General features: G+C 45.8%; 105 protein-coding genes and 1 tRNA gene (1 of these 106 running past the window's edge). 52 read left to right on the top strand and 54 right to left on the bottom strand.

Annotation, left to right across the window (positions count from 1 at the left end):
- Positions 1 to 248 carry the 3' end of a phosphoribosyltransferase family protein gene (locus QT996_RS03640; RefSeq protein WP_333044601.1) on the top strand. Its footprint begins 265 nt before the window's first position, so the window shows 248 of its 513 coding nt (coding positions 266–513); the start codon falls outside the window, past its left edge; the stop codon is at positions 246 to 248.
- A 319-nt stretch (positions 249 to 567) separates the two neighbouring features.
- Here QT996_RS03640 and dxr read toward each other — a convergent pair whose 3' ends face one another.
- Entirely contained in the window at positions 568 to 1758 is a 1191-nt protein-coding gene (dxr, locus tag QT996_RS03635) for a 1-deoxy-D-xylulose-5-phosphate reductoisomerase (RefSeq protein ID WP_333044600.1), read from the bottom strand.
- 127 nt (positions 1759 to 1885) lie between these two features.
- Here dxr and QT996_RS03630 point away from each other — a divergent pair, with 127 nt between their 5' ends.
- On the top strand, positions 1886 to 3469 hold the full coding sequence (locus tag QT996_RS03630) for a DUF2079 domain-containing protein (protein WP_333044599.1): 1584 nt from the start codon (positions 1886 to 1888) through the stop codon (positions 3467 to 3469).
- 9 nt (positions 3470 to 3478) lie between these two features.
- Positions 3479 to 4915, top strand: coding sequence for a DUF2079 domain-containing protein (locus tag QT996_RS03625; RefSeq protein WP_333044597.1), 1437 nt, complete (start codon positions 3479 to 3481; stop codon positions 4913 to 4915).
- Between the two features lie 21 nt (positions 4916 to 4936).
- Here the strand turns inward: QT996_RS03625 and cas6 are convergent, their stop codons facing one another.
- The 3 genes from cas6 to QT996_RS03610 form a co-directional block, all read right to left on the bottom strand.
- Complete coding sequence (gene cas6 / locus QT996_RS03620; RefSeq protein WP_333044595.1) at positions 4937 to 5584, bottom strand: CRISPR system precrRNA processing endoribonuclease RAMP protein Cas6; 648 nt, start codon at positions 5582 to 5584, stop codon at positions 4937 to 4939.
- Between the two features lie 81 nt (positions 5585 to 5665).
- Positions 5666 to 5797: a hypothetical protein gene (locus tag QT996_RS03615; protein ID WP_333044594.1), complete on the bottom strand. Its 132-nt coding sequence runs from the start codon at positions 5795 to 5797 to the stop codon at positions 5666 to 5668.
- Between the two features lie 27 nt (positions 5798 to 5824).
- Positions 5825 to 5995: a hypothetical protein gene (locus QT996_RS03610; protein ID WP_333044593.1), complete on the bottom strand. Its 171-nt coding sequence runs from the start codon at positions 5993 to 5995 to the stop codon at positions 5825 to 5827.
- A 404-nt stretch (positions 5996 to 6399) separates the two neighbouring features.
- On the opposite strand from QT996_RS03610, the gene QT996_RS03605 reads away from it, so the two are divergent.
- From QT996_RS03605 to QT996_RS03575, 7 genes are all read left to right on the top strand, one after another.
- Complete coding sequence (locus QT996_RS03605) at positions 6400 to 6762, top strand: ferredoxin-thioredoxin reductase catalytic domain-containing protein (RefSeq protein WP_194012549.1); 363 nt, start codon at positions 6400 to 6402, stop codon at positions 6760 to 6762.
- Between the two features lie 144 nt (positions 6763 to 6906).
- Positions 6907 to 7314: a DUF309 domain-containing protein gene (locus tag QT996_RS03600; protein ID WP_333044592.1), complete on the top strand. Its 408-nt coding sequence runs from the start codon at positions 6907 to 6909 to the stop codon at positions 7312 to 7314.
- Between the two features lie 149 nt (positions 7315 to 7463).
- A complete protein-coding gene (locus QT996_RS03595) occupies positions 7464 to 7850 on the top strand; it encodes a cytidine deaminase (RefSeq protein ID WP_333044590.1) in 387 nt (128 codons plus the stop codon).
- Between the two features lie 52 nt (positions 7851 to 7902).
- Positions 7903 to 8028 (top strand): hypothetical protein, encoded by a 126-nt coding sequence (locus QT996_RS03590; protein WP_333044588.1) that lies wholly within the window; start codon positions 7903 to 7905, stop codon positions 8026 to 8028.
- A gap of 239 nt (positions 8029 to 8267) precedes the next feature.
- The gene (locus tag QT996_RS03585; protein ID WP_333044586.1) at positions 8268 to 8738 is read left to right on the top strand and encodes an LptA/OstA family protein; all 471 of its coding nucleotides are present in this window, start codon (positions 8268 to 8270) and stop codon (positions 8736 to 8738) included.
- A 172-nt stretch (positions 8739 to 8910) separates the two neighbouring features.
- A complete protein-coding gene (gene lptB / locus QT996_RS03580; protein WP_333044585.1) occupies positions 8911 to 9639 on the top strand; it encodes an LPS export ABC transporter ATP-binding protein in 729 nt (242 codons plus the stop codon).
- An 81-nt stretch (positions 9640 to 9720) separates the two neighbouring features.
- Positions 9721 to 10887, top strand: a complete 1167-nt coding sequence (locus QT996_RS03575; RefSeq protein WP_333044583.1) for an LptF/LptG family permease — start codon at positions 9721 to 9723, stop codon at positions 10885 to 10887.
- 171 nt (positions 10888 to 11058) lie between these two features.
- Here QT996_RS03575 and QT996_RS03570 read toward each other — a convergent pair whose 3' ends face one another.
- Positions 11059 to 12426, bottom strand: coding sequence for a hypothetical protein (locus tag QT996_RS03570; protein ID WP_333044581.1), 1368 nt, complete (start codon positions 12424 to 12426; stop codon positions 11059 to 11061).
- A 463-nt stretch (positions 12427 to 12889) separates the two neighbouring features.
- Here QT996_RS03570 and pgl point away from each other — a divergent pair, with 463 nt between their 5' ends.
- The 6 genes from pgl (at position 12890) to QT996_RS03540 (ending at position 17155) form a co-directional block, all read left to right on the top strand.
- The gene (pgl, locus tag QT996_RS03565) at positions 12890 to 13609 is read left to right on the top strand and encodes a 6-phosphogluconolactonase (RefSeq protein WP_333044579.1); all 720 of its coding nucleotides are present in this window, start codon (positions 12890 to 12892) and stop codon (positions 13607 to 13609) included.
- Between the two features lie 205 nt (positions 13610 to 13814).
- The gene (locus QT996_RS03560) at positions 13815 to 14606 is read left to right on the top strand and encodes an FHA domain-containing protein (protein WP_333044578.1); all 792 of its coding nucleotides are present in this window, start codon (positions 13815 to 13817) and stop codon (positions 14604 to 14606) included.
- A gap of 82 nt (positions 14607 to 14688) precedes the next feature.
- On the top strand, positions 14689 to 15180 hold the full coding sequence (locus QT996_RS03555; RefSeq protein ID WP_333044576.1) for an FHA domain-containing protein: 492 nt from the start codon (positions 14689 to 14691) through the stop codon (positions 15178 to 15180).
- A gap of 55 nt (positions 15181 to 15235) precedes the next feature.
- Positions 15236 to 15973, top strand: coding sequence for a PRC-barrel domain-containing protein (locus QT996_RS03550; protein ID WP_333044574.1), 738 nt, complete (start codon positions 15236 to 15238; stop codon positions 15971 to 15973).
- A 169-nt stretch (positions 15974 to 16142) separates the two neighbouring features.
- Entirely contained in the window at positions 16143 to 16703 is a 561-nt protein-coding gene (locus QT996_RS03545) for a hypothetical protein (protein ID WP_333044572.1), read from the top strand.
- Positions 16700 to 17155: an FHA domain-containing protein gene (locus tag QT996_RS03540; RefSeq protein WP_333044570.1), complete on the top strand. Its 456-nt coding sequence runs from the start codon at positions 16700 to 16702 to the stop codon at positions 17153 to 17155. The genes QT996_RS03545 and QT996_RS03540 overlap by 4 nt, the downstream gene beginning before the upstream one ends.
- A gap of 142 nt (positions 17156 to 17297) precedes the next feature.
- Here the strand turns inward: QT996_RS03540 and QT996_RS03535 are convergent, their stop codons facing one another.
- Positions 17298 to 17876, bottom strand: a complete 579-nt coding sequence (locus QT996_RS03535) for a DUF1997 domain-containing protein (RefSeq protein WP_333044568.1) — start codon at positions 17874 to 17876, stop codon at positions 17298 to 17300.
- Positions 17877 to 18084: 208 nt separating this feature from the next.
- Between QT996_RS03535 and pheA the strand changes: the two genes are divergently transcribed.
- Positions 18085 to 19029, top strand: coding sequence for a prephenate dehydratase (gene pheA / locus QT996_RS03530; RefSeq protein WP_333044567.1), 945 nt, complete (start codon positions 18085 to 18087; stop codon positions 19027 to 19029).
- A gap of 50 nt (positions 19030 to 19079) precedes the next feature.
- On the top strand, positions 19080 to 19724 hold the full coding sequence (locus QT996_RS03525; RefSeq protein WP_333044566.1) for a pentapeptide repeat-containing protein: 645 nt from the start codon (positions 19080 to 19082) through the stop codon (positions 19722 to 19724).
- A gap of 36 nt (positions 19725 to 19760) precedes the next feature.
- Here the strand turns inward: QT996_RS03525 and QT996_RS03520 are convergent, their stop codons facing one another.
- The 7 genes from QT996_RS03520 to rpsL all read right to left on the bottom strand — a co-directional run bounded on the left by QT996_RS03520 (position 19761) and on the right by rpsL (position 27202).
- On the bottom strand, positions 19761 to 20699 hold the full coding sequence (locus tag QT996_RS03520) for a PspA/IM30 family protein (RefSeq protein ID WP_333044564.1): 939 nt from the start codon (positions 20697 to 20699) through the stop codon (positions 19761 to 19763).
- Positions 20700 to 20907: 208 nt separating this feature from the next.
- Positions 20908 to 21549, bottom strand: coding sequence for an LON peptidase substrate-binding domain-containing protein (locus QT996_RS03515; protein WP_333044563.1), 642 nt, complete (start codon positions 21547 to 21549; stop codon positions 20908 to 20910).
- Between the two features lie 407 nt (positions 21550 to 21956).
- Complete coding sequence (gene rpsJ, locus QT996_RS03510; RefSeq protein ID WP_006632193.1) at positions 21957 to 22274, bottom strand: 30S ribosomal protein S10; 318 nt, start codon at positions 22272 to 22274, stop codon at positions 21957 to 21959.
- A 182-nt stretch (positions 22275 to 22456) separates the two neighbouring features.
- Positions 22457 to 23686 carry an elongation factor Tu gene (tuf, locus tag QT996_RS03505; protein ID WP_333044561.1) on the bottom strand — a complete coding sequence of 410 codons (1230 nt, stop codon included), beginning with the start codon at positions 23684 to 23686 and terminating at the stop codon, positions 22457 to 22459.
- Positions 23687 to 23787: 101 nt separating this feature from the next.
- Positions 23788 to 25860, bottom strand: a complete 2073-nt coding sequence (gene fusA / locus QT996_RS03500; protein ID WP_333044560.1) for an elongation factor G — start codon at positions 25858 to 25860, stop codon at positions 23788 to 23790.
- A 345-nt stretch (positions 25861 to 26205) separates the two neighbouring features.
- The gene (gene rpsG, locus QT996_RS03495; protein ID WP_006632196.1) at positions 26206 to 26676 is read right to left on the bottom strand and encodes a 30S ribosomal protein S7; all 471 of its coding nucleotides are present in this window, start codon (positions 26674 to 26676) and stop codon (positions 26206 to 26208) included.
- 145 nt (positions 26677 to 26821) lie between these two features.
- Positions 26822 to 27202, bottom strand: a complete 381-nt coding sequence (gene rpsL, locus QT996_RS03490) for a 30S ribosomal protein S12 (RefSeq protein ID WP_006632197.1) — start codon at positions 27200 to 27202, stop codon at positions 26822 to 26824.
- Between the two features lie 455 nt (positions 27203 to 27657).
- Here rpsL and QT996_RS03485 point away from each other — a divergent pair, with 455 nt between their 5' ends.
- Both QT996_RS03485 and QT996_RS03480 read left to right on the top strand, forming a co-directional pair.
- Positions 27658 to 27861 carry a hypothetical protein gene (locus QT996_RS03485; RefSeq protein WP_333044558.1) on the top strand — a complete coding sequence of 68 codons (204 nt, stop codon included), beginning with the start codon at positions 27658 to 27660 and terminating at the stop codon, positions 27859 to 27861.
- 208 nt (positions 27862 to 28069) lie between these two features.
- Entirely contained in the window at positions 28070 to 28921 is an 852-nt protein-coding gene (locus QT996_RS03480) for an Npun_R2479 family HD domain-containing metalloprotein (protein WP_333044556.1), read from the top strand.
- Positions 28922 to 29312: 391 nt separating this feature from the next.
- Here QT996_RS03480 and QT996_RS28575 read toward each other — a convergent pair whose 3' ends face one another.
- The 12 genes from QT996_RS28575 to QT996_RS03425 form a co-directional block, all read right to left on the bottom strand.
- Positions 29313 to 29456 (bottom strand): transposase, encoded by a 144-nt coding sequence (locus QT996_RS28575; RefSeq protein WP_445304538.1) that lies wholly within the window; start codon positions 29454 to 29456, stop codon positions 29313 to 29315.
- Between the two features lie 67 nt (positions 29457 to 29523).
- Positions 29524 to 29955, bottom strand: a complete 432-nt coding sequence (locus QT996_RS03475) for a transposase (protein WP_333044555.1) — start codon at positions 29953 to 29955, stop codon at positions 29524 to 29526.
- 21 nt (positions 29956 to 29976) lie between these two features.
- On the bottom strand, positions 29977 to 31047 hold the full coding sequence (locus QT996_RS03470) for an IS630 family transposase (protein ID WP_333044554.1): 1071 nt from the start codon (positions 31045 to 31047) through the stop codon (positions 29977 to 29979).
- A gap of 1524 nt (positions 31048 to 32571) precedes the next feature.
- Positions 32572 to 34284: a DHA2 family efflux MFS transporter permease subunit gene (locus tag QT996_RS03465; protein WP_333044553.1), complete on the bottom strand. Its 1713-nt coding sequence runs from the start codon at positions 34282 to 34284 to the stop codon at positions 32572 to 32574.
- 111 nt (positions 34285 to 34395) lie between these two features.
- On the bottom strand, positions 34396 to 35031 hold the full coding sequence (locus tag QT996_RS03460; RefSeq protein WP_333044551.1) for a TetR/AcrR family transcriptional regulator: 636 nt from the start codon (positions 35029 to 35031) through the stop codon (positions 34396 to 34398).
- A 404-nt stretch (positions 35032 to 35435) separates the two neighbouring features.
- Entirely contained in the window at positions 35436 to 35741 is a 306-nt protein-coding gene (locus tag QT996_RS03455) for a hypothetical protein (protein WP_333044549.1), read from the bottom strand.
- A 423-nt stretch (positions 35742 to 36164) separates the two neighbouring features.
- A complete protein-coding gene (locus tag QT996_RS03450; protein ID WP_333044642.1) occupies positions 36165 to 36902 on the bottom strand; it encodes a response regulator transcription factor in 738 nt (245 codons plus the stop codon).
- Between the two features lie 285 nt (positions 36903 to 37187).
- Positions 37188 to 38150: an FTR1 family protein gene (locus QT996_RS03445; RefSeq protein WP_333044547.1), complete on the bottom strand. Its 963-nt coding sequence runs from the start codon at positions 38148 to 38150 to the stop codon at positions 37188 to 37190.
- 96 nt (positions 38151 to 38246) lie between these two features.
- Positions 38247 to 38681, bottom strand: a complete 435-nt coding sequence (locus tag QT996_RS03440) for a ferritin-like domain-containing protein (protein WP_333044545.1) — start codon at positions 38679 to 38681, stop codon at positions 38247 to 38249.
- Positions 38682 to 38797: 116 nt separating this feature from the next.
- On the bottom strand, positions 38798 to 39529 hold the full coding sequence (locus QT996_RS03435; protein WP_333044544.1) for a hypothetical protein: 732 nt from the start codon (positions 39527 to 39529) through the stop codon (positions 38798 to 38800).
- An 18-nt stretch (positions 39530 to 39547) separates the two neighbouring features.
- Positions 39548 to 40021: a hypothetical protein gene (locus tag QT996_RS03430; protein ID WP_333044543.1), complete on the bottom strand. Its 474-nt coding sequence runs from the start codon at positions 40019 to 40021 to the stop codon at positions 39548 to 39550.
- 129 nt (positions 40022 to 40150) lie between these two features.
- Positions 40151 to 40783, bottom strand: a complete 633-nt coding sequence (locus QT996_RS03425; protein WP_333044542.1) for a hypothetical protein — start codon at positions 40781 to 40783, stop codon at positions 40151 to 40153.
- 631 nt (positions 40784 to 41414) lie between these two features.
- Between QT996_RS03425 and QT996_RS03420 the strand changes: the two genes are divergently transcribed.
- The 6 genes from QT996_RS03420 to QT996_RS03395 all read left to right on the top strand — a co-directional run bounded on the left by QT996_RS03420 (position 41415) and on the right by QT996_RS03395 (position 46108).
- On the top strand, positions 41415 to 42344 hold the full coding sequence (locus QT996_RS03420) for an energy-coupling factor ABC transporter permease (protein ID WP_333044540.1): 930 nt from the start codon (positions 41415 to 41417) through the stop codon (positions 42342 to 42344).
- Complete coding sequence (locus QT996_RS03415; protein ID WP_333044539.1) at positions 42337 to 43011, top strand: energy-coupling factor transporter transmembrane protein EcfT; 675 nt, start codon at positions 42337 to 42339, stop codon at positions 43009 to 43011. The genes QT996_RS03420 and QT996_RS03415 overlap by 8 nt, the downstream gene beginning before the upstream one ends.
- A 163-nt stretch (positions 43012 to 43174) precedes the next feature.
- Positions 43175 to 43909, top strand: a complete 735-nt coding sequence (locus QT996_RS03410; protein WP_333044538.1) for an ABC transporter ATP-binding protein — start codon at positions 43175 to 43177, stop codon at positions 43907 to 43909.
- A gap of 397 nt (positions 43910 to 44306) precedes the next feature.
- Positions 44307 to 45314, top strand: coding sequence for a 2-hydroxyacid dehydrogenase (locus QT996_RS03405; protein WP_333044536.1), 1008 nt, complete (start codon positions 44307 to 44309; stop codon positions 45312 to 45314).
- Between the two features lie 196 nt (positions 45315 to 45510).
- Positions 45511 to 45948: a CAAD domain-containing protein gene (locus tag QT996_RS03400; protein WP_333044535.1), complete on the top strand. Its 438-nt coding sequence runs from the start codon at positions 45511 to 45513 to the stop codon at positions 45946 to 45948.
- A gap of 31 nt (positions 45949 to 45979) precedes the next feature.
- Complete coding sequence (locus tag QT996_RS03395; protein WP_333044534.1) at positions 45980 to 46108, top strand: hypothetical protein; 129 nt, start codon at positions 45980 to 45982, stop codon at positions 46106 to 46108.
- Between the two features lie 113 nt (positions 46109 to 46221).
- Here QT996_RS03395 and aroA read toward each other — a convergent pair whose 3' ends face one another.
- A complete protein-coding gene (aroA, locus tag QT996_RS03390) occupies positions 46222 to 47577 on the bottom strand; it encodes a 3-phosphoshikimate 1-carboxyvinyltransferase (protein ID WP_333044532.1) in 1356 nt (451 codons plus the stop codon).
- Positions 47578 to 48022: 445 nt separating this feature from the next.
- On the opposite strand from aroA, the gene QT996_RS03385 reads away from it, so the two are divergent.
- A complete protein-coding gene (locus tag QT996_RS03385; protein WP_333044531.1) occupies positions 48023 to 48526 on the top strand; it encodes a hypothetical protein in 504 nt (167 codons plus the stop codon).
- A gap of 118 nt (positions 48527 to 48644) precedes the next feature.
- On the opposite strand, the gene QT996_RS03380 is transcribed toward QT996_RS03385, so the two are convergent.
- On the bottom strand, positions 48645 to 49124 hold the full coding sequence (locus tag QT996_RS03380) for a hypothetical protein (protein ID WP_333044529.1): 480 nt from the start codon (positions 49122 to 49124) through the stop codon (positions 48645 to 48647).
- A 288-nt stretch (positions 49125 to 49412) separates the two neighbouring features.
- Between QT996_RS03380 and QT996_RS03375 the strand changes: the two genes are divergently transcribed.
- The 3 genes from QT996_RS03375 (at position 49413) to QT996_RS03365 (ending at position 51543) form a co-directional block, all read left to right on the top strand.
- A complete protein-coding gene (locus QT996_RS03375) occupies positions 49413 to 50090 on the top strand; it encodes a hypothetical protein (RefSeq protein WP_333044527.1) in 678 nt (225 codons plus the stop codon).
- A gap of 238 nt (positions 50091 to 50328) precedes the next feature.
- Positions 50329 to 50628: a putative quinol monooxygenase gene (locus QT996_RS03370; RefSeq protein ID WP_333044526.1), complete on the top strand. Its 300-nt coding sequence runs from the start codon at positions 50329 to 50331 to the stop codon at positions 50626 to 50628.
- A 111-nt stretch (positions 50629 to 50739) separates the two neighbouring features.
- The gene (locus tag QT996_RS03365) at positions 50740 to 51543 is read left to right on the top strand and encodes an MOSC domain-containing protein (protein ID WP_333044524.1); all 804 of its coding nucleotides are present in this window, start codon (positions 50740 to 50742) and stop codon (positions 51541 to 51543) included.
- A gap of 113 nt (positions 51544 to 51656) precedes the next feature.
- On the opposite strand, the gene QT996_RS03360 is transcribed toward QT996_RS03365, so the two are convergent.
- Positions 51657 to 52526 (bottom strand): calcium-binding protein, encoded by an 870-nt coding sequence (locus QT996_RS03360; protein WP_333044522.1) that lies wholly within the window; start codon positions 52524 to 52526, stop codon positions 51657 to 51659.
- 74 nt (positions 52527 to 52600) lie between these two features.
- Positions 52601 to 54274: a methyltransferase domain-containing protein gene (locus QT996_RS03355; protein ID WP_333044521.1), complete on the bottom strand. Its 1674-nt coding sequence runs from the start codon at positions 54272 to 54274 to the stop codon at positions 52601 to 52603.
- 458 nt (positions 54275 to 54732) lie between these two features.
- Between QT996_RS03355 and QT996_RS03350 the strand changes: the two genes are divergently transcribed.
- The 7 genes from QT996_RS03350 (at position 54733) to QT996_RS03320 (ending at position 68631) form a co-directional block, all read left to right on the top strand.
- Positions 54733 to 58581, top strand: a complete 3849-nt coding sequence (locus QT996_RS03350) for a glycosyltransferase (RefSeq protein WP_333044520.1) — start codon at positions 54733 to 54735, stop codon at positions 58579 to 58581.
- Between the two features lie 295 nt (positions 58582 to 58876).
- Complete coding sequence (locus QT996_RS03345; protein WP_333044518.1) at positions 58877 to 59626, top strand: peptidylprolyl isomerase; 750 nt, start codon at positions 58877 to 58879, stop codon at positions 59624 to 59626.
- A complete protein-coding gene (locus QT996_RS03340) occupies positions 59623 to 62631 on the top strand; it encodes a peptidase domain-containing ABC transporter (RefSeq protein ID WP_333044516.1) in 3009 nt (1002 codons plus the stop codon). Before QT996_RS03345 ends, QT996_RS03340 begins: the two co-directional genes overlap by 4 nt.
- A 58-nt stretch (positions 62632 to 62689) precedes the next feature.
- Positions 62690 to 64690 carry a chromosome partitioning protein ParA gene (locus QT996_RS03335; protein WP_333044515.1) on the top strand — a complete coding sequence of 667 codons (2001 nt, stop codon included), beginning with the start codon at positions 62690 to 62692 and terminating at the stop codon, positions 64688 to 64690.
- A 226-nt stretch (positions 64691 to 64916) separates the two neighbouring features.
- On the top strand, positions 64917 to 66809 hold the full coding sequence (locus QT996_RS03330) for a hypothetical protein (protein ID WP_333044513.1): 1893 nt from the start codon (positions 64917 to 64919) through the stop codon (positions 66807 to 66809).
- A gap of 3 nt (positions 66810 to 66812) precedes the next feature.
- On the top strand, positions 66813 to 67574 hold the full coding sequence (locus QT996_RS03325; protein ID WP_242724549.1) for a glycosyltransferase family 2 protein: 762 nt from the start codon (positions 66813 to 66815) through the stop codon (positions 67572 to 67574).
- The gene (locus QT996_RS03320; protein ID WP_333044511.1) at positions 67567 to 68631 is read left to right on the top strand and encodes an NAD-dependent epimerase/dehydratase family protein; all 1065 of its coding nucleotides are present in this window, start codon (positions 67567 to 67569) and stop codon (positions 68629 to 68631) included. Before QT996_RS03325 ends, QT996_RS03320 begins: the two co-directional genes overlap by 8 nt.
- A gap of 84 nt (positions 68632 to 68715) precedes the next feature.
- Here the strand turns inward: QT996_RS03320 and QT996_RS03315 are convergent, their stop codons facing one another.
- Positions 68716 to 69405, bottom strand: coding sequence for a methyltransferase domain-containing protein (locus QT996_RS03315; protein ID WP_333044509.1), 690 nt, complete (start codon positions 69403 to 69405; stop codon positions 68716 to 68718).
- Positions 69406 to 69455: 50 nt separating this feature from the next.
- Here QT996_RS03315 and rfbC point away from each other — a divergent pair, with 50 nt between their 5' ends.
- The 4 genes from rfbC to QT996_RS03295 all read left to right on the top strand — a co-directional run bounded on the left by rfbC (position 69456) and on the right by QT996_RS03295 (position 73870).
- Entirely contained in the window at positions 69456 to 70007 is a 552-nt protein-coding gene (gene rfbC / locus QT996_RS03310) for a dTDP-4-dehydrorhamnose 3,5-epimerase (RefSeq protein WP_333044507.1), read from the top strand.
- Positions 70004 to 70876, top strand: a complete 873-nt coding sequence (gene rfbD, locus QT996_RS03305; protein ID WP_333044505.1) for a dTDP-4-dehydrorhamnose reductase — start codon at positions 70004 to 70006, stop codon at positions 70874 to 70876. Before rfbC ends, rfbD begins: the two co-directional genes overlap by 4 nt.
- 157 nt (positions 70877 to 71033) lie before the next feature.
- Entirely contained in the window at positions 71034 to 72812 is a 1779-nt protein-coding gene (locus tag QT996_RS03300; protein ID WP_333044503.1) for a hypothetical protein, read from the top strand.
- An 83-nt stretch (positions 72813 to 72895) separates the two neighbouring features.
- Positions 72896 to 73870, top strand: a complete 975-nt coding sequence (locus tag QT996_RS03295; RefSeq protein ID WP_333044501.1) for a glycosyltransferase family 2 protein — start codon at positions 72896 to 72898, stop codon at positions 73868 to 73870.
- Between the two features lie 126 nt (positions 73871 to 73996).
- On the opposite strand, the gene QT996_RS03290 is transcribed toward QT996_RS03295, so the two are convergent.
- From QT996_RS03290 to smc, 5 genes are all read right to left on the bottom strand, one after another.
- Positions 73997 to 75829: a DUF6798 domain-containing protein gene (locus tag QT996_RS03290; protein ID WP_333044500.1), complete on the bottom strand. Its 1833-nt coding sequence runs from the start codon at positions 75827 to 75829 to the stop codon at positions 73997 to 73999.
- Positions 75830 to 75841: 12 nt separating this feature from the next.
- Complete coding sequence (locus QT996_RS03285; protein ID WP_333044498.1) at positions 75842 to 77935, bottom strand: hypothetical protein; 2094 nt, start codon at positions 77933 to 77935, stop codon at positions 75842 to 75844.
- 143 nt (positions 77936 to 78078) lie between these two features.
- A complete protein-coding gene (locus QT996_RS03280; RefSeq protein WP_333044496.1) occupies positions 78079 to 79038 on the bottom strand; it encodes an SGNH/GDSL hydrolase family protein in 960 nt (319 codons plus the stop codon).
- 386 nt (positions 79039 to 79424) lie between these two features.
- Entirely contained in the window at positions 79425 to 80444 is a 1020-nt protein-coding gene (locus tag QT996_RS03275) for a PRC-barrel domain-containing protein (protein ID WP_333044494.1), read from the bottom strand.
- 68 nt (positions 80445 to 80512) lie between these two features.
- The gene (smc, locus tag QT996_RS03270) at positions 80513 to 84397 is read right to left on the bottom strand and encodes a chromosome segregation protein SMC (RefSeq protein WP_333044492.1); all 3885 of its coding nucleotides are present in this window, start codon (positions 84395 to 84397) and stop codon (positions 80513 to 80515) included.
- Between the two features lie 365 nt (positions 84398 to 84762).
- Between smc and murA the strand changes: the two genes are divergently transcribed.
- The 4 genes from murA (at position 84763) to QT996_RS03250 (ending at position 88286) form a co-directional block, all read left to right on the top strand.
- Entirely contained in the window at positions 84763 to 86181 is a 1419-nt protein-coding gene (gene murA / locus QT996_RS03265; RefSeq protein ID WP_333044490.1) for a UDP-N-acetylglucosamine 1-carboxyvinyltransferase, read from the top strand.
- Between the two features lie 136 nt (positions 86182 to 86317).
- Positions 86318 to 87187: a M48 family metallopeptidase gene (locus tag QT996_RS03260; RefSeq protein ID WP_333044488.1), complete on the top strand. Its 870-nt coding sequence runs from the start codon at positions 86318 to 86320 to the stop codon at positions 87185 to 87187.
- Positions 87166 to 87247, top strand: a tRNA-Leu gene (locus tag QT996_RS03255). Before QT996_RS03260 ends, QT996_RS03255 begins: the two co-directional genes overlap by 22 nt.
- A gap of 163 nt (positions 87248 to 87410) precedes the next feature.
- Positions 87411 to 88286, top strand: coding sequence for a DMT family transporter (locus QT996_RS03250; protein WP_333044486.1), 876 nt, complete (start codon positions 87411 to 87413; stop codon positions 88284 to 88286).
- A gap of 774 nt (positions 88287 to 89060) precedes the next feature.
- On the opposite strand, the gene QT996_RS03245 is transcribed toward QT996_RS03250, so the two are convergent.
- The 5 genes from QT996_RS03245 to cysC all read right to left on the bottom strand — a co-directional run bounded on the left by QT996_RS03245 (position 89061) and on the right by cysC (position 97261).
- Positions 89061 to 90698, bottom strand: coding sequence for an acetolactate synthase large subunit (locus QT996_RS03245; protein ID WP_333044485.1), 1638 nt, complete (start codon positions 90696 to 90698; stop codon positions 89061 to 89063).
- Between the two features lie 144 nt (positions 90699 to 90842).
- Complete coding sequence (locus QT996_RS03240) at positions 90843 to 92210, bottom strand: NAD-dependent succinate-semialdehyde dehydrogenase (RefSeq protein WP_333044483.1); 1368 nt, start codon at positions 92208 to 92210, stop codon at positions 90843 to 90845.
- A 422-nt stretch (positions 92211 to 92632) separates the two neighbouring features.
- Complete coding sequence (locus QT996_RS03235) at positions 92633 to 94957, bottom strand: polysaccharide biosynthesis tyrosine autokinase (protein ID WP_333044482.1); 2325 nt, start codon at positions 94955 to 94957, stop codon at positions 92633 to 92635.
- Between the two features lie 143 nt (positions 94958 to 95100).
- Positions 95101 to 96699, bottom strand: coding sequence for an SLBB domain-containing protein (locus tag QT996_RS03230; RefSeq protein WP_333044481.1), 1599 nt, complete (start codon positions 96697 to 96699; stop codon positions 95101 to 95103).
- A gap of 37 nt (positions 96700 to 96736) precedes the next feature.
- Positions 96737 to 97261, bottom strand: coding sequence for an adenylyl-sulfate kinase (gene cysC / locus QT996_RS03225; protein ID WP_333044480.1), 525 nt, complete (start codon positions 97259 to 97261; stop codon positions 96737 to 96739).
- 392 nt (positions 97262 to 97653) lie between these two features.
- Here cysC and QT996_RS03220 point away from each other — a divergent pair, with 392 nt between their 5' ends.
- The 4 genes from QT996_RS03220 (at position 97654) to hetR (ending at position 102061) form a co-directional block, all read left to right on the top strand.
- Positions 97654 to 99456, top strand: coding sequence for an FAD-dependent oxidoreductase (locus tag QT996_RS03220; RefSeq protein WP_333044640.1), 1803 nt, complete (start codon positions 97654 to 97656; stop codon positions 99454 to 99456).
- Between the two features lie 96 nt (positions 99457 to 99552).
- The gene (gene patX, locus QT996_RS03215) at positions 99553 to 99783 is read left to right on the top strand and encodes a heterocyst-inhibiting protein PatX (RefSeq protein WP_333044479.1); all 231 of its coding nucleotides are present in this window, start codon (positions 99553 to 99555) and stop codon (positions 99781 to 99783) included.
- 406 nt (positions 99784 to 100189) lie between these two features.
- On the top strand, positions 100190 to 100417 hold the full coding sequence (locus QT996_RS03210) for a hypothetical protein (protein WP_333044478.1): 228 nt from the start codon (positions 100190 to 100192) through the stop codon (positions 100415 to 100417).
- 738 nt (positions 100418 to 101155) lie between these two features.
- Positions 101156 to 102061, top strand: coding sequence for a heterocyst differentiation master regulator HetR (hetR, locus tag QT996_RS03205; protein WP_333044638.1), 906 nt, complete (start codon positions 101156 to 101158; stop codon positions 102059 to 102061).
- A 168-nt stretch (positions 102062 to 102229) separates the two neighbouring features.
- Here the strand turns inward: hetR and QT996_RS03200 are convergent, their stop codons facing one another.
- On the bottom strand, positions 102230 to 103042 hold the full coding sequence (locus tag QT996_RS03200) for a TIGR00297 family protein (protein ID WP_333044476.1): 813 nt from the start codon (positions 103040 to 103042) through the stop codon (positions 102230 to 102232).
- An 11-nt stretch (positions 103043 to 103053) separates the two neighbouring features.
- On the opposite strand from QT996_RS03200, the gene QT996_RS03195 reads away from it, so the two are divergent.
- Positions 103054 to 103485, top strand: coding sequence for a VOC family protein (locus QT996_RS03195; RefSeq protein WP_333044474.1), 432 nt, complete (start codon positions 103054 to 103056; stop codon positions 103483 to 103485).
- Between the two features lie 45 nt (positions 103486 to 103530).
- On the opposite strand, the gene QT996_RS03190 is transcribed toward QT996_RS03195, so the two are convergent.
- The 4 genes from QT996_RS03190 to QT996_RS03175 all read right to left on the bottom strand — a co-directional run bounded on the left by QT996_RS03190 (position 103531) and on the right by QT996_RS03175 (position 105622).
- Entirely contained in the window at positions 103531 to 103971 is a 441-nt protein-coding gene (locus tag QT996_RS03190; protein WP_333044473.1) for an HNH endonuclease, read from the bottom strand.
- A 2-nt stretch (positions 103972 to 103973) separates the two neighbouring features.
- Positions 103974 to 104246 (bottom strand): hypothetical protein, encoded by a 273-nt coding sequence (locus QT996_RS03185; protein ID WP_333044472.1) that lies wholly within the window; start codon positions 104244 to 104246, stop codon positions 103974 to 103976.
- Positions 104247 to 104390: 144 nt separating this feature from the next.
- Positions 104391 to 105002, bottom strand: a complete 612-nt coding sequence (locus QT996_RS03180) for an alpha/beta fold hydrolase (RefSeq protein WP_333044471.1) — start codon at positions 105000 to 105002, stop codon at positions 104391 to 104393.
- Positions 105003 to 105004: 2 nt separating this feature from the next.
- On the bottom strand, positions 105005 to 105622 hold the full coding sequence (locus QT996_RS03175; RefSeq protein WP_333044469.1) for a triacylglycerol lipase: 618 nt from the start codon (positions 105620 to 105622) through the stop codon (positions 105005 to 105007).
- 317 nt (positions 105623 to 105939) lie between these two features.
- Here QT996_RS03175 and QT996_RS03170 point away from each other — a divergent pair, with 317 nt between their 5' ends.
- Positions 105940 to 106401, top strand: a complete 462-nt coding sequence (locus QT996_RS03170; RefSeq protein ID WP_333044467.1) for a hypothetical protein — start codon at positions 105940 to 105942, stop codon at positions 106399 to 106401.
- 104 nt (positions 106402 to 106505) lie between these two features.
- Here QT996_RS03170 and QT996_RS03165 read toward each other — a convergent pair whose 3' ends face one another.
- The 7 genes from QT996_RS03165 to sir form a co-directional block, all read right to left on the bottom strand.
- Complete coding sequence (locus tag QT996_RS03165; protein ID WP_333044466.1) at positions 106506 to 107663, bottom strand: tetratricopeptide repeat protein; 1158 nt, start codon at positions 107661 to 107663, stop codon at positions 106506 to 106508.
- 201 nt (positions 107664 to 107864) lie between these two features.
- Positions 107865 to 108617 carry a PPC domain-containing protein gene (locus QT996_RS03160; RefSeq protein ID WP_333044465.1) on the bottom strand — a complete coding sequence of 251 codons (753 nt, stop codon included), beginning with the start codon at positions 108615 to 108617 and terminating at the stop codon, positions 107865 to 107867.
- Positions 108618 to 108670: 53 nt separating this feature from the next.
- A complete protein-coding gene (locus QT996_RS03155) occupies positions 108671 to 109111 on the bottom strand; it encodes a lysozyme inhibitor LprI family protein (protein ID WP_333044463.1) in 441 nt (146 codons plus the stop codon).
- A gap of 106 nt (positions 109112 to 109217) precedes the next feature.
- Positions 109218 to 109565 (bottom strand): type II toxin-antitoxin system PemK/MazF family toxin, encoded by a 348-nt coding sequence (locus QT996_RS03150; protein ID WP_333044461.1) that lies wholly within the window; start codon positions 109563 to 109565, stop codon positions 109218 to 109220.
- Positions 109555 to 109785 carry a hypothetical protein gene (locus tag QT996_RS03145; protein ID WP_333044459.1) on the bottom strand — a complete coding sequence of 77 codons (231 nt, stop codon included), beginning with the start codon at positions 109783 to 109785 and terminating at the stop codon, positions 109555 to 109557. The genes QT996_RS03150 and QT996_RS03145 overlap by 11 nt, the downstream gene beginning before the upstream one ends.
- A gap of 80 nt (positions 109786 to 109865) precedes the next feature.
- On the bottom strand, positions 109866 to 110654 hold the full coding sequence (locus tag QT996_RS03140) for a 16S rRNA (uracil(1498)-N(3))-methyltransferase (RefSeq protein ID WP_333044457.1): 789 nt from the start codon (positions 110652 to 110654) through the stop codon (positions 109866 to 109868).
- Positions 110655 to 110916: 262 nt separating this feature from the next.
- Positions 110917 to 112908, bottom strand: coding sequence for a sulfite reductase, ferredoxin dependent (gene sir, locus QT996_RS03135; RefSeq protein ID WP_333044454.1), 1992 nt, complete (start codon positions 112906 to 112908; stop codon positions 110917 to 110919).
- A gap of 298 nt (positions 112909 to 113206) precedes the next feature.
- Here sir and QT996_RS03130 point away from each other — a divergent pair, with 298 nt between their 5' ends.
- Complete coding sequence (locus tag QT996_RS03130; RefSeq protein ID WP_333044453.1) at positions 113207 to 113455, top strand: chlororespiratory reduction protein 7; 249 nt, start codon at positions 113207 to 113209, stop codon at positions 113453 to 113455.
- Between the two features lie 131 nt (positions 113456 to 113586).
- On the opposite strand, the gene QT996_RS03125 is transcribed toward QT996_RS03130, so the two are convergent.
- On the bottom strand, positions 113587 to 113967 hold the full coding sequence (locus tag QT996_RS03125) for a hypothetical protein (RefSeq protein ID WP_333044452.1): 381 nt from the start codon (positions 113965 to 113967) through the stop codon (positions 113587 to 113589).
- A 106-nt stretch (positions 113968 to 114073) separates the two neighbouring features.
- Positions 114074 to 115240, bottom strand: coding sequence for a glycosyltransferase family 4 protein (locus QT996_RS03120; protein ID WP_333044450.1), 1167 nt, complete (start codon positions 115238 to 115240; stop codon positions 114074 to 114076).
- Between the last annotated feature and the right edge of the window lie 103 nt (positions 115241 to 115343).

The following is a 115343-nucleotide window of genomic DNA, read 5'->3' as shown; positions in this document are numbered from 1 at the left end:
ACATTCTTCTGATTGACGATTTGGTGGATTCGGGAATTAGTTTAGAGCAAGGTATCGCTTGGCTGAAGAGTCGCTACGGCGAGGATATTCAGGAAATTCGGACTGCTGTACTCTGGTACAAGGCTTGTTCTGTTGCGAAGCCGGATTATTATGTAGATTATTTGGCTGACAATCCTTGGATTCACCAACCTTTTGAAATGTACGAAAAGATGAGTGCGGCTGATTTGGTGGCGAAAGTTGGGAGTTAGTGAATAAAAGCTAAAATCTGGTCAACCTTTAATAGGGTTTTGCCGATATAGCAAAACCATTTGATTTGTAAACAATCGATTCAATCATCACAAGCGTTTCAGGTTGTTCTACATTCATGACTCAAATAGACTTGCTATATCTTGCACTTTTTGGCATAGTCCGTCAGGGGTGGAAACCAGTGTCTCATAGCTAAAGTCCTCTCAAAGAAAACTGAATATTTATTAAAGTTGGGCAGTCGGTTTGAACCGACTTTAGCTATGAGACGGGGAATTAATTCACTCCTAGGGCTTGTGGGTAAGTGCAAGTCTGCTGATACAATTAGCGAACCGAAAGAATACGATCGCCCAATTCCATACTATCTGCCAAAACTTCCTGCCGCGCCCACCTATCCGCAGCCAAAATATCGTCTAAAGCAGGGCTTTCACAGTTATCGACTTGATGTTTGTCGCACGCCTTCTCAATCAACTTCGGAATATCCAAAAACTGAATCTTCTCCTCCAAAAATAGCGCTACCGCCTGTTCATTTGCCGCATTCAGCACCGCAGGCATCGAACCGCCCGCACGTCCCGCCGCATAAGCCAACTGCATACAAGGATACTTTTCATGGTCGGGTTCTCGGAAAGTCAAATCCCCAGCTTTCACCAAATCCAGCGGTTTCCAATCCGTATGAATTCGCTCCGGCCAAGACAAAGCGTAAAGCAGCGGCAATCGCATATCCGGCCATCCCAATTGCGCCAAAACAGAGGTATCTTGCAGCTCAATTAACGAGTGAATTATACTTTGGGGATGGATGACAATATCAATGTCGTCATAATCCATTCCGAATAAGTAATGAGCCTCGATTACTTCTAATCCTTTATTCATCAAAGTAGCAGAATCAATCGTAATTTTCTGCCCCATCGACCAATTCGGATGTTTCAAAGCATCGGCTACTGTTACTTCTGCTAATTTGTCGATCGGCAAATCTCGAAAAGAACCCCCCGAAGCAGTGAGAATAATTCGTCGCAACCCGCCAACCATAACACCTTGGAGGCACTGAAAAATTGCCGAATGTTCCGAGTCAGCCGGTAATATTTTAACGCCGTATTTTTCGATTAAGGGGTTGACAACGGGGCCCCCTGCGATTAATGTTTCTTTATTGGCTAAGGCGATATCTTTACCTGCTTTGATTGCCGCAATTGTTGGCAGCAAACCGGCACAGCCAACTATGCCGGTGACGACGGCTTGAGCATCGCCGTATTTGGCAACTTCGACAACGCCTGACTCGCCAGCAAGTAAAATAGGTTGAGGGTCGATGTCTGCGATCGCCTCCTTCAATTCCAGTAATTTATCTTCGTCGCAAACCGCGACAATCTCCGGTCTAAACTGGCGAATTTGCTGGGCCAGCAACGTTACATTTCGTCCGGCAGTTAACCCGACAATCCGAAATTGATCGGGGTATTGAGCTACAATATCCAGAGTCTGAGTGCCGATGGAGCCTGTGGAACCGAGAAGAGTTATTGCTTTCACAATTGTTTAATGTTTTGTGGATTATTCTAATATTACGATTGCGGGGATAAAAATTAGTGGTTAACTATTGCGTGGAAAGCACATTCGATGGAATCATATTTTGAGTGACCACCTAGTGCCAGATTTCATGCAGAATAGGGAAAATTTTGCTGATGACCGTGAGGACATCAGTGTCTCGATCGCCGAAAATAGAGAGGAAGGTCGATCGCAGCTACCGTCGAGTTTGGTTTGGGCGATCGCTACTGCTGCGGCAATTTTCTTTTTGTGTAGCAGTTTACGGCACGCTTTATTCCAATCAACTGCTTTCGATTTGGGAATTTTTGACCAAGCAATTTACTTAATCAGCCAAAACCAAACGCCTTTTTCTTCTTTAATGGGGATTCATATTTTGGGCGATCACGCAGCGGTAATTTATTATCCGCTAGCTTGGCTGTACAAAATTTACCCGGATGTGCATTGGCTGCTGTTGGTACAAGCAGTTGCTTTATCCCTGGGGGCTTGGCCTACCTGGAGTTTAGCGCGTTTGGCAGGTTTAAATCAAGAACAATCCCGTGCGATCGCATTGATTTATTTGCTCTATCCGGTGGTATTTAACATCAATTTATTTGATTTTCACCCGGAAGTAATCGCTTTACCGGCACTTTTGGGAGCAATTTTGGCGGCGCGTTTAAATAAAATTGTATGGTTTTGTACCGCTATTCTGTTAGTTTTGAGTTGCAAGGCAGTTTTGTCCCTAACCGTTGTTGCTATGGGTTTCTGGCTGTTTTTTTGCGAAAAAAAGCAACGGTACGGGGCGATCGCACTTTTGCTCGGTGCAGCTTGGTTTTTGATAGCTTCCCAGAAAATCATCCCCTTCTTTAGCGGCAGCGAAGTCGCTGGAGTCGGGCGCTACAGCTATTTAGGCAAATCCGTACTAGAAATTATCATCAATCTCATATTAAAACCACAGTTAGTATTAGGAAAAATTTTTTCCTTCGATACATTCAAATATTTATTTCTCCTCACCTTACCTGTGATTTGGCTGCTATTGCCATTTTCCGGCAAACTACGCCTACAATATCTAACAGCGCTAATTCCTGCCATCCCTACCCTGCTGATCAATATCCTCTCTGACTTGTCATTTCAACGCAGCTTAGCCTATCAGTATTCAGTGCCTGTAATTCCCTTTTTATTTTTAGCAGTAATCGCGAAGGAAGAAACCAGGAACAGGGAAGAAATAAAAGACAACAAGGAAGAGGATAAAGCAAATAAACAACATTTTTTAACATGGGTCAATCTGCGACAATTTAAAAACTTCCGAATTTCTCAACTTTGGCAGGGAATTCAATTGCCGAGAATCATGATAATTTGGTCATTACTAATTTTCCTCTGTGTGGGCGAATATAAAGATTTTTATCTGTACATAAATAGACTAGATACCTGGCAAGCTACACGCGAAGCAGTCGCACAAGTTCAACCGCAAAGCAGTATTTTAACAGATAATAGACTGGCCCCTCACTTGGCCCACCGCCCAATAGTAAAATTGCTGTCACAAATTTCGCCCCAAACAAAATTACCTGAATTTCAATACATATTATTAAACCTGCGCTATCCCTGGCCTGATACTGAAAAAATTGGTGATACCTTAGCAAATCAACTTAAAAAATCTCCCGATTTTAAATTAACTTATCAAAAAAACGAAGTCCTGCTATTTAAACGAATCGCTGATTAAACTTATAAAATGGTAACTTTAAAATCTCTAAAATCTCATCCAGTATTTTTAATGATTGTCGTGACAACGATAGTCTTATTTACCGCCAGCAGCGCGCGGCACGCTTTGTTTCAGTCAACTGCATTCGACTTAGCAATTTTTGACCAAGCAATTTATTTAATCTCCCAAAATCAAACGCCATTTTCCTCTTTAATGGCAATAAATATTTTGGGCGATCACGCTGCTTTTATATTCTATCCACTAGCTTTACTTTACAAAATATATCCAGATGTTCACTGGCTTTTTTTAGTGCAAGCTGTTTCCCTAGCTTTAGGGGCTTGGCCGAGTTGGAGTTTAGCACGTCAAGCCGGATTAAACGAACGAAAAGCAATTGCAATTTCAGTCGTATATCTGCTTTATCCCGCAGTATTTAATGTCAATCTCTTCGACTTCCACCCAGAAGTAACTGCTTTACCAGCAATGCTAGCAGCAATCTTAGCAGCGAGGCTGAATAAAACCTTGTGGTTTTGTGCTGCAATTGTATTAGTTTTGAGCTGCAAAGCCGTACTATCTTTAATTGTGGCTGCGATGGGTTTGTGGCTGTTGTGTTTTGACAAAAAACGCAAGTGTGGACTCATAGCTCTCTTTCTAGGCGCGGGTTGGTTCCTGGTAGCTACTCAGGCAGTTATACCGTATTTTAATCAGGGAAGAGAACACGCGGGAATCGGGCGATATCAATATTTGGGAAACTCGGTATTTGAAATTGCTATTAATTTAATAGTGAAACCAAATCTAGTTTTAGGGCGTTTGTTTTCTTTAGCGACTTTTGAATATTTAGCATTATTGCTATTACCTGTAATTTGGTGGTTGTCCCCACGTCATCTGTCATCTTTAATTAGTGCTGGACCAATGTTGGCGATGAATATTCTTTCCGATATCCCCGCTCAGCGGGATTTAATTCATCAATATTCTGTGCCGATATTGCCTTTTTTGTTGGTTGCCGTAATTTCCAGTTTAGCAGCTAGCAATCAGCAAAAGGGAAAAACAATATTTGATAGATTGCCAATTCCTAATTATCCATTGCCTAGACTCATTGTAATTTGGTCGTTGATTGCTTTCTTAGCTTTAGCCAAATACGGCTATTTTTGGACTATTTATTTAAATGGGTTCGACACTTTGCCAGCTACCAAAGAGGCAATTTCTCTTGTTGAAACCAAAGGCAGTATTTTAACAAATGCTCAGATTGCTCCGCACTTAGCGCAGCGCCCTGTAGTAAAATTAACTCTGGCTAACGCACCGCCGGCAAATCTCGCAGAATTTGATTATGTATTGCTGAATTTGCGCTATCCTGGCTGGATGAGCGATCGAGCTTTTGTGGAAAACCTCATAACTAAACTAAAAAACAACCCTCAATTTCAACTAAAATATCAGCGAGACGACATATACCTATTTACTAAGAGTCATTAGTTAGCAGTCAACAGTCAACAGTCAACAGTCAACTAATTCGCGCGAATCCTCCACTTTCAAAGCCTTTCTTGCCAACTTCACGTAAGTTTTCACAGTTTCATAAGGCATTTCCAAATCAGCAGCAATATCAAACAAAGATTCCCCCAATTCCCTGGGCGCCAAAATCGTCGCCCAAGTTTCCGCAACCTCAGCAGCCCGACTTCCACCTCTACGCTTTCTAGGCGCCATAAACTTCTCTGTCAATTCATCTATTCGCGCGGCCAATATGCTTTGTATCGACACTTCAGGGAGGGCTTCTATCAACCCTTGTGCTCGCGTTTGTCCCAATCCAAAAGTTGTTTTGTGGCCAGTGCCGCCGTAAGGCGCTAACCGCCCCAAAGCATAAAATAATTGTACAAAATCAGGGCGAGTGTGAGCCGATCGCCCTAGCCCAAATTCCACAGCCCCAGTGAAACCCGTTACCATGCCTTTTTTGCCCGCCGCTACCTTTTGCGACTCCAATTTGTGGCGGCTAATAATGGCATTTTCATCAATCCAATTCAAAAACTCTGCTTGGTAAAAAATGACGCCATAAAAGTTATTCCAGCGGCGCAAATAGCTGTGAAAAACATTTTCGGGAACTGGCAAAGAGAAGTGATGGCTTTTGCTACGAAAGCTTCTAGGAGTCACAAAACTAAGTTTGATGGTGGGCGAAAAGGAGAGTTCGGCTGTTAATAATTACTGGTAAGTTGTGGGAGCAAAAGCAATATCTCAAGAGCGGATTAGCAGCGGAGCATTTCGCAAATATATCTCTTCGGGCAAATTTTGCAGCCACTGACTCAGCCACTGCACTACTCGCTTTGAAAGTCCTGTTACGTACCAGCGATAAATTCGATCGCCCAAAAGCTGAAATTCTTTGCCACCGGGGAGCTAATCACCTTCCAATCCCGAAATAGTAAAGGCTTTTTCTGACTGTTCATCGTGCAAAAGTTTCGATAAATCCGGGTCAGTTTGGTGTACTTGACCTAAAAACCAAGCGTGCAAACCTATAGCATACTGCGCGTACAGATAGCTAGCAGCGCGGGGAATCAATTCAAACACTAATCCGACTAAATCGGTGTCAGCCGGCCAAATCAGCCCAGAAGGAGGAGATTTTCGATCGCGGGTGTCGGTGCGGTTCGGGGAAGTTGCCCTCAGATGCCGTGCCTATAGCCGTCACAGAAAGAGCGCCGTGCTATCTTATCCGATTTTTATCCCCTTTGGGGGATGATTGTTGAGGGCGATCGAGGGCCCAAATCTTTTGGCAACTCCAAAAACCCGGTCTGCCACAAGTTTTCCGCACCCTCCGGGATAGACAAAAACCAGTAAAAAACCAACAACTTAAAACTCAATCTTTGTCAAGGTTTTCCTCCTTGTAAGTAAACAGAAATATACAAGTGTTTAAAATCACATTGTGCGCTACAATTGTCAAAAGCTCGTAGCATCCTCAACTCCGATCCTAAACTATGAACACAACAGAAAAATCAAAACTCTCCAACGAAAAAACTTTGGAGGCGATGAAGAATTTCTCCGAAACCTACGCCAAGCGCACGGGAACTTACTTTTGTTCTGAACCTTCCGTCACTGCTGTCGTGATAGAAGGACTAGCAAAACACAAAGATGAACTAGGCGCTCCCTTATGCCCTTGTCGGCATTACGAAGATAAAGAAGCCGAAGTCAAAGCCGCCTACTGGAATTGTCCCTGCATTCCCATGCGCGAGCGCAAAGAGTGTCACTGTATGTTATTTCTGACGCCAGATAACGATTTCGCGGGAACTAATCAGGAAATTGGTATGGATCAGATTCAAGCGGTCAGAGAGACTATGTAATCGGTTAAGTAGGCGGTCGTGAAATGGCAGCAGTTTTGAAAACAGGTCGTTATTTTTCCTATTTTTAAGACTTAGCTATAAAAAAATCGATCGCCGCCTACTCAAACACACATCCGCAATCGAAAGTCCCCAATCTCCAATCGAATGACAGAGGAAATCCCGATCGAGTTTTGGCAAGGTATCGAACAGTTTAATAGTCAAGACTTTTATGCTTGTCACGACACACTAGAGGCTTTGTGGATGGAAGCCGGCGAGCCGGAAAAAAGGTTTTATCAGGGAATATTGCAAATTGCCGTCGCGCTTTATCACTTAGGAAATCAAAACTGGCGCGGTGCAGTAATCTTGCTGGGAGAAGGAATAAATCGGCTCAGTTATTATCAGCCGAGTTATGGCGGAATTGCTGTTGAAGACTTGCTTGGACAAAGTGCTAAACTTTTGAGCGCTTTGCAACAAGCTGGCCCGGAAGAAGTAGCTAAATTTGTGCCGCTTGTAACAGGTACAGAAGTCGCAGGCTTGCAATTGCCGCGAATTATCAAACTCAAACGCTGCTGACTTGAGCCGTTGTACGGCTTGAGTTATCTGTGAAGCTCGCAGTTTAAAAGCAATCTGTTGGCGATCGGGGTTAAGTTATCTTGAGGTTATGAGTGGGTTTACTTCAACACGCTCATTATCGAAAGCTGTACTGCAATGAGTTAAATCCTATGTCTCCTATCGAATTGAAGGATAAAGAACTAATTGAAAATGCTCGCTCCATAATCAACAAGCGTTTCAAAGAAGACTTTCACCATGTTGGAGCAGCATTGCGAACAAAGTCGGGCAAAGTCTTTTCCTCTGTCCATTTGGAAGCGTATGTTGGGCGAGTTGCGGTTTGTGCTGAAGCGATTGCGATCGGAATGGCAGCGGCAGCAGGAGATACAGAACTTGAAACAATAGTTGCTGTAGATCGTAAAGGTCGAGTTGTGCCACCGTGCGGTATGTGTCGTGAGTTGATTTCCGATTATGCTCCCGGTTGCAAAGTAATTATTGCGGAGGCGGAGATCATGACTATCAGCCAATTATTGCCTAGAAAATACCAGAGGAGGGATTGATGATGTTCTGGCAAAAACAGCGTCCGATCTCGATCCATTAGGAGAGCGAGTCGTGATTGTGGTTGCAGGCTGCCCGAAACTTCCCGATCGAGGAAACCGTCAAAAAACCTGCTTTCTCCAGCAAATCATCCAAACAGGCGAAGAAAGTGCTGCCAAGATTGCTAGGATAATTGGTTGACGCTCTCCCGCCAGCCGACCGACAAGTGCGGGAGTCTTTCGGGCCGTTAAAATAAAATATTTAACTGATAAGCTGTTGTGCATCTAATCTCCATCAAGAAAAATGTCCCGGTTGCCGTGTCCGGCGTCCTTCACTCAGTCTCAACAGACAAGTTAAATGCTCCCGGTAGCTGATCTGTCAGTGTCAAAACTGGAGGTAATGCCCTTCAGCAATTTTACAAATTTTGAGGCTTGTAAGCTATGATGCCCTCCGCTAAACTACTCAATTCCAGAATATTCAAAGGATTATCGCTGCTGTTGCCCCTGACTCTGGCAGGCGCGATCGCCTCTCCCACCTACCCCCAAGCCGGGCCGCCCCGCACTCTCAGCGTGCGATCGGACATCCAAGAAGCCGACTCAAAAACCGGCATCGTGACAGCCCGCGGCAACGTCCAAATCAATTATCCAGCCCGCCAAATACAAGCAACCGCAGCTCAAGCTCAATACTTCAGCCGCGAGCGCCGGATCATTCTCAGCGGAGATGTTTACGTATTGCAGCAGGGTAACAGCCTGCGCGGCGAAACCATAACATACCTCATCGACGAAGGGCGGTTTATTGCCCTCCCAGACAACCCAGGACAGGTAGAATCTGTTTATCTGGTTGCCCCGGAACAAGATGCGGCAGCCCAAAATGCAGTTGGCTCCCAACGTCCAACTACAGCCCCCCGGTAAAAGTGGCTCGCAGCAGCGAAATTTCGCCTCAGCCAAAACATACTACTTGGGATAGATGCGAAATTTCGTCTTTATAAAACTCACAAACTTGAAAAGGTAAAATTTAAATTAGATACTCATCGCACAAAGCTGCAGTCGGAAATTTAGCTTGTAGAGGTTGCCGGGAGCGAAAATGAAAATTGTACTCGAAAATATTCACAAATCCTACGGAAAACGCAATGTAGTTAGTCGCGTCAACCTTTCGGTAGCCCAAGGAGAAATCGTAGGACTGCTCGGCCCCAACGGTGCCGGTAAAACCACAACATTTTACATAGCAACCGGATTAGAAAAACCAAATCAAGGCACCGTTTGGCTCAACGATTTAAACATCACTAAATTGGCGATGCACCAGCGAGCGCATTTGGGAATTGGCTATCTCGCTCAAGAAGCAAGCATTTTCCGAAACATGAGCGTGCGGGACAACATTTTGTTAGTGCTAGAACAAACTCAAGTGCCGCGCTGGGAATGGCGGGATCGAGTCGATTTCCTATTGCAAGAATTTCGCTTAGAAAAAATAGCATCCAGTTTGGGAATTCAAATATCAGGGGGAGAAAGGCGGCGGACTGAACTGGCCAGAGCATTAGCCGCTGGGCGAGACGGCCCCATGTTCCTATTTTTAGACGAACCGTTTGCAGGCGTCGATCCAATCGCCGTAGACGAAATTCAAACCATTATTGCTAAATTGCGCGATCGTAAAATCGGCATCCTCATCACAGATCACAACGTCCGAGAAACCCTGGAAATTACCGATCGAGCCTACATCATGCGAGACGGCCAAATTTTAGCCTCCGGGGCTGAAGAAGAACTCTATAGCAACCCTTTAGTGCGACAGTATTACTTAGGTGACAACTTCGTGCGATAGTCTTTTGAAGGCATTCGGCAAACGGTCGAATTTGAGATTTTAGATGTTAGATTGAGGAGCAATCTGCGACAACGCGCCACTATGAAAATAGCAATATCCAATTCTTTGAATCCCATCAACTGGCTGCCGAGAATTTCAGTAATGGACTGGTACATTACCAAAGAACTAATCGGGCCATTTCTCTTCGGCGTCGGACTCTTTACATCCGTCGCCGTCACAGTTGGAGCCTTATTTGAATTAGTCCGCAGAGTAACAGAATCCGGCCTTCCCTACAGCGCCGCCATAGAAATTTTTCTCCTGCAAATTCCCTACTTCGTAGTATTGGCTTTCCCCATGTCAATGCTGCTAGCAACCTTAATGGCCTACAGCCGAATGTCCAGCGACAGCGAACTCATCGCCCTCCGCAGTTGCGGAGTTAGCGTTTACCGATTGATACTGCCCGCAGTGATTATGAGTTTAATTGTTGCCGGCTTCACCTTTGCTTTGCAAGAGTTAGTCGTACCCGCCGCCAGCTACAGAGCTACTCTGACTTTAGACAGAGCTCTGAAGCGAGAAAAACCCACATTTCAAGATAAAAATATTATCTACACTGAATTTCGCAAACCAGAAAAAGGCGGCGACGAAATCCTGGCTCGCTTTTTTTATGCAGAACAATTTGACGGCCAGCGAATGAAAGGTTTAACAATTATCGATCGCTCCACCCCAGGCCTCAATCAAATCGTTTCTTCTGAATCCGCTACTTGGAATCCCTCAGAAAATACCTGGGATTTTTTCAACGGAACCGCTTATATAGTAGCTCCTGATGGCTCTTACCGCAATATAGTTAGGTTTCAACACCAGCAATTGCAACTCCCCCGCACGCCCTTAGATTTAGCGGCTAGAGTGCGGGATTTCAAGGAAATGAACATTGCCCAAGCTTTAGAGCGTTTGGATATCATTAAAAACAGTGGCGACGAACCGCAAATTCGCAAATTAAAGGTGCGAATTCAAGAAAAATATGCTTTTCCTTTCGTGTGCATGGTATTTGGTTTAGTGGGAGCAGCTTTGGGAACTCAACCGCGCCGCTCCGGTCGAGGAACGAGTTTTGGTATTAGCGTAGTTGTGATTTTTACTTACTACGTATTTTCTTTCATCACCAGTTCTATGGGCGTGAAAGCTGTTTTGACTCCGATTCTTTCGGCTTGGCTGCCGATCGTGTTTGGCTTGGGAATCGGGGGATTGTTGTTGGTGCGGGCTGCGGCTAGGTAAGTTTTACCAATAACATTGGGCATGGGTAATTTGGAACTTGTAAGGCCCTTCCACTGCCTTCGGCTCCTTCCCTTCGACTACGCCGAGGAGCACCGAAGTCGAAGGGCATGAACCGCCTAGCCTAAGTCGTGCGAATTGATAATATCGTTTTCGTGGCCGAACTTCCTTCATTTAAGGATTAGAAAAAGTATTGATTTCGCCGCCGCCAATGTAGCGTCCCGGAGCCAGGGAGCCGGGTGTAGCAAAAGTTTGAGGTTGAATGGGCTGCACGCCCTGATTTGTGTTTGGGGGAACAACTCCAAAGTTAGGCTGCTCCGGCAAATTAAGCTGACTCGGTGGAGGTGTTTGAAATTGAGAATTCGCTGCATTGGGAGAGAATTGAGGGCTAATTATCTTGCTTCCCCCAATCCCATTTGGAAAGGGAGATGGAGCGACATTTGGAAGTAGAGGTGTTGGCGAAGGTATGGCTACTGGAAGTGCCACAGATGGAACTTCAGGTGCGAAGCCTGAACCAGAAAAATTAGTTTGGTAGGGATTTTTCGGCAAAGCCACCGTTGCAGCCCCTGCATTAATTTCGGGAAGGTTCGGTACTCTGGAATTTAACCCAGCCAAGGGTTCAGGGACTGTAGCTGTCGGTTTTAAGAATTCTTGAGATTCCTTGCTCACAGTATTTGTCGGAGCCACAAGTGGGGGAAGTGCTGTGGGAACATTCACAGGATTTGCTCCACTTTGAGCTTTAGCGGTCGTTGGGAGCAAATTTGTCGCATTTGCTGATGCCGGATCGGAAGCCGGTCGATCGAGCAATTTAGCCGAGTCAGCAGTTTTCTGAGCCGCAGCCGCCGTTGCCGAAGCGGTAGCAACGACGTATTTTTTCATAGCTGCTTGCAGCGGACTCAAAGGCAGAGAATTGTCGTTTTGTTTGCCTGAATTAGCATCACTCGACGCCTGCGATAAAGTTGCTGTCGCTGTACCCCCAGACTCAGGCTTGATCGTTTGTATGCCGGAAGTCAGTCTCCCACTGCCAGATAAACTCAACGCTGATGTTGCGTTTGAACTTGGCAAGCTGGAATTTTGAGGGTTATTATTTTCCGCCTCGACAGCAGGATTTGGTAAATTTGGCAAGGGGAAAAATCCGCTGCTTCCTACCCGCTTGGGGGCTGAAGATGGCTGAGGAGTTTCTAAGTCCCGAGCTCGAAGTTCCTCGAATAAACCTTTGCTTTTTACGACTGATGAATTTAACAAGTTCACTTCAGAAGAAGTAGAGCCATTAAACTGATTGACTAGCACTGGTGAGCTGTCGATTTCAGCCGCAATGGCGGTATCTTCAGCAGATAGTCCCGATAGCGAAGCTGGATTGTTTGTGGCTACTTCTTCTGCGCCATCTATGCTCAACCTTTCTGGATTTACAGAGACCTCCCAGATAAATAACCCCCCCGCACACAGCACGGCTAGGGGAGCCCAAACGGCCGGTTGGGTCCAGTGGCGCAACCGCGCTATCAGATAGCGGACAGATGTAGGAAATCGCTTGAAAATTGACATAGTTTTGCTTCCATCCGAGCGTGCGGATTTAAAACTATTTTCCCTAGTCTACCACATCAATCTTGATTATTTTTGCTATGCCGGGGTAAGTGAGATCTGGAGCATCTCGGTTTGGCTTTTACTGTCGGTGTGCGATCGTCCGGCTCGCTATATTTATAGACTTTGCTGTGCGGGACGGATCGGAGTCCCCAAAAACGCTTTTTAATTTCTGCAGAGATGCTCCGAGTAAGATCAAACTTTTGATTGAAAGTTGCGAAAGCTCAATGCAACAGATGAAAATCTATAAAGCACTGGTAGAAATATGTCTTGCTTTCCTTAAATCAAGGGGCATAAGATGATAAAATGTTATGGGATGCGGTGTGCGGCCTGCCGAGCCTGTCAGCAGATCGACCTCAAAACAAAATGTCAAGGTAAAATTGGCAATTGCTGAGAACAACACTCAAGGAAATTTGAGAGGAAATTAATGAAAAAAGTAGTTGAAGTATTAGCAAATCGGGAACAACTAATAGATCGATCGCTGGAAATTGTGCTGTCGAAAATTTCAGCAGCCATAGCAGAACGCGGACTTTGTACGATCGCCTTAGCCGGCGGAAGCACACCCGAACCGCTCTACAGAGCGCTCTGTGCCCAAGACCTGCCGTGGGACAAAATTCACGTTTTCTGGGGCGACGAACGCTACGTTCCCCCAGAACACCCAGACAGCAATCAAAAAATGGCGCGCCTGGCGTGGCTCGATCGAGTGAATATCCCGGCCAGCAACATCCACCCCATGCCCACAGGTGCGGCCGACCCCGAAGCCGACGCCTCAGCCCACCAAACCGAATTGCAGCAGTTCTTCAAAGTATCCGAGGGTGAGTTTCCTGCTTTCGACATCATTCTCTTGGGCATAGGAGACGACGCCCACACAGCCTCTCTATTTCCCGGCACAGCAGCCCTGCAAGTCCGCGACGCCCTAGTAACTGTCGGCAACAAAGACGGTCAACCCCGCATTACCTTTACAGTCCCCTTAATCAACCGCGCCCGCTGCGTTCTCTTCATGGTCGCAGGAGCCAGCAAACAACCTGCCCTCGCTCAAATTTTTGCCCCCGCCGCCGATGAAATGACCTATCCAGCCAGACTCGTTCAACCAGAGGGCGAACTTTGGTGGCTGCTCGATGCGGCTGCTGGCGCAGCAGTAAAATAGTTGACAGAGCCACTCAGTGCCAACACAGTCAGCATTATCACTAACGCAATCTTGCCCATCACAGCTAACGTCACGGCGTCAGCTCAGTTGCTAGTATTAGCGAAGCAATATAAGAATTGTGGCGGTTAAAGTTAAAATTTGACCATATACACGAGTATTTTTATGAGGCTGATTTGAAAATCTGGCCGATAGCAAGGAGAAATCGATGATTGTCTGTCCCAATTGCAATCACCAGAACCCCGACGGGGCCAGCCAGTGTGAGGCTTGCTACACGCCTTTACCTGTTACCGCAAGTTGCTCGAACTGCGGTGCAGCAGTTCAGACAGATGCAGCATTTTGCGGTCAGTGTGGCTTTAACTTGCGTCCGGGTTCCATAGTTCCAGAAGTTGAGGGGACAGTACCGTCCCCCCCGCCTGTAGGCCCCACAGTCGTATCGTCACCGGCGCCGGATTTAGTCCCACCCGATCCCCTGATGGCAATGGAACCTCTAGTTACCCTGAATAAGGGGCTCAACTTAGAAAAAACTCCCGCCAGCATTCCGACTATTCCAGATCCCCCGCCATCGCCCTCGGTTCCTGTTACAACTGAATCGGTGGCAACACCAGTAAATATCTCTCCTCCGGTTCCGGACCCACAGCCAGTAGGTGTAGCTAAAACTCAACTGCAACAGCAGTCTGCCCGCCTGCTACACGTTCAGACAAATACGCCGATGGAATTGCCTCACAGTCTGTCTGTGGTTCACATAGGCAAGCCAAATGACTTAGTGCCGCCGGATATTGATGTTTCGGGATTTGCTAATTCTGAGATAGTTTCTCGGGTACACGCAAATCTCCGGGTGGAGGGAGATGCTTGCTACCTAGAAGATGTAGGCAGTTCCAACGGCACTTACGTCAACAATACTCCGCTGCCCAAGGGAAATCGGCACCGATTGCGACCTGGAGACCGGATCTCTCTGGGCAAAGGAGACCTGGTTACGTTTTTATTTCAAATCTCTTAGAGCGAGTTTGGATTGGGCGATCGAAAGTCTAAAATCTAAAATCGCATCTTGAGGCGCTCTACCAAAACTCAATGCTGCCAATGTGATTAAGCTGACCTTGCTACATCCACTCCAGTCTATACCCGTCCGCAGTTGGATCTTTGAAGACGAGCAGGTCGTCCGGATCGGGCGCTCGACCGAAAACCACGTCGTTCTTTTTAGCGCTGTGGTTTCTCGTCGCCACATCGAATTGCGGCGCAGCGGCATAACTTGGGAACTGATCAATTTAGGTACCAACGGCACTTACCTCGATGGTAAGCCGATCGCTAAGGTTCCCATTGTGGACGGTCTGATCGTTCACTTGGCTCGCTCAGGTCCGAAAATTCAAATTAACGTAGGCCCGAATCAGTCCTCAGTCCAGTTAGGACAAATTAGCGTCAAGCCAAGGGAGGCTAAGGAAATTCACGCTCCCTCGGGCGGCGTGCACATTAGCACCATTCCTGTTCCCGACCAAAAAGAAGTTGGCACTTCCAGGGAAGAGGAGGAGTTAACCGAGGCAGATAATAATCGCCATTATTCGGAAGAAGAATATTAAATCGGCTTCTTTGGACGATCGACATTTTTCAAAGGCGGCACTCAGGAGTTTATTTATGAGTACATCACCACAAATTGTTAGGCGCAGCGAACTGCTCAACCGGCGCACGATCGACCGTCGAACGGCGGAAGAGGTCGGTAGGGTAGATCGGGTTTGGCTCGATGCTCACTCCCAGCGGGCGATCGGCTTTACTTGCAAGTCGGGACTTTTGGGAAGCAAAAAAACTTGGTTCGCTTGGGCGCAAGTTGATACGGTGGGGGAAAATGTTTTTGTCACTATTAACCCGGAACTGCCGGAATTGCATCAGCCGGAACAAGCTGTTTGTCCGATCGGGCTGGAGGTGCTCACGGACGCTGGGAATAAGGCAGGTGCAGTGGTTGACTACTTATTTGATGCCCGGACGGGTTCAGTCACCCACTACCTATTTAAATCCAGCGGCTGGCGTGGCGTTTTAGACGACATTTACCTGTTACCTGTGGCAGCTATTTCGACCATCGGCAGCAAGCGGGCGATCGTCTCTGAAGCTGCTGTATCGGAGCCAGTGCAGTACGCGGAGGGACTGCACAAAAAAGTCGGTCTGGTAGCAGAGTTTTTACACGAAGATTTCGACAGAACTCTCAAAAATGTGGCAGGCGTGAAGCGGGGCGCTCAAAGTCTGGCGGAAAAATTCCAAGATAAAGCTCTCGAAGTCAGGGATGTAGCTCAAGAAAAAGTTGCAGAGTTGAAGCGGCAAAGGCAAGAATCTGTCCCGCCAGAGCCAAACCCGGAGCCGCCTGAGTCAGATTTGAGCTGAAGTTTGGCCTTCCCGCTCGCCCTGCGACTAATTGCCGATCGCATTTTGGGGCGGCGCGCGCGAGGAAGGTCGATCGGTATTTTCGCTATGAGAGATTGATGCGTTGTCGCTCAAAATTCCAGTGCTGCTCAAAGCATTGTATTTTAAAGGTATCGCATCAATAAGGAAAATGTTAGCAACTCAAAAAGACCTATGCTGTTCGAGACCACCAACAGGTATTTTATCGAGAGACCCCAGGATTAGTAATTGGTTAACTTCTTTCTTTACAAACAGCGATTCGTCGATCGTTGACTGTCGCCGGATCGAGAACTTGAATCAGCGGTGCAACCAGCACGGGTCTGAGTTAAATTCTCTGGTTCATCAGCGGGAAAAGGATTATTTAGCCGATCAAATTGAGTGGCTCACCCATCGGCACAATCGCGCCCTCACAGAGCAAATTAATCAAGCGGTTAAGACCGCTGTCCCTCAGTGGGAAGTTCACCCGATTAATAACATCGTGTTTGGTTGTTACCCAGGACAGCAAAAATGGGCGCCTGCGCCAAAACCTAATCCTCAAAAGTTGGTTCAAATGCCTCAAGCAGCCAACAGTTCGACTTTTACGGCAGAGCGAGGGAATCATGGCGCCCTGATTACGCCTTTAAAAATCAAAATTTTTGCAGTTTTCTCCCCAAAAATCTCTCTGGAAGTATCCCCGTTTCTGTCTGGCGGTGGAGTGTCAAAACATCAGTGATTACCTTAACTCTGTTACATCCTATCCAGTCTGTCCCGGTTCAAAGTTGGTGTTTTGAATCCGAATCGGTGGTTCGGATCGGTCGATCGAACGACAATGATGTAATTATTTACAGCGCTGTAGTTTCCCGCCACCACGTAGAGCTGTGGAATCACGTCAATGGCTGGGAAATTATTAATTTTGGTGCTAACGGCACTTATGTAGATGATAGACCGATCGCTCAGGTGTCAGTGGCAGACGGGATGACCATTCGCTTGGGCAATTCCGGGCCAAAAATCAGGATTCGGGTGGGCGCAACGAATCAACCGGGCAAAATAATCAAGCCACCCCAGCGCGAACTCCCCAGCCACAAAGACGAAGTTTCAAAAGATAAGTCAACTGCTTGGTCTCGGGGTGTGGGAATCATCGAAGACGATGAATATGGAGCGCTGACTCAAATCGATCTTGACTGACCACCCGCTATCTATGCCTGCAAGCGAACTCAAAAAAAGCTCAGGGTGCGCCATTTGAGTACCTAACTCATATCTCGACAATTCCGCTGATTTTTGCCCAAATATGCCTATAAATTAATTAACAGCTTCTTAGACTACAAGATTACCCTTCTAGAGATAAGATTTGGGGGATATCGCTCGATATTATCTCAGGTTCGCTGCTTGCCCAGCGGCGGTAATCGGAGAGCAACTGGTGCATCAACCGCTGTTTGACGCTCATCAGTACGCTCTTGAGCAAAGCATTGCCTGTTGCTTCTAAAATGGGTTTGGGCGTCAGCCAAAACGGCGGCGGTAACTCTACTTGCACTTCCAAATCCGCTTTTCCCTTCAAGTATGCTACCCCGCTGCTTTGGTGTACACAAAGCTGTCCTTTGAGATTGAGAGCAAAGCGATCGTTGATATAACCCACGCCGCGAATTTCGCACCCCACGGACTCCAAATTGATTGTGCCGTCCGACTGCGCCCACACCCTCATGTCTACTGTGGGTTGAATGCTCAGCATCATAAATTGTAACGGTCGCATTTTTAGGCGGAAACAGTCCTCGCTTAGCTGTTCTGTGCGACTTTGATCGACAAGGGCGTTCACCAGTCGCCTCGGCTGACGCAGATAATGTTGAATAGGAACCCGTTCCTCTGGTACGGAGATCTCAACGGATTGGGAAGAATTAAAGCGGATATACATGAGAAAATATCAAAATATAGGATTCCTAAGCATATCTTAATAAACTATCACCTGTTTTAAGGTGACATAAGTCGCCCAGTAAGTCGTGTACCCAGTAATGTCATCCGAGAAATCACGGATAAAAGCTTTCGGGACATCGCTAATTTTTCATCATACTTCCTAGCTGATGAGAGTAAAGCAAACATTTGTAACCTAAAATTGCCTCTAAATGAAAATTTCGTTAGCGAAGCCCTCGAAGAGGATCGCATATCTCGGCCCTGTTGGTACAAATGCAGAAACAGCGGCTCTAGCTTATGTCAATTGGTTGAGCCTGGAAACTAACTTGGAATGCACCCTGTGTCCTTATTCCACCATTTCCCAAGCGCTAGAGGCATCTGCCGTAGGGCAGGTTGACTATTCAGTTGTACCCGTCGAAAATTCGATCGAAGGCAGCGTGACTGTCACCTTAGATACACTGTGGCGACTCGATCAACTCCGCATTCAACACGCCTTAGTTTTGCCAATTTCCCACGCCCTGGTGTCTAATGCTCAAAATTTTAACGAGATTCACAAAGTTTACTCTCACCCGCAAGCGCTAGCTCAGTGTCAGGTATGGTTGGGGCAGTTTCTTCCCTCAGCTCAGTTAATTCCGGCGAATTCAACCACGGAAGCATTGCAATATCTGGAAGATAGAAATGTAGCAGCGATATCTTCGCCAAGAGCGGCTGAACTTTACAATTTGCCAGTTTTAGCTCACCCCATTAATGATTATCCCGATAATTACACTCGATTTTGGGTACTCAGCACGAGTGTTGGAGAAATCGGAAACCTAGAAGCAGCCGATCGCACATCGATTAAATCCATTACAAAATCTGCTAAGTTGATCCCCGGTGCTTCACCGTCTAATTGCACCCATACCTCACTAGCTTTTAGCGTACCTGCCAATATGCCGGGAGCACTGGTAAAACCTTTGCAAGTATTTGCCAGTCGCGGTATTAATTTAAGTCGGATTGAATCTAGACCCACTAAACGATCGCTCGGAGAATATATTTTCTTTATGGACGTTGAGGCTAACGCCTGCCAAGCATTTGTGCGATCGGCACTCGAAGAATTAAAAAATCACACAGAAACTTTAAAAATCTTTGGTTGCTACAATGTACTGTCAGGAGTATAATTTTCTTTTAGGTAGTAGACTTTTTAAGTAAAGCTTAGGAGGCTGGTGAGATGAATGCTGATGAACTTCTCAAGCGATACGCAGCCGGAGAAAGAAATTTTCATGAAACCAACTTGAAAGAGGCTTTTTTGCGAGAAGCTTTCCTAATTGATATTAATCTAGCTTGTGCAGAACTCAAAGAAATCAATTTTTCCCTGGCAAACTTAAGGGGGGCAAACTTAATAGCTGCCAAGCTCAAGAATGCTTGCCTGGTGATGACCAAACTAAATGGAGCTAACCTGAGCCGAGCCGATCTAAGTTTCGCAAGATTAACAGGAGCGGACATGATTGAGGCCAACCTGAGAAACGCCAACTTGAGCGACACCAAAATGATCGGTGTTGATTTGAGCCGATCCTCATTGTACGCCGCCAACCTAATGGAAGCAAACCTCATAGATGCTTGCTTGGACAATACAAATCTCGAAGGAGCCAATCTAAGCGAGGCTAAACTGCGGGGAGCGAGTCTGAAAAGAGCCAACTTAAGAAACGCTTTTGTGTGTGAAAGTAACCTTGAGGGCGCAGATTTGACAGGAGCTGACTTGAGGGGTGCTAATTTGAGCGGGGCATTTTTGTGCGGCGCTAATCTCGAAGGAGCTAAGCGAGATAAGAAAACAATTTTCAGTGGGACAATACATTTTTGCGTCAGACAAGTTTGAGATCGGGCAATAATATATAACCGCAGAATCCGACAACTAAGGACTAAAAAATATACTATTGACTTGGCTGAAAGTGAAGTCAATTTGCTGCTGTACCTTAGCAAAATGAAGCTGCATCTTGAGGATTTCTTTCTTGGAATTAGCTTGAGCAATCTTACTTTCCAAAGCCAGCAAGTTGCGGTTGAGAGTTTCTACTCGCACAGTTTGGTAGTCTAAGTCAATTTTTAGTTCTGCCGCCTGCTCGAATTGAATCTGCTTGCGAACCACGGCGAGGCGGACTGAATTCTCATCCTGTGTCTGAAGAGCTAGCAAAGCTCGCTGCTGCCACTGGTTGGCTTGAGATTCAGCTTGATTGTACAGCCACTGAATCCGCAGTTGGGCGGAAATCGCAGTGCCAACAGCCTGACGCAGTTCTTTGAGAGGTTCCTGAATTTCTAAGATTAATAGTTCCCAAAGATTCATCAGTTCGCTGGTAAATTCTTCGCGTTCTACAGAGGCTAGCAGTGCTTCTAAGAGCAACACATTTGGTTGTATCTGCTGCGTAACTGTCTCAAATATTAACTGTGCTTCGGACATTTGCCGATCGTAATTTTTTTCTGAGACTGCCCCGGATGAGTGCTCTAATATTTTTTGAGTGCTGTCTACCTCCGCTTCTGTATCTGAACTGGAAGTTACAAAGGCCTGTAATTTTTCGCGGGCGATCGAACTTAGTTTTTTTCGGAGCAAATCGCAGGCCGCCCGCTGCACTGGCCCTGTTTCGCTTTGACAAATCTTGATGACTATTTTTAAGCCGGCATCGCCGTAATTCAATGTCTCTCTCAAGGCGGCGATGCGATGTTCGCTGACAGAACTAGACAGCCGATGTTTAACTCCTGCTAGTCCGCCGAGAACTACACCGCCCACAGGAGGTGGCAGTTGACCGCCTCTAACTGCATCGTATGGTTTCGGTTGGTCGTGATTTTCTAACACAAGCATTTACGGCTATAAGGAACCTATCCGAACCTGTTTGAAGTTAAGAATTAAACAGATACCAGTTCCAAAAAAGAATGGAACTGTAGGCCCGCGCTTCACACCCTTAGTTCATCAGTCAATCGAAAATCAAAAATCAAAAATCGAATGATTTGTGTGTAATTCTTGCTTCAATGCAGGTCAAACCGATCGTGCTTTTTCCTAGGGAAATTGGCTACTGGAGGGTATCTTTAAGTACAGTCCTCGCTGCCAAGTGATTGCGAGTAGAAGTCAAAATTTCTGTTTCGCGTTCCAATCTCGCAGCAGTATCTTGCAATTCTAAAAGAGTTTGCTGTTCTGTCGCTGCACCGTAAAGGTAGCTGGCTACCCAGTATGACAATTCGGTGGGCAAACTGGGAATGTCTTCCGGCAGGTCGATCGGCTGATCCATCAATTTGCTGGAGAGGCGAACTACATCTCTCAGCAGTTGTTCGACATCTTTTCCCAAAGGTCTGAGGTCTTTTTGCGGCGGTTCGTCTTCAATCCATTCTACTAGACCGACTAAATACGGTTTTTCCCGAACTGCGTCGAGTACTCGGAACCGCTGCTGCCCGAGGGTCATAATTTTCATGCGATCGTCGGGGAGGCGCTGGCAGTGAATTACTTCGGCGCAGCAGCCGACGCCAGAGACTTTGTTTTGGTTGGGGTCCCACATGAGTACACCGAAACGGCGATCGCCCTCCAAAATCGTATTCATCATGATTCGATAGCGAAACTCGAAGATTTGCAGCGGTAGCGGTCTACCTGGAAATAGAACCACTTCCGGCAAGGGAAATAAGGGGAGTTCGCGAACTGCTACAGAGGAAGAGGATGCCATTGTCGCTCAAAAGTGACGGTACTTGCGCTTCTTTTTCTTACTTTAACTGATTAAAGGCAATTCCGGGGCAGGAGCGATCGGGCTTTTTCGGTGGCAACGGGAGCGACGGCGAGCTATCTCCGGTTTGGCAGCTTGACAAAGGCGTTATTTCGTCAAAATGTTAAATATACCTTTTTGCTAAACTCAGTGCTGCCGAAGGCGAGGATAGCGACTGCTAAAGGACCGTTTTTGTAGTGATCGCGCCTTAATTAAGAATAATTATTTAAGTTTGTGTCGGAGCAGAAATTCTTGCTGATTATTAACTAATAACTAATACCTAATAAGTAATGACTAGGGAAATTTCTACAAAAAGAAGGAACAATGTATTTTTCCATTGTTCCTTCTTTCCGAGTTTTCGATGTGTCAATCTACAGCTTGACTTCGATATCTACGCCGGCTGGTAAATCCAGTTTCATCAAAGCGTCAATTGTTTTGGCCGATGGTTGGTGAATGTCGATAATCCGGCGGTGCGTGCGGGTTTCAAAGTGTTCGCGAGAATCTTTGTCTACGTGGGGCGATCGCAGCAAGCAGTAAATCCGCCGTTTTGTCGGTAGGGGAATCGGGCCGATCGCTGTGGCTGCTGTCCGATTAGCTGTATCTACAATCTTTTCGCAGGATGCGTCTAGAATTCGGCGATCGAAAGCTTTGAGGCGAATGCGAATTTTTTGCTGTTGAATTGTTGCCATTTTTGTTTCTTGAATTTTCGAGGTTCAGTTTGTTGTTTGTTGTCTGTTGTCTGTCCTCTATTTGCAGTTGTTTTTGGGCTAACTGCTAACTTCGGACTCATGAGTAAGGAGTAATCACTAAATAGCAGAAAAGCCTGATTACATTTGGTGGCTTTTCTGCTATTTAAGCTGTTATCGGAGTCCTACTTGAGGATTTTGGAAACAACGCCGGCGCCGACGGTGCGGCCGCCTTCGCGGATAGCGAAGCGCATTCCTTGTTCGATCGCGATCGGGTGAATCAACTCAACAGTCATCTTGATCCGGTCACCGGGCATCACCATTTCTGCTTCAGTACCGTCATCAGCCGTGAACTGTGCGATCGTGCCAGTCACGTCAGTGGTACGGACGTAAAATTGAGGACGATAGCCAGAGAAAAACGGCGTGTGACGACCGCCTTCTTCCTTCTTGAGGATGTACACTTCAGATTCAAACTGAGTGTGAGGCATGATGCTTTTCGGCTTAGCAATCACCATTCCGCGTTCAATATCCGCCTTTAAAATCCCCCGCAGCAGTAGGCCCACGTTATCGCCGGCCAAACCTTCCTCCAGAGACTTGGTGAACATTTCCACACCAGTCACCGTAGTGCTGCGAGTGTCCTTAAGACCCACCAATTCGACTGTTTCGCCGACTTTGATGGTTCCGCGTTCAATCCGACCTGTGGCAACAGTACCCCGACCAGTAATCGAGAATACGTCTTCTACAGCCATCAAGAAAGGCTTGTCAACTTCACGTTCTGGGGTGGGGATGTAAGCATCTACTTCTTCCATCAGCTTGTAAATTTTGTCAACCCACTCATTTTCGCCCTTTACAGTCTTGGGATTAGCAAGCATCGCTTCGAGAGCTTTCAATCCCGAACCTGTGACGATGGGGATGTCATCGCCAGGAAAATCGTAAGAGCTCAAAAGTTCGCGAACTTCCAGTTCTACCAATTCCAGCAGTTCAGCATCATCCACCATGTCTTCTTTGTTCAAGAAGACAACCAGGCTGGGAACGCCAACTTGCTTAGCTAGCAGGATGTGTTCGCGAGTTTGAGGCATGGGGCCGTCTGCCGCTGACACTACTAGGATGCCGCCGTCCATTTGAGCTGCACCGGTGATCATGTTTTTCACATAGTCAGCGTGTCCGGGGCAATCTACGTGGGCATAGTGCCGACCTGTGGTTTCGTATTCCACGTGAGCAGTATTAATCGTAATACCCCGTGCTTTTTCTTCTGGCGCAGCGTCGATGTCGGCGTAGTTCTTAGCCTTTGCTTGACCTAGTGCAGAGAGAGTCATCGTAATCGCGGCGGTCAAAGTTGTTTTGCCGTGGTCAACGTGACCGATCGTACCGATGTTTACGTGGGGTTTATTCCGTTCAAATTTTGCGCGTGCCATTCTCGATGTGTTCCTTGTTTTTTTTAGCGATTTTAGACTTGAGATTTTAGATTTTAGATTTTGGATTCAATCCAAAATCCAAAATCTAAAATCCAAAATCATTAGTTCCCTTTGTTCTTAGCGATAATGGCTTCAGCCACATTTCGCGGCACTTCTTCGTAATGGCTGAATTCCATTGTGAAGATGCCTCGACCTTGGGTTTTCGAGCGGATGTCGGTGGCGTAACCAAACATTTCTGCTAGTGGAACTTTTACAGAAACTTTGGCTATCCCCTGATCTGTCTCTTGACCTTCGATCTGACCCCGACGCGAGTTGAGGTCTCCGATGACGTTCCCGATGTAATCTTCGGGAACTTCAACCTCTACTTTCATCATAGGCTCTAGCAGCACTGGCGACGCCTTCATCACGGCTTCTTTGATCGCCATTGAACCGGCGATCTTAAATGCCATTTCTGAAGAGTCTACGTCGTGGAAAGACCCGTCTACCATAGTAGCTTTGAGGTCAATCACGGGATATCCTGCTACAATACCTGATTCGCACGCTTCTTTCATCCCTTGTTCTGCTGGGCCGATGTACTCTTTGGGTACAGTGCCACCAACAATTTTGGAGACAAATTCAAAGCCACTTCCGACTTCGGTGGGTTCTAGTTCGATCACGACGTGACCGTACTGACCTTTACCGCCGCTTTGGCGGATAAATTTACCTTCGGCGCGGACGGATTTGCGAATGGTTTCGCGGTAGGCTACTTGTGGCTGACCCACGTTCGCTTCTACTTTGAATTCCCGCAGCATTCTGTCAACCAGGATTTCCAGGTGCAGTTCGCCCATACCGGCGATGACTGTCTGGTTGGTTTCAGGGTCAACGTTGACTCGGAAGGTGGGGTCTTCTTCCGAGAGCGACTGGAGGGCTTTGGAGAGCTTCTCCATGTCTTGTTTGGTTTTGGGTTCGACAGCCACCGAGATGACTGGCTCTGGAATAAACAGAGATTCCAGAATCACTGGCGCTCCTTCTTCGCAGAGGGTGTCGCCGGTGAAGGTGTCTTTCAAACCCAAGGCTGCTCCCAAGTCTCCGGCTCGGAGTTCCTCAACTTCTATCCGATCGTCCGCTTTTAGTACAATTAGGCGAGAAACCCGCTCTTTTTTGTCTTTGGTGGAGTTCAGGACGTAGGTTCCTTTTTTGAGGATACCGGAGTAGACGCGAACAAAGGTCAGGCGGCCGTAGGGGTCAGCCATGATTTTGAATGCCAGAGCTGACAGCGGGGCGTTGTCGTCGGCAAACCGCTCTGCGGTGTCGCCGTTGGGCAGGAGTCCTTGTATTGGAGGAACTTCCAAGGGCGACGGCAGATAGTCTATGACTGCATCCAACAACAACTGAACGCCTTTGTTTTTGAATGCCGAACCGCACAACATGGGGACGATCGTACCTTCGACAGTGCCGTGACGCAGGGCCAAGCGGATTTCGTCTTCCGTTAACTCTTCGCCTTCGAGGTATTTCTCCGTGAGGGCGTCGCTGGTTTCTGCTACCGACTCGATCAGCTTGGTGCGGTATTCTACGGCTAGATCCTTTACTTCATCGGGGATTTCTACTTCCTCGATGTCGGTTCCCGTGTCGTTGTTGTAGATATAGGCTTTCATTTGCACTAAGTCTACAATTCCCCGGAAGTTTTCTTCACTGCCGATCGGGATTTGGATCGGTACGGCGTTCGCTCTCATGCGATCGCGAATTTGGCCGTAGACTTTGTAGAAGTTTGCCCCCATCCGATCCATTTTGTTGACGAACACAATCCGGGGTACGTGGTACCGATCTGCCTGTCGCCAAACTGTTTCGGATTGCGGCTGCACTCCCCCTACCGAGCAGAACACTGCGATCACTCCGTCGAGCACTCGCATCGAGCGTTCGACTTCGATCGTGAAGTCTACGTGTCCGGGAGTGTCGATGATGTTGATTTTGTAATCTTTCCAACTGGTGGTGATAGCAGCGGCAGTAATCGTAATTCCCCGCTCCCGCTCTTGCTCCATCCAGTCAGTGACTGCTGTTCCCTCGTGCACTTCACCCATTTTGTGAACCATGCCTGAATAGAACAGAATTCTTTCAGTTGTTGTTGTTTTGCCCGCGTCTATGTGGGCTGCGATGCCGATGTTGCGAGTTTTTTCTAGCGGGACGGTACGTGCCACAGCTACCTCCTTAATCTTGTGTTGCTGTTATAATACTATTATACTACACAGTAACCCTATTTTGCCCTCCCCAGCGACTTACCAAAGTCTCTGGAGCTTACTGTTACATTTTAATATTTTTTGCAAAATTTGTTTACAAAAATATTAAGGATGCGACATGGAGGATTCAGAGAGTGCGTGAATTTTGAGTGCGTGAATTTTGATTTTGGGAGTCTTGAGTTTGCTTCACGAATCGCAGTTGCGCCAAGAGAAGCAATCTCAACACTCAAAACTTACACTTTCCAATTTCTCACCCGATGCTTTTATACCGCACGATCGCGCTCTTCTCCATGCCCGATGTTGCAGTTAGTAGCGGTAGTGAGCAAAAGCCTTGTTAGCTTCGGCCATGCGGTGAGTTTCTTCGCGCTTGCGAATAGCACTCCCTGTTTCGTTAGCTGCATCCATCAGTTCGTTGGCTAGCTTGGCTGCCATCGAGCGGCCGGTGCGGGCGCGGGCAAATCTGATCAGCCAGCGGAGGGCGAGGGTGGTACCGCGATCGGAACGCACTTCCATCGGCACTTGGTAGGTGGCGCCACCTACCCGGCGGGCTTTGACTTCTACCAGGGGTGTAGCGTTTTTGACTGCTTTTTCAAACAAGTCTAACGGTTCAGCCCCTGTGCGTTCTTGGATGGTTTTGAGGGCGTCGTAGACGATGCTGGAGGCAACGGATTTTTTGCCGTGCTGCATGATCCGTCTCACCATCATGCTTACCAACCGGCTGTTGTAGGTTGGATCTGGTGGAACTGGACGTTTTTGAATAACTGTGCGGCGAGACATAGTTCTATTTGGGATTTTGGATTTTGAATGATTGAGTTTGGGGTTGTGGACTCAGATGTCGATCTATAACGATCGAGCGTGCAATTGATCGGCGCGATGGGATTTATTTTTGCTTCCCAACCCCGACGATCGGACGAGTTCCGTGTTATTTTTTCTCTTTAGGACGCTTGGCCCCGTATTTGGAACGACCCTGCTTGCGGTCTTTCACCCCAGCGGTGTCTAATGTACCCCGAATGATGTGGTATCTAACTCCGGGCAAATCTTTTACCCGACCGCCCCGGATCATTACTACCGAGTGTTCTTGCAAGTTGTGACCGATCCCAGGGATGTAGGCGGTGACTTCAAAACCAGAGGTCAGCCGTACCCGAGCCACCTTCCGCAGCGCCGAGTTGGGTTTTTTCGGGGTGGTCGTGTACACTCTGGTGCAAACTCCGCGGCGCTGGGGGCAACTCTTGAGAGCTGGCGATTTGGTTTTTTTCTGCGTTTGTTCCCGTGCTGAACGGATGAGTTGCTGAATAGTGGGCATGAGTTACGGCATTTCTAGCTTTTTGCTGAATATAGTGATTTGGCTGTATCCGCACTGAAAGTCCCTTCCCCTCTGGGGGGACGGGATGAATGAAAATAATTATGGGTAAGTGAGGATACCAGACTCTATATTGTACACGACGCGTGTTTCTTTGGCAAGAAATTTGCGCGACCCGCGCTCAAACTTCCTTCCTTGCTGCAAGTTGGGAGGGGGCGAGCGCAACGGGAGAATGGTATGTGACGTCCTATAATTTAGGCGCAACTATGATGATTTTCACAGCCGTCAGCAAAATTTATGACGATCGCAATATCACGCTTTTTCGATCAAATTACCATTGTGAGGAGAGGCGCATTAACTCCAGCCTGCGATCGCATCACAGTCTATAGCCGATCTACATCACATAAATTTATCTAAAATTGCCAGACAATAAGAAATATACATTGAGTTGACAGCAGATGACAACCAAAACTTATATTCCTGAATATAAAATTTCCGAACTTTACTTGAACATTTGGAAATCCGGTAAGATCGATCGGACTGTGTTCCAGCAAATTCAATACGCAATTAATTCTCACAGTTTAAAAAGTTCAGAGGATCGAAAAATTGTCAGCAGGCTGCTGTATGCAGTACGGCGCGGATGGGTGTCAGTGATGGACTGAGTTGCTTGGGAGTTTTGACTCAGGGGGCGAGACTGCTTAGTGACTCCCTGGGCGTAGGTGCGTCAATGAGTTTTGAGATTGCCACCCACAGAGCACAACACACAAGGGGTGCATGAGTTGTGAACTCAAATCTCATCCATAAAATTAGAGGACTCCCAATATAGATGCACCGCTCTTGAAAGGCAATATTAAGGTAAAAGGATAGGGTATGTTTAATTCTACAGAACTGCTGATCGAGGCTTTCATCGAACAACTTCAGAACGGGTACAGCCGCACTTACGGAGGCTACAAATCAGACTATGCTGACATTATTGCCTGGGTGGGGGCAATGGCGTTAGAAAACATCGCTAACAGCGACGCTCTTTATCACAATGTAGAACACGCCATTTGCATTAGCTTAGTCGGTCAAGAAATCTTGCGGGGAAAACACATTCGCAAGGGCGGAGTTTCCTGCGAAGATTGGCTGCACTTCATCATTTCTTTGCTGTGCCAAGACATCGGATATGTCAAAGGAGTTTGCCGACAAGACCAAGAATCAGAAGGATTGTATGCTACTGGAAAAGATGGCATGAGAATTGCACTTGCTCCCGGTGCAACAGCGGCTAGCTTAGCTCCTTACCGAGTTGACAGAGCTAAATTGTTCATTGACGAGCGCTTCGGCAACCACAAGCTAATTAATGCTGAGATAATTAAGCAAAACATAGAACAGACTCGTTTCTCGGTGCTTGACGGTAACACTGACGAGGATGCAGTTAATTACTCTAGTTTAGTGCGCGGTGCTGACTTGATAGGTCAGCTCAGCAACCCGCAATATTTGCAGAAAATTGGCGCGCTGTTTTACGAGTTGGAAGAAAGCGGTGCTACTAAACTTTTGGGCTATCGACATCCGGGCGACTTGCTGCAAAGCTACTCTAAGTTTTACTGGAGCGGCATTTATCCTCACATCAGTGAATCTCTCGGTTACTTGCAGTTGACGCAGGAAGGTAAACAAATTGTTGCTAGTTTGTACGCTAACATATTTCGGATGGAACACCAACGTTGCGATTCTGAGGTTGCTTGACGGAAGGGGAAGGGAAAGGGGACAATTTTTGAATGCGTGACATTGCTTTTCTAATAATTGCTTCGCTAACATTCCTAAAAATTCCTTCCCATGCTATTAAGCAGAAGGAGTTTTGAATGCGTGAGATTGCTTTCCTAAAGTTAATCCGGTTGCGTTCTAATCGCTGTTTATACTCTGCCCCACCAGCTTATTCTGGGCGAGGGCGCCCCCCTCCTCACGGGGAAAAATTTCAGCTCAACGACCCCCAGACTTGGTGGGCTGCTGAGGAGAAGGTAGAATTAGATGACCCAAAGCTAGTAAAGCTGGGCGCAAATATACAGACTATTAAACAGCCAAGACTGTACCCTTATATGTCCACTTAAAAGGTTTAGCCATTATTTGATTAAAGTAGTTAATAAAATTGAGGATGTGATTTTTCAGATCGTACTGACTGGTGAAACTTGCTATGCTTGAGTAATTTCCGCACCAAAATGCTGAACCAAATCTCTATTTGATTAAGCCACGAAGAATGTTTGGGTGTGTAATGGAAAACAATTTGATGTGTTGGGTCACTTTAAAAAATAGCTCGGGATTTCATGGATTTAAGGATGCCACTTTTCCCCTTAATACCGAGGTCGATATCTAAGCCTTCTTTTTCTGCGACCAAACGCAACCAGTGATTCAGATTGGTGAGTATTCAGACAATCCATAATCCGATGCCATTTTTGGGCATGGGGGTCAGTTTCAATGATGTGACGAATATTCAGTAAAAAATCGGATTCTGTTCTCGAATCTCCACAAGTTGGTTTAATAATCTTACCATTTGCCATGTTGAAATTTTCTATCAAGGTCTGCGTACCATGACGAATATATTCACACTCTCTTCTGACAACTTTACCGGGTCTCATTGGCAATTCTTTTTCCAGACGTTCAATAGCTTGAATACCTGTCATTTCATCAATCGATATTTTGTGCTCTCCTTGTTGAGCACGTTCAATCGCAGTCAGATATAAGTAGATAATATCTTTGACTTTTGCATCAAATTCTTCATCCACAGGGGGGTTAATACCATTTTTTTAAAGATGTGATAGAGATAAAGAATGTAAAATCCAAGACCATCCGGTGAGAAAACCAATGACACGAGCGGTGAAAGATACCAAAATTTCCTGGACTCTTATGCGGAGTTCGTCCAGATTACTAAACACTGACCAAGCTAAAAAATCTTTCAGATATTCCCACACTCTTTCTGTGGGATTTACTTCAGGACAAGCCGGAGGCTGAAATAGTAAAATGATATTGTCTGGTAATTCAGATGAGCTTAAATTATGAGCTGGTGCGTTATCTACTTGAATGATGTGTAATTCATGAGGATATTGTCTTGAAAAAAGTTGTAAATATGCTTCAAAACAAACTTTGTCTAAATGCGAAAACTCCCAAAAAAAACTTTTTCCAGTAGGGATGGATACTGCCCCATACAGCCAAAAACACTCAAATTTCCATTGATGCTTCCCCAGGGGCTTTACGCCTGAAAGCGTCAGCTTGCGGCGACAAATTGTATGCAGCCCTAGACGAGTTTCATCACTACACCAATAAGTGACTTGTTTATATTTGTTTACCTGATGTAAAGCTTTATGTAGTAAAGCTTTTATCTGTTGATGCAAGTTATTTTTAAATTCATTAATTGCCGTAGATTTCTGAGAAATACTGCGAGGTCTGGGAATTTTTAATTTACTTTTTAATTCCCCTCTCACTAAAGAATATACAGCCTGGTAACTACTGGCTATTCCTTTAATCAACCAGAGCCAAAGATGAACTTCTTTATAACTCTGAAATCCTTCGGGGTCTCTCAACTCTTGTTGCAAGGTCGCTGCTATTTCAACTGAGAACTTTTTTGGGCGGCCAAAAACCTGCCGATTTTTTAACAAATTTTCCAGACCGCCCTTTTTATATTGAGAGAGCCAGCGATGAATTTTTGCCTCACTTTTACCTAAAACCGCCGATACTTCCCGCACAGTTTCTACTTGTTTTGACTGAAATAAATAAAGCATTTGAACTTTGTTATAACCTAGGATTCTTTTTTGCTGTTTAAGGATTTCTCGTAAATTTTCTACAGATTCGGTAATCTTTATATGAGGACGACCCGACATTGTAATTCTCTCCTTTACTTTTTATGCAAGTCTATCACATCTTTAAAAAAATGGTATAACCAGTAGCGGGAGGCGTGTGGTTGCAGTTCTCCTTCTTTTAATAATCTACCAACATGGCGGACGGATATAGTTTCAATAATGCCTTGTTTCATAATTGCCGCCGCCAATTCTCTGGCAGTCCAGTGACTTATTTGTCCTGCATAATCTGAGGGTGGGAACAGGCCATTGCAAATAACTCTGTTACTTGTTCCATGCTAAATTTTGCCGGTGCGCCAACACGCTCTGGCTATTGTAATCTTTGTAAAATCGATAAGTCTTTTCCCTCGCTCTCCAACCATCGGTTTCGCCCCTTCACGAGCCATCGGCCGATTAATCTCTAAGCTTCGGGCTATTAGACGATGGTTTTGACCCTCAGATGCCATGATAAGGATTTTGGCTCACACCACGATTTGTTGCGGCGTTTTGTGGTTGTCGATCAACTTCTGAAGTTCATGACGCTCGCCATCGCTTAAATTTAATATTTAAGGCATTAATAAGGTCATATATTACTCCTCAATCCCCGACCGAAACAGGTCTCAACTAACTCTAGCTATTTGTCACGCTTGGTTTGCGGACTAATCTTGACCTAAAAAGCTCGCTGCTGCAACCTTTGCAGCATACCTCATCTTTCTGAGAAACGCTATATGTTATTCTACCACAAATATAGTCTGTCTACTTACGCCGAGCTGTACTAGGACAATTACAAATCAGAAGGTGGGATAACTTACACTTTCGTTCTAGTGCTGAACATCCGATGAAATTTATCTGGGTAGAGCCAAAGGCTCTCGGTAGTAATTGTCGTCAGGTTAAACCTTTATCCTTAGCATGGATAGGTGAGAATTCTTGTTCTCTCGAAGTAGTCTGGATGGATCGAAGTAGTCTGGATGGACTATTTGCGCCGCTTTGCCATTAAGCATTGGTATCGCCAGAGCCAAGCAAACATTACATTGGACTCTACCCCATCTAAGTACCAAGCGAACAATGTGACCGTTGGAGCGATTTGATGCCTCTGTTAAGGTGGCAGTTGTGGTTGGCTCAAGATTTAGTTCGAGACTATCACTTGCTGCAGGCAAAAACCTCTGACTAATTTGACTCCTGGACGGGTGGCTCAATCCCTTTTCCCACTTTTGGTCAAGATTGGCACTCCAGCTCAAGCACCAAAACCACGGGGAAAATCCCCTGGTTGGCCGACTGGTCAATATCGCTCGGGGCGCAATCGCTATCCACTATTAAAAAAGGGTCGAGGTCAGTTCCAAAATCATCGAAATTTGACTTCTTAATCACATATATTTGGCTGCCCAATGGATTTTTTATGCCTCAGTTTCTAACTGAGCCCGCTTTTTTTTGTCTAAACTCCAGAAGAGAGTTAATGCCTACTTGTTGACATATTAATCTCCTTACAAATGGGTTGTTTGAGACAAGCGAGCTCAAAGTCTATCCAACCGGAGGCTGTGGAGTAATCGCTACAGAATTACAATCAAGCAATTAGTGAACAGGAGGTGCTTTGGCTCCAGCGCCTCCCTTGCCGAGAAACAGCAGCAATGGCAGCGAGCAGAGAAAGACAATGCCGACAAAGCGAAAAATGTCTGCGTAGGATAGAACGGCTGCCTGCGTATTGACTAATTGGGAGAGCGCGGCGAGGGCTTGTTGTTGGGCCGTTGTGGCATCAGAACCGCGACTCTGAAACAAACCAGTGAGTGCCTTGAGCCGCTCAGTTGTTTCTGGATCGTAAGGCGTTAACTTTGCCAACAAAATGGCTCGATGAAAAGCCTCTCGTCGAGCCAGTAATGAGGTCAGAATGGCAATGCCAATACTACCGCCGAGCTGACGAGTCAAGTTATAGAAGCCCGAGCCAGCCGATACATCTTCTTTGGGGATGGAACCCAATGTTGCCAAACTCAGGGGTAGGAACATCAAAACCGTAGTTGCACCGCGCCAGATTAGGGGCCAAAACAAATCATCAGTTCCGGTTTGGGGGGTGATTTTTGCCAGCTCGAACATGACGGCTGCCGTTCCACCTGCTCCCAGCGCAATTAAAATGCGGGCATCCACCTTAGTCGAAATTTTGCCCAGTAAAACCATGATGATGGCGGACGCTAAAGCTCCTGGAGCGAGTAGAAATCCGGTTTGCGTTGCCGAAAAGCGCAGCACGCCTTGAGCAAACAGCGGTACAGCAAACAAGGCTCCGTACAACCCCATGCCCAAAATACCAGAGTAAAGGCTACCGGCTGCCAGGGATTTATGCCGCAGAACCCGCAAGTCAACTGCTGGTGCTTTTGTGCTGAGTTCTCGCCAGATGAACAGAAACAGCCCCATAACCGCCACAAACGCCAAGAGCGTAATGAAACCCGATTCAAACCAGTTTTCTTTTTCCCCTTCTTCCAAAAATGCTTGCAAACTACCTACCGCTATACACAGCAGTACAATTCCTGTCCAGTCCACTTTCTGCTGGCTCCGTCCGTGTTGCTTGGAGTCTGGTCGGAGAAACACGATCGCCATAATGACAGCCACAATACCGACGGGCAAATTGATAAAGAAAATCCAGCGCCAGCCTAATGTATCGGTCAGATAGCCGCCTAGCGTGGGACCAATAGCCGGACCTGCAATCACCCCAACTCCAAACACCGCCTGCGCTAACCCCTGTTCCGCAGGGGGAAAAGTTTCAAACAGAATCGCTTGCGCTTTTGCCAACAGTCCGCCTCCGCAAAAGCCTTGAAGAATTCGAGCTACCACCAGCACCGGCAGGTTGATGGATAGACCGCATAACATCGAGGCGGCTGTGAACCCGATCATGGAAAAGACAAAGTAGGTTTTCTTGCCAAAGAAGTCCCCCAACCAAGCAGAGAGCGGAATCATCACAACGTTGGCGATCGCGTAACCCGTTACGACCCAAGCAATTTCGGTCACGGTTGCGCCTAATGTCGCCTGCATATCAGTTAAAGCAACGTTCACAATGCTGGTATCAATGACTTCTAGAATGGCTCCTAAAGAAGCCGTCAGGGCGATCGCCCACTTGAGTGGTCCCTGCACGTACCCGGCTGCATCATAGGCAGATTGTTCCAATTTTTTTAATGGTTTTGCTCGCTTTTGTTGAGCGTTTTGCTGGTCTTGAGGCTCAGCCTCTTCCAAATCGGTAAAAGCCTGAATATCAATAGAATCTGGTTCAGTTGCATGACTCTGTATTTGAGGGCGTTTCATTTTTAGTCTCTACTTTTGCGATCGCCTCCGGCAGGTGCTTCGCACCACCGCAACGGGTTAGGGTGCTTTAATCTGGAAATGCCAAATTCATAAGAAAATTGTCAGGAACCTTCATTCTGGAGACGAAGTACGAGTTACAGAAGACGCTGCTGTGCTAACTCCCCGCACAAATAAATCCACACACCCTTCGATGTATCGTTTACGGCTATAGCCCCGGTTTACTTGAGAAACATGGCGGCGAATCATACCAGACAGCAGCATTCCCGTCAATTGATCTACTGCCAGTGGCAGGTCAACATTCGGACGAATACTGCCACGTTCAACACAGGTTTGTAGATAGGAAATTAGTTTTTCACGTAGCGGTAAAAATGATTGCTGAAGCACCTCCAGTGCTTCTATCGGATGTCGGTGAGCTTCACCAATAAACATCCGAAATAGAGCTTCGTACTCCTCCAGCATGTCGTCGTGGAGTTTTGCATAATGCAGGAGATCGCGGCGTAGGTCATAAGTCCATTCGTCTTGATGCGCCAACGCCTCCATCCGCAATGCTGTAACGTGGTGGGCAACCGCACTCAACACTTGCTCTTTGCTGTGAAAGCGACGAAACAAAGTGACTTCACTCACATCTGCAACACGAGCAATTTCACGAGTTGTCGCTCCAACGTAGCCTTCTGTAGAGAAAACTTCAATCGCGGCTTTCAACAGGCGATCGCGGGTTTCTGCAGCACTTCGATTCGTTCTACTCATCTCAATTAATGTAAGCACTAACTTACATATTCTAGCTCGCCAAAGGGCTGTAGCTTCAGCAGAAAGACGGATTTTTGAAACACCTCGAGTGGGATTTACGCTCAGATGCCGGGAAACTAGGAAAAGTCGTCGCGCCAGGAAACTAGAGATCGCAGCAGGAAACCCGCTTTCTAGGCTAAAGCCGAGAGGTAGAGTTGAGGGAGTGTTGCCACTCCACCACCTCTGTTCCGAAACCATGCTTGCGATTGTTCACCGCACAGATGGACAGGGCGACAATTCCGTCAAAAGCCTTACCTGTAGCCCAGGAGGGAAACTCGCAGCTCAAAAAAGATGGGCCAAAATTCACTTATTCGCCCTATTAAGTAATTCTGTGCGTGTGGAGCTGTGCGATCGCGTTAATAATTTTAGAGTTCTGATTGCCAGTCTGGATCTACATATCCGCAATCTATCAGAGCAGGTTTTAATTTAAGCGTTTTTAGGTGTTCTAATACTGCTTGAACATCTTGAGATGAAGCAGGTTTCACAGCAAACTGCTGCACTCCTTTATGAAAAATGGCATAGTATGCGTTATAACTGTTAACGAGTTCTAAATCAACCCATTTGACATAGAGTTCATCGCCTACAGCTTTTAATTCAATCGCAAGCATTGCTTTTTTCTTGATACGTCTTGCCAGTTGCAAGGCAGCCTCAATAGCTTCTTTTTGTGTCACAGCCAAAGGAATTTCGCCATCATAAACCAAGCACTCTCTCAGGAATATCTAACAAGTCCAAATTGTCGAATTAAATTTGTTGGTGTTCCGCTTAATGTTTCTGATTTTACCCTAAAGTTGCGGCGGTTCATAAAACATGATTGTACAGATAAATCAGCAGGCAATGAGATTGTTTTAAACCAAGCACCCTCACTATTATTGTATCTAGATTTGACTCAACTTTACATCTCTGGGGGCAGCTTGTGAGCTAACACTTTCAAGAGCGGAGTCGGGGCCGCCTCCACCGCCTTTCTACCGCCTCGATTTCAGGTGTCGGCAACAACTAACATCGCTCCAATTCTCCTTACAACGAAGCCTGAGAGCAAATGCTCTCAGGCTTTTCTAGCGGAATTTTTAACTGCTTGTTGCATCTGGCGCGCTAGCTCAAGCAGAGGATTTAGTTTCTTCAGCTACTTGCTCGTTGTTGGGTAACTCCAGGCAATAACCGGCCCCGTATACGGTTTTGATGTACCGAGGATGGCGGGGATCGGGTTCCATTTTTGTTCTCAGGTGTCTGATGTGTACGCGAATAGTTTCGATGTCGTCATCGGGGTCGTAACCCCACACTTCTTTGAGAATTTCGCTGGGAGAAACTGTCTGACCGTGCCGCTGAAGCAAGCAGTGCAGCAACTCAAACTCTAGGTGGGTCAGTTTGACTGTCTGAACGTACCAAACAGCTTCAAACCTTTCGGGTACCAGGGTCAACGGGCCGTAATTCAGGATTTCGGAGTGTTTGGCAGCTTGGGGGATGCGATCTGTGCGCCTCAGTAGGGCTCGCACTCGGGCTAGCATCTCTTCTAGTTCAAAGGGTTTGGTCAGGTAGTCGTCGGCGCCGGAGTTGAAGCCTTCTACTTTGTCTTGAGTTTGACTTAAGGCTGTCAACATCAAGACGGGAATATCTGAGGTGCGATCGTCACGCCGCAACCGCTGACATACGGTGAATCCGTCTACTCTAGGCAACATCAGATCTAGCATGATCAGGTCGGGCAGCAGTTGTATGGCCAGTGCCTGACCTTTGATGCCGTCTTCTGCCTGGGTGACTTCGTAGCCAGCCATTTCTAGGTTGACGGCTACGAGTTCGGCGATCGCCGCGTCATCATCAATAACAAGTATCCGGGGCATCATTATTTATCTCACCGCTAACCGAATGGCAGACCTTACAGCCTTCTGGGCGTTCCAGGTAACTTTAACAACCAATTTTTTAATTTTAAGCTTCATTTAAGAATTATAAGGTTGATTAAGAACTTTTTGAGCTAGGTAAAAATTGTTGTACTAATTCTACAGCAGATTGCAGGTCTACGAGGTACATTGAATATCCCCGTAGGGACACGGCATTGCCGTGTCCCTACCTGGAATTTCAGATTTTAGAGAAGATTCAGGGTGGGGGCGCAGGCCAAGGGTTAACAGCTACGGAGCAATAGTTGTCTCTTGAGTATGCTGAGTATTTTTGCCCGAAACGGTTGCCTTAGCGCCTAGTTTTTGGAAATAAAGATTGCCGATTGTTGCTAAAAATGTTATGTAACCGATCGCTTGGACGAGATAAAGTCGCTCTCTGTATCCAAACAGTGCTTTCAGAATCACTCCTGGAAATTGCCGATCGGGCAAAATTTCCACTGCATTCCACACCATCGGCCCTAAAATACAAGAGTGGATGCGTGCAGAGCGATCGTAATAAAAACAAATCGCTGCATACTGGCTATTCATCTGCGATAAAATCCCAGCGGCTTGGTCAAAATGTTTGAGTGCAGATACTGCCAAACCTGCCACAATTAACAGCAACAAAATCCCCATAAACTTGAAAAACAGGCGGATATCAATTTTGACACCCCACTTGAACAGTAGCGCGCCAATGATTGCCGCCCCAGTCAAACCGCCCAAAGCTCCCAAAGCGGGACTCAAACCTTGTTGAAATTGAGCGGTGACAAATATAACTGTTTCAAAACCTTCGCGCAGTACCGCAATAAAAATTAAGCCAAATACGCCCCAGCCAGCATTGCTATTTTCTGTCAAAGCTGCTGTAACTGCTCCTTCAACTTCTGCTTTGAGAAAGCGCGCTTGCTGAGTCATCCAAATTAGCATCCAGCTTAGCATTGCGATCGCCACAATGCCCAACACGCCCTCTAATAGCTGTTTAATGACTGGTGCGTAAGGCTGCTCGGATGTTGATAGTGCTGCGAGCAATCCATTGAATAGAACACCCACAAAACCGCTAGCAGCAATGCCGGCTGCGATACCTGCATAAACCCAAGAATTGAGGTGACTTTGCTCAGCTTTTTTGAGGCAAGCTAGTACAATTCCGACGACTAAGGCGGCTTCTACGCCTTCGCGCAGGGTAATTACAAAAGTCGGTACGGCTTCACTAAAATTCATTTTTTATAATCATGGGACATGGGCATGGGGCATCGGTCATTGGCCATTGGAAATAACAATTAACCAATAACCAATAACAACTAACTCATGATTAAATCAACTATAATCCCGCAGCATTTTTTTCAATTCTACTTGGTGCAATTCTTCTTGTCCAATTAGATTGCGGGCATATTCTTCCAAATAAACGCTCGATCCTGTAACCACTTCAAGTAAAGATTTATACTTTTTGAGCGCTTTTTTCTCGTGATTTAAACTTTCTTCCAATAAGTCTTTCACCGAGTGTTTGTAGGTTTCTTCGATGGGAGCAATTTTCTGACTAGGGTGCCCCTCTAAACCGGTGAGAATTTCTCCTGCTTGTTGGGCGTGGAGTAGGGATTCCGTTGCTTGTGCTTTAAAAAACTGCACGATGGGAATCCGGTTTGGTCCAGTCACCATTAGTGAATAGTGGGTGTAGCGTACGACACCTGCTAGTTCCCATTCCATGATGGTGCATAGCAGTTCCTGAGTTTTTTTGTCGTCAAGTTCTTTCATTGGTTGTTTTAGATGTAGAATGCCCTAGAGGGCGCTGTTTATAATAGCACATTTAAGTGAAAAATGAAAAGTAAGGTGCTGATGGTGCACCTTACCGGAGAGATGTTGTATGTGAGTTACGGGTTAACTTCTAAGGTTCCCGTAGGAGCAAACACTACAGTAAACTTAGCGACTGGTGCTGCACTGTTACTGCTGCTAGTTTCGGAAGATTTCAGCAGATTTGGCAAAGGAGTTTCTTGGGTGTAATCCTTGGCTGGTTGATTGAGCGCCTCGAAATTGCCGATCGCCCCATCTTGACTTGTAGTGACTCGATACACTAGATTTTGATTGAACGTAGGGCTAGTTTGCCAACTCTCATTTATGCGATCGTAGACTTTCAGAGCTAACTCATCTAGTTTTACGCGATCAGTAATTTCTGCTGTCTGATTTGTTCCATCCACCGCCCGAACTTCCTGCTGGCCTGCTGATACAGGTACAGCTTGGACAGTCTTATCTGTAGGGCTACTCGCAATAGCCGTTTCAGTAGACGTATTAGTGAAAGGTACAACCTGTGGAGACTTCTCAGGCAGCTTTTTTTGGCTGTCAACAACTAAACTGGAATTATTTGTAGTGGCAAGCGCACTGCTACTCGCAATAGCTGGTTGGGCCAGCCCCTTAGCAACAGCATTATCGGGTTTTTTCCCCTCGATTGTCAAAGACTTGACGTGGGAACCGAGAAACTTTTCTTTTTGGCTGACGCGCCACATTGAGATAGGAAAAGTCACAAAGAAAAGAGTCAAAACTCCCATACTAATCCAAACTATTTTGTGCATCTCCCTGGCTGGGATAGGCTTATTTTTTGTTTCCATTATCAAACCTTACATTATTTAAGTTAACGGCAAATAGGGGAAGAGAGGATGCCAGGACATAGCTGTCGCAGCAACTAACAAAGCAAACATCCAGAAAAATATGGTGCGACTTTTAATCTGCTGATTTTTCCACAGCAGATGCAGAATTGGCCAACTGACCAGCCAACCGACAAGCAACATAGTTTCTTTGCCCGTGTAGCTGCCGATGTTGCCCCACAATTCATCATTAGTCTTGCTTCCCGGAATCCAACTACCGAGGTTCCAAAGCATTTCGTTTATCTCTTTGGATGTGTCCCCTAAATGGTGACTCACCATCATTGTAAAACAACCAATTGCAACGCTAACTATTGCTGCTGCTGCCGGGCCCGAAACGCGAGGCGGAGTGGCCGAACCCTCAGCTAAACCGTTGGGAAAGTGTTTTAATTTGCTCCAAAATTTTCCGTAAAAAGGTTCATCACCCGCATGGCTTTGGCGGGATAATTGTCTGGTCATTTCACAAATCTCCTATGATAGTTGATAGTGGGTAGGGGCAGTGCCACCTTGTCCGCCCTGAGAGTCAATCGATTGAGAGTTGAGAGTTGAGAGTCGATCGATTGATAGTTGATAATTGGTAAATCCTGACTACAAAGCATGAATTTTTGCAACGCCAATTCCACTTACCATGCCGCCCATTGAAAAAAACATTAGCGCCATCAAAGCTACACAGGTTGCGGTTAAAACCTGGCGATTCTGCTTTTCTAAAATTGCATCCCCGTAAGTCCACAGAATCCAGGTGCAAGCTATTGCTAATGGCAGGGTAAACAGGACGCTAAACTCGTGATATTCCATCAAAACATACTGCCCTAAAGGCGAGTTTTCTTTCAGCCAAGCCCGAGCTCCGCCAAAGTCCATGCCTGCCCGATAACGCATATAAGCCCAATTCCCGGTAGCTATGGCTAAAAAGCTCAAAATAGATGACCAAAAGGCTAATGTACGCATTTGCGGCAAGATTTTACCGGCACCCCGCAGCAAGGGGAAAGCTAAATGTCCCGTGTAAACCATCACTACCATTGCAAACATTGCGCCTAAGCCGTGAATGGTTCCCATCAATCGTTGCCAATGGCTGGGATGCAGTAGGTTGACTAAAGGTAAAAACAGAAACATACCAGCCGATAAAAAACTCAGTCCGTAGATAGAAACTTGAGCGATATCTAACTGTTTGGGAAATTCAGATGGAACTAAATCGGTAGTTGAGTCTGGGGTTGAGTGTTGCACCGCTGGCGAGCCTCCTGTAGGTTGGTCGGAAAATTACTTGAGAATAAGCGCATTAGTATTGTGAGTTTCTTGATAATGCAGCCCGTGCGGAAAAAGCCGATCGCACATTGGCGCTAGTGACAACTGCAAACCTACTGCTAACTATATCAACTCGCAATAATTGAGGCTTTTTCGTTTCTAGAACACCCAATAGTTACGACTTGACTAGCTTTAGCCCCATTTCGCTGCTGCTGTGGTCAAAAAATTAATGCAACTTATTCTCAAGAGTTGAGAATAAAACCAATTAGTGATTTTCAGTTTTTTCTTTATATTTTTTTAATATTCTTGTTTGAGCTTGACGCTGAATACATTTTGCTTGTAAATCTGTAAACAAATATTGATAATTATTATCAAAAAGCTTCAATTTGCAGGTGGTCTGTAAAATATCCGAATAATTCTTCAGGATTATTTAATGTAAAATTTCTCCGGCTCAAAATCCTGCCCCAGAGGCGCTAATCTATATCGAATAAGCGATCGCCCGCTACCAATCCCCCGATCGCTCGATCACACTAATGCCCCCAGAGGGGGTTTTAAATTTTTGTAAAAAATAGTTGACTAAAGAGTTGCAAGTTCTCTCGTTTGGGATAGATGGATGCACATACCTGATGGTTTCCTTTCACCGCCCGTAGCCATTGCCACCGGCATAGCAAGTGCCGCAGTAATTGCAGTTGCCCTAAATCGCACCCGCGCCAGTCTTGGACTTCGACAAGCCCCCATCATGGGCTTAACCACAGCTTTCGTGTTTGCAGCCCAGATGATCAACTTTCCCGTAGCCGGCGGCACCAGTGGCCACTTATTGGGAGGGGCGCTGGCATCCGTCGTTTTGGGGAGCCCTTGGGCGGCAACTTTAGCGATGAGCACAGTTTTTATAATTCAGAGCGTGTTGTTTGCCGACGGGGGCATCACCGCCCTGGGAGCCAATATTTTTAACATGGGGCTAGTTGGCATTTGGGTGGGCTGGTGGCTGTTGCAGCCATTGCAGCAACTCTTGGGAGGTTCCAGAAATCGTTTGCCCCTAGCTGCGGGGATTGCAGCCGCCCTCAGCGTAGTTGCTGCTTCTATTTGCTGCGCGATCGAACTCGCAATTTCTGGTACAGTACCGCTGAATATCGCCTTGCCAGCAATGGTAGGCGTACATATTTTAATTGGGATTGGCGAAGGGGTAATTACAGGCGGCGTTTTAACTTATCTCGTCAAAGTGCGGCCGGATTTACTGCCGGGAGAACAGCCGCAATTGCAGAAATGGGTAGTGCCAGTAATCGGAGTGTTATTAATTTCGGGCGTGCTTTCGCTGTTGGCTTCAAGTTGGCCTGACGGGTTAGAAGCGGTAGCCGAAAAACACGGCTTTAAAGATAAAGAAGCTGTGGCGATCGAAAATCCTACTCCTTTAGCAGATTACACAGTTAAAGGATTAGAAGAGCAGCCTATTGGTACTAGCATTGCTGGAGTTTTAGGCTCTGCTTTCTGTTTCGGCGCGGCTTTTGGAATTGCTCAGTTGGTGGTAAAACCTAAAGATGTCTAAACTGTCCATACCTTTTCGATTGCGCCTGTCTTTGACAATTGTCATCGGCATTGGTTTTATGAAGACTGGCGCTTGGCTGTGGCTGGGTATTTATGGGGCGATCGCACTTTTTTGGTCGTTTTGGCTGAGAGCACCGCTGCGAACCCTAGTACAACTATTAGGAGCAGAATTAATTTTCCTCTCCTTATTAGCACTGCCACAAGGTTGGGAACGCGCTAGTTTTCTGTTGCTGCGTTCCCTAATTTGTCTGCTAATTATGAATAGTTTTCTGCTAACCTTGCCGCCCCACAGTTTCGGAATCGCCCTCAAAGGATTGCCCCTACCAGCCGGCTTGCAAGAGATTGTACTTTTAGCAGGACAATACTTAGAAATCTTGCTAGCAGAAGTCAACCGCATGAAAAGATCCGCCCAACTCCGAGGCTTGTCCGGTACGGGAGGATGGCTGCGCTACGCCAGTGCTTCCATGATCGGAGCCCTTTATTTGCGAAGTCTCGATCGGGCAGAAAGAGTACACGCAGCCATGCTAATTCGCGGCTATCAAGGAAGTGTGCCTGCCGACTCAAAATCAACACCAAAAGAGCGACTATGGCTAACAATAACAATTTTAATAGTAGCCGGATTAACAACAGCTTCTTACGGTAATTGGGAATGGGTAATTGGGAATTGATAATTAACTGGTTCTTATGATCTGCCTGGGAACCGATGTCCAGAGGCTCTGCCTCGCTTCTTGCGGAGGAACATTGGAGGCAGAGCCTACCCATCTGCGTTAGCAGGCAGAGCCTGGGAATGAGTAGACATTATTCAATCTAAAATCTAAAATCTAAAATCGGATGACTAATCTCAAATCCCCACCAACAATCGAAGTGCAAGACTTAGTATTTGGCTATCCCGAGCAAAAGCCAGTATTGCGGGGAATTTCTTTTACTTTGCAACCGGGAGAAAGAGTTGCTTTACTCGGCCTGACAGGTGCTGGTAAAAGCACTTTGCTCGAAAACTTGATCGGATTAAAAATGCCTCAATCCGGTGAGATTAGAGTGCAGGGAAAAAAGTTGGAACCGAAGACTTTATCGCAAGCGCGCAGGCAAATTGGATTTTGTTTTCAAGACGCTAACGACCAGCTATTTATGCCGACTATTTTAGAGGATGTCATGTTCGGCCCCCGCAATTACGGAGTGCCGCCCGGAGTTGCGCGCGATCGAGCTTTAGCCCTATTAGACGAATTTGGTTTAGTAGAATTTGCCAACCGTTCGGCCCACGAACTTTCGGGAGGTCAAAGAAGGTTAGCAGCCTTGGCAGCAATTTTAGCATTAGAGCCGACAATTTTAATCTTAGATGAGCCGACTAACGGACTCGATCCGTCGTGGCGGCGTCACTTGGCGTCAGTTTTGTCACAATTGCCGATCGAGGTAATTTTGATCGCTTCTCACAATTTGAATTGGATCGGGAAAACGACTCAAAGGGCGTTAGTTTTGGCGGATGGTGAGATTAAGATTGACAGAAAAACTAAAGATTTGCTGGCAGATACATCAACTCTAGAACATTACAATCTACCCCCCAATTGGTAATATTTTATTGGTTTGTAGTGAGGATTTTATTCCTCTATACAAACCGGATAAGGAGGATTTTACAGGATAGGAGACGACAGGTAATAGACTTATTACTAATAAAATTTTGAGGTGTCGGTAAACCGCAGATGCAACGCAGATAATTTCAAGATTGTTGGCGATTTTTGCAAGAGGTATATTGAGCGTGGAAACTGGGTTGTTTCGGTCAACGGCATTCTACTAAAATTTAGAGTTAATCTGATAGGACTTACGCACGGTTGTTGAGAAACCGGATTTTTTTAGGAAAAGACGGGTTGTAGACCGCAAATTCGGTAAAAAACCCGGTTTCAGCGCCCCGAGGCGTCCAGGACTGTGCGAAAAGAATTTCCAACTATTACTGGATTGGCAGGCAAAAATCATGAAGGTAGCCGTATTTAATACCAAATCCTACGATCGCACTTTTCTGACAGCAGCCAATGCCGGCGGTCAACACGAGTTGGTTTTTTTTGAACCGCATCTGACCCTGGAAACCAGCGTTTTGGCTGCTGGATTTCCGGCAGTTTGCGCGTTCGTTAACGACTGCTTGGACGCGAAAACGCTGCAAAGCATTGCCGAAAAAGGCGTTCGCTTGCTAGCCCTGAGATCCGCCGGATTCAATCACGTCGATTTAGCAGCAGCGAAGGATTTAGGTTTAACTCTACTCCGAGTTCCTGCTTATTCTCCCTACGCCGTCGCCGAACACGCAGTCGCTTTGATTTTGTCCCTCAACCGCAAAATCCACCGGGCCTACAACCGCGTCCGCGAAGGCAATTTCGCCTTAGATGGCCTGTTGGGTTTTGACCTCCACGGCAAAACGGTGGGAATCGTCGGGACTGGCAGAATTGGCGCAATTACTGCCCAAATTCTGCACGGATTCGGGTGTCGCCTGCTGGGATATGATGTTTTCCCAAACGCAGATTGCCTCGCCCTAGGCATGGAATACGTGGCACTCCCGGAACTGTTCGCGGCCTCTGATATTGTCAGCCTCCATTGTCCGCTGATGCCGGAAACTTACCATTTGATCGGTGCAGAGGCGATCGAGCAAATGAAACCGGGGATGATGCTGATCAATACCAGCCGCGGTCAGTTGATTGACACTAAAGCTGTTACCAAAGCACTGAAGTCTGGTATAATTGGCTACCTTGGTTTAGATGTTTACGAACAAGAGACTGATCTGTTTTTTGAGGATTTGTCAAATCACGTCATTCAAGACGACGTTTTTCAACGTTTACTGACTTTTCCCAACGTCCTGATTACCGGACATCAAGCTTTCTTCACCGAGGAAGCTTTGAAAAATATCGCCGAAACCACGATCGCCAATATCACCGACTTTGAACAAGGACGCCCTTGCCCGAATCAAATCGACCTCGATCAAGTGAAAAAATGAGTCAAAAGAGCGATTTGGCAGGGAGGGAAATTGTTTACAATCAAGTCTTATCCTTATTTTTGCTTGCAATTTGTGAAACTCTGCCTTAGTCTCATCAATTAGTCCCCGCAGTGCGAATGCTGTGCTAATTGCCGGAGAATTATACTGGCAGCAACTCACAGCCTGCAATTTTACTTGACACCGGAGGAAGTATCAAATGACACAAGCTAACTTTTCTGACGACGCACAAACAGTCACTGAAATCGTCACAGTAGACCTAGTGGCTGACCAACCGGGGGTCATGACTACAGTGACAACCACAGAAACACCGACGAGCCAGTTCCAAGATATTAAAGACCAAGTTCTGACAATTTTGTCGGAACTTCCCGCCTATGTCTCCAATTTTTTTGCTGACTACCAAAAGCCCCTCGTAACTGTTGGTTTAATACTGGCAGGCGGTGTTAGTATTAAGGTAATGCTGGGAGTTTTAGATGCTCTTAATGATGTCCCTTTGGTAGCTCCAATTTTTGAGTTGATTGGCATGGGATATACGGGCTGGTTTGTTTACCGCTATCTACTCAAGGCTTCCGATCGCCAAGAGTTGTTAACGGAAATCGATTCTTTAAAAGAACAAGTTGTAGGCAAAGATTCTTAAACGAAGAAAGTTCGGCAACGGATTCGCAAGCGTGGATGTAAGGGATGGAAGGAAGAGGGAAGAAGGAAGAGGGAAGAAGGAAGAAGGAAGAGGAAAGAGGGAAGAAGATTCTTCGACTTACTTCCCCTACGATCAGCAGGAGTCGCAGTTCCTGCCTTAGACTTCGCTGAGGAATCGCGAAGTCTAAGGCAGGGTAAAGATAGGAAAGAAGGCAGAAAGAGGATTTTTCCCACTCTTGCCTCTCTCCCTCTCCCTCTCCTCCCTGTCCCGCTCTCAATTGGGATGGCAAACTTGTTGCAAAGTAGCCGTAAAGTCGGGGTAAGAAATGGCAGCGGCTTCGGCCCGGTGAATGTTAGTAATACCTGTGGCGTTGAGGGCTGCGATCGCCAAACTCATCGCTATTCTGTGGTCGGTGTAGCTGTCAACATCCGCGCCGGTCAAAGGAGTTCCCCCGGTAATTTCTAAACCGTCGGGTAACTCGGAAATTTGGGCTCCCATGCGGTTGAGTTCAGCAGCAGTCACGGCTAGTCGATCGCTCTCTTTGACTCGCAACTCGGCCGCATCTCGAATTATTGTAGTACCCGATGCAAAGATTGCCGCTACTGCCAAAATCGGGATTTCGTCAATCAGTCGGGGAATTAAGTCGCCAGCAATGGTGCATCCCCGCAATTGGCCGGAACTACGAACCAAAATATCCGCTACAGGTTCCCCAGCCGCCTCTCGCTGATTTTGCAGTTCAATGTCCGCGCCCATCATTTCCAAAGCTTCCAAAATGCCTGTACGAGTTGGGTTGACGCCGACATTTTCGACTACGAGCTCCGAACCCGGGACGATCGCCCCAGCAACTAGCCAAAAAGCCGCCGAACTAATATCCCCCGGTACAATCACATTCTGCCCTTGCAGTTGTGTCGGCCCAGTTACTGTCACGCTACAAGTTTCTGGATCGACGCTCAATTGGGCTCCAAACGCTCGCAGCATCCGCTCGCTGTGATCCCGCGACAGAGCGGGTTCTGTGACTGTAGTTTCTCCGCTTGCCATCAAACCGGCGAGCAAAATGCAAGATTTAACTTGAGCCGAGGCGATCGGAGAATGGTAGTGAATCGGTTTTAACTGCTGTCCGAGTATCGCTAAAGGAGCTAAAGAATTACTTTTTCGGCCCCAAATTTGCGCTCCCATTTGTTGCAGCGGTTTAATGACGCGCGACATGGGGCGCGATCGCAGAGAACTGTCACCCGTTACTGCATAAAAACGCCCCGGATGAGAGGCTAAAATTCCCAACATTAGCCTCATCGTTGTGCCGGAATTGCCAGCATCCAAGACATCCACAGGCTCCTCTAACTCGCCAATTCCGACGCCCCGGACTGTCACCCGTTCCGCGTTGAGTTCAGAAACTTTGGCTCCCAAGAGCGAGAAACATTTAGCGGTGCTGCGGGGGTCTTCTCCTAGCAGCAGTCCCTCAATTGTAGTTTCACCTTGGGCGATCGCACCCAACATCAAAGCTCGGTGAGAAATCGACTTATCGCCCGGAACTCGAATCCTCCCCACCAGCGACAAGCCCGAGGTCGGTTTTTGAATGCTTAAAGTTTGGCTTTTGTCAAGAAGCGTAGTAGTGATAATGTCAGCTTGCATTGAGATAAACTAGGATTGGATGGCGTTAGCTATCCTACCTTTTTCCCAGTCCTCAGTCAGTCGTCTTTTGTACGGCCTGCGGGTTTTTTCCCAATGTGTCCGGTTAACTCAAAGACTGATTAAACTTGCCCCCACAGTCTGCTATCAGTTATCGGCGACAAGGGAGGACGGACGCAACCGCACGGATTTCACATTAATTACACATTAATTTCACAAATATTATCCGTGTATCTGCGTAGATTTCATGTCCTGCTCTCAGTTATCAACCAGATGATTGAATTTTGACTAAACAATTTTAGATTTTCGATGGCGAGTTGTACATTTTTCCTTTTTTTAAGCAAAAGCTCCGGAATTTGGAAACTATCTAATCTAGAATCTAAAATATAAAGCCTCAAATCTCACATCTCAAACCGCCCAATTCACAACAACTCCTAAACTTTTATTTATGCTGACCCATCACCGCAAGCCTGTAAGTTTATCGCTGGTATCCACAGATTTACCTTTGTGGTCATTCGTTGAAACCGGTGCTACCCTTTATCAAAAAGACAACGATCGCTTTCACTTGTTGTTGCATGAACCCGCAATAATCGATCGCCAATTTGCCGACGACTCCGACGAATCGACCGAGCAAGTTACTGTCTTGCCCCCAACTACAAAACCCCGGTTGCTCTGGCTAGAAGTTTCACCCTATCGAGTCATTATGACCATGCAAGGAAACGGCAAATACAGTTACCGCCACTGCTGGGAACGAGGAATGTACGGGCTGAGCCGTTATTGGCTTCAGGGCGACTCGCTGGCGACTCCCGAACAGTTGCGACTCCGTAACTTCACTCGCAACTTGACTCTGACAGGAAAGCCGGAACCGGATCACCTACGGTTAGAATATGAGTTGTGGTCGGAAAAAGTACAACTCGGTCAGTATATTTTGAATTTAGAAATTCATCACTAAAGTGGGTAATTGGAAAGGGGTAGATAGTAGGTGAAGGCGACGCATTCCTCAAATTCATTCACCCGCTGTGCGTTGTTGGGGTTCGCGTGGCCATCTCAAAACTCAAAACTCTTAGCCTTTAGCGATCGCTCTTACAATAATTAATCAGTTTGCTAGTCAAAGCGTCTTGATTTGCGGCTGCTTGATTCGCCTGCTGTCCGGCTCTAATAATATCTGCTTGAGCTGTTTTGATTTGCTCTCGACCTTCTATACTTGTAGAAGCCAGATTTCCAGCCTGAAGACTTTTGCTTATGTCGCCGAGTGCTTGACTAATTTCCTGGAAAGATTTAACAGATGGCTCCTTAATTTCTTTGAGGGTTGGATCTGTTATTCTCAGAGCCTCCAGTTCATTTGCTATCACGTTCAAATTTTTAGCTAAGTTGTCGGTCGTTGCAGCATCGTTGCTGTCTTTATCAACATCAATGAGAGCGTTGCCTTTGTTGACAATTTTAGTGAATTTAGTACACTGGACAGCTCGGCTATCGCTGCAACTAATCGTCAGCGTACAGCAAGCAACAACTATCAGCAGGATGGCAATCTGTTTGCGAAAAAAGTACATGAACCCTCGGTTGCAAAAAAAGTAGATTCTGGGATTTTGTCGTAGAGTGGGTCAGCGATTAGCCGATATATCGACTGTCGTAAAACTTTCGCGGCATTCAGACACGCTCTACTAATACCAATTTTTTATGAGGCTGCATAGAATCTGATCCCCCCTAACCCCCCTTAATAAGGGGGGGACAAGATTCTTCTCAAAGTCCCCCTTCTTAAGGGGGATTTAGGGGGATCGAGATATGTGCCACTTCACCTTAAATTGGTATAAGCTAAACTACGTACCTGTTTAGGAACTATGGTCAAAAACAGCAATAACCTAAAGAAGGGAAGCATTTGGGGATATCTTACCCTGCTTTTGCCTATTTCCTTGACGGCGGTTGCCAGTTTCGAGTCGGGAACGATGTTTTGGGCGATCGCCACCACAGCCGGCATTGCTTGGGCTTACAAGCTCTACCAGCAGCAGCAAAAACATAAACTCGCTCATTTAGACTCGGTTTTCTACAAGTTGATTAAGGAAAATCAAGGGCGAGTTACGGCTTTAGATTTGGCGATGAATGCGAAACTCCCCGGAGAAAAGGTTCAAGAGTATCTTGACGAACGAGCTTCGGAATTTGCCGCAGATTTTGAAGTGACAGAACAAGGCGGAATTTTGTATTATTTTCAAATAGCTCCAACTGTCACTCCCAGCGAAACACCTAATGCGGCAATAGCTGTTCAAGAGCCTCCCACAAATCGGGAAAAAGCACAAGATAAAAAACCAAATTTATTCCCCATTACTCAAACCAAGACTCCTGAAAAGCCCAAAATCTCTTTTACCCAGACGGAACTCTCCCGCAGGTTCAAAGTTCACGCAACTACGATCGGCAAGTGGAAACTTAAGCCGGAGTTTGCTCAGTGGAGCCGCGAAAAAGACCCGGAGGATCTCGCCTGGGAATATTCTACAGAAAACAAGCGATTTTATCCCAAAGATTGAGTTTCTCCAATATTCGCCAAAATATATCAAGAAATCCGGTTTATACGACGCTCTGCGGTTGGTAGCGAAGAATTTGGGAGAGAAACGGGGTTTCTGAGACTGGAGCGATTCCAGCACTGATTTTACTGCCGTTGACCGATCGACCTCTTTAGGTTATTTTAAGTAAAATCGTGTGTTGCTGAGTTTGCCAAATAAAAAGCAGTAAGTTCGATCGTCATATCTATTTCTTTTTTCTCCTATGTCCAAAACAACCTTGCGAGTAGTCGCCCGCCTCGCCGCCTTTCCCGACAAAGTAGCAGAACTTAAATCTCTGCTGCTGAGCATTATGGAGCCCACTCGCAAAGAGCAAGGCTGCATCAAATACGAACTCCTGCAAAATCAAGCCGATCCCACAGATTTTACGTTTGTTGAAGAGTGGGAAAGTGCAGATTTGCTCGAACTACATCTCGGTTCAACTCATATTCAAGACGCCGTGCAGAAATTAGACGGTTTGGCCGTTGGGTCTCCAGATATCCGTCGCTATGAATTGCTAGCTTAAGCGGGTTTTTATAGCAATTTTATTAATGTTTGTGAAATAGCTTATGCCCCCTATATCGGCTTTTTAAGGGGGCTATAGTTCATTATAAATAGAAGCAAAGCTAAAAAAAATATGACAGTAGCAACAATAAAAAAGTTATTTATTTATCCAATTAAAGGGCTGACACCGCAACCAATGTCGGAGTTTGCTTTAACAGCAGGACACGGTATTAAGGGCGATCGAGCTTTTGCCTTAATGTTTGCAGATAATCTTGAAGCTGCAAAGATGCGCGCCCAAAATATGCCTTGGATGAGCAAAAAACATTTTGCCGTTCAAAACGATTGGCCTGTGTTAGCAGCTTTGGAATGTGATTATCAACCGGAAACGACGGTTTTAACAGTCAAGCGTCAAGGGGTTGAAGTATTATCCGCAGAAACGAAGACAGCAGCGGGGCGCGATCGCATCGGCGCTTTTTTTACAGAATATCTGGCGGCAATTGAACCCACAAAAGAAGCGAGACACCCGCAGTTTGCACCTTTGCACTTAGTCGGCGACACCAGCGGCGAAACTCGTTATCCCGATCGAGAACCCGTACACATTTCTTTACTCAGTCAAGCCACATTAGACGAATTAACAGAAATCGCTGTTCAAAACATTGACGTGGGCCGATTTCGCCCGAACATTGTGCTAGAAGGTATGGCAGCTTGGTCAGAATTTGAGTTGATTGGAAAACAGTTTCAATTAGGCACGGCGCGCATAGAAGTTACAGCACGAATCGGTCGCTGTGTCAATATAGAAGTGAATCCAGAAACGGGCGATCGGGATATTTCCCTACTCAGTTTACTGCAACAGGAATTCGGTCACGCACAAACAGGAGTTTTAGCCAAAATTATCGACAGTGGCACAGTTAAAATAGGCGATGTTTTGCATCCCTAGAATAATCAGTTGATGCGTTGTTATATATCCGAAGCCGTTAGAGGCGTGCCCGAGTCCACAATCCGAACCAACCGCAGACAATATTAACACAAAACCCGCCCCCACGCAGCGACTCATCCTGCTTCCGGCACCCTCACCTTATTACCAATCAAATTCAGAAAACTCGTTCCAAAATGTTGAATCTCCAAAAAATTAGCATAGGAAGGAGTTGACTTGTAAACTCTAAAAGTCCGCATAATTCCTAAAGTCGCGGCACTTTCCAGCGGGCCGATAAAGCTAGTATCCCTGTCCAAAAAATGAGACTGCTTAGCCCAGTGTGCCATCTGTTCCGCATTCAAAAAATAGCAGCCGGAATGAGGATTCAACGCCCGCTCAAAAGCGACTGTTTGTTCCATGATTTTTCCCATTAACTGCCGCTGCTCCTCTATTTTTTGAAACTGAGAAGTTGCTGAGTCTGCTAAATCACCATCAACATATGCTTTAAACACTGCGCCTTTAGGCGCTATTTCATAGCGATTAGGTTGCAGCAAATTCCCATTTCCCCCGTGATGCGTAAACCACTTTAATTTACTAAAAAACCACGGATCGTGCAGAATTAAATCATCTTCCAAATAACAAAAATAATCGTATTTGTCTAGACACGCTCGCAAAACTGCTTGACACTCAAACCCCAATAGCAGCGGTTCGCATTTGGTAGCGTGGTGCATAAAACATCTGGGCTGCACTGGCAGTTGAGGCAAGAGATGATAGCCTTGAGTAGTGCAAATAACAATGTCAATTTCGTGCTGTTGAGATTGATTGGCTGGGATAGTTACACATTCGCTAATGTCAATCATGGACTGAGATTTGCCGTACAAAGCTTGCAGCGCTGTCACGCAAGCTGTTAAAGCATTGAGTCGTGGTTGCGGATCATTTCGCTGGGAAGCGTGTTTCCCCTCGCCGCTGGGATTGTAAAAGTGAGCAATAGTGAAGAGAATTCGCATTGGTGTGGATTAACAATTAGAAATTAAACAATAAAACAGAACGATCGCACAATAGCCTATAAATTTTACCGCATTTAGTCGGTAAATAACTCCGGCAGGCGATCGCGCAACTCAGCATTTAAACGTGGCAACTCTTCCCGCATCTGTAAGTACCAATCTCGCCGCTGCCGGTAGTGCCCACACAGCAAGCGGTTGTCGCGCACCCATTCGTAAGCATTAGCGGCTATTCCCCGGCGCCGAGAAGTGTCAGAAATCAGCGAATTTAGTTTGGTTTCAAACTCTTTTTCATATCGATAAATCAATCCGGTTTCACCTTCGACAATTGAATGTTCGTACACAGTGGGACTGGCCAGCACCGCTACTCCCCGCGCTGCACATTCAATAAATTTTAAGTCGGATTTCGTTTCGTTAACCGGGTTGGAAACAAGCGGCAGCAAAGCTATATCGCAACTGTACATGATTTCTTGATACCGTTCGTAGCTGCAAAATGGTTCAAATTCTTTTTGCTGTATTTGCAACGCTTCAAAAAATCGGCGGTCATGGATAACTTTAACTCGAATTCGGGGTTTGTGTGCGACTAAAACTCGATTTAGCGCTGCCATAATCGGCTGCCAATCTTTTTCGCGGTTGAGTGCACCAAAAAAAATTGTGACTGTATCTTCTGTCGGATAAATTCGCGGCGGAGGTAAATAAGCTAATTGATTGGGAAATACTGCAACATTAGGATTGTAGTGCCGCAAAATTTTTGCTAGCGGTTCTGTAGAAGTTTGAACGCAGTGACAGCCGCGATAGCTGAGGTAATTATTATCTGCATATTCGCGGCGGCGGATGGGATTGTCGTCAATTTCAGCTACTATTAAATAGCCTTGTTGCAACAGTTCTTTGAGTTGGGGAATGTAGGCGGGATATTGCATGATTGTCCGCTGCCAGATGAAGACTTTTTCTTCTCCCAGCAGGGGGGGAATTAATTCTGCTGTTTTCACGCCGGATACGGTGCGGACACCGGGAATTGTAGCGCTAAATTTATCCGGTTCCAAAACTCGCACACGATCGCACCCTGTAGGAGCCATAATGATAGTCTGAATCAGCAGTCTGCGCGCAGGTACGGTCGATTTGGTCGATCGCACGATATAATGTTCAGCACCTGTTTCCGTAGCAAAGCTGCTCGATGTTAGTTCTAAAGCCTTTACCATTGGATGCAGTAATTCCTGAAAGTGGACAAAATTTTCGGTTTTGTGTCCCTTCCCTTGAAATTCGTAAACCTGCAATCCGGCTTGAGCAAATAGTGATTTAATACTTTCTAGGGTAAACCAGTGCTGCATCTTACTGTCGGGATTCTCCCACTGTCCCCGCAAGAGATTGACAATCCGTCGCCAGTATTGAACATTAGGGATTCTAGCGAGAATTTGCCCCTCTGGATTCAGCAAAGCACTGTACTGCTTGAGGACTTCCCAAGGGTTTTTGAGATAGGGTAGCAAGTCGCCAAAAACCAAACAATCGACGGTTCCTGGGGCGATGTCGAGACTTTCGAGGGCAATTTCTTCAATATCGGCTACCGTCACCCAGTTTAGGCGATCGACTGCAATTTGGGCTTTTTCTCGATCGCATTCAATGCCAATATACTGACAATGGGGATTGATCAGTTTGTACTGTTCGCCCGTCGAGCCCGTACCGCAGCCAATTTCAACAATGACTTTAGCATCCGGCGGTAGCAGCTTCAAGAAGTCGTGGTTGGCGCGATCGATCACTTTCTCTAAAATTCCTGATTAGTTTATCGTAAAATAATACAGAGCAACCCATGCCAACAGACGACCAGCCGAAGGTTAGCATTGCGATGCCAGTATACAATGGCGCTCGCTATCTTTGTCAAGCATTAAATTCTCAGTTGCGAACTTTTTTTCTTTCTCTTCTCTTGTTCTGCCTTAAGAGTGTTTCCTTTAAATCTTATTCACCAATCCTGCTGGATTGCTATATAGCAATCCTTGCAGGAGTCGTAAATTTTTTACCCCACCCCAACCCTCCCCGCGGGTTCGGGGAGAAAGTAAGAAATTCACAAATGATTTAGTCTTGCTATATGTTAGCAAATATTCAGCAAAATTATAATTTTTTCTCTAGCCTACCCTTTTTTAGCGCAATTAAGCCGATCAATTAATTCGGTTTCTTCTCAAAAAATCCACACTACACGCTGCTAAATACATTAGAAACTATGAACCCTAATCTAGGAATGAACATTGCCGGCTACATCAACGGCGAATTTGGCATAGGAGAAGGTGTCCGAGCCAATATCAGGGCTGCAGAAGCCGCCGGGCTTCCCTTCGCCCTAAACAATTTTACCCGCAGTCCCCACCGCAAGAAAGACACCACCTATCAAAATTTTAGCCAAGACAATCCCCATCCCGTAAACTTAATTCAAGTCAACGCCGACGAAGTTACAACGTTTATCAAACATACAGGTTCCACCTATTTTGAAAACAAATACAATATCGGCTTTTGGGCCTGGGAACTTCCCGCATTTCCCCCAGAATGGCAGCCAGGATTTAATCACTTTCACGAAATATGGACTTACAGCAACTATTGCGCCGAAGCAATTGCCGCAGTAGCGCCAATTCCCGTTATCAAAATCATGCCTAGTATTGCTCTCCCCGCACCTTCCCTGAACAGAGAAGCACTGAATTTACCGAAAAATAAATTTATTTTCTTGTTTGTATTCGACTTTTCCAGCCTCATAGAGCGCAAAAATACTTTAGCGACAATTCAAGCATTTAAACAAGCTTTTGGGGGAAATAACAGCGTATTATTGGTCATCAAATCTTCTAATTCTAACAACTTTTCAGCGGCGCAAGCATCCTTAAACTCAGCCATAGCAAATAATTCCAATATCAAACATCTAGACGGGTATTTGTCCAAAAATAAACTTAACGGCTTGCTCTATAATTGCGACTGTTATGTATCGCTGCACCGCTGCGAAGGATTTGGCTTAACCATGGCTGAAGCCATGTTTTACGGCAAACCCGTAATTGCCACCGGCTATTCATCAAATACAGAATTTATGAATGTCGGCAACAGCTATTTAGTCAAGTATAAGTTAATCCCAATTGAGAAAGATTGCGGGCCTTACAAAAAAGGCAATGTTTGGGCCCAAGCGGATGTCGAACACGCGGCGGATTTAATGCGGTACGTCTTTAACAATTACCGGGAAGCTCAAGAAATTGGAGCGATAGCGGCCGAGGAAATTCAGAACTTACTCAACCCGCAAGTTACAGGTAATAAAATTAGAAAACGTCTCGAATATATTGCCGAGATTACCGATAACTTTCAAAGCATACCTCTGTCAGGAACAGCCAAAGCAAAGTCTGCGAAAATTAGGGCATACTTGCCCCCATCACAGCAAAAAAGTCAATCAAAAGGAGAAATACAAAACGAGCAGCCGAAGGTTAGCATTTGCATTCCGACATACAACGGAGAAAAATTTATTGGGGAAGCAATCAAAAGTGCTTTGGCCCAAACTTACCCTAACATAGAACTGATTATATCCGACGACGGTTCCACAGACGAAACAATTGCGCTCGCACAATCATTCCAATCGCAAACCTCAGTCGATTTCCGCATCGTACTGCACCGCAACTACGGCTTATCACAAAACTGGAATTTTTGCATTTCTCAAGCAAACGGTCAATACATTAAATTTCTGTTTCAAGATGACTTGCTCGCACCAGAATGTATTGAAAAAATGGTCGCCGTCGCCCAAGAAAACCCAGAAATAGGTATGGTTTTCTCCCCGCGCGGCATCACCATAGCTGAAGATGAATCTAACCCGATTTTGCGGAGAGCTTCCCAATCAATTAAAGATTTACATAAAAGCTGGTCGAATTTAAAATCTATTCAGCCCGGAAAAGACTTACTAGCAGATACTAACTGCTTGAGCAACCCCATAAACAAAATCGGCGAACCGAGTACCGTCTTAATTGCTGCGCGAGTCTTTGAAGAAATAGGATTATTTGATTCGGGATTATCTCAGTATGTAGACTTAGATATGTGGTGGCGAATCATGGGGAACTATCACATCGGATTTGTAGATGAAAAACTGTCCTCACTGCGGATTCATCCCGAACAACAAACTTGGAAAAACTTCGCGGCTGGGGAAAATCATAAGGATGTAGTAAGATTTTACAAAAAACTACTAAATAGTCCTGATTACAGTTTCCTGGATCAACAAATCAAACAGACAATCCGCCAAAAGCTGGCATTGAGAACCCAGCCGAGTTTATCGGAATTGTCAGCAATGCTTGAGCAATACAATAAATTCCCCTCAAAACAGTCTCTTCTCGCGCTGCGCCACTACCGCCAACAGCTAGCGGAATATTGGCTGAATTTGCCAGCGAAAAAATTAGAAACGGCTTACTCACAAGACGCCGGAAAAGCTCATAAATTGCTCCTAGATAGCGCCCTCAAAAATGAAACTTTAACTGAGGAAGAACAAAGTTTTGTCCAGCAGTTATCCTCGAAACTTGCTGAAGGAGGGGAAATTGCCGAGAAGATGCAATATCTCCTCGCAGCGATGCTGTACCGCGACGCTTATCAGTTGCCACTTGAGTATAAAAATGCAGCAATTCCCCAGTGGTTTTTCGACGACTTTTTGAAATTTATCTTTCAGTCTCCCGGTTATTTTAAACAAAACTGGGAAATAGAAAGGTACTCTGAATATTTCCAGCAGTTAATCAAGTATGTCGCTGCTAATATAGCCAGTTTTCCTGATTCAGAAGTGTGGCGTTACTTGGCGGCTTTTATTGCGAAAAGAGTTAGTTTCCAAGCTTTGTATTTGAGCGAGCTAAATCTGCTCAATATATTGAGTCATCGAGCTGATATTATGGAATTTTATTTGAAAAATATCGGCTGTCAACTAGAATGTAATTTTCCTGAGATAAAACCTGGAATAACTAAAATTAGAGTTGGCTTTTTGCTTGATAAAATTAGTGATGAAGCCGAGACTCGTGCTGCAATTACGAATTTTGAATATTTAGACAGAAGCAAATTTGAAATAATCGTGTACTATTTCCCGGTACAAGACGAGCGACTGGGGAAATATTGCGAAAATTGCGCCGACAAACTGGTGCAACTGTCCGAAGATTTGCCCAATCAAGTTCGAGAAATTCGATCGCACGATTTAGATATTCTGCTAATCTGCACCAATACTACCGACACTTCTCAACCAAGCGCCCTGCTGTGCCTGCACCGACTAGCGCGGGTGCAAATAGCTACCGGTGCATCAACCCCCGCCACCACGGGCGCCCCAAATATTGATTATTTCATTGCCGGAGATTTGACATTGCCCGCAGGTGCAGCAGCAGAGTATCGCGAAAAATTAATTACTTTAAAAGGCTCAGGAGTTTGTTTTAGCTATAGTGTAGGCTCAGCACCTGCCATAGTTGAACCGACTCGTAGCAGTTGGGGAGCCACTGAGGAATCTGTAGTGTTCATGTCCGGCGCTCCAGCTTTTACAATTATCCCAGAATTGAGAGAAACTTGGGCAAAAATTATTGCTGCCGTACCGAATTCTCTTTTAGTTTTGTATCCCTTTAGTTCCGGCAATGAAAAATATCCGACAGTGCCTTTTTACAACCAAATTCGATCGCTCTTTGCCGAATTTGGGGTTGACAAAAAGCGCTTAGTTGTGATTAAAGCGCTGCCATCTCGCGCAGATTACATAAAATGTCTGGAATTGGCTGATATATATTTAGACTCCTATCCATACAGCAGTGCCTGCTATGCGGCAGAAGCGCTGTGGGTGGGGTTGCCTGTAGTAGTAAGAAAAGGGCAAACAGGGCGATCGCGACAATCAGCCGCCGTGCTCGAAGAACTGCTAATTCCGGAACTGGTAGCAGACAGCAAGAACTCTTATTTAGAACTCAGCATAGCACTGGGAACCAACCCCGAACTGCGCCGGCACTACCGCGATCAAATCGATCACAAAATGGCGACAAACCCGAAATATCTCGACAGTCGCGCTTGCTCGACCCAACTCGGCACACTCTTTGAAAGACTATTCCGAGGGTGAAGGAAGAAGGAAGTTCAGCAACTAAGCTGTTTACGGGATTTAACGGATGGATGTTGAGGGAAGAAGGAAGAGGGCAGAAGTAAAAATTTTCCCACTCTCCCACTCTCGCATCCCACTACCATTCTGAGACCCGCGGGGAACCCCTCGCTAGGCAGAGCGTCAAGAAATAGACAGCAATAGCGCTAGCCCACTGACGGTCTGCTATCATCGGGGAATCGAGGGGTTAGTGGTTGTCGCTCTTTTCCTGCCACAGCTAAATTAAAAGGGGAAGCGCAAGTCAGTTGGAGATAAAAAAATGACAGGACTTTTTCAAATAGGCGATAAATTACTGCAAGCTCAGGATATGCCATCGCTCCTGAAGCGGTACCAGTTAATGCCGCAATTCTTACGCGGTGTAATAGTAGACCAAGCAATCGCATCCTTTAGTTGCAGCGACGAAGAACGCCAATCCGCCGTGGAGAACTTTCTGGCACAACACCAACTGACAGCCCCCGAAGCCAAAGAAGCTTGGCTGCGTGGCCAAAACATGACGGAAGAAGAACTTCAAGAGATGGCCGTCAGGCCCTTGCTGATCGAAAAATTTAAGCAAGCCACTTGGAGACCTAAAGTAGATAATTATTTTTTAACCCGCAAAGCCAGCCTAGACCACGTAGTCTATTCCCTGGTACGCACCAAAAATCCAGCACTGGCAAACGAACTTTACTTTCGCATCCTCGAAGGGGAACAAACCTTTGCCGAAGTGGCCCGCGACTTTTCCGAAGGGCCAGAGTCCAAGTCCGGTGGCTTGTTGGGCCCAGTACCCCTGAGCCAGCCCCACCCGGCGATCAGCAAACTTTTGTCCGTCAGCCAGCCAAATCAACTCTGGACGCCGCGTCCTCTGGCAGAATGGATGGTAATTATTCGACTAGAAAAGTTCATGCCGGCCCAGCTCGATGAATCGATGCGGCTGCACTTGATTAACGAACTCTTTGAAAGCTGGCTCGCCGAACAGATCTCGCAAATAGGCCCGCTACAGCCCCTCTCTTCCGTGTCTTCAATATCATGACTTCTTCCGCTGTTTCCCTCTCTCAGATTCAGGATTTCCTAGCTCAAACACCTCCCTTTGATCGGCTCTCAGAGACGGCTCTGTCAGCCTTGGTGGCTAAATGCCAACTCCTCGGCTACCGGACGGGGCAACCCCTGTTTGAACGGGAAAAAATGCCGACTCAGGTGGCAATTATCTATCAAGGTCAGGCCCGGCTGCTGGGCTTTGACCAGCGCTCGCAGCGCCACGTAAGTTTACGCTTGGTGCAGTCGCAGGAAATTCTCGGCTGGGCTGGCTTGCTCAGGGGAGTTCCCTGCGAAACGGCGATCGCCTCTACAGATGTGATCGCGATCGTCCTACCCGCCGAAGATTTCCTGAGCGTACTGGAAAAACAGCCGACCTTTGGAGAAGCCTTTCGCGAACACTGTTCCTTGAGCGAAGTATTTGAACTGTTGAGCCTGGAGTTGCAGCGCCAAGCCGACGGCACTTCCAATCTCAAGGAACTCACCCTGCAAGCTTGGCAAGACGCTACAGTTGTCAACGTGCCAAACGGCAACAAAAAAACTCAAGACATCGCCAAAGAGCTAGATGCCGATAGAGTTTGGCTCGTCAGCAGCGGCGTCTTGGGCGACTTTCCCACCGGCAGCCGCTTTTCTGTGGAAAACGCAGCCAAATCCTTAAAAGTAGAAGGTCGCCTCGGTGCTCGCTTGGTCGGCTTCCGGGAACCCCCAGAACCCCAACCCGAAACAGACTCATTAAATGGCACGACAGAGATAGTAAGCCCTGGGCAGAATCCGCCCGGCGGAAAATTCATCGAGGTTCTACCGGGCCCAGACCGTCCCCCAGAACCCAAAACCGACCAACCAAAGGATGCGGCAAGATACCCAGTTTTCCGCGCCAAAGGGCAGATTGACGCCCCGCTAGCTTGCTTCCAAATGTTGAGCAAGTATTTCGGCCTCAAATTTCGTCGAGATATCATCCGCAAAGTTCTAGAAAATCAGTTAAAAACCGCCGGTTCCATCAGCATCCAAGCCTGCGGGGCGATCGCCCAAAGCATCGGCCTCACGCCCCAATTGGCGCAAGTGCCAGCCGATGCCATCAACCGCATCAAAGCCCCGGTAATGATTAAATGGGAAGACAGCTTTGCCATTATTTACAGCATTACCGAGCAAGAATTGGTGATGGCGACAGCCGAAAAAGGATTGATGCGGAAGCGGATACCTCAGTTTAAAGAAATCTGGGGCGAACAGGGAGAAGTCCTGCTGCTGCAAGCTCCGCAAGTCGAACAAAAAGAGCAGTTCAGCTTCTGGTGGTTTGTGCCGGCTCTCATGGAACACAAGACAGTGTTTTTTGAGGTGTTGCTCGCTTCGTTTTTTGTACAGCTATTTGGTCTTGCCAACCCATTAATCAGCCAAATAATTATTGATAAAGTATTAGGTCAGCGCAGCATTGACACCTTGGATATTTTGGGGGCATTTCTGTTAGGTGTTGCTCTGTTTGAAGGACTGCTCAACGGTTTACGCACCTTTTTGTTTATAGACACCTCAAACCGCATCGATGTCAGATTGAGTGCGGAGGTAATCGATCACTTGCTGCGGCTGCCCCAAAATTACTTTGATAATCGGCGCGTGGGAGATCTGGTTTACAAATTCAGCATGATGGGCCAGATTCGGGAATTCATGACGAGTACAGCTCTGACAGTGGTTCTTGATGCAGTATTTTCGGTGGTTTACGTCGCCGTTATGCTCTCCTACAGCGTGCAGCTAACGTTTGTATCTTTGGCAGTGGTACCGATACTGGGGCTGATGATTGTTCTAATCAATCCGCTGGTGCTGCGCCTAATCAAACAGAGAAATATGCGTTTTGCTGACTCTCAATCTTATCTAGTGGAAGTAGTCAGCGGGATTCAAACTGTTAAGGCTCAAAATATTGAATTGAAATCCCGTTGGGAGTGGTCGAGCCGCTACGCAAAATACATTACCGCCAGTTTTAAAACAATTATCACCGGGACTACGGCCGGTACGGTTAGCAGCTTTTTAAACCAGGTGGGTAACTTAGCTCAGTTGTGGGTGGGAGCTTATTTGGTACTGGGAAATCAGATTACTTTGGGTCAGTTGATTGCTTTCCGAATTATTTCCGGGAACGTGACTGGTTCGCTGCTGCGTTTTGTGAGCGTCTGGCAGAGTTTCCAAGAAGTGTCAATGTCGATCGATATGCTCAAGGATGTGGTCGATACGCCGACCGAAACCAGCGATGAAGACCGGAGCAATATCCCGCTGCCGGCAATTCAAGGGCAGGTTACGTATGAGGAGGTTTCCTTCCGATTCCTGGAGAGCGGTCCACTGCAATTGGCTAATGTGAATTTGGAATTTCCCGCTGGCAGTTTTGTGGGAATTGTGGGGGGAAGCGGTTCGGGTAAAAGTACCGCGATGAAGTTGTTGCAGCGTCTTTATCCGCCGCTGTCGGGCCGGATTTTTATTGATGGGTACGACATTGCCAAGGTGGAATTATATTCGCTCCGCAGCCAACTTGGGGTAGTTCTCCAAGATACTTTGCTCTTTAACTGCTCGGTACAGGAAAATATTGCTCTGAGCAATCCCGATGCGAGTACGGATGAGATTGTGCGAGCTGCGAAATTAGCGGTAGCTCACGATTTTATTATGAGTTTGCCTGCTGGCTACAATACGATAGTTGGAGAGCGGGGTTCGTCGCTTTCTGGGGGTCAAAGGCAGCGTTTGGCGATCGCCCGCACGATTTTGCAAAACCCGAAACTGCTGATTTTGGACGAAGCTACAAGCGCCCTTGACTACCATTCCGAACGCCAAGTTTGCAATAACTTAGCAGAAGCTTTCGCCGGCCGCACGGTGTTTTTCATTACTCACCGCCTGACTACCATCCAAAACGCTGATGTAATTATTATGATGGATCAAGGTTCGGTAGTCGAGCGGGGAACTCATAAAGAATTAATGGCTCTTAAAGGACGTTACTACTGCCTCTTCCAACAACAAGAGTCATCGAATACCTGATATCTAACAACTCACAACTGCTCACTAACGCTTAACAACTGAGAACTAACAAATGGCTATGAAATCGTTAATACTTTCTGAGCAACCAGTCATTCTCGAAAAACCAGCGATTTGGTCGCACTTGTTTTTGTGGATGATCATGCTGATGACCACTTCTGCTGTAGTTTGGGCTTATTTTGCTAGCGTAGAGCAAGCTGTCCCCGCTGTGGGTCAATTGGAGCTCAAAGATGGTGCTAGAGACATCCAAGCACCTGCTACGGGCGCAGTGGTGAGACTTCACGTTGAAAATGGCGATCGTGTGGAAAAAAACCAGCCTCTGCTCACTTTCAATCCCCTTGCACCCAGTGCCGATTTAACATCGATACAGAAAACTAAAGAAGCTCTGGAAAAGGAAAATAAATTTTACGAAGATGTTGTCAACGGCAAAATTCAAGGCGCTGTTCCTTCTAACCTAGAATCAACAATCAAGGACAGACAGAGCCTCACGGCACAAAATCAAGTGCTGCAAGCTTTGATTGACGAACTGTACCTCAATCGGGGAGCTAGCGGAAATTTTGATGCAGCCCAGCAAGGACTTTATGTTAATTATCGATCGGAGTTTCTGTCTCGCGTAGCTGCAGCTCAAGGCCAAGTTCAGGAGTTGGAAAAACAACTGAAGCAAGCTGAGGATGCTGAGAAAGCCGCAGGCGAGCAAATGACCGTAGCACAGCAACAATTTGGTTTTGCCCAAAACCAATTAAATTATGCCCAGCAGCAGTTAACTTCATCGAAAGAGCAAGTAAAATCGGCCCAGGCCCAGAAAGATTTAGCCGAAGAACAGTTAGCGAAATCTCAACAAGTATTGAAGTCGAATCAAAACATTCTAGGCAGACTCGCCCCCCTGGTGCAGGAAGGAGCCATCGCTGAACTGCAAAAAGAAAAACAGGAACAAGATGTTTTCAGAGGCCAAAGCGACGTTCTCAAACAGCAAGATCAAATCAAGCAGCGCGAAGGTGAAATCAACTCTCGCAAAGGCGAAATTAACACGCGCCTAGGTGAAATCAATACGCGCCGAGGCGAAATTAACGCACGTCAAGGTGATATCCAAAAAATTACTGCTGAAATACAGCGTCAGCAAGGAGAGCAAGCACGCATTCAGGAGTCCATCAGCCGCGCCCAAGAACAGTTAAAAAACACCAAGGATTCCTGGGCGAAAGAACTTTATACCAAAATTGCTGAAAACCAGAAACAAATTGCCAGCAGCGATTCTCAGCTAAGCCGCTTCAAAGTGGAAAACCTGAAAAAGTTGTCCGAGGTGAACGCTCAGCTAGAAAAGGCTCAACAAAACCGCGATACCCAAGTTCTGAAGGCTCCGGTATCCGGCGTTATCTTCGATTTGAAACCTTCTACGAAGGAAAATTCTAAGTTGGATATAGCGAAAGATCCGATATGCCAATCCATTATTAACTCAGTGATCAAACCGGGTGAACCGCGCCCAAAACGCTGTGAAGAAGCTTATTACGAAGCGCAGCAAACTGAAAAACTACTCAAGGTTTTGGATGACGAAAACGGTTTGGAAGCAGTTGTTTACCTGGAAAACAGCAATGTGGCTCTGGTATTGGATGCTTTGAGACAGAAGCGGGAAAAATTGGAACCGTATCACGGCAAACAATTAGACGGAGAAAAGATTGACTGCGAAAAAGGTAAAAGTTGCGTTTGTCCAGAGAAGGAAATTAACAGAGAGAAACTGGGTTTGACGAAATACCAATGTGTGCCTGTGGAAGTGAATGTAGAAGCTTTCCCGGCTCTGGAGTTTGGTACTGCTGAGGGTGAAGTGAAAGAGATTAGCAGCGATGCTGAGCCTCCTACTGAACTGCGGAAATACTACGCTTTCAAAACCAAAATTAAGCTCAAGAATCAGAAGTTTCTTTTGAACAAGGGCAAGGCAAATCAAGTTGAGGTTAACTTGCAGTCTGGAATGTCCGTGAGTTCTAATATCAATATCGGCAAGCGGAGTGTTTTGCAGATGTTTATCAACCGATTTACTGGGAAAATGGATACGTTCAAGACTATTAAGTAATTCGGTTAACCGACTTGAACGCGAGACTTTTAGGCTGTTCGGAAACCCGGTTTCTTCAAGAAACCGGGTTTATATGTGTGATGTTTTTCAACTTGTTTGTAGTAAGGAATGCAAGTCCCTATCGGCCCAAACTATGAGGAGTGAAGTCTTCACTACAAACTTGATAAAAATTATTTAACCGGGTTTGATATAAAATGGTGATGGCAATCAGTGCGATCGCACATTCATGAAAAAAAATATTTTATTTACTCTATATCTAATTCCTGTTATCTTGTTAATCGGATTTGTAGCGAATTTTAGCGTTAACGTTCCCGTTGATGACGAGTGGAGGTTAGCTAGCCTTTTTGAAAAAATAGCTGGGGGAAATGTAACTTTTAACGATTTTTGGGCTTTGCACAGCAACCACCGCATACTTTTCCCTAAAATAATTATTGCGGTTGTGGCTTTTGCTTCCCGATGGAATATTAATTATCAGTTTTGTCTCAGCATAGGTTTGGCTGCGATAACTTTTATCGCTATGTACAAGTTATCCTCGATGCAAGTTAAGAATGTCGCGGATGATTTGTGGCATTTAGCTAATATTTTAACTTGTGTTTTGCTTTTCTCTCTAGTTCAACACGAAAACTGGCTTTGGGGATTTCAATTAGCGTGGTTTTTAGTCAATTTGTGTTTTGTAGCTGCGGTTTATGCGCTGAGTCCAAATCGCAAATTTTTGCCTAATATAGCCGTCTTTAATCTGATGAAACAGAGATGTTGCACCCATCTCGATAAGCTATTTAGGAACGGGCAAGATGCCCGTTCCACAAGAACATTGAATTTTGGTGGAACGGGTATCTTGCCCGTTCTTGAGAATGATGCAACACCTCCGATCGAACATAGTACGAACACGGAACTGTCGTGTGCCTACAATATTCAAATATCGATTGCTGCTTTATTCTGCTTTATTGCTAGTTTTTCCCTCGCGCAAGGCTTGCTGTCTTGGTTGGCTGCAATTCCGGCTGTGGCGGCGTTAGAAGGAAATGCGGTAGAAAAAAGAAAAAGATTGATTCTATGGATATTGCTGTTTGCTGCAACTTGTGCTATTTACTCAATTGATTATCATCCCAGTCGAAAAACAAGTATTATTTCATTGTTGAATAAGCCCCTGATGGTAATTGATTACTTTTTGAGTCTGTTGGGTTCGCCAATTGTGCGATCGCCGGGAATTTCAGCATTGGTTGGATTGCTAATATTCGCAACTTTCTTATTTTTGGGATTCCACTTTTGGAGAAAGATTACCGAGCAGGGTGAGGCTTTACCTTGGCTGTCAATAGGTTTGTTTTCGGTTTTATCGGCTCTGTTTATTACGGCTGGGAGGGCAGAATTTGGGGCAATTCACGCGCTTGAATCGTCGAGGTATACGACTAATTCAATTTTGCTCTTAATTGCTTTAGTTCAGCTAGGGCAATTGTTTATCCGAGGTAAGATTGCTACCATAAATCGCAACTATAAATTGGTTTATCGGGTGTTAGCAGGGCTGTTAACTGGGATAATTATTGTTAACTCTCAACAGGCGATCGCCCAATCTCGCTCAGCACTTCTTTACAAACAAGGCGCTCAAGATTGTTTGCAGTTAATTAATTATCTGGAACCATCGGATTTTTTTGAGAATTCGCCGGAAAGCTGTTTGAGAGTGCTGAGCAAAAAAACTTGGCTGGTGAGAGAAGGCGCTGCAATTATCGACAAAATAGGTTGGAGAAAGTTCGCGAAAAATGTAGAGTTTATTTCTAATACCGAGAAAGTTTACGGTTATTTAGACAAACCTCAAACTAGCGATAAATCCTTGACTGTTAAGCAAAATGATGCTGTCAAAGCTGTCGGTTGGGCGGTTTTGCCAGAAAATTTGCAACAACCAAATATTGTACTGCTATCTGTCGGCGAGAAAAAATCTTTTTTTGCTAGCGCTTATGTAAATTTGGACAGTCCGGACATAGGTAAGAGTTTAAAATCGGAGTTATACAATAATGCAAGGTGGGCTGTTGATTTGTCGGCTAATAATTTGCCGATCGCCCAAACTGAAATTAAAGCTTGGGTGTATAATCCTGTTGACAACCAGTTTGTCCAGTTGCGCGGAGGATGAGGAGTGAAAATTTCTGTGATTATACCAGCTCACAATGAGGAGGGCTGTTTGTACGGTACTGTGCGGGCGATCGCCCAGACGCTCGATTTAGAAGGCATTCCGCACGAAATTTTGATTGTGAATGACAATAGTGTCGATCGAACTATTGATATTTGCCAGGAGTTGTCAGAGACTTTTCCCACAGTTAGATACATCAACAATCAACCTCCCAACGGTTTCGGATTTGCTGTGCGCCGGGGATTGGCGGAATTTGACGGAGATGCTGCGGCAATTGTGATGGCGGATGCTTCCGACGATCCGATGGATTTGGTAGCAGGATACCGCAAATTGCAAGAAGGATATGATTGCGTTTTCGGTTCCCGCTTTATCAAAGGTGGCTTTATAGTTGATTATCCAATTCACAAGTTAGCAATTAACCGCTTAGCAAACTGGTTTGTGAAAAGTATTTTCGGCTTGCGGTACAGCGATGTCACCAATGCTTTTAAAATTTACCGCAGAGAAGTTATTGAAGGCGTGCAACCGATTTTGAGCCATCATTTTAATTTGACAGTGGAACTGCCTTTAAAAGCTATTGTCCGGGGTTTTTCCTATACGGTGATTCCTCTGAGGTGGTACAATCGGACTGCTGGTATTTCTAAGCTGAAAATAAAAGAGATGGGCAGTCGGTATTTGTTTATTGTCTTGTATGTCTGGCTGGAAAAACATCTCTCTCGCGGCGACTACCACCGGACTAGAAAGATAGCAAAGTTAAAAGTCAATGCCTGAGAGAATTTTAATTGTTGGTGGTGCGGGTTTTATCGGCAGTTGTTTGGCAATTGGCCTGAAAAAACTGCACCCGGAATGGCAAATAATTTGTTTAGATAACCTGCGTCGCCGGGGCTCGGAATTGAATCTGCCTCGGCTTAAAAGTTGCGGTATTCAGTTTGTTTACGGGGATATTCGTACAGCGGCAGATTTAGATCCAGTTGCACTAACTGCTGACTGCATTATAGATTGTGCGGCGGAACCTTCTGTGCTGGCTGGTTTTAGTTCGCCTCAGTACGTTTTGCAGACGAATTTACTGGGCACTGTGAATGTTTTGGAGTTGGCGAGACAGACAGGTGCGAGTTTGTTGTTTTTGTCTACGAGTCGGGTTTATCCGATCGCCACTGTCAAGTCTATCAAGTTGTTGGAATTGCCGAATAGATTTGCGATCGCCCCCGAGCAAACTTTACCCGGTATATCCGAGTTGGGCATATCAGAAGAATTCCCATTAAAAGGACACCGTTCGCTTTACGGAGCAACTAAATTAGCTTCGGAATTGCTGATTGAGGAGTACAGGGAAGCATACAATGTGTCGGCAATTATTAACCGCTGTGGGTTAATTACGGGTGCTTGGCAAATGGGTAAAGTCGATCAGGGAGTTTGCGGTTTGTGGGTGGCGGCTCACTATTTTCAAAAGTCGCTAAGTTATATTGGTTTTGGCGGCAGCGGGAAGCAAGTTAGGGATTTGCTGCACGTTGAAGATTTGTTGAGGTTAGTTAATTATCAGTTAGAACATTTTGCTGAATTTGACGGCGAAGTTTTTAATGTAGGCGGCGGTTTGAGCAACAGTCTTTCTTTGGTTGAGACAACTGATTTGTGCCAAAAGGTTACCGGGAAATCGATTTCAATTAATCCTGTTTTGGAGGAACGCGCGGGGGATATTCCGATTTTTATTACTGATTCTTCTAGGGTGATGGAGAAAACAGGATGGCGGCCTGTTATTGGGCCGGAAGCAGCTTTGCAGGATATTTATAATTGGATTGCTGCTAATGAGGTGGTTTTAAGTTCGATTTTGTAGGCATTTTTTAACCGCAGGTACAGGGGGATAAACGCGGCTAAACGCAGATGAATCTCTCTGCCTGCATCTGACTGGGAATGCCTGTCATGAGGCTCTGCCTCTATTGTTTTGTTTCGATGCTTTAACAAACATTTGACCTCCCAAAAACCTCCACAAAACCGGCAATTTTAAGTAAACTTTTAAAAGCCAGGGCGAGGTCGGTCTGCCTTTTGTCGAAAATGGCAAAAATCTGGGTATAATTAGGTCGATTTCAAAGCCGACGGTTTGTAACAGTTCTTGCAGCGATAAGTGGGTAATTGGTAATTGATGATCGATAAAATCGTAATATTCTTTGAAAGAATATTTAAAATTTGGTTGGACAACTAAGATAGAACCCCCTGGCTTAAGCGCCTCAAAGCAAAATGAGATAATTTGGATGAGTTCTTCTTTATTGCGGAGATGTTCAAAAAAGTTAGAGATAAATATCCGGTCAAATTGTTCGCTAAAATCTGGTTTATCGTCAAAAGTTAAAACATCAATGTTCAGCACTTTTACATCAGGATTGGCAAACAACTTGGAATCGGGATTGAGATCAATTAAATATTTTTTTTTAGCCTCTATTTGATTTATAAACTCGCAGTAACCGCCGCCAATATCTAAGACCGCTGATTCGGGAGGAACATAATATTGTAAGAAGTCGTCAATTAAAACTTTCCATAGTGCCACCTTGGCTTGCAGTTGTCTGGAATCAAATCGATTGGCGTACAATTTTTTGAGATATACGTCGGCTTTCATAGTAAAATAGCAGAGACTGAGTATGAGTTTATCACGCGATACAGCCAACTATGAATGTTATATCTACGGAAATACCGGAAGTTCTGATCATTGAGCCGAAAATTTTCGGAGACGATCGCGGTTTCTTTTTTGAGAGTTTCAATCACAAAGCTTTTGTCGAAAAAACAGGTGTGACGGCCGAATTTGTTCAAGACAATCATTCCAAATCGTCTAAAAATGTGTTGCGCGGTTTGCACTACCAAATGCAGCAGCCTCAAGGCAAATTGCTGCGGGTAGTTGCTGGCGAAATATTTGATGTAGCGGTGGATATTAGAAAAAGTTCGCCGACTTTCGGAAAGTGGGTGGGGTGTTTGGTGAGTGCTGAAAATAAACGGCAATTTTGGGTTCCGGCGGGATTTGCTCACGGTTTTTTAGTGGTTTCGGAGACGGCTGAAGTTTTGTACAAAACTACAGATTATTACGCACCGGCACACGAGCGGTGTATCCTGTGGAATGACCCTGATTTGGCGATCGACTGGCCGCTAGATGGTGCCCAACCAATCTTATCAGCTAAAGACCAAGCGGGACAAACCTTCCAAAAAGCTGAAGTTTTTGAACAATGAAAATTTTACTCGCAGGTGGCAGCGGACAGCTAGCTCAAGAATTGCAGCCGATTTTATTATCTTTGGGAGAGGTAATTGCGGTCGATCGCACTCGCCTCGACTTATCCCAACCCGAAAGCATCCGTCAGGCAATGGCTGAAATTCAACCGGATTTAGTCGTCAATGCGGGTGCTTACACTGCGGTAGACAAAGCAGAAAGCGAACCCGAATTAGCACACGCAGTCAACGGTATTGCCCCAGGAATTTTTGCAGAAGAATGCGAAAAACTGGGAGCAAGTTTGATTCACTTTTCTACTGATTATGTATTTGACGGCAGCCACGGTTCTGCTTATCGGGAAACAGATTCTACGAACCCGCTGGGAACTTACGGTAAGTCGAAATTAGCAGGCGAGGAAGCAATTCGGAAAGCGGGAAACCGACATATTATTATTAGAACCGCATGGGTTTATGGCAATGGCGGCAAAGGTAATTTTGTCAAAACCATGCTGAGGTTGGGAAAGGAAAGGGAAGAAATTCGAGTAGTAGCAGATCAGATCGGAAGTCCTACTTGCACGGGGGATTTAGGGGAGGCAATTTCGCGAATTATTCCTCTGCTTGGCCCAGAAACTTTTGGGACTTACCAGTACACTAACAGCGGTGTTTGTAGTTGGTACGATTTTGCGATCGCCATTTTTGAAGAAGCAGCACAACTCGGCCTTCCCCTAAAAGTTCAGCGCGTAATTCCCATCACCACCGCCGAATATCCGACACCTGCAAAACGTCCAGCTTTTTCTGTCCTCTCTACGGTAAAAATATCCGCACTTCTAGGCACGCATCCTCCCCACTGGCGGCAAGGGCTCAGACAAATGCTGGCAAAAGAAGTCAAATGAAAAATTGAGTAAATCTGTCTGTAAATTAGCCAGAAACCGGGTTTTTTCACCAAAATACTTGGTTCAAACCCTCAATCAAGTAAAAAACCCGGTTTCTTTAATCCCAGCGCGTACAACTTAGCCCAAATCGATTAAAAATCTCCCCCTGTTGGAATCCATGAAAGTCAAGCAACCATATATTTTAATTACCGCATCAGTTCTCGGGATTCTAATACCAGCGTCATATATTTTGTACCTGATATCCCAAGCGGGAGACTTGTCTAATTTTGATTATTGGTGGATGACGTGGAATTTTTATTCAGTAGACGGTTTTTCTACCAATCCTTTTAATTGGATATTTCGGGCGAACGAGCATTTTGTCTTGATTCCGGCAATTATTTATGGCTTGAATATAGTTGTCACCCAAGGTTCAAATATTGGTTTATGTTTAGTTGCCTGGTTCTTGGCTTGGATGCAGTGCCACGTATTAATTGCTCTGCTTCCGTTAAATTTGAGGCGTTTTCCGCTGCAATTTATCTCGCTACTCCTTTGCATTTCTATTTTTAATTTCACTCCGGCGGCGGCTCACAATTGGATGCGGGGATTCAGTGGCGTTCACTGGATAATTGCTAATTTATTTGTGATTTGTTCGATATTTTGTTTGCAATCCTATGCGACGCTTTTGTCAAGTAAGAGGGAGACAGATCCTGCTGATATTCATTCCCAGGCAGAGCCTGGGAATGAAGAGTGGAAACAAAATAAGTGGGTAATTGGCAGCATTGTTTTTGGCATTTTAGGCTGTATTAGTTACAGCACTCCTTTAGCTTTGTGGCCGATATTGTGTGCGACTGCTGTTGTGCTGCGGTTTCCTCGGCGAATAACTTATTTGTATTTCATTGCTGCGATTGGGGTGATTGGCATTTATTTTTTAACTTATAAAACTCCATCTTATCACCCTTCTTTAACTAAAGTTAACCCGCTGAAAGCTCTCGAATATATTCCCACGTATCTCGGCGGAATTTTTAGCGAAAATATTATTGTTGCTTCAATTATTGGTATAATTGGTTTGAGTGCAGCGACGGGTTTTGTGGGTTATTGGCTATTTGTAAAAAAGGTCAATCGCGCGGATTGGCTGCCTTGGCTATCAATCCAACTTTACACGCTGCAAACGGCGTTAATGGCCGCGGTTAGTCGATCGGGATTTGGCGTCGAACAGGCCACCGCTTCCCGCTACGCCACACTTCCAGCCTTGTTTTGGATGAGCACAGTTGTGCTGACAGTATTGTGGGTGCGCGAGTTGCAGCCCACACCAAGAATTCAAGGGCGTTGGCTGACACCGCTGTTTGCAGTCGCCACAGTTGCGATTATTTTAATGTACGGGGTGGGAGGCGAAACTGCAATGGCGATCGCCCGCAGAGCAACCTATCAACCGTTAGTAGCATTATCACTGCAATTAGGCATCACCGACGTAACGCTAATTAAAGACCGCGTAGGCAATAGACCTGCCGCTTTTATCGGGTTAATCGACGCCTTAAAAACTAACAATTTAGTGCCATTTAATCGAGACATCAAAAAGCACAATTTCTGTGCAGCATTAGACACAAAAATAGACCCAAATTTACTGTCAGCGCCCAAAGACGGAGTACCCGGATATTTTGATACAGTAACTAAACTCGCACCAACAGCAGCGAGAGTAATTGGCTGGGTAGGAGACCCCGAAAACAATGTAAAATGTATTGCCATTCTCAACCAAGAAAATGTCGTTCGAGGTTTTGCCATGTCAGGATTTCCGCGCCCAGATTTAGTTAACTTGTTTGGCCCTTCCTACGAATTCGCAGCTTGGAGAGGATACATTCAAACATCACCAACAGATAAATTATTGACAGCTTATGCCTCCTTTAAAAACCGCGAAGGTTGGGTAGCTTTGCGGAACTCCCAAGTTATGGATAAAAATTAAAACACCTCTCTTTCTCCTTCTCTGCGCCCTTTGCAGCTAATAAAAAAATCTCCTTTACAACATAAATGAAATAAAATAGCCCTATGTCAAAACACCTCAGCTTCGTAATTCCCGTTCACAACGAAGAAGCCACCATCAAATTGCTGTTTGATAAAATCCAAATTGTTATGTCCCAAACCGAAATTGACAATTACGAAGTCATTTTCATAGATGACGGTAGCCGCGATTATTCATGGCAAGAAATCGCCGATTTAGCCAGCCAGCATCCCCAACTAATTAAAGCGATTAAAATGCGCCGCAATTTTGGCAAATCCGCCGCACTTTCAGCAGGCTTTCGTAATGCAGCAGGGACAATTATCTTTACTCTAGATGCTGACCTTCAGGATGACCCCGCTGAAATCCCCAAATTTTTACATCATTTAGAATCTGGATTTGATTTAGTTTCCGGTTGGCGAAAACAGCGGAACGACCCGCTTTCTAAAACTTTACCTTCCAAGCTGTTTAATGCCGTTGCGTGTTTGCTAACTGGGGTGCAAATGCACGATATGAATTGTGGTTTTAAAGCTTATCGCAGGGAAGTTTTGCAGTCGATTAAATTGTACGGGGAATTGCACCGCTACATTCCGGCTTTAGCAAACAATTTAGGGTTTAAAATTGGCGAAGTAGTTGTGGAACATCATCCGCGCAAGCACGGAAAATCGAATTACGGCTGGGAACGTTATGCGCGGGGATTTATTGATTTGTTGACGGTGTTAGCCACGACGCAGTATTTACACAAACCGGGTCATTTGTTTGGGGGTTTGGGATTGTGTTTTGGCTTGGTTGGCACTGTTTCGCTGAGTTATTTAATAGTTATTTGGTTTCTGAATTTGGCGGGGATGAATTTTGGGCCGATCGGCAATCGACCTTTGTTGTTTTTTGGGATTTTGTGTACTATTCTGTCGGTGCAGTTGATTTCTTTGGGGATTTTAGCTGAGTTGATGGCGCGGAATGTGGATGCGGATTATGTGGACAAGCAAATTAGCGAAATTATTGATGATTCTGGTTTTGATATTTAACCGCAGATTAAGGCTGATTAACGCACATAAGTCGGATCTTGAAGTTGCTTATAGACAAGCAAAGTCTGTCTCCGCAGACTAAGATAAAAGTCTAACTGAGATTTAACAAGTTTTACTAAATACCTATTACCTAATTTTATAAAGTATCCATTTGCCTTGTTTGTCGGCGATTTCCCCTTGAATATTGGGATGCCAGTCAGTACGAGTCAGGATATAATTGGCATGATAGTTTCTGGCTACCTTGACTAAATCTGCACTGCTACGGCGGATGAAAAAGTCATTTCCTCCCCAAATCATTTGCGGGTTTAAGGGGACTCCTAAAACGGTTTCCATGCGAGTTTGCCATTCTTTGATGCCTTTTTCGGTAAAGGGAAAGTTCTTGAAATTCACGACAATCGCTCTTTCGGAGAAAAACTGGAAGTTGGTAACTGAAGGTGGAATTAATACGAGTGAATCGCGGCTGCTAATTTGCGAAAAGCGCACAGCTAATTTGCTTAAGTCGTCCCTGGGAACGGCATTGATATTAACTCTTGTTTGAAATACATTTAATATAGGTTTGGGCAGAATTCCTGCTACTCCCAAAACTAAGGTGGCGGTAGTTATTAAGGCTAATGTGTGAGTTAGAGTCTGTTTTATAGATGTAGCAACGGATGTTTCTTCTAAAATGAAGGGGAAGGCGAGGATTGAGAAAAAAATTGGGATGCTAATTATTCGATCGCCCATTATTTCCCATGAATCAGTCAGCGGATATATCACGCTGAAAATTACCGTTCCTACTGCTAAAATCCACCACAATATATTATATCGTTTGGGAAATGCGTATTTTTTTGTTGACCAAACTGATAATCCTAGGAAAATGATACCCCTAAAAGGCAATGTTAGAATAGCTAACAGCAACAAGCTAATAGCTATTTGTTTGTCTCTGTAAAGTCTATCGACCATCAAAGCAACAGCAATAAATATAATTAATTGAGCAAAAGGTACAGTCCTAGCTAACTGTAGTTTGGCCATAAAAGCCAAAGGATAAACTTCTACAAATATGTAATTCAGAAACAGAGCCAAAATCGATGTACTAACAATTGTATAAAAAATAATCTTATCTTCTTGTGGCAATAAATCGGATTTTTTGATGCACAGCAAGCCACCAATTATGAAACATATAAAGTTGAACCAATTCCCCAAACCCCAATTTGACGGGAGGATGTGGTGGGGGTTGCGGACTTTAGCGTGAATGTAGACAAACTGGGCATTATCGATAGTGTGAGTGCTGGTAGTACCTGTTAATAACATTGGTACGTAAACGATACTTGCCATTGCTGCTAAAAGTGCGATCGCCAAAATCAATGTTTTAAACTTCCGCTGTCTTACAGATTCAATAAATAAAACAGGAAGCATCATCAATCCGGGCAACAAACCAACTAAAAATTGCAGCAAACAACCCAGTCCAAAACAGAAATATCCGGTCAGCCATTTTTGGCGCAAACTAAAGTAAATTCCCCAGACTGCGAAGGCCATAGCGAACGTACTAGGTACTGATTTAGTGGAAAATATCAGGGTGTTACCAACATCTGTAAATGAAGCGGCTATACATAAAAAAGCCATCGCTGCGGCAGGCAGTTTGGAATTAGTATAGATATTGATAATTGCGTAGCAAGCTAGGATAAATGAACCGAAGGATAGGAATTGATAAATAAAATGCGCTAGGGGAATGCTTGTTCCTAAGTTAGCGAGCAAATAAATGATATAGTAATAGTAGTATCTCGGATTAAATTTAACCATTTCCTGAACGTAATAGTCATTTTTGTATAGTTCAGGATTTAACATAAATTGAATGGGTGGCACTTCGGGGAAATTGCCTCCAATGGGGAAAATATACCCTGTAGCCATCAGGGAACCGATGATAACAAAAGTATAGAGAGATAGATTAAAATACCAGTTGGATTTTTGATGTTTCTGCATTGATGGTTCCACTTACCGACGGACAGCCAAATTGTTAATCTCCAGTTGGCATTGCTTTGTTAAATCCTGTTTGCTGCTACTCAATACCTCAAGCAGCAGATAAGTGGGATTTTTGCCCTCAACTAATAGATTTAAGCCGATCGCACTTTTTTGACTATAAGCCATCTCTGCTGAGTCTACTAATTTACCTTGCTTGTCCCACAAAGTCAAGCGCAGGGCAATTCCCGGACATTGTTTGTTAGGTAAATTGAGTTTGCCCGTAACTTTCGCTTTGTCTGAGATAGAACCTAAATACAGGAAAGATGTATCGAGTTTCTTGCTATTTTTAATTGGATGAGTTACAATTTTATATAAATTATCCGATTCTTGACTGACTGAATAATTGGTACTTGTGTAGATTGATTGATGCAAACTAATCCAATCTAACTGCGTGCCAGGTCGATCGACTATTTGCCGCTGCATCGCATCCAGAGTCCTAACTGCCGTTGCTGTATCAGTCGGCCGCACCCTCCGGTAAACTCTGACAGTCACGCCGTTTTCTAGCTTAAACTGTTCCGGTAGCAATTGGAAATCGCGGGCAATTTCCCAGTTTTGAGTAAAGGCATCGTACACAACTTTAACAACATCTTGTTCGTGCGATCGCAAAACTTGTTCGTCAGTAGGTAACACCTGCTGAAAAGGTACAGCAACCACCGCATATTGTGACTGCAACAACTCCGGTAGCGGGTAAGTATCGCGCGAGTCAATTTGCGGCCTCCCGATTGTATTTAATTTCCACCAGCCCTCCGGCGGGTTTAATTTTCGGTTGGCTTGTCTGAGGATGTTAGCATTAAAACTGTTAGAAGCACCGGCAATATAAATCGGTTCTTCGTTGGGTGCTAATTTTCGCAGAAACTCTACTAATTTTACAACTTCGTCGTAGTCCGATCGCACTAACGGCGGAAAATTACCCACAAACAGTCTGGACAAATCAATTTTGAGAGGAATTAACCCGACTGCGGCATTCCAAACCAGGTACAAACCCGCCGCGCCCAGCATGAAATACCGGACTTTTCCCTTGAGTGTCAGCCAAGTTGTCCAGAAAAATGTAGATAGTCCTAAAAGTGCGATCGGTGTAAGATGAATTGTATAGTGCAAGTAGCCGTAACGCAAAACTAACAGCCATTCAACCAGCGACAAAACCCCAAACAACGAAACAAAAATAGCCGCCGCCGGAACCAGGATTCGGGTGAGAATTCCCGCCGAAAAACCAATCAGTACCAGCAGCCAAGTTCCCAAACCGTAAAAATCCGCATAACGAGTTAAAATATCCTTTACAGGCAAACTCCAAGCGACATACAAATTGCGGTAGTCAACCGTCAGAGCACTGCGAGTAAAATCTCCCGCTACCAACATTAAAATAGTCAAGCTAGTTGCAGCTATTAACCCTAACTTTACAGCGGATTCAAACAAGCATCTGTAGGGAAACGGCACTGCCACGTCCTTGTCTTTTGAAGACGACAACGCCGTTTTCCTACCGTATATTAGTACAATAAACTCGATGAAAGCCTGTAAAGTCGCTGCACCCAAAAATGCGATCGCACTATAAGCAAAATGGCGTCGCAACAGAATAGCCGCCGCCAGCAAAAACCCAATTAACGGGATGTTCCACCAAGATTTCAGCTTAACATCCTGCAAATAAACCCAAATTGCCAAGGCTACAAACACACAGCCGCCAGTATCCAGATATCCCCGCAGAGTCGGTATCCAACTCATCGGAATTAATAAACTCAGCAGCACAGTTGACCAAAACACCCGGCGGGGATAAAATGGAATTAGCTTTGCAGAAATTGCCCCCAGCAATAGGCGAAACGGCAACACATAAATTAGGGAGACGCTGAGAATGTAACTTAGCCGAGACTCGCCAAATAATAGAATAAACGGCACTAACGGCAAAGAGATTAATAGGTTTTTTTCCTTAGATAGCGATTCTATAACTCCGCGCCATGCTTTATCGGGCGAGTCTCGAAATAAATTTGCCGTGTTGACTGTAGCGGTGTTGTAGCCCGCGTAATCCCACCAATAAAAAGTATGTTCGCTGGATACATAGATTGATGTTACTGCCACTGTGACGAGAACAAGTAAAAATAGGAAAAACCCATCAATTAGAAACTTTCGAGGAAATTTTAAGGAATTAAAATCAAATAATACCATCACTCTAGCAACCCTAAATAACTCCTAAACTTCCTTTTTATCTCTTCCTTCGCGCCCTAGCGCTTACGCGCGGCTTCGCCTAACGCGCCTTCGCGGTTCGTTAAGTTACCTTGTAAAACACCGGCCAACTTTTCTGCATATTGCCGATTGGCGATCGCACTTGGATGAATGTCATGAGGTAAATTATTATTCGCAGGTACTTTCAAATCAACCGAAATATCCGCCGTCGCAATTCCCTCCTGACTTAATTCCTCCAACATCTTAGCAGAACCTGTATTAATTCCGGCCACAACTAACTTAACATCATTAGCCTCAGCCACACGGTTAAACTCTTCAATAATTGCCTTAGAAACCTCGTGACTTTTGTACAATCCCTCTTCAAATTGATTGTAATTAACCTCCAAAAAATGGCTTAATGCAGAAATCTGCATCAGGGGGAACTCGTGATATTCAAGTTTGGCCATTTTGTAGGTAAAATTATTTTCTCCATTCAGCCTAGCATCGGGCTGGAAGAGAATACCAAGTTTATTCCAAGCAGCCATTTGCTTTTTTCTCGCCCTTAACAAAGTATTGCGGCGGTCATGAAATCCCGCATAAGCAATCACCGCAATTTTTGGTTTATTTCCTTGTTTGAGTGCTTCTTTGAATTGAATCAAAGAGTGCAGCGTGCCGTAGCCGTTAACGCCAAAATTCACTATTTCATATTTAGGTAATTTCTCTTGCAGCAGCCAAGCATAAGTTTCGCTGTCATTCAATGACCAACCGTAGGTAAAAGAACAGCCAAATATCCAAATTTCAGGGTTTTTTGAGGATTGATTATAAGTATTGAGTGGATGTGTGATTCTTAAACTATTATTGAGGTGAGTGGCATTAAATGAGTAATTGCCGTTAAGTGTCACCTTAAATTTACCCGGCAAATGTTTGTAGCCGAGTTCCGAGTCTTTGGTAAAAAAGTTACCTTTTGGTTCGACGGCAACATCAACATTTTCTATTTGCCAGGGTTTGTATCCCGTCACTCGTAAGACAATTTCAGCCGTTGTTGTAGATAGAAATATTGGGAAAATTATATAAGTTATTAATCTGAAAATAGAGCTTTTAATAAAATTTTTTTCATAATTTATCGTAGGGGCGGGTTTCACCAACCATATCGGCGTAAGACCAACAATATAATAAACCCGCCCCGCCCAACGAATAATCTGAATCTACATTTTTTGGATGCTCTCGGACATCAGGTTAATCTAGATTATCGGCTGTGTGGGGGCGGGTTTATCTAAATTGTTTGTGAACCTCAAATATTGTTTGTAAAACCCGCCCCTACAGACAATTGTAGGGGCGGATTTCACCAACTATCTATGTCTAAAACACACAATCTCGTAAACCCGCCCAACCGATGGATTAATTCCTAATAATTTGCTTCCTCCTCGTACTCGGGAGTCTTATTTTTCTCAGGGATATTCACCCGAGGAGCCTGGTAAGGCTTCGGCGCCTCATCGTCAGCCCAAGCATCCGCCTCCACATCATCCTCGTACTCGTACTCTACCACCGGCTCCTTCGGGCGAAAACTCTCAGAGCGAGTGTACTGCGGCTTCGCCTCGTACTCCTCCTCGTAATCGTCCTCCTCGCCGCCCCAATTATCCTCTTCGTAATCCTCGTAATCGTCGATCGGCTCAGGCTGCACCGCGCGCATCTGCTGCGGCTGCCGCACCGGAGGCCGGTTCCATTGCGAATCTTCGTCCCAAGGAACTTCCTCAACAGCAGGCGCGGCTACCCTGCTACGCATTTCCGGTGCAGGTATCCGCACGCCCGGGCCCAATTGATTTCCCGTAGCCACGGGTTTCGGATAGTAACCTTGCTCGTCCTCTTCCCGTTCCCAAGGTGCTTGGCCCAAACCAACGCGCTCCAGCAAACCCACACTAAGCTGCCTGAGCCTTTCCTCGGAACCTTCAAACACAATCAAGCGATTCGGGCCGCTGCTGACAATTTCTTCAATCCCCAACTCGTAAGTGCTGAGAACTTGGTCGGGGATTTGGGGGATTCCCAGGGAAGCGATAATTATAGAAACTAACTTACCGTCTTCGGGGTCGAACCTAAAGCCCCGCACTCTACCCAAAAGTTCGCCGGTTTCGGTAATAACTTCGCTGTTAATCAAAATGCTGTAGACTTCAACATCAACATCATCTTCGATCGCGCTCTCATCTTCCACCAACAGCACGTCGCCGATTTCGCTGACATTGCTGAGGAACATAAACCTCGGCATTCCAGCGACCGCAAATATATTATCTCGCAGACCGATCGCCACAACTTCCCGCCGATCAATGTCCACCCACAATTGACTAACCACCCCCAAGCGTTTACCTCTGTCGCGGGTGATGACCTGAGTGCCGAGAATGTCTGAGCGTTGGCAAATTTGTTCGGATGTCATTGTAACTTTAATCCTGATTTATTAAGTACATATATCACTCAACACGATCGTTAACAGAGACTCCGGGACTACAACTTCAGTCCTATGACTTGAGTATAAGCTCCCCGTGCTTGAGTAACGCCAATTGTACGCTCAGCCGATTGAATCATAGGTCGCCGCAAACTCACAACAATAAACTGGGCTTGTTCAGACTGTCGTTTTATCATTCTAGCCAATCGCTCCACATTTGCCCCATCCAGAAACATATCCACTTCATCAAAAGCGTAGAACGTAGACGGGCGGTAGCGTTGCAGCGCAAAAATAAAACTCAGCGCCGTCAGCGACTTTTCGCCTCCAGACATGGAAGCCAGCCGCTGTACGGGTTTGCCCTTCGGGTGAGCCACCAAATTCAAGCCGCTGCTGAAAGGGTCTTCCTGGTCATCTAGCTGGAGATAGCCGTCGCCTTCGGAAAGTTCCGCAAAGATAGTCTGGAAGTTCTCGTTAACCGCGTCGAAAGCTTCTTTAAAAGCGCGCCGCCTGAGTGTGGTAAAATTTTCGATTCTCAACAGCAGTTCAGTGCGTTCTCCTTCCAATGTCGTCAATTTTTCACTTAATTCTTGAAGGCGTTCTTGAGTGCGGTTGTACTCTTCCAAGGCTAGCATATTGACCGGTTCTAAAGCTTGAATGCGTTTGGCGATCGCCTTTACTTCCTGCTGCAATTCCGTCAAATTGGCTTTCTCGACATTTTCAGGAATCGACGGCACGGGGTCTGGCATTTCCGCCCGCTGCGCTTCCAATAGAGTGCGGACTGCGCTCAATTGTTCCCGGCGTTCTTGCTGGGTTTCGTTGAGTTTTTGCAACTGCCATTGTAACTGCTGTTTGGCTAAATGCTTCTCTCGCAGTTGAGATTCCGCCCGATCGCGCTCTCCCTTCTGCACGCCCAATTTTTCCTCAATTTCCCCCAAAGCCGCCTTAGCTGCGGCAATTTGTCCATCAAGTTCTAACTGCTGCGAAACAATGCGGTCGAGTGCATCCGCCCCCGCGTTTTGCTGCACTTGCCACTCCTGCAATTTCTCGCTGCCTTCCTTAATTTTGTCTTCCAAACGCCCGAATTGATTTTCCAAGTCTACAAGGCGTTGCTGGACGTTTCTCAGAGCCAATTCTCGCTCTTGCAGTTGCGCTTCCAGAGCGCGCAAACTCGATTGCATTTGCTGCCATTCGCTGTGACTGTTGGACTCTTCCAACTGCGCCAAAGTTTGGCGGTACTGCTGCAATTGAGTTTCCTGTGCGGGCAATTCTCGTTCCAGCAACTGCAATCTCGATCGCGAATTAGTTAATTCCTGTGTATTTTTCGCAATTTGCGATCGCACTTGTTCCTGTTGCGCTTGCAAATTCTTAATTTCTGAATCCAATTGTTCCAAGCGCAACTGATTTTCGCGCAAATTCTGTTTCGCTTCCATCAATTCTTGGCTGCGAGTTTTGACTGCAACAGAAGCGCGATCGATCGCAATTTTGCACCGTTCCAAAATCCGCTCAATTTCCTCCAACCTTTCTTGCAGAGATGCGATCGTCCGCGCTTCACTAGCAGCCTCACTAGCCTCAACCGTGCCAAAATGCAAAGTAGATCTATTAGTAGAACTTCCCCCAGTCATCGCCCCGCTAGTTTCCAAAATTTCCCCGTCCAAAGTGACAATCCGGTACTGTCCCAAATAGCGGCGGGCGTCGCTGAGGTTGCTAAACACAACCGTACTGCCAAAAACGTAAGCAAAAATTTCCTGATACCGCGAATCGCAGTCAATCAAATTAACAGCCGCATCCACAAACCCAGCCGCGCGCCGCAAATTTTCATTCACCGAATACCTGCCGCCCCTAATCTTATTCAAAGGCAAAAACGTCATCCTTCCCGCCCGTTTTTGTTTCAACAATTCGATCGCAGCAGCAGCCACGCTGTCATCTTCCACCACCATATTTCCCATGCGCCCGCCCGCCGCAATTTCCAGCGCTAACTGATAGCGTGGTTCCACCCTGCCCAGTTGAGCCACCAAGCCGCAAACTCCGCCAATTCCGCTTTGCGCGACAATTTTTGCAGTAAACGTTCCCGTCGCTTCTTGCAGTGCTTGAAACTGCACTTCTAGTTTGTCTAATTTGCGCTGTCTTTCGCGCTGTTCTTCCAACAAACGAGTTTGAGTTTCCTGTTGCAGTTGCAATTCTTGTTCGGCTTCGACTAAAATCTGATTCAGCGATTCTACTTGCAAAGATGCAACGCCTTTGGTTTCCACAAGGCGGGATTGCTGCTCTTTTTTCGCGGCAATTTCCTGTTCCAATACTTGCAGCGATTGGTTTTGTTCTTGAATTTGACTTTGCAGGCGATCGGCTCTTTCTCCGATAGTAGCTTGTTCTGTACGCTGCGGTTCCAAAGTTTGTTGAATTGTTTCGATTTGGCGGTGCAGTTCCGTTTGCTGCTGTACCCAAACTTCGGCAGTCGAGGCGATCGCATTTGCAACTTCCCGACTTTCATCTAAACTTTGCTGGGCTGCATCCCGCTGTTCCTGAAAACTCCCCTGCTGAGACTTAACATAAGATATTTCAATCTCAATTTGCTCCAAACTTTGCTTAAGTTGCCGAACTTCTTCCTCGGTTTGAGCTATATTAGCCGCCATTTGCCCAGCAGTTTTTTCCAAATCCTGTTTGCGGTTTTGCAGTTGCCGCCTTTCCGCTTCCTGAGTGGCAATCGTCGCTTGCAAAGCCAACAATTCTGACTCTCCCAAAGCTTTAACGCGGGCATTCAGCGCGTCAAGTTCGGCGGTTGCTTCTTGAATTTGGGTGCTAATTGCTTGCAGTTGTTCGGTGAGAGATGCAGAAGTGCGATCGCCCGTTTCGATTTGTTCTCGGAGTTTCCATTCTTGCTGCTGCAATTGGCGGAATTTCAGCACAATTTCCCACTGCGACTTTTCTTGAAATTCCGCCCGCAATTTTTGATATTTTTCCGCTTTTGTGCGATCGGAAGCCAGTCTATCGCGCTGAGAAATCAGCTCTTTTTCCACAATACTGCTGCGTTCTTCCACCTCTTTAACTTCATCCAACTTCTGCCTCGCTAAAGAGATTTTGCGATCGAACTGAGCCACCCCAGCCAATTCGTCAATGATTTCTCTGCGTTCCTTAGAATTCATCGAAATAATGCTGGTAACGTCTCCTTGCAGGACGACGTTATAGCCTTCGGGATAAATTCGCAAGCGGTTGAGTTGTTCGTGAAGTTGAGTCAGCGTGCAAGGTTGACCGTTAATGTAATAAGTTGAAGTGTAAGTACCTTGGCGAGTTACTCGAAGTTTGCGAGTCACACTCCACTCATCCGATTTTGGATTTTGGATTTTGGATTTTTTATTAGTAGCGAGTAGTTGTCCGTTGTTGTCTTGAGTTGCTGCGATTTCAATCTCTTCTACGTCTTCAACAGATAACTCTTCTGATTTTCGATTTTCGATTTTCGATTTTTGATTGACAGGAGATGATTGGCCGTTGTCTTGAGTTTCGGCAGTTTCTATCCCTGCGGCTTCTTCAACAGAGAGATGCGATTCTTGATTGACAGAAGATGATTGTCCGTTGTCTTGAGTTTCGGCAATTTCTATCCCTTCGACTTCCTCTGCTTCAACAGATAACTCATCTGCTGCATTTTCCTCCTCATCTTCATCCTGGGCGAACCATTCCTCCCCCACATCTTCCAGCGCAAAAGTCGCAGTCACGCTAGCTTCGATCGTACCGCGTTTGTTTTGGGCGCTGTTCACTAAATCCGGCAAACGTTCAGCCCGCATTCCCTTAGAGCTCGAAAGTCCGAGACAAAACAGCAAAGCGTCGAGGATGTTGGACTTCCCAGAACCGTTGGGCCCGGAAACCACAGTAAAACCGGGCAGCACGGGAATGGCCGTCGTGCCGCCAAAAGATTTAAAGTTAGTCAGTTCGATCCGTTTAATGTGAACCATATGCTAGGAGTAGCTTTGGCTCTAGGTTGTTGTCACAGGGTAGCACAGGCAATGGGGCGATCGACAATGTGTTAACTTTCTGGCATTGTCGATCGAACCGATATCTTACACCTTTGTCAACAACCGAGTCCGCTTTTACTTAAAAAGATCGTTGACAAAGTTACAACATCTGCGATCCGAGCGAGCGCTACAAATGAACGTAAATTTTGATACAAATAACTCCATGAGACTTGATGGAGATTATTTGTGCCAGTAAACCTGTAAACCTTGCCCCGACACAATTTCAGCAAATATAATTCCGGTAATTCCTAATGTTACCCCTAGACATATAAAAACTTTCCGGTAAAATCGAACCAAAATTAATAATGTATAAAGTAACGAAGCGCATTATGGAGGGCAAACCCATTACACCAGCTCAGAACTCATCTAACCTGCCAGCTTCCCCTGAAAGCGACGAACAACAAGTATTACAAATTTGGGGTCGCGAACCCCTTAAAGGACACGTCAAAATCAGCGGCGCCAAAAACTCGGCCTTAGTAGTCATGGCAGGAGCCCTGCTATGCCCAGAGGATTGCCGTCTCCGCAACGTTCCCGGTCTAGTCGATGTCGCCCGCATGGGTCAAATTCTCTCGGCTGTAGGAGTCAAATTACAGCAGAACGGGGACGTTTTAGACATCAACGCCAGCAACCTCATAGACGCTCAAGCCCCCTACGAATTAGTCAGCCAACTGCGGGCGAGCTTCTTCATCATCGGGCCGCTGGTAGCGCGTTTGGGATTTGCCAAAGTGCCCTTGCCCGGTGGGTGCGCCATCGGCGCGCGACCCGTTGAACTCCACGTTCGGGGTCTGCAAGCCCTCGGTGCCGAAGTCCACATCGACCACGGCACCGTTCACGCTTACGTCAAAGGGCCGAACCGCCGCCTGAAAGGAGCCAAAATTTATTTGGACTACCCCAGCGTCGGCGCAACTGAAACTTTGATGATGGCGGCGACTCTGGCTGAAGGAGAAACCGTGATTGAAAATGCTGCTCAAGAGCCGGAAGTCGCAGATTTGGCGAATTTCTGCCGCGCTATGGGAGCAAAAATTCAAGGGGCTGGCACAAATACGATCGTCATTTCGGGAGTTCCCAAGCTGCACGCAGTAGACTATTCAATTATTCCCGATCGCATTGAAGCCGGGACATTTTTAGTAGCCGGAGCCATCACTCACTCCGAAATCAGTTTGTCGCCGATAATTCCCGACCACCTGACCGCAGTCATTGCCAAATTGAAGACTATTGGGGCGAAAATTATTGCAGAATCCCCCGACATTTTGCGGATAGTTCCCGGCCAAACTCACTCGGCCACAGACATCGAAACTCTGCCTTATCCCGGTTTCCCCACAGATATGCAAGCTCAGTTTATGGCTTTGCTGACGCTGAGCGAAGGCGACAGCTTGATCAAAGAAACCGTGTTTGAGAACCGCTTGCGCCACGTAGCAGAGCTCAACCGCATGGGCGCGGACATTCGCCTTAAAGGCAATGTAGCGATTGTGCGGGGAGTGTCGCGGCTGTCTGGTGCGCCGGTAGTGGCAACAGATTTGCGGGCTTCGGCGGCGTTAGTGTTAGCGGGACTTGCAGCCGAGGGTGTCACCACCATCAGCAGCTTGCAGCACTTAGACCGCGGCTACGAGCAGTTAGAGGTGAAACTGCAAAAATTGGGAGCTAAGTTGCGACGGGTCAAAGAGGGTACAGACCCGGCGACTGCTGAGGCTCCTGTCAATCCCGTGCGATCGGGTTTAAAGTAGTCAGAAGGAAGAAGGAAGAAGGAAGAAGGAAGAAGGAAGAGGAAAAAAGGAAGAAGCAAAAGAATTCCCCATGCCCAATTCCCCATGCCCCATGCCCAATTCCCAATTCCCAATTCCCCATTCCCAACTGACTAAAATGTCGAACATACCGCTCATCGGTTTAAAAGCAGACCAGTTTCGCCACCCGCTAGACTTGGAAGCGACCAACAGTCTCAAACAACTGCCAGGCCTGGATTTGATTGTGCGGCAGTTGCTGGGACAACTTGGCGAACAGTTTTTCATGCTGGAAAATCTGGCTTCCAGCGTCCAAGTCGGCGAAAATCAATTGCCCCACCTGCATCAATTGCTGTTGGATGCCTGCAAAACTCTTGATTTGGAACCGCCGCAGCTTTATGTCCGCCAGCATCCGATGCCAAATGCTTACACCTTTGCGATGCGGGGAAAACAGCCTTTTGTGGTGATGCACACTTCTCTGATTGATTTGCTCACAGACGAGGAAGTTAAGGCAGTAATCGCTCACGAGTTGGGGCATTTGAAGTGCGAACACGGAGTTTACCTGACTCTGGCTAATTTAATTGTGTTGGCCGCAGGTCAAATTTCGCCTGTGGGAACCGTGCTCGCGCAGGGTTTGCAGGCGCAAATGTTGGAATGGTTGCGGTGTGCGGAATTTACGTGCGATCGCGCCGCGTTGCTCGCCACCCAAGACCCAAGAGTGGTAGCATCGGTGTTGATGAAGCTGGCCGGAGGTTCGCCGACTTTAGCTCCGAAACTGAATGTCGATGCGTTTTTGGCGCAGGCGCGAGCCTACGACGACCTCAGCAGCACTCAACTCGGAGATATGCTCAAACAAGCTCAGACGGCTCAGTTGTCCCATCCTGTACCAGTATTGCGCGCCAGAGAGATCGATCGCTGGGCAAGTTCAAAAGATTATGAATCTTTGCTTGCAAAAAATCGATCGCTGTGTTATGATGGTGAAACGAAAAAGGGCGGGTGGCGAAATTGGTAGACGCATCAGACTCAAAATCTGACACCGAAAGGTATGAGAGTTCGATTCTCTCCCCGCCCACTACTAAAAAAGCTTAATAAATCTAGGGTTCCAGATGATAAGTCTGGAACCCTAATTTATATGGGGCATTGGGCATCGGGCATCGGGCATCGGGCATCGCGAATTGCGAATTGGTAACTAATGACAACAGTCAACAGTCAACAGTCAACAGCCAACACATTTTATGGGTGAATTAGCCGCTTTAGGCGCTGCATTTGTCTGGGCTCTATCTTCCACAATCTGGCAGCGAGTAGGACAGCAAATCCCCCCAGTGGTGCTAAACTTCCTCAAAGGCGCGATCGCCCTTTTCATGCTCCTTGCAACTCTACTAATTTTAGGCAAACCCTTACCCGCAATCAACCCTAATATTTTAGCAATGCTGCTCATCAGCGGCGGGCTAGGAATTGGCATCGGAGACACCGCTTTCTTTATCGTATTAAAATATTTAGGCGCGAGGCGAACGCTGCTTTTAGAAACCCTATCTCCCCCTTTAACAGCTTTATTTGGCTTAATATTTTTGCAAGAAAAGTTATCGGCCATTGCTTGTACAGGCATTCTTTTAACAATCTGCGGCGTAGCTTGGGTAATTGCCGAACGAACAGCCGAAACAACCTTATCATCAAAACATCTTTGGCAAGGATTAGGTATTAGTTTATTAGGACAAACAACTCACGCCGCTGGAGCAATTTTATCCCGCGCCGCCTTCACTCAAATAGATATTGATCCCCTGTGGACAGCCGCCTTGCGTTTGAGCGGCGGCATGGCAGTCATGCTGTGCTTTTTGAAGCCAACAAACTTTGACAGTTTCAAACAATTAAAAGCCCCACAACTCTTAGGTGCAATAATTCTAGCAGCTTTTTTAGGAACCTATCTCGGTATTTTCCTGCAACAGACTTCCCTGAAATATGCACCCGCAGCAATCGCTCAAACACTCAGTTCTATCAGTCCCCTATTTATACTGCCTTTAGCGGTACTGGCGGGCGAAAAAGTGAGCATTCGAGCTGTTGTGGGGGTAGTTGGTGCGATCGGCGGAATCGCCTTATTATTGGGTTTGAAGTGATGAGATTTTAGACATAAGTGTTGCGTGTTGCTAAAAAGTCAAAAAATAGGCTCTTTCTTAGTTAGTGTCCTTAAATATTAGTTTAACTAGCAAAAAACGGGTATTCCCTACTTAGTATGCTCAAATATTAGTTTAACTAGCAAAAAACTAAACTACGTCTGAATAGACTGAAAAAACGCATCAATTTAAGTTAAGTATTGCTAAAAAATATTTCCCCGCAAGGATTTGGGGCATTTTTTGATTAAAATTAGCACACTAAGTACAGCAGACGCTGGCAGCAGTCAACATTGCCAAACATATAACTAACGTGGCGATGACTGTAGGGCTAATTACAGGAGTTGTGGCAGTTGCAATGGATATCCATGCAGTCAAAAAGGAACGAGAAATTAGATGAAACTCGTGGCGAGAGAATGAGTCAGTTTATTGCCATTGCCAAAGACCTCGAAACTCAGATAGAATAACAACTCCGACAAGTTAAAATAAAAACCTCCGAAGAAATAGAGAAGCAAATTGCAACCGATCGCCAGAAGTAAGAGGAAGTGATTTATGCTTCTCATACTTGGGTCAAACAATTGACAGAAATCCGTAAGGATTTTGACGTGATTCTCCAGTACATCACGCAGGTAACAGCTAATCCGAATACTTGAAGCTGAAAAAGTGAGATCGCCCTTACATCCCAACTTGTCAAAAAGCGCGATCGTGCGATCGGATATAACCATCAACAACACGGCGATAGAGGAAACGGCAGTGCCGTTTCCTGATTGCGGGCTACTCTTACAAATTGCAACTCATATCCCCAGATAATTGACTGAAACGCGCATTTTCCCGATAGTCTACCGGACAATCAATCACGCAAGGGACATCTTGAGCAAGGGCTTCTTTCAGAATCGGAATTAAATCCGTGGCAGATTCCACTCGATAGCCTTTTAAACCCATACTTTCGGCAAATTTCACAAAATCGGGATTGCCAAATTTGACGAAATCTGAATGACCAAAATAATCTTGCTGCTTCCATTCAATTAACCCGTAACCGCCGTCATTAAAGATCAGCGTCACAAAATTAGTACCGACTCGCAAAGCAGTTTCTAACTCTTGACAATTCATCATAAAACCGCCGTCGCCGGTTGCTGCTACTACTTTGCGATCGGGATAAACGAGTTTTGCAGCTACCGCACCCGGAATCGCAATTCCCATCGCCGCAAATCCGTTGGAAATCAAACAGGTATTCGGGCGATCGCAATGATAGTGCCGCGCGATCCACATTTTGTGAGCTCCCACATCAGATATAAGAATATCTTCCGGGCCCAAGACTTGCCGCAAATCGTAAATGAGTTTTTGTGGCTTGATCGGGAAACCGTCGTCGGCTGCATATTGTTCGTACCCAGCGCGAATATCCGCGCGCAATTGCTTAGCAAAAGGGTCTACTTTCTCCATGCGATCGGCACGCTGCAAAATTTCATTGAGGGAATCAGAAATATCTCCCACAACTTCTATAATAGGAATATAACTGCTGTCAATTTCTGCTGGCAAAGATCCAATGTGAATAATCGGAATTTTTCCTTCTGGATTCCACTTCTTCGGGGAATATTCAATCAAATCGTAGCCAACAGCAATCACTAAATCCGTTTCTTCAAAAGCACAACTAATATAATCACGTTTTTGCAATCCCGTCGTCCACAGTGCCAAAGGATGAGTGTAAGGAATTACACCTTTGCCCATGAAAGTATTAGCTACAGGAATATTCAATCGAGTAGCAAATTGTGTCAAAGCATCGCTGCCATTAGCACGAATTGCGCCGTTTCCTACTAAAAGCAGAGGACTTTTGGCCTTGGAAATTGCCACAGCGGCTTTATTCAAGCTTTGGTAAGCGCCAAAAGTTTTTTCGCGGTTGTCTTTGGTGAGCGGATTTCCTTCAGCAGGCATTGCTGCGATGTTTTCAGGTAAGTCAATGTGAACGGCTCCCGGCTTTTCACTTTGAGCTACTTTAAAGGCTTTGCGGACAATTTCTGCCGTCGTGCTGGGGCGAACAATTTGAGCATTCCACTTAGTAACTGGTGCAAACATAGCGACCAAATCTAAATATTGGTGCGATTCTATGTGCATTCTGTCTGTGCCGACTTGTCCGGTAATTGCTATTAAAGGAGCACCATCTAAGTTGGCGTCAGCAACTCCTGTCATTAAGTTAGTTGCGCCTGGACCCAAGGTGGACAAGCAAACGCCGGCTTTGCCGGTGAGACGACCGTAAACGTCGGCCATGAAAGCCGCGCCTTGTTCGTGGCGAGTAGTAATAAATTTAATTGAAGAGTTTCTCAGGGCTTCTAGAATTTCTAAATTTTCTTCTCCAGGAAGTCCGAAGACGTATTCGACGCCTTCATTTTCTAAACATTTTACCAATAGTTGAGCTGTGTTCATTTCCGCTTTTTTCCTCGGTTAATGGGGGTTTGTGGTCTTTTTAAACCGATCGCAAAAATACTAAATGGGAATTTTTAACCGCAGATAAACGCAGATAAACGCAGACTTATGTAGATTTGTGCGATCGGTGGATAGAGTGGGAGCTTATTTCACCCACACTGTTTTTATGTTAACAAATTCGTGCATTCCTTGGATGCTCAATTCGCGTCCGTAACCGGAGCGTTTGATGCCGCCGAAGGGCAATCTCGGGTCAGATTTTACTAAACCGTTGATGAATACCGCGCCGGCCTCTAGTTCGGAAATAAAGCGATCGCTCTCTGAGTTTACTGTAGTCCAAGCTGACGCACCCAAGCCAAAAGATGTGCTATTTGCGAGGGCGATCGCCTCATCGATGTCTGCAACTCGGAATACTAAAGCTACGGGCCCGAAAAATTCTTCTTGACGGGCAGAGGCATTCACGGGAATGTCTGCCAGAATAGTTGGTAAGTAAAAGTTACCGCCCTTGTTTGACAACGGGCGACCACCAGTCAACAGTTTGGCCCCTGAGTGAATGCAAGCTTGCACTTGATTGTCCAAGTCTTTGAGGATTGTGGGAGTAGCTAAAGGGCCGATATCGGTTTCTGGCAACATCGGATCGCCTACTTTTAATTGCTCGAATTTTTCGACAAATCCTGTGATGAATTCGTCGGCAATCTCTTCTGCTAAAATAAAGCGTTTGGCGGCGATGCAAGATTGACCGTTATTGAGCATCCGAGAGGTCACCGCAGTTGATAAAGCTGCTGCTACATCGGCACTGGACATCACAATAAATGGGTCGCTTCCTCCCAATTCCAGCACTACTTTTTTCAAATTTTTGCCCGCATTTGCTGCCAAACTTTCACCCGCTGGTTCGCTACCGGTGAGAGTTGCTGCTTTTATACGATCGTCCGCAACGATATCGGCTACTTTGTCGGCGCCGACTAACAAAGTTTGAAAAACTCCTTCGGGAAAGCCAGCAAGCATGAAAATTTCTTCGATTTTCAAAGCACACTGAGGCACGTTGGAAGCGTGTTTGAGCAAGCCCACATTGCCCGCCATCAGTGCTGGCGCCGCAAACCGAAAAACTTGCCAAAATGGGAAATTCCACGGCATGACGGCTAAAATAGCGCCCAGCGGTTGGTAGCGGACAAAGCTGCTACTAGCGTCGGTGGTTGCCGGTACATCTGCCATAAATTGAGCGGCATTTTTGGCGTAATAGCGACAAACTAAGGCGCATTTTTCCACTTCGCCGATCGCAGATTTGAGCGTTTTGCCCATTTCCAGGGTCATCATTTCAGCGTAAATTTCGCGATCGCGCTCCAAGATGTCTGCAGCTTTCTGCATCCACAGCGCTCTCTGCTCAAACGGCAGTTGGCGGTATTTTTTAAAAGCTTGCTGTGCTAATTCCAGCTTAGCTTCTATTACCTCATCCGCGATCGGCTCGAAAGTTTTCAGCGTTTCTCCCGTTGCCGGGTTGATAGTAGCAATAGCCATGGTTTCATCTCCTGTGTGAAAAACACAAAACTCCCTGCTAGTTTTCAGCCTAGGCAGGGAGTTGTATCAAGGTATTACAAAATAGGAATTTACCAGCCACGTTTTCTTTCAGGTCTTGCCAAGTTGCAAGTGCCGCGATTTGTTTAAATTTCTCTACTTTTAATTATAGTTCAGAGTCTCGATCGCAAATCTTAAGAAAATTTGTCTTTCTGAAATCACGCACAAATCTCAATAACAAGCTTTCCGGCCTGTTCCACAAAAGTTAAATGTTCTTGTGGGGCGTGCCGCCCGCCCCTGACAGCTTTATTCACAATTAATGGTGCAAGATCGATGAAATATCTTGTCTGGTATCCCGCCCGCCTTGCATTCTCAAGAACAGGCCCGACGGCCTGTTCCAGTACACATTTCTCAATTCCTCTCCCTCAAACAGACTGTTCCTGGACGTAATCCTGCACGTAAGACTGATAGTAATACCTGCTGCCTTTATCGTTATTCGCCACCATTCCCAACAGCGGAATTCCCGCCATTTTTAAATCTTCAAAAGCCAACAACAGCGCCTCCCGCTCAGTTTGATGCAGCCCTACTACCAGCATCAATCCGTTAGTGTGAGCCGCCAACAAATTCGCATCCGCCAAACCTAAAAGCGGCGCAGTATCGTAAATAACTAAGTCAAAATGACTTGACAAAGCTGCCATTAAATGCTGCATTTTTCGGGAAGAAAGCACCTTTGTGGGATCGAGAGGAACCGGGCCGGAAGTTAACACAAACAAATTTTCATCGCGGGGCGATCGCAAAATCACCTCTTGCACATCCACATCCTCAGCAATCACATTGTGTAAGCCTTGCCAATTCGGTAAACCCAGCATTTCGTGTACCTGGGGACGCCGCAAATCGGCATCCACTAACAGCACTTGCTGGCCCATTGCAGCAGCCGCCCGTGCCAGATTGACTGCAACAGTAGACTTGCCGTCAGCTACTTGACAAGAAGTAATTACACAAGAATTGATCGGAGTCTCAAGGTTGAGTAAGCGAATATTCGCATTGAGCGATCGAAAAGCTTCTTGAAAAGCATCCGTCGGCATCGGCGAAATTGCCACATCCACCGCGCTTGTCTCAGCAGGAGGAAGTCTCAAAATTTTATCGCTAGCAGGAATCACCCCCAACAAAGGCAGGCGAATCGAATGTTTGACATCCTCCGGAGTTTGGAACACCGTTTTATTGTTAAACCGTTCCGCCAACTGCGCCGCCAGCATACCAAACAGCAAACCAGCCAATCCCCCCAAAGCCAAATTCAAAGGCATAATCGGAGCAACAGCCATCAACTCGCCATTTTTGTAACGCGGAATTTCCGGCTTAGCAATAACTTCCCAAGCCACCTCTTTTTTGCCCACAGATTCAAGCTGCAAAGCTTGCTGTTTAGCCAGCAAACCATTCAGCGTATTGTTAGTTAAATCCAACTCGCGCTGCAAATCGGAATAGCGCCGCAAAATCACCGGGAACTTTTGAGAGTATTGATTCAACTGCTTAGCAGCTTGTTCCAAAACTTGATTCCGCACACCCAGCACCTGAATTAAATTAGCAGTACCGATAAACTGCTCGATTAACTTAATCCGCACCGGATCTTGAAAAGCCAGCACTTGTGAACTTACCTTAGCCAAATCAGTTCCCAGAACCTGTTGGGCTTCTTTCTTCAACAAAGGAATCAGGTTCTTGCGCTGTTCTCGCAACAATTGCATTTGCGGAGTTTGGTCTGTAAACGTAGCCGAGTTAATCGCAATTTGTCCTTCTAATTGCTGCAATTGAGTCAGCATCGCTTGATAGCGGGGAGCTTGACTCAGAGCCGAAGCCATCAGCGCTTGCTGTTGGTTGAGTCCGAGCTGATTTTGCAGATTGGAATAGAGCAATCTCTGCTGATTGAGCTGCGTTTCCGCGTCCAATCTTTGCGCTTGAAGTTGGCTGATTTGCTGCGAAAGCTGTTGGGTTTGAATTTGCGGGTCGATAAAATTGTACTGCTGCCGCAACTTTTGAATTTCTGTTTGCAGAGCTTGTTGGCGCTTTTGCTGGTTGGGAATTTGCGATTTCACAAAATCCAGAGTCTGACTAATTTGAGTTGTGGTATCTTGCACGCTGTAGTTGCGGTAGCCTAGCGCCACTTTTTCCAAAACAAACTGAATTTTTTTCGGGTCATAATCCCGATATTTAACTTCGATAATTTTGGTGTTTTTGAAGCGATTAATTGACAGCCGGGTTTCCTGAGAAAACGGCAAATTATCGGCTTTTGGGTTCAAAAGGTAATTGTAATTTATTTCGGGATACTTAGCCTGCAACTGTTTAATAATCGGCGACATTACTTGCGGACTTTGCAAAACTTCAATTTGGGATTCGTAGTCAAAACCGCCCTTTTCTTGGGTCGCCGGTGCCGCTGGTTGCAGTTTCAGCTCACCGGAGTAGATTTTGGCTAAAGTATTTTGCGTAACTGCTGGTTCTACTAATAATTGAAAGCGCCCTTCGTACTCGCTTTTTTGATTGAGCGTCCAGGCGAAAACCCCGGTGGTTACTGCCGCTGCTACACCAATGACTAAGATGGAGCGACTGCGGCAAACTTCCCAAAAACTTAACTCTTCTGGGTTCGTTTTGTTTATGCCTAAAAATTGATCTTCTTCATAAGTTCCCGAAGATATTTTTTGCAGCTCGGCAACTTTTTTATGATTAAAAAGTGCTATTTGAGATTGTTTCCCTAGTTTCATTTGATTTCTACAACTTATTAGTTTAAAGGTCTGTATTGGTAGCCGAGTTTCAGCAATCCGGTTGATTTCTAGATATTTTGTTAGCAAGGCGAAACTTTTTCTAGAAAACGGGTTTATGAAACCTTAATCCTACTCTATTCAAATTACCGAAAAATATCGAATAATCGAAATATTCCTAACAGCGGACTCAGAGGAGCGAGAGTCCCGCCTACATTATCCGAGAACGTAGCGCGACCCGATCGCCTTACCATAATTACATCATTATTTTGCAGTTTGGGATTAGTTTCTTCATTGGCTGTTGCAGAAAAATTAACCTTAACAGTTAGCTGGGAAACTGTGCCGTTAGGATTGAGGCGAATTAAATCCACCGAATCCATTTGAGCGCGCGCTTTATTAAAACCTCCCGCTGCTACCAGCGCTTGATTTAAAGTAGTGTTGGGAACCACCGCAATCGCTCCCGGTTTCACGACTTCTCCCACAATGTTCACCTTAATCGTATCAGGTGAAAAATTAGAATTAGCCACTTGTTCGTCTTGGGCTGCATCGAGATTTTCGGCTTTGGGAACGATTACCGTATCTCCCTGTTGCAGGGCTAAATCTTGGGATACATCTCCCCCTTCCAAAAGTTGCCACAAATTCACATTAATAATTTGTTCCGTACCCGCCCGCGTCAGGCGGCGAACTTGTATTTGTCTGATATCAGCTACCGGCGTAATACCGCCGGCCATTTTAATTGCCCTCGTTACAGTTTGCTGCAAAACAGTTTCCCCGCCGTTGGTTTCGCTGGCAGCAAACAAACCAGAATTTGCACCCATTTCATTCTCTTGTACCCTACTTTGAGCCTCTTTCGCCAAAGTATAAGTACCGGGGCGAGTTACTTCGCCCACCACAGCAATATTAATTGGTTGAGTGCTTTGTCCGGTAATGTTAGCTACTGCTAAAGTAGGTGCTTCTTGGCGGTTGAGGCTAGTTACAGTGGGAATAAATATAGTATCGCCGTCGCGCAAAGTCATATCGGCCCGCAAATCGCCGTTTTGCAATAATTCCCACAAATCCACACTAATAATTTCTTCCGGTGCGTTGCGCTGGGGGCGGCGGATTTTGATTTGGCGCACGTCTGCTGACTGCGTAATTCCGCCGGCCATTCGCAGAGCCCGCGATATCGTTGGCATTTGAGTTCCCATTTGCTCTGCTGTGCCTCCGGGGCCTGCTGCTGAGGATATTGTATAGGCTCCGGGGCGGTTAATTTCGCCCGCGATCGCAATTTGCAAAGGACGTGGCGCCAGCAGTTTCAGGGTAATCCAAGGACGTTTAAGGTATTTGCCGTATTTGTCTTTAACAGCATTAGAAGCTTGTTCTAGGGTCATCCCGTACACCGAAATGCTGCCAATTAACGGCAAACTCAGGGAACCGTCGGCCTGTACTTGGTGTTGACCGTTGGGGCCGCTGTATTCCGGGACGTTGAAGATGTCCATTTGAATACGATCGCCCGCGCCCAAAGTGTAAACTTCCGATCGTACACTTGAAGGTGCACTTGCCGGAACCGCCGGAAATCCCTGAACAGGAGGCACTGGTACGGGAACAGCAGAACCAGGAGGAGGAGGAGGAGGAGACAAAGCAGGAGGAGGAGGCAAAAACTGGGCCATCGCCGGAGATGAAGCCGTCGCCAGCGCTGACACTGTTAAAAATTTGACCGTGAAACCTTTGACAGTATTGAATTTTGAATAGTTTTTGCTCGCCATCGCCTTTTGCCCCTATCCGCTTCCTATCCCGCCACCATCAAATGTAACCCAACTCTTCTAACTTGCTCAGAACTTTCTTAACACTCTCTTCCACACTTTCGCGCTCTGTGTAACAAATAATCTCAGGATTGAGCGGTTCTTCATAAGGATCGTCAATTCCGGTAAAACCCTTAATTTCTCCGGCTCTGGCCTTAGCGTATAGCCCCTTGACATCGCGACCTTCGCACACTTCTAACGGCGCTGTGATATATACTTCAACAAAATTGGGATCCATTGCTCTAATTTCGTCGCGAATTGCTCTGTAGGGGCTAATAGCTGCGGTCATTACGGCTACTCCATTGCGGCTCAGCAGGTGAGCTACAAATCCAATCCGCCGAATATTAGTATCTCGGTCTTCTTGGCTAAATCCCAAACCTTTTGACAAGTTGGTGCGAACGACATCTCCATCCAATATTTCAACTTTGCAACCTCTGGCCTTCAATTCGGGTTCGAGAGCTTTGGTGATAGTTGTCTTGCCGGAACCGCTCAGCCCGGTGAACCACAAAATAAAACCTTTTTCCATTTTCATCCGTTAATTAGTAACTGGCAAATCATTAAGACGTAAAACTTTATAGATGCAGTTCCCTTTTTTATATTATCGTTATTCGCGGTGTCATATGGGCAATATTTGCGCGCAAAAAATGATAAATCAAAATTTGCGATCGCTCCTGCGGTCATTTAGTAATAAAATTGTGCGCTCGCTGCATACATAATTCCCGATTTATTATTTGTCAACTCTTTACACAGTAAAATTCAATTTGCGATCGCAAAGACCGAACATCTCTCAGTATGGTGCGCGAAACAGAACAGGTTGACCTACATTATGACAAAACGACAAACGCCGAACATCTATCCCCAGGGTTAACCGCACCGATCGCCTTACTGAGCCTTTCGCCATCTAAAATGGTATTGCCCATGTCTTCCGTTTTGAAAGCAGATGTTTTGGTAGTCGGTGGTGGCACCGGCGGCACCGCGGCAGCCGTGCAAGCAGCCCGCCGAGGTGCCAAAACTATTTTAGTAAGCGAATTCCCCTGGCTGGGAGGAATGCTGACTGCCGCTGGCGTTTCGGCCCCCGATGGCAATGAATTAGCAGCTTTTCAAACCGGTTTGTGGGGCGCGTTTCTCCGGGATCTCCAGCAGCGACAGCCGGGAGGTTTGGATTGGGGCTGGGTAAGTTTTTTTACTTACGATCCCCGCACCGGTGCTGAAATTTTCGCTGATTGGGTTAAATGTTTGCCGAACTTACAGTGGATTTCTGGACAAACAGCTCAAGCTGTGCTAAGTGAAGGCGACCGCATTTCTGGCGTTCAGTTTGCAGATTTTACGATTTGGGCCAAAATCACTTTGGATGCAACGGAATTGGGAGATTTGCTGGCTTTAGCGGAAGTTGGGCACCGCTGGGGTTGGGAATTCCAAGCCGAGTGGGGAGAACCCAGCGCGCCGACTGCCTCTAATGCTCTCACAGAGAGCTATTCGGTGCAAGCTCCGACTTGGGTGGCAATCATGCAGGATTTTGGTAAAGGTGCGGCCCGGCCAGAAATTCCCGCGCCGCCTGTTGACAATCCCGATCGATTTACTGGTGCTTGGGACGGTTACACTCCTGAGCAATTTCTTAATTACGGCAGGCTTCCGGGTGGATTGTTGATGATTAATTGGCCGATTCGAGGTAATGATTATGGTGAAGGAGTCGATCGACTCATTAAATCTGAAACATCTCGACAAGAATTCCTGCAAGAAAGCCTCTGGCATACTCAAAGTTTTGCCCGCTTCATTCAAACGCAATTCGGCCGCCGCTACGGCTTAGCACAGAATATTTTCCCCATTTCAACGATCGACAATCAACAAAATTCTTCCCTTCTTTCTTCCTTTGCCTTACATCCTTACTACCGAGAAAGTCGGCGCTTGCGAGGAGTACAAACAATCCGAGAACAAGATATTTTGCCTATTGTCGGCGGAAGAGTCGCGAAGTTGCCGATAAATTCTGAGGGCATTTGTGAAACAATTGCGATCGGCAACTATGCCAACGACCACCACTACACCATCGGCGATATTCCTCTGCAGCCAAAATCGATCCGCTGGGGCGGCCGCTGGACGGGAACTCCGTTTACCATTCCTTACAGCGCGCTAATTCCTGAGAGTACAGACGGTTTGCTAGTCTGCGAAAAAAATATTTCCGTCTCTCACATCGCCAACGGTGCAACTCGCTTGCAACCGACGGTAATGAATATTGGACAGGCGGCGGGGATGGCGGCGGCTTTGTGCGCGGAATCGGGATGTCAGCCGCGGGAGTTGGCGGTGAGAGTTTTGCAGGAAGCTTTGCTGCAAGATTCGGAGGCGAGTGCGGCAGTTATTCCTTTATTTAATTTGACACGGGGGCGATGGGACTGGCTCGATTGGCAACGCTATTATCTCGATCGACCTGAAGCATATCCCGCCAGCGGCGAATCTCCTTTGTCAGTAAAAAAACAAAGCAGTCAAACAGCAAATACCCACAGCCAATTTTCTGGCATTTTCCGTCGCCTCGGCGAACAAGACTGGACACTAACGCTGACAAGCCCCGAATCTCTAGCCGGTCAAACTTGGCAACTCGTGACTTTGCACTCCGAAACCGACAGATTTTTACACAGTTGCGAAACGGAAAAGCCTTTGACAGTATGGGGCAAGCTGAATTTTGCCGGTGCTTGGCTGCTGGCGGGATCAGTAGAATTGAAGACGTAAGGTTTTTTGCAGAGATCCGAAAATTGCACAGATATCTATCCTGATTGATCGGGGCAAGTCTGTATCAGGTAATAGACACTGACACAGATACTACCCATGCACACCTACACTGCAATTGCTTTACTAAGCCTGTTGGGCATTACCTTGAGTGCCAGCGCCCAGAGTGCTTTTGAATGCCTAGTCGAACTGCTGGCAATTGCCACCGCTGATTATATTGTCTTGGCGCCAACTCAACAAGAAAAAGGCGATCGTTCTCCTGAAAGAGGCAGCGGACGCAGACAGTTCAGTCAGCCTCATCTTTACACCCCTCACATACCAGCATTTTAATGGCATGGGACGAAAGGGAGTTCCACCAATGAGTCGGTCTCGGCCACCAGTGTCGATCGGATTTTCTGGGATTCTAGGAAAGTCAGGTTCGTCTGGCAACTGCACTTCTTGTTGACAGTCATTAGAATACTTATTCTGTGTAAAAAATGATCATCTCAAGCTTCAACCGCCATCTATCAAGAGATTTACTCTTTCGATATTTGGCGGTTTTGTATGTTCAAGGCTGTAGATACATTTCACCCAGTCAAGTTAAACGACTAAAATTTACTGTGGGTGACACAATTTGAAAAGTTAAATAATTCTCGCATCATGTTTTTTGAATAGTCTGGCAATTTCTGGGAAATCAATCCTGATGAGCAAGGGAAAAGTCGGTATCTCTAAATAGACACTGACACGGATACTACCCATGAAAAACTACACAGCAATTGCTTTATTGAGCCTGTTGGGCCTTAGCTTGAGTGCTACCGCCGCTCTATCCGTTGAATCCCCAGTCGAACAGCTAGAAACTGCCACCGCTCAATATATGTTGTCAGCGCAAACTCAACAAAGAGGAGAGCGCCCTCCCAGCAGAGGTCAGCACCGGCGTGATTTTATGGAGTCCCGCACTGACATTCAGTCACTACAACAATTTTAATCGCATTGCCAGAAACCTAGTTCCGCAACTGACTTATTTCGAGGCTGGTTTCGACGCCACCCGTGTCGATCGAGCAAACTAATTTTCTGGGACTCTAATTTTTCGGGTTCGTCAGGCAACTGCACTTTTTGTTGACAGTTATTACGACGAGATTTTTTTGGTCTTACTATGAGTGCATATCAACTTGGATCTGCCATCTACCTAAAGATAGACTCTCCTGTGTGGCGGTTTTGTATTGAAATGTTTCAATGAAATAGGAATTACCCGCAGGACTCCGATGGTCGGGTTTTTCAACCGATATCCCAGGGCATCAACCCCGTATTTTCGTCGATCGAACCTGGTGTCGCCGTCCAGGAGTATTTAAGAACTGTTGCGCTCGGGGCCGCCTCAAATTCCTGCGATCGCAACAGTTATTTACGTTCTCCCCGCTGCAGGTAGGGTTGAATTTTCAACGGCTGCACTATAATTAACTTGCGATAACTAACTCATATATAGGTAAACTGTCAGCGCAGAGGGTGCAGCAATCTACTTAAATTGGCCACCAATAAGAACCACTTATGCGGTGTAGATAGCCTTTAAGCCCCTGCCCCTGTTACCTCAGGGAAATTAACTAACCTGAATATTAGGGTAGCTGGCAAGCTTTCCGGCGACAGTCGGCTATGCTTGATTCGGCGCTCTCGCAATAATTTAATGGAGGATGACAAAATGCCTCCTAATTTGGCTATTTCGGGGATAGTGATGAAAAATGACTCTTTGGATCTGGTCAAAAGCCTCAGCCCTAGTGCAATGGATCAGATCATGCTATATCTGGCGTTTAGCGCCATGAGAACCAGTGGGCACAGGCACGGGGCGTTTCTAGACGCGGCCGCAACGGCGGCTAAGTGTGCCATTTATATGACTTATATGGAGCAGGACAACAACCTGCGGATGACCGGGCACTTGCATCACATTGAGCCTAAACGGGTGAAGGTGATTGTTGAGGAAGTCCGGGAAGCTCTGACTCAGGGAAAATTGCTGAAAATGTTGGGTTCCCAAGAACCTAGGTATTTGATTCAGTTTCCTTATGTCTGGCTGGAACAGTATGGTTGGATGCCGGGACGCCCTCGCATTCCGGGAAACAATTTGACTGTAGATGAAAAAAAATATCTCGAAGGCAAGATTCCTCCGAATCCGCCTGATGCTCAACTGATCAATTCTTTTCAGTTTATGGAGTTGATCGAGTTTCTGCACAGGCGATCGCAAGAAGATATGTCTCCAGAAAGGCGAATGCCTTTGAGCGAAGCTCTAGCAGAACACATTAAGCGGCGCTTGATCTATTCTGGGACAGTTACTCGTATTGATTCTCCTTGGGGAATGCCGTTTTATGCCCTCACTCGCGCTACTTACTCTCCCGCAGAGCAGGAAGAGCGGACATTTACTATGGTGGAGGATACGGCTAGATATTTCCGGCTGATGAAGGATTGGGCGGACAAACAACCGAAGGTGATGCGAATTATGGAAACTTTGGATATTCCGCCGGAACGGCTCGACCAAGCCCTTGAGGAATTAGATGAAATTATTCGCAATTGGGCCGATCGCTATCACAAGCGGGGCGAACCGACGATGATTGTACAAATGGTTTTTGGGCCGCAAGACGACGCTTAGTTTGATTAACTATTAATCATTAGTCATTAGTTGATTGCTTGAGACTAATGACTAATGATTAATAGCTCGCGAGGCAGAAACCGGGTTTCTCTGGAAAAATACTGCGTTAAGGCCTTGAATTCTCGTAACAAACCCGGTTTCTTGGGTTGCGAATGCGTCCAGGATTAACTAAGCTAAAAAAGCTCTCCAGGTCGCCGCTAAAATAATCGCTGCGATCGCTCCTATGAGTGTATTGAAAAAATTTACTACCTCGTTCGTCAGCCACTCAAACTTTGATTGCACCGTCGCCCCAATCACGCTCTCAATGTTCGTGGCAATAAAAGCTGCAACAACACAAAAAATAATTCCTGTCAAGTCAATTAAACCGACGGCCCAACTCACAAGCGCGATCAGAATTGAGCCGACAATACCTGCGATCGTTCCTTCCAAACTTACGGCCCCTTCGGTACCTCTAGGTACAGGCTGCAAGCTGGTAATCAAAAAAGTCCGCTTCCCGTAAGCTTTGCCGATTTCGCTGGCGCTGGTATCGGAAAGTTTGGTGCAAAAACTCGCCGCGTAACCCAGCAATAAGAGGGAAATAGCATTTTGTGGCACAGAAATCTTGCCTGTCTCTCCTAAAATAGATAATGCCAAAACTCCCAAAGCGCAAAGAGTCGCGGTTAAAGCCGAACCCCAGACATTTTCTGGGCCTCGGGCGCCTGAACGCTTTTCGGCTATGCCTTCTGCTTCTTTTTGGGCTTTGCCGATGCGGGTAACTCCCGATCCGACAAGAAAGTAAAACATCACCACAGCATAGCCTTGCCATCCCAAACAGCCCCAAATGAGCACGCCCAATACCCAGCCGTGAAATTGGCCAGCGGGAGTGAGCAATTTTTTAGGAGCAATGGTGGCGATCGCGAGTAAAACTGTATTTAGGGCGATCGCCACCAACCAAGGATTAGACCAAGATAAATAATTAAAGAACAATTCTGAATTCTGCATTGAGTACCTCCATGAACCAAGTCTTATTTCATCTTGCCTTCCCCGTGACCGATATTGCCCAAACCAAAGCGTTCTATGTAGACGGGCTCGGCTGCGAACTAGGTCGCGAATCGCCCAATTCTGCGATTATGGGTTTGTGCGGCCATCAAATTGTCGCCCACGTCAGCCGCGAACCTTTGACGCCTCAGCGAGGCATCTATCCCCGGCATTTTGGGTTAATTTTTACTTCCGAAGCTGACTGGGAAGGGTTGTTAGAAAAAGCCCAGCAAAACAACTTAAATTTCTATCAAGAACCGAGACGGCGATTTGTCGGTTTGCCTACAGAACACCGTACTTTCTTCTTAGAAGACCCTTTCCACAATATACTTGAGTTCAAGTATTATTGTGAAGCTGAAGCAATTTTTGGTCGCAGCGAATACGCTGAAGTTGGCGATGCTGTTTGATTGCTGCGCGAAATAACCACCAGTTGCAGCATATCAACTTTCGGATTAAATCAAATCACCTGCTGGTGGATGTCGCCCTATAGCTTTGTCAGCAGTACGAATATTAATAACTCTTTCTCGATTTAAGACTAATGCTGTAACTGTAGCTCGTCCAATTGTAGTTAAACCAACTATTGATAATCCATCCGCCGACCAAATAAAATGTTCGTTCCAGGTATCTTGTCTGGGATTAAACAATGGTACTTCTACACTCGACTGGGTATCTATTGCTGTAGTTTTATCGGATTTTTGACGGTTGCAATGAAAGCACGCTAGTGCCAAATTGTCAATATTGTTACTCCCTTTTTTAGTGAGAGGAATGATGTGCTCGATCGTAAACTCTACATACTGCCATTGTTCGGAAGCATGGCAATATTCACACAGACAGTTTGCTCTCTGACGAACTTGATTTTGGATATTCTCAGGAATTTGACGGCGAGCTGACATTTCTATACTGTAGGCTGAATCTGGCCCAAGAAAAGATTGCGGACAGTCCGATTGACAAAACTGAGATAATCGTCGATCTCTTCGTAAAGATTCAGTTCTTGGTCTTCTTCGGGATTGAGTTGCAAATTTTGTTGTTTTTCCAACAGTTCTTCTATGCGATTTTTGACTGTTGTAGAGGCTCGGAAAATCGGTATTCCTTCCACTAATTCAATGCGAACTGCTCCTTCTATAGGCAGAGTATCTCGCAGCTTTTCCAGTTTTGGCAGGACGATCATAATTGTTATTTTTATGGGTTTCAATCAAGATTATATCAATAAATTTTAAATCCGTCTAGGTAGACTCAAAAAGACCGAATCCAGAATCCCTACTTTTTAAAAGATTCGGGGTTTTAAAAGCAGAGCGTTTTACTTTACAGCCAGCTATTTATCAATCTTTAATGGTTCTGAAAGTGCTTCAGCGACCGCTTTTAAACTGCTGGAATGCCTCGCCATCATGGCATGGGCGAAAACAGACAATTTTACATCTTTGGCAGCCGATATTTGGGAACTAGAAGCCGGTACGATGATGAAATCCCAATCTGTCCAAATCGAAGTAAAATTGAGCTTTTCCAACAAGGCAGCATCTCGATTTAAATCTTCCAGAAAAGCACTCCCAGGACGCATTTGGATGCAGCCTTTTCCCCCAAGAGTGTAAGCCATCCAAGTACCGCTGTGAGGAGAAGATATGGCAATAAAGCGCTGCACTCGGTTAAGGCCGCCTAACCTTTGCAGGTAGTAGCGAGTTGCTAAACCGCCCATGCTCAATCCTACTATATCTATATACTGTTCGGGTGCAAAGGTTTTGTCTATATAATCTGCTATTTGTTGGGCTAATTCGTCTATGCTGGCGTTGCCCCAATGGGGCGAGAGATTGAGGGTGTAGACTGACCATCCCAGTTGGGTGAGGTAGGCAGACATTTTGTGAAAAATTCCCGATTTTCTGAAGATTCCGTGAATTAGCAAGACTGGGTTGTGGCTGAAATTGCTATTCATTTTTAAGTGGGAATTTTATTTTCAATAGGTGCTTTGAGTTCTTCAACTAATGCGTTAATACTTAGGGGTTCTGTCACCATTTGGCGGTGCAGCAAAACGTTGACTTTAACTTCTTTACCTACTGGCATTTGGGAACTGTTCGCGGGTACAATCATTATGTCAAATGGCGTCCACATTGATGTAAAGTTTATGCGTTTGAGCATTGTCACATCTTGATTCAAATCGCGCAGCAAGCGACTATCGGGGCGCATATCCAGGTATCCTGGTAGGCGTAGGGAATAGGCGGTGAGGGTGCCGTGGTGGGGCGAAGAGAGGGTGATGAAACGCTGTACGCGGTTGATTCCTCCGAGTCGCTGGACGTAGTAGCGGCTGACGATGCCGCCCATGCTGTAGCCTACTATGTCTAAAGATTGTTCTGGATCGAAGGTTTCAGAGATGTAGTCTGCGAGTTGCTTGGCCAGTAAGTCGAGCCCGAGGCTGCCGTCGTTGGGGGTGAGGTTGAGGCTGTGGACTGACCATCCAAGTTGGGTGAGGCGGGCGGACATGGTGTTGAAAATAATCTTTGTGTCCCAGATGCCGTGTATGAGGATGACGGGATTGCGATCGAGCGAACTGTTCATTTGAAAAGAAAATTGCTTGCTGATTACAGCATAAATCACTCCCCTCGGGAGTTTTACCCCTAGTAGGACAGCTAGGGAATCGGATCGAGGTACGATCGGCAATTAGTGGGAATCGCTAACAAATTCTGAGATACTTGTAAATAAGTGCAAAGCAGTGCGAGTATTTATACCTAAAATTTGCTTTGATGAGGTAGCTTAGATATAGCCAAATGTAAATTTTGATGAATAAATGTAGACAAAGGTTGCCATAGCTCGTAATCTAACTTTGTTGATAAGCTTGTACAAATTTCTCTAAAAGAACAAAAGGAGTAAGTCTAATGTTTGGTTTTATCAAAAATTTCTTCGGCGGTATTTTCGGCTTTTTTGGCAGACTGTTGGGCTTGAAAAAGTCGGAATATTTCCTAGATTTGGGCGAATCTGGAGCTAAGGAACCAGCAAAAGTTGCGCCTGCGAAGGCTGAGCCTGTTGCGATCGCATCGGCAAAAGTTGAGCCTGTTAAGTCTGAGAAGTCTGAGAAGTCTGAACCTGCTAAGAAGGCTAAGGTAGAGAAAAAGTCTACCAAAGATAAAGAACCAGTCGCTAGCGTTCCTGCTAAGACTTCGGAACCCGCGAAGGTACCTGCAGCGGCAGCAACTAACGGGAAAGTGCCGAGTCAAGCTGAACCGAATCGGACTTTTGCTCCTAATAATTTAATGCCGACACCAAATGGAAGTCGTCGAACCCCTGGCCCCAGCATGAACAATTTCCGGGAAATGGCTCGTCAGGTGAAAACGAAGTAGGAAATTGGGAATTGATAATAGGGAATTGGGCACTGGATAATTCCTAATGCTGGCGTTAAAAAATTAAAAATGGGATTCCTGATTTTTAATTTTAACTCTTTGTTCTATTCCCTATTTTCTTGGTTTCTGAGGAAGGCCAATCCGCTGTATAGCTGAAAAGCTGAGTCCCAAGGAGTTTCGGATTTGCGCTCGACTTCTATATGAGATTCGATCTTGCTCAACATATTAGTGTAATCGAGCACTGTCTCGGCAAAGGGCGTAAATTCTGACCAAAGTGTAACGTCAAGCTGGCGATCGAATATTTCCAGTAAGTGATTCCAGTTAATTCTGGTGGTACTTTGAGGAATCTGTTGAGAGTTTTTGACTCTGGATGTTTTGTTTTTCGGGTTCGGTGAAGTGGGCAGAACCGCAGAAGCTTTGGTGAAGTCAACTCCTTGTTGAAATTCGTAACTTTGGTCGCAAATTCGCAGAATGCAGTTTCTGCTGGGAATGTGTAAGTCACAGATTTGAGCGTAATCTTGCCTAATTTCTCTGTGGCGAAATTGCTCCTTTCTTCGGTTGGGGGAGTAGTCCATGACTTCGATGAACATCGGCAACAAGCCTTCTACTCTTTGGGTAACTTCTGACCAGTTAAAGTCGATCGCACCGAGTCGATCGAGTTGATCTTTGCAAACAACGGCTGGTGAAGAGAGAGACTGGAAGTGTTGCACTCGGAAGATTTGGATTTTTTGAATATCGCTTAGGGTTGCCCAAAATACGGGAATGCCAGCGTTGAGGAGTTCTTGACCATAAATTCGGAGTTCGGCGATGGGGCCAGTTTTGTAAAGTCTCCAGCCGCGGCTTTGGATTTGCATCCGGGTTGTGTAGGCGTCGATTTTAAAGATTCTGCTGATATTTTGAATGGCGGCGGGTTTGTTTTCGGGACTCACTGGTTCCAGGATGAGGAGTCCGGGTTCCAGGTTGCTGGGGTCGTTTTTGGCGGTTTCTATGGCTTGTTGGCGGACGTTTTGTTGGGCGATTTCAATCCGTTGAATAGCTTGCCGGGTCTGGGAGACGATTTTGGGGTTGGTGATGTCGCGGAGTATTTGTTTGTAGCTGGTTTGGGCTTTTTCGAGGTTGTTGGTTAGTTCGTAGTAGCGGGCGATATAGTATTGCACCCACGGATTTTCGGGCGATTCTTTTTGCAGTTGTTTGATGAGTTGGGCGGCTTGTTTGTAGTCTTTACCCTCTAGGGCGGCGGCTATTTGGTTGATGTCTGTCATGGCGGTTGCGGGAATGGCGTTGTTTCTATCTTGGCTGATGTTTGCTTGGTTCCACCAGTGGTTAACAATTTTGGCTGTTGTGTTAGTTGGGAATTTTGGGCTGTTGGGAAAAATTAAGATTGGGATTTTTAACCGCAGATGAACGCGGATGAACGCGGATGTGTATAGATGGATGTTGAGTGGATGTAAAAAAAATATAAGTTAAAGTTGATTGGAATTAACGCTTAATGTGTAAGTACCTTTGCTTGTGCGATCGCCTCCTTTTACAACTATTTTATAAGTGCCGTTACTAGGCAATTTTACGGTGAGTTGAGATTCTCGGCGATTCTGGGAGTTGCCTGTTTTTTGGGCAATATTTTTGCCGTTGATGTCTAACAGTGTTATGTTGTGGTCGAATGCTCTGCTTTTGAGGTCGATCGTAATAGATTGACCTGCCCGTCCTGGAAATGTGTGTTCGCTGGGGTCGCCGTCTTTGAGGGTTCCCCGCTGCTGTAGGATGGAAAGGGAGGTGAGTTTTGGGCGATCGACATTGCTCAATTCTAAGCCGTAATTGGTCACGGGTGCTTCGGGGCCATTTCCTTCTCTGACAGCGATGATAAAGGCTGTTTTGTTGTTGGGGTCTCGGAGTATTTTGTCAATAAATTGGGATTGTATTTGTTTTGCTGTTAGAGGTTTAGGTTGGTTGAAGTTGGGTTTTGAGGTACAGAAAAGCACGGCTCCGTCTAGATAGCGGGTGGCGTAGAACCAGTAGTTTTGACTGTTAGTTGTAAATTCGTTGCGGCTAAAGATAGTGAATCTTTCAAGTTGCGGTAGTTGCTGGTTACGGTTACAATTTTTATCGATGTATATTTCGTTGGCTGATGGCTGTCGCTGGGCGAAAACTGCTGGTACGGTGGTGGTTACAATTGCTGAGATGAGGGTGAGGGTGAGGGTGAAGGGCGATCGGCTTTTCATAAATACTTGTTTCTATTTATTGTTGTCAGGTATTGTACGCTGTACTTGCTATTTTATCTATATTTTAAATACTTTTCTAATTCCGCAGTGCGCTGTTTCGTCATGCGCTCCAAACATTCATTAAAAAAACCTCCATAACCGGTACCGCCACGACTTTTATAAGCTTCAAATTCACAGGTTTTATCTCTTAACTTAATCCATCCTAATTGTGCTTCCGTAAGAAGTGAGCGCTCTTCGTCGCTCAATGAGGAAGTTAGTTCTTTGTAAACCTCGTTCAGTCGTTTATCCGAGGCCTCATAACTCAACCGAATACAAGTTCTGACTTGTGCATCTCCTTGCGGGCGATCGCAATTAATCTGTTGAGCAATGGGAAAGCTCGGAGATTGTGCAGAAACTGATGTTGTACCCAAAATTGCCAAAAGCGCGTGAAGCGAAGCTATCCCGTAGGGAATCGACAAAAAGCGCGATCGACCTTTCCTCAACTCTATTTTCATGACTCGTCAACCCATTTATCTGATAATTCCTCTTAACACGAGACAGAGTGGATTTGATTAATTTAAGTATTTTTTTATATTCACTGAATTAAAACGCCTTTTTTTATCAGATTCCAAAAGTGTGCTTGAGTGCTGCATCTACTGGCACCATATCCGACAAAATACCAATTTTGCGATCGATTTCAACTTCTAGAAGCGTCACAAGATTGTCTGTCATAATTACCGAGTCAGCTAGCAATCCCGTTTGCTGCCCGGACGGTGTTGCTAGGGAAACAAAAACCCGGCTTGGGTGTCCTGAACGGGCTAAGTTGCTAGTAATCATTGCCGTAATTGTTTGCCCTAAACCAGTCCCCAGATTATTAGCTTGAACTATCAAAGCTGGACGGCGTTTCGCAGTACGCAAATCCGAGCTGGGGAACAAAACCAAAACCACATCACCGCGACTATAAGGCATCGTAAGCATCCATCTCCGGTAGTTCCCAATCAGGAGCAAATCTACTCAACCGAACCCGTAGATCTGCTGCTTGTTCCTGGTTGATACCGCGAGATTGCAAGTTTACTAACGCTACTTTTGGCATAAAAGTAACAATAACTTGCGCTTCTTCTATGTCAGCGGGCATTTCCAATAACTCAATTTTGCCATTTCGGTATATCCCCTCTACTGACTGTAACATATTACTCCTGTGATAATTATCTATTTACATTTTAGCTGCGATCGCCAAACCCATCAAGTCTCAGATCAGCTTGGTGGATATTAGCACTTCTCAAATGCCGCGCCCACTAAAGATAAAGCCACAATCGGAGCTGTCACCGCTCTTAAAATTCTACTCCCCAAAGAAACAGGCTCAAAATCAAATTCGATCGCCCTTTTCACCTCACCCTCAGTCCATCCACCCTCCGGTCCAACAGCAATCACAATCGATAATTCTCCCCCATCTTGCTCCCCCCTTTGTAGGGGCGGTGCCCCCGTGGCCGCCCTAAACTGGGGGGGAACAAAACCGACTAAACAATCCCACAAATGGCGATTGTCCCCGCGAGCAACACAGATAAATCGATATTTTTGACCGCAATCTTTCACAGCAACATCAAACGAAACAGGCTCTGAAATCGTCGGCACAATTTGACGTTCCGACTGTTCTGCCGCCTCCGCAGCAATTCTCCTCCACCGATCGACTTTTTGATCGCTCGGTTTGAGCAAAGTTCGATCGCTCGTCACCGGCACAATACTTGCCACACCCAACTCCGTCGCCTGTCTCACAACCTCGTCAAAGCCGTTTCCCTTGGGCAAAGCCGCCATCAAAGTTACTTCAACTGGTAGCTCCCTGTTAATAGCAATCTCCTGGGTTATGGAGGCAATTAACCCGGTTTCCCGTACTTCTAGGACTGCTAACCACCAATGTCCCCGTCCGTCCATTGCAATAAATCGATCGCCCCCTTGCAAACGTAGCACTCGATTTAAATAATGCTGCTGTTCCCTAGTTAAGTCGATTTTGCGATCGCAAATTTGAGCGGCAGTAACTGCTAATCTTTGTAATTGAGGCATTGAATTTGGGATTGTTCGTTTTCTATTAGAGATTTTTTTTATTTAACCGCAGAGAACGCAGAGAACGCAGAGCAAGAGAGAATGAGAGGAGATAGGCAGGCGGGGTTTCAACAGTTAAAAAAACAATAAAGGCAAAGCATCTACAACCGGAATTATTTTACAAATTCAAGTTTTTTTCTGCAAATGCTCTGCCTTTATATTACTTTTGCCAGAAGTCTATTGAATACAATCGAAAATCACAAATCGATAATCGAAAATCGGCTTATCCTTCCTCCTTAATCTTCTTTAAATAAGTGGAAATCGCCTCTGTAGCTAGCTGCGTGATTGGCTTGCCCTGACGGGCTGCTTCTTCCTTGAGCTCGTTGTAAATTTCATCGCGGACGCTAATTCGACGGCGGACTTTGCCACCGCTAGCAGGACCAGTCTCATTTGCATCGTCGTTACTAGACGTAACTTCTAATTCATTAATCTCAGTTGTCATCGAGTCAGCAGATTGGTAGTTGGTTACAAATTGACGGATAGATTCTAACCCGACGCGCTCGCAAAAATTGCCAAAACTCTCGCTCAGTTGCCGTTTTTGCTTGAAATAAACAAAAATCGGCTCCAGAAAAGCTTCAAAATCCTTGACGTGCAGCTTTTCCTCAATTGGTTTTGCCAGCCGCGTTTGGTCGGGAGAACCGCCCAGCCAAATCTGGTAGGATTCCGGCGAACTCCCGACAAACCCCAATTCTGCCATATAAGGGCGGGCGCATCCATTTGGGCAACCAGTCATCCGCACCACCAAATGCTCGTCTGCCAAGCCCACTTTGGTTAAAAGCGCCCGAATCCGCTCTAAAATGCTCGGCATCACGCGCTCAGATTCGGTAATCGCTAACCCGCAAGTCGGCATTGCTGGACACGCCATTCCATAGCGCACCAATGGGTCGATCGCTGTTTCCCGCTGAATGCCACATCGATCGAGTATTCCCTGAATTTCCTGTTTGATATCCGGCGAAATATCGTAAATCAGCACGTTTTGGTGCGGCGTCGCAAGTACCGGCAAGTTGTACTTCTGCACGATTTCCCGCAAAGCCGTTTTTAGCTGAAACGACCCTTCATCCTTAATCCGGCCATTATCCACAGAAATGCCGACAAACAGCTTGCCGTCTCCTTGTTCGTGCCAGCCCAAGAAATCAAAATACTTCCACTCAGGCAGCGGTTTAAAGCCTTCTAGCGGCTTGCCAAAATATTCGGCTACTTTTTCGCGGAACCACTGTACACCTTTGTCGTTAATCAGGTACTTCAGCCGCGCGTGCCGTCTGTCTGTGCGATCGCCGTAATCTCTTTGCGTTGCTACAATTGCCTTGACCAAATCGTAAACATCATCCTTGGCAACATAGCAAATCTCATCAGCAACCCGCGCAAAAGTTTCTTCCTTATTGTGAGTACGGCCCAAGCCGCCGCCAGCAAACACGTCAAAACCTTGCAACTCGCCAGCTTCATTGGTAATTACCACCAAGCTCAAATCCTGAGAGTACAAGTCAATTGAATTGTCTCCCGGCACGGTAACGGAACACTTGAACTTGCGCGGCATATAATGGCTGCCGTAAATCGGTTCTTCTTTGTCGTCGCTAAAGATTGTGCCGTTGCCGTTTTTCTGTCTCGCCGCCTTCACTGCGGGGTCTTCCTCGGCCGAAACAGCTTTTTCGCCATCCAACCAAATTTCGTAATAAGCACCGGTTTGCGGCGTTAGCAAATCGGCGACATTGCTGGCGTATTGCAGCGCATACTTGTATTCTGGGCGATTTTTGTACGGTGCTGGCGGTGCCATGATGTTGCGGTTCAAGTCGCCGCAAGCTCCCAAGGTTGACCCCATATTTTTAATAATTGAGGAAAACACTGCTTTAAGATTTTTTTTCAACACGCCGTGCAGTTGGAAACCTTGGCGCGTTGTGACGCGGATCGTGTGGTTGCCGTATTCTTCAGATAGCTGGTCTAAGGCTAAGTATAATTGCGGCGGAGTGAACCCGCCGGGATTGCGGGTCCGGAGCATGAACTGATAGTCTTTTTCTTGTCCTTTAACTCGATTGTCGCGGTTGTCTTGCTGGTACGAGCCGTGAAATTTGAGAATCTGAATCCCGTCTTCGGTGAAGTGGGTAGTTTCTTGTAACAGTTCAGTCGCAACGGGTTCTCGTAAATAGTTGCTGCGTTCTTTCAGACCTTCTGATTTAGAGGGCTTGCGCGCAACAGGGGTTGAAGTGGAAGATGTGATCATGGGAATGTATAGTGCCAGTTATAATTAGATACAGCCGATCGAATATTTCTTGACAATTTGACACTTGACAAATTTGCACTTGACAAATTTACTCAGAAATGCTGTGTCGGATATGTTGACAACTCGGTTAACAAGTAAGTTAACAAGTAAGTTAATAACGGTAATCCGGTAGGAATTCTGATGGTGCTTAATTGTAACACGATCGAGCCGGGGCTGGAAAATTGTAATTAAGAGTTTATACTTTGGTTCGCTTAACTGCACGAAACTTTAGAAATAATTAACCTCAACCTTTGAAACTATGTCACTGTATGACGAAGACACCTTTGTGGTCTTAGAAACAAACCAGTCAGAGCAGTTTTTGACTGCGGCGGAACTGTTAGAAAAGCTGAAAGCCGTGTTAGCCCAGGAACACGAAGATTTGCCGCAGGACGTGCATAAAATATCTGGCGTGGAAGCTCAAGCCAAGTATTTAATTAATACTTATTGTGAATTAGATGTCGGGCCTGGAAAATTTTTGCAGTGGTATGCAGTGCGCTTGGAAAAGTAATTTTGGAAATAGGGCATCGCGCATTGGGCATTGGTTATTAAAACCAAGAAGTGACAAGTAACAAATAAAAAATAACAGGTAACAAGTAACAAATAACAACCAACTAATGCCCAATGCCCTATTCTTTCTAATTAATCTTCCAACTGTTGAACCGATGATACTTCAACTGCGGTAACATCGATCGTACCGGGCGGTGTCAAGCGACTAAAATGACCTTCCTCTATTTGCAGAGGTTCGCCGCAGTTGGCACACTGAAACTGAGTTTGATTTAAAGCTGTAAATTCGTATTGGCAAACTGGACACTTGTCCTCAATTAAATTGCGTTTCAGCCACCACTGAAGCGCGAAAAATGCGACTACAGGTGTCAGCAGCAAAAAAGCTACTACAATCAACACTGATTTAACTATCCAACCCAAACCAATTGACACCAACAAACACGCGATACCAAGCAGTATCAGCCAATTGCTAATACGGGGTAGCTTGAAAGATATTTTGGGGGTGCCTTGGTTCACGGTGGTCTCCTTGGGTGTCTTTGCAGGTAGGCATAACTCTATCCTACTCAGAAATTCAGGCGGTCGATCGAGTTAATTTTCCCATTGTACACCCAGAAACCGCTCTCTACGGCATAAGTTTATCTGAGTCAGAGGGTTGAAAAATTCCTTGTAAGGATTGACAAAGGGATTCAAAACTAAATCTTGCCAGGGTTTGTTCTCTCAACCAGTGGCGATCGCACCTTTTATCCTCTCCTCGCAGCATTTCCACACAAGCAACCGCTACTGCTGCTGAATCTCGGTGGGGAACTCGCCATCCCAGTTTACCATCTTGCAGCGGATCGGCTGACCCGTCCCCGTCCCCCGCGAGCACGGGTACTCCGCAAGCCAGCGCTTCCAAATAAACTATACCGAACCCTTCCTGGGAGGGCATTACATAAGCATCGGCTAACTGGTAATGTGCTGCTAAATTTTCTGTCGCTACAAAACCCGCAAATATTACTCTTTCGGTAACTCCCAAATCATCAGCCAGTTTGGCTAATCTAGATCGATCGTCTCCGCGTCCAATAACTAAGTATTTCACATTCGGAAAAGTTTTGGCTATTTGCGGCAAAGCTTGAATTGTGACATCGACGCCTTTGTAAATATCCGTCGATCGCAATCTGGCTACAGTCATCAATATTTTAGCACCAACCAGATTGTACTGCTCTAATAAATCCTGTGGCTTGTGCCCAGTGGTAAATATATTTTCATTTACAGTACAAGGCACTATTTGGAATTTTTCGGGTTTTAATTGGTTAATTTCGCAAGTGCGATCGCGCGTGTACCTGCTAATAGTCCAAATACTCTCAGCTTTGCTCATTGCTGTTTGATATTTGGGCGGAAGCGGTTCCCACACTTCCTTGCCGTAAGTTAAAATAGTGTAGGGAATTCCCAAGGGTTGGCACAGAATTTGAATTAGCGGTGCAAGTTTGATGTGACCACAAAAAACCCGCTGCGGTCGTTTTTGCAGGAAGTGATTTAGTAATACTGTAGCAAACTTAAGACGACCCAACCAGAGATTCTCGGTTTTGAGGTAATAAAATTTCAGATTTTTTGATTCGTAAGGATTGTTGCAGTCTGGGGTATCTCGCAACAGCAAAACTTCAGCTTGCGGCGGCGAGTTTGTCTTTTCCATTATTGACTGGTAAGCTTTAAAAATGTCTTTAACGTAGGATTGAATGCCGCCTTCGCTGGCAAATATTTCTAGGAAGCAGAATAGGTGATTTGTCGATCGCATCTGTGATTTACCCATTGACAGCCCAGACAATTATTGCATTATAAGCTGTTGTACCTTTAAATAGGGTATAATAAAAAATGAGTTTAGTCAATCTCTACAAAAATGCCAGCTAAAAACC

It is taken from the genome of Microcoleus sp. S13C4, assembly GCF_036700865.1.
Classification (GTDB): domain Bacteria; phylum Cyanobacteriota; class Cyanobacteriia; order Cyanobacteriales; family Microcoleaceae; genus Microcoleus.
Note: the sequence above shows the minus strand (reverse complement) of the source record. Positions and strands in the feature narration are given on the sequence as shown.

What these genes read in the sequence shown, in the direction of transcription:
- QT996_RS03630 (WP_333044599.1), top strand. Translation starts at nt 1,886, where the DNA reads ATGCAGAATAGGGAAAATTTTGCTGATGACCGTGAGGACATCAGTGTC.
- QT996_RS03625 (WP_333044597.1), top strand. Translation starts at nt 3,479, where the DNA reads ATGGTAACTTTAAAATCTCTAAAATCTCATCCAGTATTTTTAATGATT.
- QT996_RS03605 (WP_194012549.1), top strand. Translation starts at nt 6,400, where the DNA reads ATGAACACAACAGAAAAATCAAAACTCTCCAACGAAAAAACTTTGGAG.
- QT996_RS03600 (WP_333044592.1), top strand. Translation starts at nt 6,907, where the DNA reads ATGACAGAGGAAATCCCGATCGAGTTTTGGCAAGGTATCGAACAGTTT.
- QT996_RS03595 (WP_333044590.1), top strand. Translation starts at nt 7,464, where the DNA reads ATGTCTCCTATCGAATTGAAGGATAAAGAACTAATTGAAAATGCTCGC.
- QT996_RS03585 (WP_333044586.1), top strand. Translation starts at nt 8,268, where the DNA reads ATGATGCCCTCCGCTAAACTACTCAATTCCAGAATATTCAAAGGATTA.
- lptB (WP_333044585.1), top strand. Translation starts at nt 8,911, where the DNA reads ATGAAAATTGTACTCGAAAATATTCACAAATCCTACGGAAAACGCAAT.
- QT996_RS03575 (WP_333044583.1), top strand. Translation starts at nt 9,721, where the DNA reads ATGAAAATAGCAATATCCAATTCTTTGAATCCCATCAACTGGCTGCCG.
- QT996_RS03570 (WP_333044581.1), bottom strand. Translation starts at nt 12,426, where the DNA reads ATGTCAATTTTCAAGCGATTTCCTACATCTGTCCGCTATCTGATAGCG.
- pgl (WP_333044579.1), top strand. Translation starts at nt 12,890, where the DNA reads ATGAAAAAAGTAGTTGAAGTATTAGCAAATCGGGAACAACTAATAGAT.
- QT996_RS03560 (WP_333044578.1), top strand. Translation starts at nt 13,815, where the DNA reads ATGATTGTCTGTCCCAATTGCAATCACCAGAACCCCGACGGGGCCAGC.
- QT996_RS03550 (WP_333044574.1), top strand. Translation starts at nt 15,236, where the DNA reads ATGAGTACATCACCACAAATTGTTAGGCGCAGCGAACTGCTCAACCGG.
- QT996_RS03545 (WP_333044572.1), top strand. Translation starts at nt 16,143, where the DNA reads ATGTTAGCAACTCAAAAAGACCTATGCTGTTCGAGACCACCAACAGGT.
- QT996_RS03535 (WP_333044568.1), bottom strand. Translation starts at nt 17,876, where the DNA reads ATGTATATCCGCTTTAATTCTTCCCAATCCGTTGAGATCTCCGTACCA.
- pheA (WP_333044567.1), top strand. Translation starts at nt 18,085, where the DNA reads ATGAAAATTTCGTTAGCGAAGCCCTCGAAGAGGATCGCATATCTCGGC.
- QT996_RS03525 (WP_333044566.1), top strand. Translation starts at nt 19,080, where the DNA reads ATGAATGCTGATGAACTTCTCAAGCGATACGCAGCCGGAGAAAGAAAT.
- QT996_RS03520 (WP_333044564.1), bottom strand. Translation starts at nt 20,699, where the DNA reads ATGCTTGTGTTAGAAAATCACGACCAACCGAAACCATACGATGCAGTT.
- QT996_RS03515 (WP_333044563.1), bottom strand. Translation starts at nt 21,549, where the DNA reads ATGGCATCCTCTTCCTCTGTAGCAGTTCGCGAACTCCCCTTATTTCCC.
- rpsJ (WP_006632193.1), bottom strand. Translation starts at nt 22,274, where the DNA reads ATGGCAACAATTCAACAGCAAAAAATTCGCATTCGCCTCAAAGCTTTC.
- tuf (WP_333044561.1), bottom strand. Translation starts at nt 23,686, where the DNA reads ATGGCACGCGCAAAATTTGAACGGAATAAACCCCACGTAAACATCGGT.
- rpsG (WP_006632196.1), bottom strand. Translation starts at nt 26,676, where the DNA reads ATGTCTCGCCGCACAGTTATTCAAAAACGTCCAGTTCCACCAGATCCA.
- rpsL (WP_006632197.1), bottom strand. Translation starts at nt 27,202, where the DNA reads ATGCCCACTATTCAGCAACTCATCCGTTCAGCACGGGAACAAACGCAG.
- QT996_RS03485 (WP_333044558.1), top strand. Translation starts at nt 27,658, where the DNA reads ATGACAACCAAAACTTATATTCCTGAATATAAAATTTCCGAACTTTAC.
- QT996_RS03480 (WP_333044556.1), top strand. Translation starts at nt 28,070, where the DNA reads ATGTTTAATTCTACAGAACTGCTGATCGAGGCTTTCATCGAACAACTT.
- QT996_RS03470 (WP_333044554.1), bottom strand. Translation starts at nt 31,047, where the DNA reads ATGTCGGGTCGTCCTCATATAAAGATTACCGAATCTGTAGAAAATTTA.
- QT996_RS03465 (WP_333044553.1), bottom strand. Translation starts at nt 34,284, where the DNA reads ATGAAACGCCCTCAAATACAGAGTCATGCAACTGAACCAGATTCTATT.
- QT996_RS03460 (WP_333044551.1), bottom strand. Translation starts at nt 35,031, where the DNA reads ATGAGTAGAACGAATCGAAGTGCTGCAGAAACCCGCGATCGCCTGTTG.
- QT996_RS03450 (WP_333044642.1), bottom strand. Translation starts at nt 36,902, where the DNA reads ATGCCCCGGATACTTGTTATTGATGATGACGCGGCGATCGCCGAACTC.
- QT996_RS03445 (WP_333044547.1), bottom strand. Translation starts at nt 38,150, where the DNA reads ATGAATTTTAGTGAAGCCGTACCGACTTTTGTAATTACCCTGCGCGAA.
- QT996_RS03440 (WP_333044545.1), bottom strand. Translation starts at nt 38,681, where the DNA reads ATGAAAGAACTTGACGACAAAAAAACTCAGGAACTGCTATGCACCATC.
- QT996_RS03435 (WP_333044544.1), bottom strand. Translation starts at nt 39,529, where the DNA reads ATGGAAACAAAAAATAAGCCTATCCCAGCCAGGGAGATGCACAAAATA.
- QT996_RS03430 (WP_333044543.1), bottom strand. Translation starts at nt 40,021, where the DNA reads ATGACCAGACAATTATCCCGCCAAAGCCATGCGGGTGATGAACCTTTT.
- QT996_RS03420 (WP_333044540.1), top strand. Translation starts at nt 41,415, where the DNA reads ATGCACATACCTGATGGTTTCCTTTCACCGCCCGTAGCCATTGCCACC.
- QT996_RS03415 (WP_333044539.1), top strand. Translation starts at nt 42,337, where the DNA reads ATGTCTAAACTGTCCATACCTTTTCGATTGCGCCTGTCTTTGACAATT.
- QT996_RS03410 (WP_333044538.1), top strand. Translation starts at nt 43,175, where the DNA reads ATGACTAATCTCAAATCCCCACCAACAATCGAAGTGCAAGACTTAGTA.
- QT996_RS03405 (WP_333044536.1), top strand. Translation starts at nt 44,307, where the DNA reads ATGAAGGTAGCCGTATTTAATACCAAATCCTACGATCGCACTTTTCTG.
- QT996_RS03400 (WP_333044535.1), top strand. Translation starts at nt 45,511, where the DNA reads ATGACACAAGCTAACTTTTCTGACGACGCACAAACAGTCACTGAAATC.
- aroA (WP_333044532.1), bottom strand. Translation starts at nt 47,577, where the DNA reads ATGCAAGCTGACATTATCACTACTACGCTTCTTGACAAAAGCCAAACT.
- QT996_RS03385 (WP_333044531.1), top strand. Translation starts at nt 48,023, where the DNA reads ATGCTGACCCATCACCGCAAGCCTGTAAGTTTATCGCTGGTATCCACA.
- QT996_RS03380 (WP_333044529.1), bottom strand. Translation starts at nt 49,124, where the DNA reads ATGTACTTTTTTCGCAAACAGATTGCCATCCTGCTGATAGTTGTTGCT.
- QT996_RS03375 (WP_333044527.1), top strand. Translation starts at nt 49,413, where the DNA reads ATGGTCAAAAACAGCAATAACCTAAAGAAGGGAAGCATTTGGGGATAT.
- QT996_RS03370 (WP_333044526.1), top strand. Translation starts at nt 50,329, where the DNA reads ATGTCCAAAACAACCTTGCGAGTAGTCGCCCGCCTCGCCGCCTTTCCC.
- QT996_RS03365 (WP_333044524.1), top strand. Translation starts at nt 50,740, where the DNA reads ATGACAGTAGCAACAATAAAAAAGTTATTTATTTATCCAATTAAAGGG.
- QT996_RS03360 (WP_333044522.1), bottom strand. Translation starts at nt 52,526, where the DNA reads ATGCGAATTCTCTTCACTATTGCTCACTTTTACAATCCCAGCGGCGAG.
- QT996_RS03350 (WP_333044520.1), top strand. Translation starts at nt 54,733, where the DNA reads ATGAACCCTAATCTAGGAATGAACATTGCCGGCTACATCAACGGCGAA.
- QT996_RS03345 (WP_333044518.1), top strand. Translation starts at nt 58,877, where the DNA reads ATGACAGGACTTTTTCAAATAGGCGATAAATTACTGCAAGCTCAGGAT.
- QT996_RS03340 (WP_333044516.1), top strand. Translation starts at nt 59,623, where the DNA reads ATGACTTCTTCCGCTGTTTCCCTCTCTCAGATTCAGGATTTCCTAGCT.
- QT996_RS03335 (WP_333044515.1), top strand. Translation starts at nt 62,690, where the DNA reads ATGAAATCGTTAATACTTTCTGAGCAACCAGTCATTCTCGAAAAACCA.
- QT996_RS03330 (WP_333044513.1), top strand. Translation starts at nt 64,917, where the DNA reads ATGAAAAAAAATATTTTATTTACTCTATATCTAATTCCTGTTATCTTG.
- QT996_RS03320 (WP_333044511.1), top strand. Translation starts at nt 67,567, where the DNA reads ATGCCTGAGAGAATTTTAATTGTTGGTGGTGCGGGTTTTATCGGCAGT.
- QT996_RS03315 (WP_333044509.1), bottom strand. Translation starts at nt 69,405, where the DNA reads ATGAAAGCCGACGTATATCTCAAAAAATTGTACGCCAATCGATTTGAT.
- rfbC (WP_333044507.1), top strand. Translation starts at nt 69,456, where the DNA reads ATGAATGTTATATCTACGGAAATACCGGAAGTTCTGATCATTGAGCCG.
- rfbD (WP_333044505.1), top strand. Translation starts at nt 70,004, where the DNA reads ATGAAAATTTTACTCGCAGGTGGCAGCGGACAGCTAGCTCAAGAATTG.
- QT996_RS03300 (WP_333044503.1), top strand. Translation starts at nt 71,034, where the DNA reads ATGAAAGTCAAGCAACCATATATTTTAATTACCGCATCAGTTCTCGGG.
- QT996_RS03295 (WP_333044501.1), top strand. Translation starts at nt 72,896, where the DNA reads ATGTCAAAACACCTCAGCTTCGTAATTCCCGTTCACAACGAAGAAGCC.
- QT996_RS03290 (WP_333044500.1), bottom strand. Translation starts at nt 75,829, where the DNA reads ATGCAGAAACATCAAAAATCCAACTGGTATTTTAATCTATCTCTCTAT.
- QT996_RS03275 (WP_333044494.1), bottom strand. Translation starts at nt 80,444, where the DNA reads ATGACATCCGAACAAATTTGCCAACGCTCAGACATTCTCGGCACTCAG.
- smc (WP_333044492.1), bottom strand. Translation starts at nt 84,397, where the DNA reads ATGGTTCACATTAAACGGATCGAACTGACTAACTTTAAATCTTTTGGC.
- murA (WP_333044490.1), top strand. Translation starts at nt 84,763, where the DNA reads ATGTATAAAGTAACGAAGCGCATTATGGAGGGCAAACCCATTACACCA.
- QT996_RS03260 (WP_333044488.1), top strand. Translation starts at nt 86,318, where the DNA reads ATGTCGAACATACCGCTCATCGGTTTAAAAGCAGACCAGTTTCGCCAC.
- QT996_RS03250 (WP_333044486.1), top strand. Translation starts at nt 87,411, where the DNA reads ATGGGTGAATTAGCCGCTTTAGGCGCTGCATTTGTCTGGGCTCTATCT.
- QT996_RS03245 (WP_333044485.1), bottom strand. Translation starts at nt 90,698, where the DNA reads ATGAACACAGCTCAACTATTGGTAAAATGTTTAGAAAATGAAGGCGTC.
- QT996_RS03240 (WP_333044483.1), bottom strand. Translation starts at nt 92,210, where the DNA reads ATGGCTATTGCTACTATCAACCCGGCAACGGGAGAAACGCTGAAAACT.
- QT996_RS03235 (WP_333044482.1), bottom strand. Translation starts at nt 94,957, where the DNA reads ATGAAACTAGGGAAACAATCTCAAATAGCACTTTTTAATCATAAAAAA.
- QT996_RS03230 (WP_333044481.1), bottom strand. Translation starts at nt 96,699, where the DNA reads ATGGCGAGCAAAAACTATTCAAAATTCAATACTGTCAAAGGTTTCACG.
- cysC (WP_333044480.1), bottom strand. Translation starts at nt 97,261, where the DNA reads ATGGAAAAAGGTTTTATTTTGTGGTTCACCGGGCTGAGCGGTTCCGGC.
- QT996_RS03220 (WP_333044640.1), top strand. Translation starts at nt 97,654, where the DNA reads ATGTCTTCCGTTTTGAAAGCAGATGTTTTGGTAGTCGGTGGTGGCACC.
- patX (WP_333044479.1), top strand. Translation starts at nt 99,553, where the DNA reads ATGCACACCTACACTGCAATTGCTTTACTAAGCCTGTTGGGCATTACC.
- QT996_RS03210 (WP_333044478.1), top strand. Translation starts at nt 100,190, where the DNA reads ATGAAAAACTACACAGCAATTGCTTTATTGAGCCTGTTGGGCCTTAGC.
- hetR (WP_333044638.1), top strand. Translation starts at nt 101,156, where the DNA reads ATGAAAAATGACTCTTTGGATCTGGTCAAAAGCCTCAGCCCTAGTGCA.
- QT996_RS03200 (WP_333044476.1), bottom strand. Translation starts at nt 103,042, where the DNA reads ATGCAGAATTCAGAATTGTTCTTTAATTATTTATCTTGGTCTAATCCT.
- QT996_RS03195 (WP_333044474.1), top strand. Translation starts at nt 103,054, where the DNA reads ATGAACCAAGTCTTATTTCATCTTGCCTTCCCCGTGACCGATATTGCC.
- QT996_RS03190 (WP_333044473.1), bottom strand. Translation starts at nt 103,971, where the DNA reads ATGTCAGCTCGCCGTCAAATTCCTGAGAATATCCAAAATCAAGTTCGT.
- QT996_RS03185 (WP_333044472.1), bottom strand. Translation starts at nt 104,246, where the DNA reads ATGATCGTCCTGCCAAAACTGGAAAAGCTGCGAGATACTCTGCCTATA.
- QT996_RS03180 (WP_333044471.1), bottom strand. Translation starts at nt 105,002, where the DNA reads ATGAATAGCAATTTCAGCCACAACCCAGTCTTGCTAATTCACGGAATC.
- QT996_RS03175 (WP_333044469.1), bottom strand. Translation starts at nt 105,622, where the DNA reads ATGAACAGTTCGCTCGATCGCAATCCCGTCATCCTCATACACGGCATC.
- QT996_RS03170 (WP_333044467.1), top strand. Translation starts at nt 105,940, where the DNA reads ATGTTTGGTTTTATCAAAAATTTCTTCGGCGGTATTTTCGGCTTTTTT.
- QT996_RS03165 (WP_333044466.1), bottom strand. Translation starts at nt 107,663, where the DNA reads ATGACAGACATCAACCAAATAGCCGCCGCCCTAGAGGGTAAAGACTAC.
- QT996_RS03160 (WP_333044465.1), bottom strand. Translation starts at nt 108,617, where the DNA reads ATGAAAAGCCGATCGCCCTTCACCCTCACCCTCACCCTCATCTCAGCA.
- QT996_RS03155 (WP_333044463.1), bottom strand. Translation starts at nt 109,111, where the DNA reads ATGAAAATAGAGTTGAGGAAAGGTCGATCGCGCTTTTTGTCGATTCCC.
- QT996_RS03150 (WP_333044461.1), bottom strand. Translation starts at nt 109,565, where the DNA reads ATGCCTTATAGTCGCGGTGATGTGGTTTTGGTTTTGTTCCCCAGCTCG.
- QT996_RS03145 (WP_333044459.1), bottom strand. Translation starts at nt 109,785, where the DNA reads ATGTTACAGTCAGTAGAGGGGATATACCGAAATGGCAAAATTGAGTTA.
- QT996_RS03140 (WP_333044457.1), bottom strand. Translation starts at nt 110,654, where the DNA reads ATGCCTCAATTACAAAGATTAGCAGTTACTGCCGCTCAAATTTGCGAT.
- sir (WP_333044454.1), bottom strand. Translation starts at nt 112,908, where the DNA reads ATGATCACATCTTCCACTTCAACCCCTGTTGCGCGCAAGCCCTCTAAA.
- QT996_RS03130 (WP_333044453.1), top strand. Translation starts at nt 113,207, where the DNA reads ATGTCACTGTATGACGAAGACACCTTTGTGGTCTTAGAAACAAACCAG.
- QT996_RS03120 (WP_333044450.1), bottom strand. Translation starts at nt 115,240, where the DNA reads ATGGGTAAATCACAGATGCGATCGACAAATCACCTATTCTGCTTCCTA.